Annotated in this window: 115 protein-coding genes (2 of these 115 cut by a window edge); 38 read left to right on the top strand and 77 right to left on the bottom strand. The window is 56.4% G+C overall.

Features of this window, described 5'->3' with window-relative positions; translation table 11 throughout:
• Nucleotides 1-388 carry the end of a phospholipase D family protein gene (locus ACR0LY_RS15020; protein ID WP_170352036.1) on the top strand. It extends 1,145 nt beyond the left edge of the window, so 388 of the gene's 1,533 nt are visible here — the last part of the coding sequence; the start codon falls outside the window, past its left edge; the stop codon is at nucleotides 386-388.
• 103 nt (nucleotides 389-491) lie between these two features.
• On the opposite strand, the gene ACR0LY_RS15015 is transcribed toward ACR0LY_RS15020, so the two are convergent.
• The 7 genes from ACR0LY_RS15015 to ACR0LY_RS14985 form a co-directional block, all read right to left on the bottom strand.
• Entirely contained in the window at nucleotides 492-1,046 is a 555-nt protein-coding gene (locus ACR0LY_RS15015; protein WP_170352037.1) for a CIA30 family protein, read from the bottom strand.
• A gap of 11 nt (nucleotides 1,047-1,057) precedes the next feature.
• Complete coding sequence (locus ACR0LY_RS15010; RefSeq protein ID WP_170352038.1) at nucleotides 1,058-1,510, bottom strand: TspO/MBR family protein; 453 nt, start codon at nucleotides 1,508-1,510, stop codon at nucleotides 1,058-1,060.
• Nucleotides 1,511-1,523: 13 nt separating this feature from the next.
• Complete coding sequence (locus tag ACR0LY_RS15005) at nucleotides 1,524-2,027, bottom strand: aggregation factor core (protein ID WP_170352039.1); 504 nt, start codon at nucleotides 2,025-2,027, stop codon at nucleotides 1,524-1,526.
• Between the two features lie 134 nt (nucleotides 2,028-2,161).
• A complete protein-coding gene (locus ACR0LY_RS15000; RefSeq protein ID WP_170352040.1) occupies nucleotides 2,162-2,545 on the bottom strand; it encodes a nuclear transport factor 2 family protein in 384 nt (127 codons plus the stop codon).
• Nucleotides 2,546-2,690: 145 nt separating this feature from the next.
• Nucleotides 2,691-3,071 (bottom strand): VOC family protein, encoded by a 381-nt coding sequence (locus ACR0LY_RS14995; protein WP_170352041.1) that lies wholly within the window; start codon nucleotides 3,069-3,071, stop codon nucleotides 2,691-2,693.
• Entirely contained in the window at nucleotides 3,068-4,084 is a 1,017-nt protein-coding gene (locus ACR0LY_RS14990; protein ID WP_170352042.1) for a zinc-binding alcohol dehydrogenase family protein, read from the bottom strand. The genes ACR0LY_RS14995 and ACR0LY_RS14990 overlap by 4 nt, the downstream gene beginning before the upstream one ends.
• Before the next feature lie 26 nt (nucleotides 4,085-4,110).
• Complete coding sequence (locus tag ACR0LY_RS14985) at nucleotides 4,111-4,401, bottom strand: putative quinol monooxygenase (RefSeq protein WP_170352043.1); 291 nt, start codon at nucleotides 4,399-4,401, stop codon at nucleotides 4,111-4,113.
• A 104-nt stretch (nucleotides 4,402-4,505) separates the two neighbouring features.
• On the opposite strand from ACR0LY_RS14985, the gene ACR0LY_RS14980 reads away from it, so the two are divergent.
• Nucleotides 4,506-5,393 (top strand): LysR family transcriptional regulator, encoded by an 888-nt coding sequence (locus ACR0LY_RS14980; RefSeq protein WP_170352044.1) that lies wholly within the window; start codon nucleotides 4,506-4,508, stop codon nucleotides 5,391-5,393.
• Nucleotides 5,394-5,425: 32 nt separating this feature from the next.
• Here the strand turns inward: ACR0LY_RS14980 and ACR0LY_RS14975 are convergent, their stop codons facing one another.
• From ACR0LY_RS14975 to ACR0LY_RS14960, 4 genes are all read right to left on the bottom strand, one after another.
• Nucleotides 5,426-6,331 (bottom strand): haloalkane dehalogenase, encoded by a 906-nt coding sequence (locus ACR0LY_RS14975; protein ID WP_170352045.1) that lies wholly within the window; start codon nucleotides 6,329-6,331, stop codon nucleotides 5,426-5,428.
• Nucleotides 6,332-6,585: 254 nt separating this feature from the next.
• Nucleotides 6,586-8,475: an SLC13 family permease gene (locus ACR0LY_RS14970; protein ID WP_170352046.1), complete on the bottom strand. Its 1,890-nt coding sequence runs from the start codon at nucleotides 8,473-8,475 to the stop codon at nucleotides 6,586-6,588.
• A gap of 340 nt (nucleotides 8,476-8,815) precedes the next feature.
• Nucleotides 8,816-9,922, bottom strand: coding sequence for an alkene reductase (locus tag ACR0LY_RS14965; protein ID WP_170352047.1), 1,107 nt, complete (start codon nucleotides 9,920-9,922; stop codon nucleotides 8,816-8,818).
• Nucleotides 9,923-10,044: 122 nt separating this feature from the next.
• Nucleotides 10,045-10,641, bottom strand: coding sequence for a TetR/AcrR family transcriptional regulator (locus ACR0LY_RS14960; RefSeq protein WP_170352048.1), 597 nt, complete (start codon nucleotides 10,639-10,641; stop codon nucleotides 10,045-10,047).
• Between the two features lie 569 nt (nucleotides 10,642-11,210).
• Between ACR0LY_RS14960 and ACR0LY_RS14955 the strand changes: the two genes are divergently transcribed.
• Entirely contained in the window at nucleotides 11,211-11,630 is a 420-nt protein-coding gene (locus ACR0LY_RS14955) for a hypothetical protein (RefSeq protein ID WP_170352049.1), read from the top strand.
• A gap of 772 nt (nucleotides 11,631-12,402) precedes the next feature.
• On the opposite strand, the gene ACR0LY_RS14950 is transcribed toward ACR0LY_RS14955, so the two are convergent.
• The 4 genes from ACR0LY_RS14950 to ACR0LY_RS14935 all read right to left on the bottom strand — a co-directional run bounded on the left by ACR0LY_RS14950 (nucleotide 12,403) and on the right by ACR0LY_RS14935 (nucleotide 15,433).
• Nucleotides 12,403-12,870, bottom strand: coding sequence for a lytic transglycosylase domain-containing protein (locus ACR0LY_RS14950; protein WP_254428635.1), 468 nt, complete (start codon nucleotides 12,868-12,870; stop codon nucleotides 12,403-12,405).
• A 108-nt stretch (nucleotides 12,871-12,978) separates the two neighbouring features.
• Nucleotides 12,979-13,965 (bottom strand): DMT family transporter, encoded by a 987-nt coding sequence (locus tag ACR0LY_RS14945; RefSeq protein WP_170352051.1) that lies wholly within the window; start codon nucleotides 13,963-13,965, stop codon nucleotides 12,979-12,981.
• A 182-nt stretch (nucleotides 13,966-14,147) separates the two neighbouring features.
• Nucleotides 14,148-14,765, bottom strand: coding sequence for a GNAT family N-acetyltransferase (locus ACR0LY_RS14940; protein WP_480641081.1), 618 nt, complete (start codon nucleotides 14,763-14,765; stop codon nucleotides 14,148-14,150).
• Between the two features lie 242 nt (nucleotides 14,766-15,007).
• Nucleotides 15,008-15,433, bottom strand: coding sequence for an acyl-CoA thioesterase (locus ACR0LY_RS14935; protein ID WP_170352053.1), 426 nt, complete (start codon nucleotides 15,431-15,433; stop codon nucleotides 15,008-15,010).
• 121 nt (nucleotides 15,434-15,554) lie between these two features.
• On the opposite strand from ACR0LY_RS14935, the gene ACR0LY_RS14930 reads away from it, so the two are divergent.
• A complete protein-coding gene (locus ACR0LY_RS14930; protein WP_170352054.1) occupies nucleotides 15,555-15,773 on the top strand; it encodes a tautomerase family protein in 219 nt (72 codons plus the stop codon).
• Nucleotides 15,774-16,009: 236 nt separating this feature from the next.
• Here ACR0LY_RS14930 and ACR0LY_RS14925 read toward each other — a convergent pair whose 3' ends face one another.
• Nucleotides 16,010-16,897, bottom strand: coding sequence for a LysR family transcriptional regulator (locus tag ACR0LY_RS14925; RefSeq protein ID WP_480641078.1), 888 nt, complete (start codon nucleotides 16,895-16,897; stop codon nucleotides 16,010-16,012).
• A gap of 379 nt (nucleotides 16,898-17,276) precedes the next feature.
• Between ACR0LY_RS14925 and ACR0LY_RS14920 the strand changes: the two genes are divergently transcribed.
• A complete protein-coding gene (locus ACR0LY_RS14920; RefSeq protein ID WP_170352056.1) occupies nucleotides 17,277-18,956 on the top strand; it encodes a BCCT family transporter in 1,680 nt (559 codons plus the stop codon).
• A 546-nt stretch (nucleotides 18,957-19,502) separates the two neighbouring features.
• On the opposite strand, the gene ACR0LY_RS14915 is transcribed toward ACR0LY_RS14920, so the two are convergent.
• The 6 genes from ACR0LY_RS14915 to ACR0LY_RS14890 form a co-directional block, all read right to left on the bottom strand.
• The gene (locus ACR0LY_RS14915; RefSeq protein WP_480567579.1) at nucleotides 19,503-20,039 is read right to left on the bottom strand and encodes a hypothetical protein; all 537 of its coding nucleotides are present in this window, start codon (nucleotides 20,037-20,039) and stop codon (nucleotides 19,503-19,505) included.
• Nucleotides 20,023-20,793, bottom strand: coding sequence for a hypothetical protein (locus ACR0LY_RS14910; RefSeq protein ID WP_480567576.1), 771 nt, complete (start codon nucleotides 20,791-20,793; stop codon nucleotides 20,023-20,025). Before ACR0LY_RS14910 ends, ACR0LY_RS14915 begins: the two co-directional genes overlap by 17 nt.
• A gap of 73 nt (nucleotides 20,794-20,866) precedes the next feature.
• Nucleotides 20,867-21,382 (bottom strand): DUF805 domain-containing protein, encoded by a 516-nt coding sequence (locus tag ACR0LY_RS14905; protein ID WP_170352059.1) that lies wholly within the window; start codon nucleotides 21,380-21,382, stop codon nucleotides 20,867-20,869.
• Nucleotides 21,383-21,742: 360 nt separating this feature from the next.
• Nucleotides 21,743-22,500 (bottom strand): IS5 family transposase gene (locus ACR0LY_RS14900; RefSeq protein ID WP_170352127.1). Its coding sequence is split into 2 segments (ribosomal slippage): nucleotides 21,743-22,164 and nucleotides 22,164-22,500, totalling 759 coding nucleotides; the frame shifts between segments, so codons are not numbered across the junction.
• A 133-nt stretch (nucleotides 22,501-22,633) separates the two neighbouring features.
• The gene (locus tag ACR0LY_RS14895) at nucleotides 22,634-23,779 is read right to left on the bottom strand and encodes a M24 family metallopeptidase (RefSeq protein WP_170352126.1); all 1,146 of its coding nucleotides are present in this window, start codon (nucleotides 23,777-23,779) and stop codon (nucleotides 22,634-22,636) included.
• A 229-nt stretch (nucleotides 23,780-24,008) separates the two neighbouring features.
• Complete coding sequence (locus ACR0LY_RS14890) at nucleotides 24,009-24,950, bottom strand: homocysteine S-methyltransferase family protein (RefSeq protein WP_170352125.1); 942 nt, start codon at nucleotides 24,948-24,950, stop codon at nucleotides 24,009-24,011.
• 243 nt (nucleotides 24,951-25,193) lie between these two features.
• Here ACR0LY_RS14890 and ACR0LY_RS14885 point away from each other — a divergent pair, with 243 nt between their 5' ends.
• Complete coding sequence (locus ACR0LY_RS14885) at nucleotides 25,194-25,598, top strand: GFA family protein (protein WP_170352124.1); 405 nt, start codon at nucleotides 25,194-25,196, stop codon at nucleotides 25,596-25,598.
• On the opposite strand, the gene ACR0LY_RS14880 is transcribed toward ACR0LY_RS14885, so the two are convergent.
• Nucleotides 25,547-26,290, bottom strand: a complete 744-nt coding sequence (locus ACR0LY_RS14880; RefSeq protein ID WP_254440293.1) for a methyltransferase domain-containing protein — start codon at nucleotides 26,288-26,290, stop codon at nucleotides 25,547-25,549. The genes ACR0LY_RS14885 and ACR0LY_RS14880 overlap by 52 nt on opposite strands.
• 337 nt (nucleotides 26,291-26,627) lie before the next feature.
• Here ACR0LY_RS14880 and ACR0LY_RS14875 point away from each other — a divergent pair, with 337 nt between their 5' ends.
• From ACR0LY_RS14875 to ACR0LY_RS14865, 3 genes are all read left to right on the top strand, one after another.
• Entirely contained in the window at nucleotides 26,628-27,104 is a 477-nt protein-coding gene (locus ACR0LY_RS14875; protein WP_480641075.1) for a DUF6653 family protein, read from the top strand.
• A 293-nt stretch (nucleotides 27,105-27,397) separates the two neighbouring features.
• Nucleotides 27,398-28,675, top strand: a complete 1,278-nt coding sequence (locus ACR0LY_RS14870; protein WP_480641073.1) for a mechanosensitive ion channel family protein — start codon at nucleotides 27,398-27,400, stop codon at nucleotides 28,673-28,675.
• Nucleotides 28,672-30,285, top strand: a complete 1,614-nt coding sequence (locus tag ACR0LY_RS14865) for a mechanosensitive ion channel family protein (protein WP_170352121.1) — start codon at nucleotides 28,672-28,674, stop codon at nucleotides 30,283-30,285. The genes ACR0LY_RS14870 and ACR0LY_RS14865 overlap by 4 nt, the downstream gene beginning before the upstream one ends.
• 9 nt (nucleotides 30,286-30,294) lie before the next feature.
• Here ACR0LY_RS14865 and ACR0LY_RS14860 read toward each other — a convergent pair.
• From ACR0LY_RS14860 to ACR0LY_RS14825, 8 genes are all read right to left on the bottom strand, one after another.
• Nucleotides 30,295-31,052, bottom strand: a protein-coding gene (locus ACR0LY_RS14860) for an IS5 family transposase (RefSeq protein ID WP_170352120.1) whose coding sequence is annotated in 2 segments (ribosomal slippage) — nucleotides 30,295-30,716 and nucleotides 30,716-31,052 — 759 coding nt in all. Because the reading frame shifts where the segments join, the coding sequence is not laid out codon by codon here.
• A 255-nt stretch (nucleotides 31,053-31,307) separates the two neighbouring features.
• Nucleotides 31,308-32,129 carry a hypothetical protein gene (locus ACR0LY_RS14855; protein WP_170351937.1) on the bottom strand — a complete coding sequence of 274 codons (822 nt, stop codon included), beginning with the start codon at nucleotides 32,127-32,129 and terminating at the stop codon, nucleotides 31,308-31,310.
• Between the two features lie 558 nt (nucleotides 32,130-32,687).
• Complete coding sequence (locus tag ACR0LY_RS14850) at nucleotides 32,688-34,385, bottom strand: adenylate/guanylate cyclase domain-containing protein (RefSeq protein ID WP_480567511.1); 1,698 nt, start codon at nucleotides 34,383-34,385, stop codon at nucleotides 32,688-32,690.
• Between the two features lie 116 nt (nucleotides 34,386-34,501).
• A complete protein-coding gene (locus ACR0LY_RS14845; protein ID WP_254440282.1) occupies nucleotides 34,502-35,428 on the bottom strand; it encodes an MBL fold metallo-hydrolase in 927 nt (308 codons plus the stop codon).
• A 179-nt stretch (nucleotides 35,429-35,607) separates the two neighbouring features.
• Entirely contained in the window at nucleotides 35,608-37,407 is a 1,800-nt protein-coding gene (locus tag ACR0LY_RS14840) for an NAD(P)/FAD-dependent oxidoreductase (RefSeq protein WP_170351935.1), read from the bottom strand.
• A 147-nt stretch (nucleotides 37,408-37,554) separates the two neighbouring features.
• The gene (locus tag ACR0LY_RS14835; RefSeq protein WP_480641070.1) at nucleotides 37,555-39,186 is read right to left on the bottom strand and encodes a sigma-54-dependent Fis family transcriptional regulator; all 1,632 of its coding nucleotides are present in this window, start codon (nucleotides 39,184-39,186) and stop codon (nucleotides 37,555-37,557) included.
• Nucleotides 39,187-39,592: 406 nt separating this feature from the next.
• A complete protein-coding gene (gyrB, locus tag ACR0LY_RS14830; protein ID WP_170351934.1) occupies nucleotides 39,593-42,010 on the bottom strand; it encodes a DNA topoisomerase (ATP-hydrolyzing) subunit B in 2,418 nt (805 codons plus the stop codon).
• A 102-nt stretch (nucleotides 42,011-42,112) separates the two neighbouring features.
• Nucleotides 42,113-42,685: a TetR/AcrR family transcriptional regulator gene (locus tag ACR0LY_RS14825; RefSeq protein WP_170351933.1), complete on the bottom strand. Its 573-nt coding sequence runs from the start codon at nucleotides 42,683-42,685 to the stop codon at nucleotides 42,113-42,115.
• A 100-nt stretch (nucleotides 42,686-42,785) separates the two neighbouring features.
• Between ACR0LY_RS14825 and ACR0LY_RS14820 the strand changes: the two genes are divergently transcribed.
• Entirely contained in the window at nucleotides 42,786-43,352 is a 567-nt protein-coding gene (locus ACR0LY_RS14820) for a carboxymuconolactone decarboxylase family protein (RefSeq protein WP_170351932.1), read from the top strand.
• Here the strand turns inward: ACR0LY_RS14820 and recF are convergent.
• The 6 genes from recF to mutM all read right to left on the bottom strand — a co-directional run bounded on the left by recF (nucleotide 43,349) and on the right by mutM (nucleotide 49,969).
• The gene (gene recF / locus ACR0LY_RS14815) at nucleotides 43,349-44,446 is read right to left on the bottom strand and encodes a DNA replication/repair protein RecF (protein ID WP_170351931.1); all 1,098 of its coding nucleotides are present in this window, start codon (nucleotides 44,444-44,446) and stop codon (nucleotides 43,349-43,351) included. The genes ACR0LY_RS14820 and recF overlap by 4 nt on opposite strands.
• A 39-nt stretch (nucleotides 44,447-44,485) precedes the next feature.
• Entirely contained in the window at nucleotides 44,486-45,607 is a 1,122-nt protein-coding gene (gene dnaN / locus ACR0LY_RS14810; protein WP_170351930.1) for a DNA polymerase III subunit beta, read from the bottom strand.
• Between the two features lie 227 nt (nucleotides 45,608-45,834).
• Nucleotides 45,835-47,232, bottom strand: coding sequence for a chromosomal replication initiator protein DnaA (gene dnaA, locus ACR0LY_RS14805; RefSeq protein WP_170351929.1), 1,398 nt, complete (start codon nucleotides 47,230-47,232; stop codon nucleotides 45,835-45,837).
• Between the two features lie 553 nt (nucleotides 47,233-47,785).
• The gene (gene rpsT / locus ACR0LY_RS14800; protein ID WP_170351928.1) at nucleotides 47,786-48,049 is read right to left on the bottom strand and encodes a 30S ribosomal protein S20; all 264 of its coding nucleotides are present in this window, start codon (nucleotides 48,047-48,049) and stop codon (nucleotides 47,786-47,788) included.
• A gap of 225 nt (nucleotides 48,050-48,274) precedes the next feature.
• Complete coding sequence (locus ACR0LY_RS14795) at nucleotides 48,275-49,051, bottom strand: enoyl-CoA hydratase (protein WP_170351927.1); 777 nt, start codon at nucleotides 49,049-49,051, stop codon at nucleotides 48,275-48,277.
• A 66-nt stretch (nucleotides 49,052-49,117) separates the two neighbouring features.
• Complete coding sequence (gene mutM, locus ACR0LY_RS14790) at nucleotides 49,118-49,969, bottom strand: bifunctional DNA-formamidopyrimidine glycosylase/DNA-(apurinic or apyrimidinic site) lyase (protein ID WP_170351926.1); 852 nt, start codon at nucleotides 49,967-49,969, stop codon at nucleotides 49,118-49,120.
• An 86-nt stretch (nucleotides 49,970-50,055) separates the two neighbouring features.
• Here mutM and ubiE point away from each other — a divergent pair, with 86 nt between their 5' ends.
• Both ubiE and ubiB read left to right on the top strand, forming a co-directional pair.
• Nucleotides 50,056-50,808 (top strand): bifunctional demethylmenaquinone methyltransferase/2-methoxy-6-polyprenyl-1,4-benzoquinol methylase UbiE, encoded by a 753-nt coding sequence (gene ubiE, locus ACR0LY_RS14785; protein WP_170351925.1) that lies wholly within the window; start codon nucleotides 50,056-50,058, stop codon nucleotides 50,806-50,808.
• 3 nt (nucleotides 50,809-50,811) lie between these two features.
• Complete coding sequence (gene ubiB / locus ACR0LY_RS14780) at nucleotides 50,812-52,341, top strand: 2-polyprenylphenol 6-hydroxylase (RefSeq protein ID WP_170351924.1); 1,530 nt, start codon at nucleotides 50,812-50,814, stop codon at nucleotides 52,339-52,341.
• Between the two features lie 95 nt (nucleotides 52,342-52,436).
• Here the strand turns inward: ubiB and ACR0LY_RS14775 are convergent, their stop codons facing one another.
• Nucleotides 52,437-53,612, bottom strand: a complete 1,176-nt coding sequence (locus ACR0LY_RS14775; protein ID WP_170351923.1) for an acetyl-CoA C-acyltransferase family protein — start codon at nucleotides 53,610-53,612, stop codon at nucleotides 52,437-52,439.
• 117 nt (nucleotides 53,613-53,729) lie between these two features.
• Here ACR0LY_RS14775 and ACR0LY_RS14770 point away from each other — a divergent pair, with 117 nt between their 5' ends.
• The 7 genes from ACR0LY_RS14770 (at nucleotide 53,730) to ACR0LY_RS14740 (ending at nucleotide 60,852) form a co-directional block, all read left to right on the top strand.
• Entirely contained in the window at nucleotides 53,730-54,296 is a 567-nt protein-coding gene (locus tag ACR0LY_RS14770; protein WP_170351922.1) for a helix-turn-helix domain-containing protein, read from the top strand.
• Between the two features lie 79 nt (nucleotides 54,297-54,375).
• Nucleotides 54,376-55,008 (top strand): sulfotransferase family protein, encoded by a 633-nt coding sequence (locus tag ACR0LY_RS14765; protein WP_170351921.1) that lies wholly within the window; start codon nucleotides 54,376-54,378, stop codon nucleotides 55,006-55,008.
• 140 nt (nucleotides 55,009-55,148) lie between these two features.
• Entirely contained in the window at nucleotides 55,149-56,333 is a 1,185-nt protein-coding gene (locus ACR0LY_RS14760) for a glycine C-acetyltransferase (protein WP_170351920.1), read from the top strand.
• Between the two features lie 14 nt (nucleotides 56,334-56,347).
• On the top strand, nucleotides 56,348-57,376 hold the full coding sequence (gene tdh, locus ACR0LY_RS14755; protein WP_170351947.1) for an L-threonine 3-dehydrogenase: 1,029 nt from the start codon (nucleotides 56,348-56,350) through the stop codon (nucleotides 57,374-57,376).
• A gap of 63 nt (nucleotides 57,377-57,439) precedes the next feature.
• Nucleotides 57,440-58,321 (top strand): tryptophan 2,3-dioxygenase, encoded by an 882-nt coding sequence (locus tag ACR0LY_RS14750; RefSeq protein WP_170351919.1) that lies wholly within the window; start codon nucleotides 57,440-57,442, stop codon nucleotides 58,319-58,321.
• A gap of 3 nt (nucleotides 58,322-58,324) precedes the next feature.
• Nucleotides 58,325-59,152: an alpha/beta hydrolase gene (locus tag ACR0LY_RS14745; protein ID WP_170351918.1), complete on the top strand. Its 828-nt coding sequence runs from the start codon at nucleotides 58,325-58,327 to the stop codon at nucleotides 59,150-59,152.
• A gap of 215 nt (nucleotides 59,153-59,367) precedes the next feature.
• Nucleotides 59,368-60,852 (top strand): DUF1214 domain-containing protein, encoded by a 1,485-nt coding sequence (locus tag ACR0LY_RS14740; RefSeq protein ID WP_170351917.1) that lies wholly within the window; start codon nucleotides 59,368-59,370, stop codon nucleotides 60,850-60,852.
• A 238-nt stretch (nucleotides 60,853-61,090) separates the two neighbouring features.
• On the opposite strand, the gene infB is transcribed toward ACR0LY_RS14740, so the two are convergent.
• The 6 genes from infB to pip form a co-directional block, all read right to left on the bottom strand.
• Nucleotides 61,091-63,565, bottom strand: coding sequence for a translation initiation factor IF-2 (gene infB, locus ACR0LY_RS14735; RefSeq protein ID WP_170351916.1), 2,475 nt, complete (start codon nucleotides 63,563-63,565; stop codon nucleotides 61,091-61,093).
• Between the two features lie 8 nt (nucleotides 63,566-63,573).
• The gene (locus tag ACR0LY_RS14730) at nucleotides 63,574-64,197 is read right to left on the bottom strand and encodes an RNA-binding protein (RefSeq protein WP_170351915.1); all 624 of its coding nucleotides are present in this window, start codon (nucleotides 64,195-64,197) and stop codon (nucleotides 63,574-63,576) included.
• 22 nt (nucleotides 64,198-64,219) lie between these two features.
• Nucleotides 64,220-65,833: a transcription termination factor NusA gene (nusA, locus tag ACR0LY_RS14725; protein WP_170351914.1), complete on the bottom strand. Its 1,614-nt coding sequence runs from the start codon at nucleotides 65,831-65,833 to the stop codon at nucleotides 64,220-64,222.
• The gene (gene rimP / locus ACR0LY_RS14720) at nucleotides 65,833-66,423 is read right to left on the bottom strand and encodes a ribosome maturation factor RimP (RefSeq protein WP_170351913.1); all 591 of its coding nucleotides are present in this window, start codon (nucleotides 66,421-66,423) and stop codon (nucleotides 65,833-65,835) included. The genes nusA and rimP overlap by 1 nt, the downstream gene beginning before the upstream one ends.
• A 159-nt stretch (nucleotides 66,424-66,582) precedes the next feature.
• Nucleotides 66,583-67,404: an ABC transporter substrate-binding protein gene (locus ACR0LY_RS14715; RefSeq protein ID WP_170351912.1), complete on the bottom strand. Its 822-nt coding sequence runs from the start codon at nucleotides 67,402-67,404 to the stop codon at nucleotides 66,583-66,585.
• Nucleotides 67,401-68,378: a prolyl aminopeptidase gene (gene pip / locus ACR0LY_RS14710; protein ID WP_170351911.1), complete on the bottom strand. Its 978-nt coding sequence runs from the start codon at nucleotides 68,376-68,378 to the stop codon at nucleotides 67,401-67,403. Before pip ends, ACR0LY_RS14715 begins: the two co-directional genes overlap by 4 nt.
• A 48-nt stretch (nucleotides 68,379-68,426) precedes the next feature.
• Here pip and ubiG point away from each other — a divergent pair, with 48 nt between their 5' ends.
• Entirely contained in the window at nucleotides 68,427-69,173 is a 747-nt protein-coding gene (ubiG, locus tag ACR0LY_RS14705; RefSeq protein WP_170351910.1) for a bifunctional 2-polyprenyl-6-hydroxyphenol methylase/3-demethylubiquinol 3-O-methyltransferase UbiG, read from the top strand.
• Between the two features lie 9 nt (nucleotides 69,174-69,182).
• Nucleotides 69,183-69,488, top strand: a complete 306-nt coding sequence (locus tag ACR0LY_RS14700; RefSeq protein ID WP_170351909.1) for a YciI family protein — start codon at nucleotides 69,183-69,185, stop codon at nucleotides 69,486-69,488.
• Between the two features lies 1 nt (nucleotide 69,489).
• Here ACR0LY_RS14700 and ACR0LY_RS14695 read toward each other — a convergent pair whose 3' ends face one another.
• The 4 genes from ACR0LY_RS14695 to ACR0LY_RS14680 are packed head-to-tail and all read right to left on the bottom strand — an operon-like array spanning nucleotide 69,490 to nucleotide 71,834.
• Nucleotides 69,490-69,930 carry a MarR family winged helix-turn-helix transcriptional regulator gene (locus ACR0LY_RS14695; protein ID WP_170351908.1) on the bottom strand — a complete coding sequence of 147 codons (441 nt, stop codon included), beginning with the start codon at nucleotides 69,928-69,930 and terminating at the stop codon, nucleotides 69,490-69,492.
• A 14-nt stretch (nucleotides 69,931-69,944) separates the two neighbouring features.
• Entirely contained in the window at nucleotides 69,945-70,775 is an 831-nt protein-coding gene (locus ACR0LY_RS14690) for a carbon-nitrogen hydrolase family protein (protein WP_170351907.1), read from the bottom strand.
• Nucleotides 70,775-71,032 (bottom strand): glutaredoxin 3, encoded by a 258-nt coding sequence (grxC, locus tag ACR0LY_RS14685; protein WP_170351906.1) that lies wholly within the window; start codon nucleotides 71,030-71,032, stop codon nucleotides 70,775-70,777. Before grxC ends, ACR0LY_RS14690 begins: the two co-directional genes overlap by 1 nt.
• Nucleotides 71,033-71,069: 37 nt before the next feature.
• Entirely contained in the window at nucleotides 71,070-71,834 is a 765-nt protein-coding gene (locus ACR0LY_RS14680; protein WP_254440281.1) for a ComF family protein, read from the bottom strand.
• Here ACR0LY_RS14680 and ACR0LY_RS14675 point away from each other — a divergent pair.
• Nucleotides 71,815-72,645, top strand: coding sequence for a methyltransferase domain-containing protein (locus ACR0LY_RS14675; protein WP_254440280.1), 831 nt, complete (start codon nucleotides 71,815-71,817; stop codon nucleotides 72,643-72,645). The genes ACR0LY_RS14680 and ACR0LY_RS14675 overlap by 20 nt on opposite strands.
• 57 nt (nucleotides 72,646-72,702) lie before the next feature.
• Nucleotides 72,703-73,752 (top strand): ferrochelatase, encoded by a 1,050-nt coding sequence (gene hemH / locus ACR0LY_RS14670; RefSeq protein ID WP_170351904.1) that lies wholly within the window; start codon nucleotides 72,703-72,705, stop codon nucleotides 73,750-73,752.
• A 76-nt stretch (nucleotides 73,753-73,828) separates the two neighbouring features.
• Here hemH and ACR0LY_RS14665 read toward each other — a convergent pair whose 3' ends face one another.
• Both ACR0LY_RS14665 and ACR0LY_RS14660 read right to left on the bottom strand, forming a co-directional pair.
• The gene (locus ACR0LY_RS14665; RefSeq protein WP_010442520.1) at nucleotides 73,829-74,011 is read right to left on the bottom strand and encodes a hypothetical protein; all 183 of its coding nucleotides are present in this window, start codon (nucleotides 74,009-74,011) and stop codon (nucleotides 73,829-73,831) included.
• A gap of 139 nt (nucleotides 74,012-74,150) precedes the next feature.
• The gene (locus ACR0LY_RS14660) at nucleotides 74,151-74,750 is read right to left on the bottom strand and encodes a L,D-transpeptidase (RefSeq protein WP_170351903.1); all 600 of its coding nucleotides are present in this window, start codon (nucleotides 74,748-74,750) and stop codon (nucleotides 74,151-74,153) included.
• Nucleotides 74,751-74,919: 169 nt separating this feature from the next.
• On the opposite strand from ACR0LY_RS14660, the gene dalA reads away from it, so the two are divergent.
• A complete protein-coding gene (gene dalA / locus ACR0LY_RS14655) occupies nucleotides 74,920-75,435 on the top strand; it encodes a divisome-associated lipoprotein DalA (protein ID WP_170351902.1) in 516 nt (171 codons plus the stop codon).
• A 67-nt stretch (nucleotides 75,436-75,502) separates the two neighbouring features.
• Here the strand turns inward: dalA and ACR0LY_RS14650 are convergent, their stop codons facing one another.
• The 7 genes from ACR0LY_RS14650 to ACR0LY_RS14620 form a co-directional block, all read right to left on the bottom strand.
• A complete protein-coding gene (locus tag ACR0LY_RS14650) occupies nucleotides 75,503-75,967 on the bottom strand; it encodes a PTS sugar transporter subunit IIA (RefSeq protein ID WP_170351901.1) in 465 nt (154 codons plus the stop codon).
• Nucleotides 75,968-76,028: 61 nt separating this feature from the next.
• On the bottom strand, nucleotides 76,029-76,592 hold the full coding sequence (gene hpf / locus ACR0LY_RS14645) for a ribosome hibernation-promoting factor, HPF/YfiA family (protein WP_170351900.1): 564 nt from the start codon (nucleotides 76,590-76,592) through the stop codon (nucleotides 76,029-76,031).
• A gap of 252 nt (nucleotides 76,593-76,844) precedes the next feature.
• Nucleotides 76,845-77,603 carry an LPS export ABC transporter ATP-binding protein gene (lptB, locus tag ACR0LY_RS14640; protein ID WP_170351899.1) on the bottom strand — a complete coding sequence of 253 codons (759 nt, stop codon included), beginning with the start codon at nucleotides 77,601-77,603 and terminating at the stop codon, nucleotides 76,845-76,847.
• Complete coding sequence (locus ACR0LY_RS14635; protein WP_413247494.1) at nucleotides 77,603-78,094, bottom strand: LptA/OstA family protein; 492 nt, start codon at nucleotides 78,092-78,094, stop codon at nucleotides 77,603-77,605. The genes lptB and ACR0LY_RS14635 overlap by 1 nt, the downstream gene beginning before the upstream one ends.
• Before the next feature lie 3 nt (nucleotides 78,095-78,097).
• The gene (gene lptC / locus ACR0LY_RS14630) at nucleotides 78,098-78,679 is read right to left on the bottom strand and encodes an LPS export ABC transporter periplasmic protein LptC (RefSeq protein WP_174818944.1); all 582 of its coding nucleotides are present in this window, start codon (nucleotides 78,677-78,679) and stop codon (nucleotides 78,098-78,100) included.
• A gap of 32 nt (nucleotides 78,680-78,711) precedes the next feature.
• Nucleotides 78,712-79,674, bottom strand: coding sequence for a KpsF/GutQ family sugar-phosphate isomerase (locus ACR0LY_RS14625; RefSeq protein ID WP_170351897.1), 963 nt, complete (start codon nucleotides 79,672-79,674; stop codon nucleotides 78,712-78,714).
• Nucleotides 79,671-80,285 carry a ribonuclease D gene (locus tag ACR0LY_RS14620; protein WP_170351896.1) on the bottom strand — a complete coding sequence of 205 codons (615 nt, stop codon included), beginning with the start codon at nucleotides 80,283-80,285 and terminating at the stop codon, nucleotides 79,671-79,673. The genes ACR0LY_RS14625 and ACR0LY_RS14620 overlap by 4 nt, the downstream gene beginning before the upstream one ends.
• Before the next feature lie 197 nt (nucleotides 80,286-80,482).
• Here ACR0LY_RS14620 and ACR0LY_RS14615 point away from each other — a divergent pair, with 197 nt between their 5' ends.
• From ACR0LY_RS14615 to ACR0LY_RS14585, 7 genes are all read left to right on the top strand, one after another.
• On the top strand, nucleotides 80,483-81,715 hold the full coding sequence (locus ACR0LY_RS14615; protein ID WP_170351895.1) for an MFS transporter: 1,233 nt from the start codon (nucleotides 80,483-80,485) through the stop codon (nucleotides 81,713-81,715).
• A 36-nt stretch (nucleotides 81,716-81,751) separates the two neighbouring features.
• Nucleotides 81,752-82,180 carry an Lrp/AsnC family transcriptional regulator gene (locus ACR0LY_RS14610; protein WP_170351894.1) on the top strand — a complete coding sequence of 143 codons (429 nt, stop codon included), beginning with the start codon at nucleotides 81,752-81,754 and terminating at the stop codon, nucleotides 82,178-82,180.
• A 73-nt stretch (nucleotides 82,181-82,253) separates the two neighbouring features.
• Nucleotides 82,254-82,949: a lytic transglycosylase domain-containing protein gene (locus ACR0LY_RS14605; RefSeq protein ID WP_254440279.1), complete on the top strand. Its 696-nt coding sequence runs from the start codon at nucleotides 82,254-82,256 to the stop codon at nucleotides 82,947-82,949.
• Between the two features lie 69 nt (nucleotides 82,950-83,018).
• Nucleotides 83,019-85,046, top strand: coding sequence for a flagellar biosynthesis protein FlhA (gene flhA, locus ACR0LY_RS14600; RefSeq protein WP_174820573.1), 2,028 nt, complete (start codon nucleotides 83,019-83,021; stop codon nucleotides 85,044-85,046).
• On the top strand, nucleotides 85,043-85,816 hold the full coding sequence (locus tag ACR0LY_RS14595; protein WP_170351892.1) for a flagellar biosynthetic protein FliR: 774 nt from the start codon (nucleotides 85,043-85,045) through the stop codon (nucleotides 85,814-85,816). The genes flhA and ACR0LY_RS14595 overlap by 4 nt, the downstream gene beginning before the upstream one ends.
• The gene (gene flhB / locus ACR0LY_RS14590) at nucleotides 85,813-86,901 is read left to right on the top strand and encodes a flagellar type III secretion system protein FlhB (RefSeq protein ID WP_170351891.1); all 1,089 of its coding nucleotides are present in this window, start codon (nucleotides 85,813-85,815) and stop codon (nucleotides 86,899-86,901) included. The genes ACR0LY_RS14595 and flhB overlap by 4 nt, the downstream gene beginning before the upstream one ends.
• A complete protein-coding gene (locus tag ACR0LY_RS14585) occupies nucleotides 86,898-87,284 on the top strand; it encodes a hypothetical protein (protein ID WP_170351890.1) in 387 nt (128 codons plus the stop codon). The genes flhB and ACR0LY_RS14585 overlap by 4 nt, the downstream gene beginning before the upstream one ends.
• Before the next feature lie 22 nt (nucleotides 87,285-87,306).
• On the opposite strand, the gene ACR0LY_RS14580 is transcribed toward ACR0LY_RS14585, so the two are convergent.
• The 9 genes from ACR0LY_RS14580 to ACR0LY_RS14540 are packed head-to-tail and all read right to left on the bottom strand — an operon-like array spanning nucleotide 87,307 to nucleotide 91,846.
• Entirely contained in the window at nucleotides 87,307-87,807 is a 501-nt protein-coding gene (locus ACR0LY_RS14580; RefSeq protein WP_437440775.1) for a flagellar basal body-associated protein FliL, read from the bottom strand.
• A gap of 9 nt (nucleotides 87,808-87,816) precedes the next feature.
• Nucleotides 87,817-88,548: a flagellar basal body L-ring protein FlgH gene (gene flgH, locus ACR0LY_RS14575; protein WP_438826490.1), complete on the bottom strand. Its 732-nt coding sequence runs from the start codon at nucleotides 88,546-88,548 to the stop codon at nucleotides 87,817-87,819.
• Nucleotides 88,548-88,964, bottom strand: coding sequence for a flagellar basal body P-ring formation chaperone FlgA (gene flgA / locus ACR0LY_RS14570; protein WP_170351887.1), 417 nt, complete (start codon nucleotides 88,962-88,964; stop codon nucleotides 88,548-88,550). Before flgA ends, flgH begins: the two co-directional genes overlap by 1 nt.
• Nucleotides 88,964-89,749 carry a flagellar basal-body rod protein FlgG gene (gene flgG, locus ACR0LY_RS14565; RefSeq protein ID WP_170351886.1) on the bottom strand — a complete coding sequence of 262 codons (786 nt, stop codon included), beginning with the start codon at nucleotides 89,747-89,749 and terminating at the stop codon, nucleotides 88,964-88,966. Before flgG ends, flgA begins: the two co-directional genes overlap by 1 nt.
• A gap of 22 nt (nucleotides 89,750-89,771) precedes the next feature.
• Nucleotides 89,772-90,482 (bottom strand): flagellar hook-basal body complex protein, encoded by a 711-nt coding sequence (locus tag ACR0LY_RS14560; RefSeq protein ID WP_170351885.1) that lies wholly within the window; start codon nucleotides 90,480-90,482, stop codon nucleotides 89,772-89,774.
• The gene (locus ACR0LY_RS14555) at nucleotides 90,482-90,754 is read right to left on the bottom strand and encodes a flagellar biosynthetic protein FliQ (RefSeq protein ID WP_058282142.1); all 273 of its coding nucleotides are present in this window, start codon (nucleotides 90,752-90,754) and stop codon (nucleotides 90,482-90,484) included. The genes ACR0LY_RS14560 and ACR0LY_RS14555 overlap by 1 nt, the downstream gene beginning before the upstream one ends.
• Nucleotides 90,755-90,758: 4 nt before the next feature.
• A complete protein-coding gene (gene fliE, locus ACR0LY_RS14550; RefSeq protein WP_170351884.1) occupies nucleotides 90,759-91,049 on the bottom strand; it encodes a flagellar hook-basal body complex protein FliE in 291 nt (96 codons plus the stop codon).
• An 11-nt stretch (nucleotides 91,050-91,060) separates the two neighbouring features.
• Entirely contained in the window at nucleotides 91,061-91,447 is a 387-nt protein-coding gene (flgC, locus tag ACR0LY_RS14545; RefSeq protein ID WP_170351883.1) for a flagellar basal body rod protein FlgC, read from the bottom strand.
• A 12-nt stretch (nucleotides 91,448-91,459) separates the two neighbouring features.
• Nucleotides 91,460-91,846 carry a FlgB family protein gene (locus ACR0LY_RS14540; protein ID WP_170351943.1) on the bottom strand — a complete coding sequence of 129 codons (387 nt, stop codon included), beginning with the start codon at nucleotides 91,844-91,846 and terminating at the stop codon, nucleotides 91,460-91,462.
• A 105-nt stretch (nucleotides 91,847-91,951) separates the two neighbouring features.
• Here ACR0LY_RS14540 and ACR0LY_RS14535 point away from each other — a divergent pair, with 105 nt between their 5' ends.
• From ACR0LY_RS14535 to ACR0LY_RS14510, 6 genes are all read left to right on the top strand, one after another.
• Nucleotides 91,952-93,271 carry a FliI/YscN family ATPase gene (locus tag ACR0LY_RS14535; RefSeq protein WP_438826489.1) on the top strand — a complete coding sequence of 440 codons (1,320 nt, stop codon included), beginning with the start codon at nucleotides 91,952-91,954 and terminating at the stop codon, nucleotides 93,269-93,271.
• A gap of 86 nt (nucleotides 93,272-93,357) precedes the next feature.
• Nucleotides 93,358-94,194: a flagellar motor protein MotB gene (locus tag ACR0LY_RS14530; protein ID WP_170351881.1), complete on the top strand. Its 837-nt coding sequence runs from the start codon at nucleotides 93,358-93,360 to the stop codon at nucleotides 94,192-94,194.
• A 97-nt stretch (nucleotides 94,195-94,291) separates the two neighbouring features.
• Complete coding sequence (locus ACR0LY_RS14525) at nucleotides 94,292-95,587, top strand: flagellar hook protein FlgE (RefSeq protein ID WP_170351880.1); 1,296 nt, start codon at nucleotides 94,292-94,294, stop codon at nucleotides 95,585-95,587.
• 33 nt (nucleotides 95,588-95,620) lie between these two features.
• On the top strand, nucleotides 95,621-97,072 hold the full coding sequence (flgK, locus tag ACR0LY_RS14520) for a flagellar hook-associated protein FlgK (RefSeq protein WP_170351879.1): 1,452 nt from the start codon (nucleotides 95,621-95,623) through the stop codon (nucleotides 97,070-97,072).
• A 2-nt stretch (nucleotides 97,073-97,074) separates the two neighbouring features.
• A complete protein-coding gene (locus tag ACR0LY_RS14515) occupies nucleotides 97,075-98,082 on the top strand; it encodes a flagellin (RefSeq protein WP_170351942.1) in 1,008 nt (335 codons plus the stop codon).
• Nucleotides 98,079-99,173: a flagellar basal body P-ring protein FlgI gene (locus ACR0LY_RS14510; protein ID WP_170351878.1), complete on the top strand. Its 1,095-nt coding sequence runs from the start codon at nucleotides 98,079-98,081 to the stop codon at nucleotides 99,171-99,173. The genes ACR0LY_RS14515 and ACR0LY_RS14510 overlap by 4 nt, the downstream gene beginning before the upstream one ends.
• A gap of 41 nt (nucleotides 99,174-99,214) precedes the next feature.
• On the opposite strand, the gene ACR0LY_RS14505 is transcribed toward ACR0LY_RS14510, so the two are convergent.
• From ACR0LY_RS14505 to ACR0LY_RS14480, 6 genes are all read right to left on the bottom strand, one after another.
• Complete coding sequence (locus ACR0LY_RS14505) at nucleotides 99,215-99,862, bottom strand: DUF1523 family protein (RefSeq protein ID WP_170351877.1); 648 nt, start codon at nucleotides 99,860-99,862, stop codon at nucleotides 99,215-99,217.
• 11 nt (nucleotides 99,863-99,873) lie between these two features.
• Nucleotides 99,874-100,140: a hypothetical protein gene (locus tag ACR0LY_RS14500; protein WP_170351876.1), complete on the bottom strand. Its 267-nt coding sequence runs from the start codon at nucleotides 100,138-100,140 to the stop codon at nucleotides 99,874-99,876.
• The gene (locus ACR0LY_RS14495) at nucleotides 100,141-101,478 is read right to left on the bottom strand and encodes a DUF6638 family protein (protein WP_170351875.1); all 1,338 of its coding nucleotides are present in this window, start codon (nucleotides 101,476-101,478) and stop codon (nucleotides 100,141-100,143) included. It abuts the gene before it with no gap.
• A 415-nt stretch (nucleotides 101,479-101,893) separates the two neighbouring features.
• Entirely contained in the window at nucleotides 101,894-103,828 is a 1,935-nt protein-coding gene (locus tag ACR0LY_RS14490; RefSeq protein ID WP_170351874.1) for an AAA family ATPase, read from the bottom strand.
• A 56-nt stretch (nucleotides 103,829-103,884) separates the two neighbouring features.
• On the bottom strand, nucleotides 103,885-105,003 hold the full coding sequence (locus tag ACR0LY_RS14485) for a hypothetical protein (protein WP_170351873.1): 1,119 nt from the start codon (nucleotides 105,001-105,003) through the stop codon (nucleotides 103,885-103,887).
• A 298-nt stretch (nucleotides 105,004-105,301) separates the two neighbouring features.
• Entirely contained in the window at nucleotides 105,302-106,381 is a 1,080-nt protein-coding gene (locus ACR0LY_RS14480; protein WP_170351872.1) for a coiled-coil domain-containing protein, read from the bottom strand.
• 249 nt (nucleotides 106,382-106,630) lie between these two features.
• On the opposite strand from ACR0LY_RS14480, the gene ACR0LY_RS14475 reads away from it, so the two are divergent.
• Nucleotides 106,631-108,106, top strand: coding sequence for an NAD-dependent succinate-semialdehyde dehydrogenase (locus ACR0LY_RS14475; RefSeq protein ID WP_170351871.1), 1,476 nt, complete (start codon nucleotides 106,631-106,633; stop codon nucleotides 108,104-108,106).
• A 229-nt stretch (nucleotides 108,107-108,335) separates the two neighbouring features.
• Here ACR0LY_RS14475 and ACR0LY_RS14470 read toward each other — a convergent pair whose 3' ends face one another.
• The 5 genes from ACR0LY_RS14470 to glcF form a co-directional block, all read right to left on the bottom strand.
• Nucleotides 108,336-108,794 (bottom strand): hypothetical protein, encoded by a 459-nt coding sequence (locus ACR0LY_RS14470; RefSeq protein WP_170351870.1) that lies wholly within the window; start codon nucleotides 108,792-108,794, stop codon nucleotides 108,336-108,338.
• Between the two features lie 198 nt (nucleotides 108,795-108,992).
• On the bottom strand, nucleotides 108,993-109,460 hold the full coding sequence (locus ACR0LY_RS14465; protein ID WP_170351869.1) for an Hsp20 family protein: 468 nt from the start codon (nucleotides 109,458-109,460) through the stop codon (nucleotides 108,993-108,995).
• A gap of 122 nt (nucleotides 109,461-109,582) precedes the next feature.
• Entirely contained in the window at nucleotides 109,583-110,398 is an 816-nt protein-coding gene (locus tag ACR0LY_RS14460) for a trypsin-like serine peptidase (protein ID WP_170351868.1), read from the bottom strand.
• Nucleotides 110,395-111,150 carry a trypsin-like serine protease gene (locus tag ACR0LY_RS14455; RefSeq protein ID WP_170351941.1) on the bottom strand — a complete coding sequence of 252 codons (756 nt, stop codon included), beginning with the start codon at nucleotides 111,148-111,150 and terminating at the stop codon, nucleotides 110,395-110,397. The genes ACR0LY_RS14460 and ACR0LY_RS14455 overlap by 4 nt, the downstream gene beginning before the upstream one ends.
• A gap of 154 nt (nucleotides 111,151-111,304) precedes the next feature.
• A protein-coding gene (gene glcF, locus ACR0LY_RS14450; RefSeq protein ID WP_170351867.1) for a glycolate oxidase subunit GlcF crosses the window boundary here: on the bottom strand, nucleotides 111,305-112,592 show its 3' portion. 29 nt of this gene lie beyond the right edge of the window; only the last 1,288 of its 1,317 coding nucleotides appear in the window; its start codon lies beyond the right edge, outside the window — the gene reads right to left on this strand; the stop codon is at nucleotides 111,305-111,307.

The following is a 112,592-nucleotide window of genomic DNA, read 5'->3' as shown; positions in this document are numbered from 1 at the left end:
ACTGCGCCCCGACGCCTATCAGGTCCAACGTCGGGGTATTAACTGGGCTCAATCTCGATCAGGCCTACACTCCAAGGCATTTGCAGTTGATGACCGATACTTGTTCGTAGGGTCGTTCAACTGGGACCCGCGGTCTGTCAACATCAACACCGAAATGGGAATTCTGATTGACTCACCAGCATTGACCGCACGGACTATGGGTGCCTTGGACGACGCGCTACCCGCATACACATATAACGTGACGCTAGAGCACGCCGGTCAGCTTAAATGGACAACAAGAGGCGATGATGGCAACGTCCTTGAGTATGAATCCGAACCGACAGGATCAGCTTGGGATCACATAGTTTCCGGTTTCCTAAGTATTTTACCAATTGGGTCACAGCTTTAGGTTTGTTGACAAATAATCTGGCCGCGTGCCGCTCTTCTCGGACACGCGTCTACAGCGAATGGGAAACACCCTGACGTATTTCGGGCCATCGCCCAGGCGACCTTCAGTAAAAACCAATCTCGCTGACATCTACACGGGCGTCGTGATCGCGCCCGTAGGCGACAATTCCAACTGAGGTGATATCGTCAGCGACGGGAATAGAGCGCAACATGGCACCTGAAGCCTTAAAGTTTGACAAAGGTAAAGAAACCTCGGTCCATTCGTCAGAAGTTTCGAACTCGGCCTGATAGTATTGCCAGGGCAGCACCGTGCCACGTGTTCTGAGGTGAACGAAGTATTGCTCGCCGTTGCCCCGCACCACTAACCTGACGCCTGATACACCCTCATCTGGTCGAACAGGTAACTTGCGTCGGAACTGGATGAAGCCGCCGTTGTTTTCTGTACTCACGGTTCCGGTCAACCGCGCGAATGCAACATCACCTTCCGAATGAAACCGCACCTGCCCTGAAGAGACCCCTCCCATGACGGTGTCGGCAATGTAGTCCCAACGCGTCTCCGGAGACTCGGAGAAGTCCTCAGCAAGATTTCCATCAGCCTGCGCCATTGTAGATCCGATGATAAATAGACCTGAAACAAGCCCAACGAAGTTGCCACGCATATTGTTCTTCCTCAGTTCAGTATCGCAATGGAAAGGTTCAGCGCCGTGGCAAATGCGACCCACGCGAAGTAAGGCAGGAAGGCCAATGCGGAGACCTGATCTGAATTCCTGACCTGAGCGATGAACATGAAGATTACGGCCAACAACGCGACAATGACCACAAGGGCAAACCACGGCAGTTGCAGTACGAAAAAGGCTGGGGACCACAAAAAGTTCAGACCCATCTGCGCCCACCACTGCTTCATTGCGGTCGAACTTCGGTCTGTTTCAAACTGACGCCAACCAACCATGGCTATCAAGACATAAAGCACCGTCCAAACCGGACCAAAAATCCAATTTGGTGGATTGAAAGCAGGTTTAGAAAGCTGAGCATACCATTCGCCAGGTGCAGTCAGTGTCCCGATCAGGATGCCGCCTCCCATCACGAGGGCAAGAAATGCTATGCGGACCATCCAGTTCGACATTGTAAGGCAGCTTTCAGCAGTCCTTGGTCGCTACGTTGACAACTGCGTCGGAAGAGAAGGTTGCAGTATTGGTCTCAACTGCGTCGGCATATGACACTGTTGCGCCTTCGATCTCGGACCCGGTTACGGTGATTTCGCGTTGCCCGATTGTATCATCAACATCAATGGTAAAGGCGAGTTTGTCCCCAGCCGCGAGGGCGGCGATCTCAAGTTCAATTGTATTTTGCCCGTCCACCACCAAAGGAAGTTGCCGCAGTGCATCAACACCCTCAACGATTTCAAGCGGCTGGAATACCTCTACGCCTGCGCCATTTTCGGTGACATCGAAAATCAGGCGTCCGGTAGATTGCGACAGTTCAATTTTGAGGGTTGAGGCTTCTACTTCGCACGTTCCGACATTCGTCAGAACAAAACGGTCCTTTGGTGCACCTTCTATGAAGCGAATTTGAACTCCGGCGTGAAGCGAGGTAGCTGCGAAAAGTACGAGGCACACCGCAATAATTCTGGTCGGAAGCATTTTTGTCTCCTTTCGACGGTTCCTGACAAATACGCTCTGGCGGCTTTCTTGGATCAGACTTATGCCCTTTGACTATCGTGGTTCAGCCGACAGGACCTTTCAATGTTCCATGCGCCGCTGTCAGAACAGTTAAGTCAAAACATGCCGTTTTCATTCTCGCTGTTTGCCGGAACCTCCTGAAGAACGTCCCAGTGCTCGACAACCTTCCCATCGACATCCAGGCGAAAAATATCGATCCCTGCGTACTCGAGACCATCGGGCCAGATTTGGTGGCAATGCAAAACAACGTGGTCGTCTTCAGCAAAGGCACGTTTGATATCCACACGCTTTCCCGGGTATTCGGCAGCCATACGCTCGAAGTACTCGACAAAGGCTTGCTTGCCGTCGCCAACATGCGGGTTGTGCTGCGTATAGGTTTCCCCAACAAAGATCTCTATGGCCTCGGCAGGTCGACACTCGTTGAACATCATTTCGTAGAAAGCGATGACGTTTTTCTTGTTTGTTTTGAGGTCCGGCATACTGATCTCCAAATCGACATTTGCACCGCCCAAAAAATGTTGGCCCACGCAAGTCTTGGAAGCAACCCGGCAAGGACCTCAATCCCTAATCGGCAAGAAGTTACCGGCTTGATTTTGCGTTGCGACTATTTCGCGGGTTAGCCACTTATTCAGTTTCTTCAAAGTCTATGTGAATGTGATTTCCATCAGGATCGGCCACATGGATTTGGATCATTCGGGATCCCGGGACTTCGGATTTGCGATACTGGATCTGACACGAGATCAGTTTTTCTTCGAATGCTCTCAACCCTGTGGCTGAGAGCGCAAAATGCTCGAGCTTGAGCTTCACTTCGGAGCCGACATTAGGCGTTCCTTCGTGACCCACAAGGTGAACCACGGCGTGATCACCCGCATACAACCAAGCTCCGGGAAACGGAAAATCAGGGCGGGCCCCGAGTTTTAAACCCAAGACCTCTTCATACCAAGTAACCATCTCAGGCAACTTAGTCGTCACGATATTCACATGATCCAGCCGCTCAATTCTCATCTAAAACCCTCAAGCACGAGCTTTCCTTTGGCCTTGCCGCTTTCAAGGATAGTATGCGCTTTCTTTAAGTTTGTAGCATTGATCCTACCAAGTGTATCGGTCGCTGTGGATCTGATCTTTCCGTCATCTATCAACCCGGCGACCTGATTCAGGATTTCGCTTTGACGGTTCATATCTCCAGTCCCAAAAAGCGACCGAGTGTACATGAACTCCCAATGCAATGAGATCGATTTAGGTTTGAACGGCGCGATGTCGAAGGTTTCAGGATCATCAATCAACCCAAAGCGACCTTGAGGTGTCATCACCTCTCCAGCTTGGGAAGCATAAAGCTGGGAATGGTTTGTCGAATAAATGAAATCCACGCTGTCGATACCGAGAGCCTCGAGTTGTGAGCCAAAAGGTTCCGCATGGTTGATGACATGGTGTGCACCCAGCTCTCGAACCCAGTCTTGTGTCTCGGGTCGGGACGCCGTCGCTATCACTGTCAATTCAGTAAGAGCCCGGGCCAATTGAATGGTGATCGACCCGACACCGCCTGCGCCACCAATAACCAACAACGTATTGGTCCCGCCGGAAACGGCATCTTGAACTCGCAAGCGGTCGAACAGCATCTCAAAGGCAGTAAGTGTCGTTAGCGGCATCGCCGCAGCTGCTTTTGCAGATATGGACTTTGGCGCTGACCCGACGATACGTTCATCTACCAGATGAAACTCAGCATTGGTCCCCGATCTGTTTATTGCCCCGGCGTACCAAACTGTATCTCCCGGACTGAAAGTCTCAACCGTTTCACCAACTGCTTCGACGATCCCTACTGCGTCCCACCCCAGAATATCAGGTATTGGACCTACAGGAGCACGTTTTTGACGAATTTTCGTATCAACTGGGTTCACTGACACGGCCTGCACCTTCACCAACAAGTCGTGCTCTTTCGGCGTCGGTTTGTCGGCCTCAAAGTCGATTAAGGCGTCCGCCCGATCAATCGACCCTGTCTCAAGGTATCCCACGGCTTTCATAACGTGCTCCTTTGTCCGGTTCTCAATCAACCGATGACTGTCATCTCATTCAACGTGAATTCTGCAACGGCGCCCTCTGTTGCTTCCAGGTAAGCCGCAAGGTGCTGAGCACCCATGTGGGTTTGCCAAAGCTCTCGGCTTTGCCAGTTTTCGTAGAACACGAAATGAGCCGGGTTGTCGTTGTCCTGGTGCAGGTCATAGTTAATGCAACCTTCTTCGGCACGGGTTATGTCGATGAGCTTGATCAGCTCGGCCTTTACGAGGTCAGTCTTGTCGGGGTTAGCTTTGATGTTGGCGACGATTGTCAACTTGGCCATTGGAATAGGTCCCTTGTGTATTTGCGCGATGCGTTAGATTTACGCCGCAGTCTTTTCGGGATAAACGGAGTATAATCGAACATATAATCCGGAAATACCGTTTAATGCATTTAGACAATCTTCGCTTGTTTCTGACCATAGCCGAGAAAGGCAGTCTTGTGGCCGCGGCGCGCGACACAGGGATGTCGAGCACGACAGTGTCCGAGCGGCTCGCGGCTCTCGAGGCACATTACGGAGTGGTTTTGTTCAACCGCACCACCCGTTCCATTAGCCTGACCGAAGAAGGCCGGACACTAGCTAACGGAGCAAGAAGCATACTCAGTGAGGTTGCGGACCTGGATACACTTGTTCGGCACGGTGCCGAAACTCTGTCTGGTCCAATTCGCATAAGCGCGCCGATTGACTTGGGACGGAGCATTGTTTCCAAGGTTATTGCCGAATTCACCGAAGAGAACCCAGCCGTCTCAATCGAACTGTCCCTCTCGGACGGCTATGTCGACCTTGTGGGCCAGGGTTTCGACCTCGCCGTTCGCTTTGGCAACATCACAGACAGCTCGCTCAGGTTGCGAAATCTAGGAAGCTACCAACGTTTCGTATGTGCGTCTCCAAGTTATCTGGCCTCATTCGGAACGCCCGAAAAACCAGAAGATCTATTAATCCACAACTGCTTGGTCATGAGGTTTGGCGACATGATCGACAACGTTTGGGAGTTTGGATCAGGGCCAAATGCCCAGCGCGTATCGGTAAAGGGAAATCGAATAGTCAATGATGGTTCACTCATCCGCGATTGGGCGATTGCAGGCCATGGGGTCGTATTGAAGTCAGAACTGGATGTAGGCGAAGATGTTCGATCTGGCAGACTTGTTTCTGTCTTGCGCGACTTCCTCCCACCGCCGAAACCTTTGCAAATGATGTTTCCGCCTAGCCGAGCCCAACCACGTCGCATAACGGCCTTGGCCGAGCACTTGCGTCGCAAATTTGGTGTGAATTGAGGCAACAGGGGAAGAAACTAGACTGATACCAGCTAGGTTTGCTTAATGAATTTCAAAGTCGCCTGTGCTAGCTCTCTGCCAGCATCTTCTTGAATGAAATGCCCGGCTTTAGGCACAACGGTATGGTTTTGACCAACTGCCCCAGGGATCGACTTTTGGAACACTTTGTCTACTCCCGCCATGACCCTGTCATCTTCTCCAAAAACGGTCAGAAACGGAGTGTTGAGGGTCTTTAGGGTTTTCCATGCGGCTCGGTTGGCTTCTGAAGCTGGGTTGTCGGGTTTGTCGGGCACCAACATTGGAAACTGTCGAGCGCCTGCCAGATAGCGCGCATCCGGGAACGGTGCGTTGTAGGCTGCGACCTCTTCATCGGAAATCTTGGATGTTGTGCCGCCGAATACGATGCGTCCCGAATTAAATTCAGGAACGGATTGCGAGTATTCCCGCCAAGAAAGAAATGCCTCGCCCAAGGGAGTGTCACCGGTGGGCAAGGCCGTGTTTGCCACAACTACCCGATAGAACCGCTCGGGCATACTCGCAACTAGCCGCAAGCCTATGAGTCCGCCCCAGTCTTGGCAAACCAATGTGATGCTCGTTAGGTCAACTTTCCGCAACCACTCGGACATCCAGTCTACATGGCGTTGGTAGGTGTAATCGAACCGCTCAGCTGGCTTGTCCGACCGTCCGAACCCAATCAAATCAGGCGCCAGAACTCGGTGGCCCGCATCTTTGAATAATGGGATCATGTGCCGATACAGGAAACACCAGGTGGGCTCTCCATGCATCAACAATACAGGCGGTGCCTGTGCCGGACCCTCATCCAAATAGTGCAGTCGGAGTCGACCGCCTTCGGTATCATCCACATCAAGATAGTTCGGGCCGAATGCGAAATCTGGCAACCCGTCAAACCGATGGTCAGGTGTTCGAAGGAACTTCATTGTGAACTCTCCAATATGCCGACGGTATTGGCCAAGCAACAGTGATCGATAAAACAAAAACGGTCCAGTACCAGGGTATGTCGGCGTCAGGTTTGCATTTGTTCGCCGCCCTTCTTCTCTTGCTCGCAGCGAAGTTCCATTTGTATAGATCTCGGATCTGCTGCTCCGACAAAAGGATTGGTCTCAAAGGCCTCATCTTGCCAGTTCTTTTGAGCTGAAGCAGAGTTCAGCAATGCGGATCGCCAAGAAGCGCATCAGAAGAAGAGCGCAAGTCCGGTCATTGAGACAACTAAGAAAAGTAGAGTCATGATTCCACCCGAGCGAACGAAATCGACCACCCGGTAGCCTGCCGGGCCCATGATCAACGCGTTCACCTGGTGTGTTGGGATCAAAAATGAGTTGGACGTTGAAATTGCCACGGTGAGAGCAAACACAGCCGGGTTACCACCCGCCGATACGGCAATGGAAACCGCCAGCGGCACCAGCAGAACAGTTGCACCTACGTTGGACATGACCAGCGTGAACGCCGTTGCCAAAACGGCGATTCCTGCTTGCAAAGACCAGAGCGGCCACCCTTTAAGGAGGGCCAACACATGCGCTGCAATCCAATCCGCAGTGCCGGTGTTCTGAACCGCCTGGCCCAACGGGATCAGCGAAGCGAGCAGAAAAACTGTGCTCCAACTGATCGACTCGTAGGCTTCATCAATCGAGAGCACCCGGCTCAAAACCATCCCAATAGCGCCGATCAACAGGCACAATGACAAGCGCAGATCAGAGAACAAAATTAAGCTCAACGCTATTAGGAAGAAGGCGAGCGCCCATCCGACCTTGTGTGGCCGCAACTCTTCCTGGGGAAAGTCCGAGGTTACAACGACGAAATCCCTGTCTGACTTCAGTCGTGTCAGACGATCCCACTGCACGTGCACCACACATGTGTCGCCGGCTTGCAAAGGAACTTGCCCGATATGCGTGGCTGCATGATCCTCGGTTTCAACGTGGCTCAGTGTTTCTTCGCCACGCTGAATGGCCAACAGAGACAAACCGTGTGTCTGACGGAGGCGCAGATCAATCGGAGTCTGGCCAATGACCGATGAACCGGGAGGAATAACAACCTCTGCCACCCCTGATTGAGTCGCGGCGAAATCATCTGCAAAGACGTCTAGTTGGGGTAGTATCTCTAAGCCGTAAGGCTCAGCGAACTGATGCTCAACCACCCGACGTAGGCCGAGCACTGCGAGCCGCGCCGGGGCTTCGATCTTTGTATCAGCCATCGGCGCGATGACCTTGTGGCCGCGATAGGATGTACCAAGAATGTAAATATTATGGGCGACCATGACATCCGCGAGCGTTTGTCCAATCAAGATCGAGCCTTCTGGAACACGAATCTCGAACATATCGGCCCTAAGCCCATAGGTGTTTTCTACATAGGTCTGCATGGAACGAGCTGAGCTTGCGTCTTCTCCACGTTCTCGCTGCGCTGGAAGGACCCAACGACCAAAGAGCACAAAGTAAAGAACCCCTGTCAGCACCAGCATCACACCGATAGGCGTGACTGAAAACAACCCAAATGTCTCCATTTGTTGGTCAGCCGGAAGGGATGAATTTGCCGAAACGATCAAGTCATTCAACAGGATGAGGGGCGACGACCCGACCAATGTGATCGTACCACCCAGAATCGCGCAAAACCCCATGGGCATCAGCAACCTACTCATCGGGATTTCCGTACGTGCTGAGATGCGGCTAACAACAGGCAGAAAAAGCGCGGCAGCTCCGACGTTCTGCATGAAAGAGCTGATGACACCAACCGTTGTTGAAATTATGGGGATTATCCGGGCCTCTGTAGTGCCACCATTCTTGAGGATCAAGGCCGCGACCTTTGACATAAGTCCAGTCTTATCAAGCCCAGCCCCAATTACCATCACTGCGATGATGGACATCACAGCGTTGGAGGAGAAACCTTCAAAGAGCTTGGATATATCGGCGAGATTACCTAGCCCCGGTAGATAGCTCAGTGCGCCAAGCAGTACCATTACAAGAATTGCTGAAACATCGATCCGTATAATCTCGGTAACAAAAAGTAAGACCGTAAAAGACAATAGACTCAGTACGGCTATCATTTCGTACGTCAGTGTTGGTAATTCCATATCGTACTCCCAACCTAACGTTACCTGACCAGCAGCAAATACGAAGAACCAACTCTGCGCGGCAGATAAGTCCAAAATCTATCACGTCGGCTCACGCAGCTCGTTTTCTCGGACGTGGTATCTGCTGAAACCTGGATTTCGCCAACTCAAAGAGACGCTGAAGATAAACTCAAAAGCCTCTCTTAATCACCGCAATCGGAGGGAAGCAGTCCATGCGTAGACTTGTGACAGAACCCCGCTTCAAGAAAGGGTGTTGCCGTAACCTCGAAGTGAGCGCGTCCAAACCGGCGCGCTCACTCTATTTGGTATTGCCTGTTACCAAGGAGTTAAGAGTGATGCATCACTCTGCGGCAACCGCTTCCTCTTCTAGTGCTGGGTAGTCGGTGTATCCTTTTTCGTTACCGCCGTAGAGGGTAGTTGCATCCAGCTCATTCAGCGAGGCGTCTTTCTCCAGCCGACTGACAAGATCCGGGTTGGAAATGAACGGTCGGCCAAAAGCCACCAGATCGACGGCTCCGGTTTCAACCGCTTCGACCGCCATTTCCCGGTCATAAGCGTTGTTGCCCATTTTCGCACCGTCAAACAACTCATAGAGCGCCTTCAGATCGCCACCTTCCGGAATATCGCGCGGGCCGCCGGTCTGTCCTTCCACGAGATGGAGATAGGCCAACCCATAGCTATTCAACAATTTGATCGCATGGGAAAACGTCGCCTGCGGGTCGCTGTCGGAGATGTTGTTGGCGTCCGAGAACGGGCTGAGGCGAACACCAACGCGGTCGGCGCCCCACACGTCGACAACCACGTCCATGACTTCCTTCAGGAATCGCGCTCTGTTCTCGACAGGACCGCCGTATTCGTCTTCACGCCTGTTGGACTCGTCCCGCAGGAACTGATCGATCAGATATCCATTGGCTGCGTGGACCTCGACACCGTCGAAACCAGCCTCTTTGGCGTTTTCCGCGGCCCTCCGGTAGTCGGAAACAATGTTCGCAATTTCTTCGATGGCCAGAGCCCGCGGTTCAGATGTTTCAACAAACTGCTCACCATCAAACGTCTTGGCCTTAGCTCCAATTGCGGATGGTGCAACAGGGGCGCCACCACCCTGCTGCAAGCTGTAATGCGAAATCCGGCCCACATGCCAAAGCTGGATTACAATCTTCCCGTCCTTGGCATGGACGGCCTCAGTCACTTTTTTCCAGCCGTCGATCTGCGCTTCGGAATAAATGCCGGGCGTCCAGGCATAGCCCTTGCCTTGGGGCGAGATTTGCGAAGCCTCCGTGATGATCAGACCTGCACCCGCCCGCTGGGCGTAGTACTTGGCCTGCAATTCATGGACACTGTCATCCTCGGCTCTTGCCCGGTTGCGGGTCAATGGCGCCATAACAATGCGGTTTTTCAGCTCGATTGCACCAGCTTTGATGCCGGAGAACAGTTTTTCATCAGCCATTGCTGTTTCCTTCTTTGGTAAACTTCGTTCAGATATTATTGGACCAATCAGTCCAATATTGGGGTCACTGTCTTTTGATTGAGTTTGTTTTAGGTTTCATTTCCTTATGGTGGCGGGAGGCCTTATGGCGAAATCACCAACCGGGCTTGTTTCAGGGTTTGCGATATCTGCTCAGCGGGAACGCCCGCCTTGCGCAAGGCTAGTGTTCCGATTGCAAGGGACGCAAAGGCGCGTGCCTTGTCGAGGGCCTGTCCCGGATCCGAAGGCTCAAGCGTTCTCGCAATAATCTCGTCAATATTCTCCAAATGCTGCCGCCCGAGAGCCGCCACTTCATCATCATGAGGAGCAAGTTCCGTCAGGCAGTTGATAAGCATGCAGCCATCACGACCGCCTTGCGGGTTCGCCAAAGCTTCCATTATCGCACCGACAGGGTCATCTCCGCCCGCGTCAGCAACGTCACGCAGCGCTTTCAAACCACGCCTTGAATAGTGGCTGAGGGCTTTGTGAAACAAAGCCTGCTTGTTGCCGAACGCTCCATAGAAGCTGGACCGACTCAAACCCATGGCCTTGGTCAGATCATCCACGGACGCGGTCTCGTAGCCCTTGTGCCAGAATACACACAAGGCTTTTTCCAATGCCTCAGCTTCGTCAAAGGCACGAGGTCTACCTGGACCTGCGGATGATTTGATGTCGCCATTTGGGAGAGTTTTTTTGCTCATGCGCATGATTTGGAATGATTGGTCCAGAAATTCAAGGTGGCGGTAGGAAATTTTTGGAATGGTCAGTCCGTATTGTGATCAGAGAAAGGAATTTAGGTCGGTAGAAATACAAAACCTCCCCATCCCGGTTGGTGTCACGCCAATCTTAGGATCAGGACTGTTTGTCTTTTTGCGGGAGTGTCAGACGAGGAGGATCGTGATCGTAGAAAAGAGAGCCCGCGCTCGGTACTAGTTTCCAACACTGGACTGAGTGACTGGCGGCTTTGTCCAACGCGCTGATCTTGATCACTCACAAACCAGAGATTGGTTCGGTAGATTCATGGCCAATGCCCTCATCTTGTGAGGATTACTACTCCAATGAGTAACAAAGCCAGGAATTCAGAACTGGTTTTACGAGCATCAGAACGGCGGGTCATCGTAAGCAAACCAACAATAATTTCAGCGCGCTAGGCAAAAAAACGAGGGCAGCTGAAGTTTAATTTGCCCAATGTGAACTTCTTAACTTTGGTTAGAACGGTTTTTTGGCAGTATCGTTTCATGAGTTGTTAGTGAGTTCAGTGAGTGAGTAGATGTATTTGCATAATTTCGAGGGGCATTGTTGCGCGGTCAATGACATCCGGATGGATGATTTTGCGCGTGAGTATCCGTTGCTGGACGATGTAGGCGTGCACGCACAATGGCAGAAGGGCTCCTGGCAGATCACGCGGATAGCTGACATCTGGACACGAACCGGGAAGGTACTTTCTTTACCTTACAAAGGAGCCAACGCCTATCCATCTTTCCAGTTTGCTCAGGATGGAACCCCGCTTCCTTTGATGGAAAAAGTGTTGAAAGCCCTGCCACGTGAAATGACCCCGTGGCAATGCGCGTTCTGGTTAACCACACCGAAACTGGAACTCGGAGGGGAAAGCCCGGCAAATCGCATTCAAATTGGCGATGATTGCATAGTCGGTATCGCAGGCGATGCTGGTGGTCTGATGGCAGCTTAGTGTTAGCTTTTGGTCACTTATACGTCGTACAGCATCTGGCAAATTCGTGTCTCACCTGCTTTTTCTGCCTCCGGCAAGAATAGCGAGATCAGGGCACTTAAATGTCCATTCTCTTCTGAGAATTCAGAGACAATACCAAGCAGCCCATCCATAAATACGAATGGCCAAGAGCATACTGAAATACGGGTACTAACTAGGTCTTCGAATACCGATACCCGTTGGAGAAAATCCCACCGACAAGTACAACTGCTCTGCAAATCTGTTATCTGCCGCTACGCGTAGCGGAAATTCAACAAACTCGGTTTCTGCATATTTCTGTCAAACAGACTTCACCGCTCAAACACAGCCATCATCTGCCTGCGCAATCGCGCCAGATCCTCATCCACACTAGCGGTAGGATCCCGGCTCAGGGTGTGACTGGCTGGATCAAGGGGCATACACGCCGGAGCAGCGTTTGGTATCTGGTTCGAAAAATCGCGGAGTTGGCAATTCGGGAGATTGAACCAACTTCTGATAATAGGCAGGGCGTGTCACCAGACGACACCTAAAGCAACGCACAGGTAGGAATTTCGGTGCCAGTCTCCCGTCTTTCCACACCAGTGCAAACTACTTGCCCCGGAGGACTAGGTCGTTTGCAGAATTGGAGCCTCTCCTGAGGAAGCGCTCGCACGCCCGACAACTAGCTTTTCCGGGGCCATGACAAATAACTCAAAGTTAGCAATTTGCCCAAAAGTCTCAGTTCCAGAGGGGAATAAGAATGTCAGAGAAGGCTTCATCCGCAGTACTTTCGCACCTCAGTATCCCTAAGCCCGGTGGCCACAAGCATGCATCTGTTTCGCGCCTCGTAATAATACCCTCGGGCATACCACATGACCGCTTCGGGCTCATTTCCATCTGAAACCATCCAAGCACCACGCAAATATCTAATGGCGTATGTTAGATTGGTCTGAGCGTCCAAGAGGTCGGAAGGCTGTCCGCGAAATCCCATCTGGCGCGCAGTAGCAGGCAGAATCTGCATCAGCCCGTAATAGGGACCATTTCGGGCATTGGGGCGGTAGTCGCTTTCTCGCTGGATCACACGGTGTACGAGGCTCCGCGGTACACCGTTTGCGTCCGCGGTTTCGTTGATCATCACGCGCAGCTCAGGGGTTTCACCGGGATAAAGTCGCGTCAAAGGCTCTGCGGGTTCATTGCCGCAAGCGGTAAGAATTAGCGCAGCAAGAATGACTGTGTATCGCATCAAAATTCTCATCTCATTAATGACAAGATTCATCAGTGCTCAACTGTGATTGATATTCAATATCCCAAGGTATTTTTGAGCGGCTTTTGGCCAGAATTGATTTGGCACCTAATACCGACGGTGCACTCTCTTTTCAGTAACAACGTGCCTCTTTTTCTGACGCTCGCGCAAAAAGACAAACAGTCCTGACCCCAAGATCAGTGAAATACCGACTGCGACAGGCAGGTTTGGGAGTTCGCCCCAGATGACCCATCCCCAAAAAATAGCCATGGGAAGACCGACATATTCAAACGGTGCCACAGTAGCTGCGTCTGCCATTCGGTAGGCCTGGCCAAGGCAATACCCGACAATTGCAGAATTGAATCCGAGGCCAATAAACAACCAGCGGTCAGCCCCTTCGGGCCAAACCCACGCACGCAGTAAGAAGATCAGGCTATCGTTCTCGAGCTCGCTCGCAAAACGGCCATCCCCTGCCACTGACCAGAACAACAGACTGACAACGATAAAGCACGCCTGAATGTACACGGCCATTGCTGAGGCTTTGGACTTTGCGCCTAGAAAACGGGTCATCACGTTGTTGAGGGCATAGGTAAATGCAGCAAGAACCGGTAAGGCATACATCAACAGACCAACTTCACGCTCGCCGCCGGCCTCCCATGGGCGAGTCATGATCACCACGCCCAAAAATCCCACAAGCACAGCACCAATCCGCATCGGCCCAACTTTTTCGCCAAGCAATGGGATACTCAGCAAGGTGATCATCAAGGGGGCTACGAAGAAAACAGCGGTGGCTTCCGCCAGCGGCATTACCGCCAGGGCCGTAAAGAACGTCAGATTGGCAATGACAATCAGCAAACCGCGCACAAGGTGAAGTCCCGGCTGATCGGTTTTCAGGATGCGCCAACCGCCCTCCATCTGGACCAGGGCAAAGCTGAACCCGATCCCGATCAACGATCTTGTAAACACCATCTGGTGCAAGGGGTAACCGCCAGACAGGAATTTGATCAGCATGTCATTGACAGAAATCGCCAATATTCCGATCAGCACGAACACAATACCAGCTGTCGGGTTTTGTAGTTTTTGTTCCGCTGTCATGGAGTGCCCTTTCACAGGGCCACTACCATGGGTCAAAGAATAGGTCACGTCGCTTTGCGACATGGCAGTTCGCTCAGATATCCGCGACGCGTATCTGTGACCGATCGCAGCCCAAACCGGAAATTCAAAACTAGACTTTGCAGTTTTCCGAGAAGCGGACAATGCAGCCGTTTGTTCTATCGCTATTGGGCGGCTCGAAACATCGGAAATAGGGGTGGGGCTTGGTCGGCTTTGATTAGACCCATCTCTTGAAAACCATAGCGCTTATACAGCGATAGATTTGTAGGGTTTGTCGACTCTAAGTAAGCAGGTCTTCCATCTTCGTCACAACGTTTGAGGCAGCATTCAAGCAACGCGGAACCCAACCCTTTTCCTTGGTGAATTGGGTCGACCGCAATAAAAGCTAAATGCCAGCAGTCCTCATCGGGATGATAATTGTCCATCTGCCCAAAGGTTTCGAACAACGCATCATGCTTTTCTGGTGAGACCGTCTGCTCAAAACAGGCGACAAGCCGTTCTTCATCAGGGTGAATGCTTGGCGGAAGCCAAAGTGCGCCAGCGGTGAAATCATCGTTTCGAAACGCGCTGCCCTGTTCAAATGCACGCCCTCCAAAGAAGTCCATTACTCGCGGGAAATGGGAGAGGAAATCGGCAGGTTCAGGATACAGCCAACGCATGAATGGGTCCGCAGAAAATCCAAGAGCAAGTCCGCTTAACAAATTTTCTGCTTCACTTCGGGTTGATGATTTAAACATGAAATTACCTTTGGTCGTTCCACTTCGATTTCCAAATTTTAGCATGAGGGCCGTAAATACTTGTTGTCAAATGCGCAATTTATTGTCCTGCTCAAGCAACGATGGATGACTGCATTGGGCTCACAGCAGACATTTTCTGCATACAATGTCTGCGACAGATCGCAGCCCAAAGCGGACCTTCAAAACCGAGCTTTGTAATTCTAGCGATGCTGACCAAAGCCACCGATTGATGTACGGCGCTAAAATTGGTCGGAGTGAACCAACGCAATTCGGGACTTTCTGGTCATTCAGGTTGGATTCCCCAACCATTTGGTTGCACGTTCGCGAACGTCATCGGGTATCTCTGTGGCTTGGCGGGTTTCGAGGCTTAGCAGTACGCATTTGAATTCGGTTTCGAACGCTATTTTGTTGCCGTCAGCTCGAAAAAGCCGATGTCTAAAGGTCATGGATTTGGAGCCAATCGCTACAACTTCCGTCTCCAACCGTATCGATTCACCAGCAGTAAGCTCTGCGCGGAAATCGCTTTGAGCGTTGACTACGGCGAATGAAACACGGCGGCCCGTTCGCATATCGTTTGCGGTTAACCCCATTTCAGATTGAATGGCTAAAACACCGTCGGAACATGCGGCGAAGTACCTCGAAACATTCATATGTCCAAGAAAATCGCAATCCGTTGGATCAACAACCGAGCGAAATGAAATCATTGCTGACATGTAGTTGCTCCTCTCGAACTGCATAGGATTCTTACAAGAATGGGCATTGCATGTCATCTTGTCGAACAATCGACCAAGTATAGACCAGCATTTTGGTAAGTCTTAAGAAATGGAGTGTGCGATGCCCTCAATTGAAATTCAGGTACTTGAAGGTGTGTTTTCGGCAGAAGAAAAAGGCAAGATAATACAAAATGTCACCAAGGCCTTCGGCGAAGTCGCCGGGCAAACAATACAAAATGGAACGTCTGTCCGGTTGCTAGAGGTAAGCAGCGGTTCATGGGGTTACGCGGGACACATTCTAACTACACAAGACGCTTTGGAGATGCGCGCCCGTGGTTGACAAAACACCTTAGGACCGAGTCAGTTTTCGGCAGCTTTGGCCCACAGCAGTCATTTTCTACGGGTTGCATATTTGGCTGATTCAGCCCGTAGCCGACATTCGCGACCAGATTTTGCAATTCCGTAAAGCGAGAAGAAAGCAAGTTTTCAATGCCGCTTCATGTTGTTGTAGTATTGCCGTAGTTTTCGAATTGACCTTACGTTATGGCCGAGCTGACTGAACAACTCAGCGACGTTCTAATTCAAAGATGCTGCGAGAACTTGATCCGCAATCCAGTCGAACACAAGCCTGGCCCCCCTGCCGGAGTTGGTATGACTTCGTGACATTACATAACCGGCATCGCTGAAGACTAAATCGTCCGTAACGGTCACCAGAGACCCCTTGCTGAGCAGATCATCAATCAATCCAATCCACCCCAATGCGACACCTTCACCAGACAAAGCAGCCTGGGTGACCATGTCATAGTTGTTGAAACTGATGTAATTTTTCTTTCTTTTGCCAGTTATGCCCAGGCTATCAAACCATCCTTGCCAGGTTTGCCACGCTGCGGTTGCAGGTTTTGACAGGCTCAGAAGTTGAACATCCAGCAAGTCCGCGGGATTTTGGATTGATCCAATCTTCTCTAATAGCTGAGGACTGCAAACAGCGGCGACAACCTCTTCCAAGAGTAGTATTTCATCAGGTTTGATCTGGGCTTTGGGTGCAACATGGATACGAATGTCGCAATCGGTATCATCCAGGCCGGGCGGCACAGTGGAGGCCAAAATCTGAATTTCAATTTCATCCCCGATTTCCTCTCGGAGGTAACCAAGACGCGGAAGCAGCCAGAATGTTGAGAACGCAAAATCGGCTGAGATTCGAACACTGGGTTTAGTTTTGCGCTCGAGCAAAGAGTTTACCGCAAAATTCATCTGCGTCATTGCGGGTCTGACCACATTCAAAAGCCTCAACCCCTCATAAGTCAGTGAAACGCCCCGGTGTTCTCTTTTGAAGAGGACGACGCCCAGATCGACCTCCAAACCTTTTATCCGTTGCGAGATCGAGGACTGGGTCAGCCCGAGAGCGTCGCCGGCACTTGTAAAGTTTCCATGCTTCGCGACCATTTCGAACGCATAAAGCGCCACGAGGTTTCGGCTTAGACTGGTATTAACTCTGTTAATGTCACCCATAATTACTCAGCTACTGCAAAAGAGAGAAAATTTATACCAAAAACTATGCCAATGGGCGCGAGTGCAGCCCTGTGAGAGAAACACGGGAGCCAATGATAACCAAACAAAACCGCGGCCATAGGTGCGGACAGCCATCCGATTAACGAAATTCACACGCGTGCGCTGGCTCTGAGAAGCTAAGAATTTCGGCGCGTTTTAACTCCCCGGACCCAGTGAGATTGACGATGCAACTGGTGTGCATCGTTGGGCTCACTGGTTTCCCGGCAATATGGGCGATCGGGCCAAAACTAGCAGACTGTCCCACCAGAATATCAAAAACAGGGAGAAGTTGATTATGGCGATAAAGCCACCTCTATCAGAACTTCCGATTAAGACCGCTGACAACGGTTTTTATAGGGGGTTCAGTGTTAACGTCACGGTGATCAGTAAGATTATCATTAGTTTGCTGGTCGTCTGGTGCATCGTTTGGCCGACCCAGGCCGGCAGGATCCTTGGCGATTGGAATGCAGCCATTCTGGCTCAGTTTGCAGCTTGGTACATCTGGGTCGTAACCGGGTTTGTTATCGTCTGTATTGGTTTGGCCATCTGGCCAGCCGCAGGACGTCTGAACCTGGGTGTAGAAGGCGAAAAGCCGGAGTTCTCGAATTTCTCATGGTTCTCGATGATGTTCGGTGCAGGTATCGGAGTTGGGATGTTGACCTGGGCGGTGGCGGAACCCGTGGCCCACTTCAAGAACAATCCTTCGGTTATTCAGGGGGTCACTACAGCCCTAGATGCGGACAATGTGCGCACTGCCTACGTGTGGTCCTATCTGCATTGGGGATTGGGCGCTTGGGCGTGCTACGCGATTGCAGGTCTTGCATTGGCATTCTTCAGCTATCGCCGTGGGCTTCCGCTGACGATCCGCTCATCCCTGACACCGCTCTTTGGTAAGGCACTTTCGGGCAACCTTGGCCACCTGATCGATATCGTCGCCGTCGTTGCAACCATCTTGGGTGTGGCACAGACGCTTGGCTTTGGTGTTGAGCAGTTCGTTGCGGGCCTGACGCGTATCGGCATCGGCGGCCTGGCAAATACAGACGGTTCAGCCACAACGCTGGGCATCATCGTCGCGTTGCTGGTCATCATGGGGGCTTCGACACTGTCAGCTCTGTCTGGTGTGGGTAAGGGCATCAAGTGGCTGTCGAACATTAATATGGCGCTATCGATCTTCCTTCTGGGTTTCTTCATCCTGTTCGGGGCTACGTTCTTTGGCGCCAAGGCATTCTTTGTCGGCATCTGGGACTATCTGGTTGCTCTGCCCTGGCTCAGCTTCAACGTTTACGCCTCGGATGGCGTAGAAGGGTCTGAATCTTTCCTGCTGGCACAATGGCAGGGCTGGTGGCCGGTGTTTTATTGGGCCTGGTGGATCGCGTTTGCACCTTTCGTCGGATTGTTCTTGGCGCGCATCTCGCGGGGGCGGTCCATCCGTGAGTTCGTGCTGGGTGCGATGATCGTACCGTCGCTGATGTGCTTTGTCTGGTTTGCATGGGCCGGCGGCACCGCTATCGACCTTGAACTGAACGGTGGCGCAAACGGTGTGATCCTGGATGCGGCCAATGGTGACAAGATCTTTGCCATGACCACCTACATGCTCGCGCCCATAGCCGAGTTCCTGGCCTGGGCCATGGCGGTTGTGATCGTGATTTTGCTGATGACTTTCCTTGTCACTTCGGCTGACTCGGCCGTGTTAATCGTGAATACGATCAACGCGGCTGGTGACGAAGGGCCCAAGGCACGTCCGCATATCATGTTCTGGGGCGCTGCGCTGGCATTGGTGGTTGGAGGCCTTCTGATCTCAGGTGGAACCGGGGCCATTCAGACCGCTATGGTAATCGGCGCATTACCTTTCTCTATCGTCATGGCGCTGATGTGCATTGCTTTGATAAAAGCGATCTGGAACGATGGGCGCCGCGAAGCGGCTGGCATTGCATCAACTGTTGATCCCGAAACATCAACGATGCCAGCCGAATAGTACTCGCGTATCTAAATGTGACCCTGGGACGAAAAAACCGGGGTCACAAATATGATGGCAGCCGAAACAGAAATCTATCAAAAATGCGGGTTTTAGCGCCGCATATTGATTGCTTGATCATTACCGAAAATACGTCTTTGGTTGAACTTTGCAGAGTCTGCTTTCTGCGCAGAATGTTCAAACTGCCTGAGAACCCAAACCTGGGATTCCAAAAGTCACATTGAGCATGAACCCCAGCAACACTGCTCACGTTTAGTTACGACCCGGATTGCGATGTCCATGCAGTAAGGTGTTTCAGTAGCGTCCCAACCCGCAGGCAAGTTCGCAACAACAAGAATCCTTTATTGAATCCCTTCAGAGACTGTAGGTGCACTCATAGCGCTGCATTCCCAACATTGATTTCATTGAAGAAAATCTTGGAAGCTTGCCCATAGCTCTGCGCGGTATTTGCGCACAACTTTGTACAATTCGCCCATAAGTTTGCGTGCCACAGAGAACCCATCGAAAAATGGGGCCTCTGGCACATCTGCTACACACAAATGCAGTTTACTCCCAATCGCCAGCAGACGAGCGCCACGTCTTAGCGTCCGCATCCCAAACACTGGCGGTGACGCAAGGCGTTGGGTTTATTCCGTCGCAATTGGATCCATGAATATCCGCAACAATAACGCGTTGAAGCCCAAAATCAACAACCGTCCAGCCCTGGTTGAGCAAGGATTGAACCTCCTCTTCAATCAAGTAGTGCGACATGCATCCGCCAGTTCCGCAGTAAAGAGATGCGGCGCTCGAACACGCAAAACCAGATTCATTCAAAACCCAGTCGCGTTGTAGGTCTCCGTCGAGATCGACCCTTTCAACCGCACCCCAATCTAAGTCAAACTGACCGTCGTTGAACTCCGCGCATGCCTGCGCCGCCAGATCAACCTTTGCTCGCAAACCGGTTGGAAGTCGCGAAACGTCAGCCGCGACAACTGGTGAGGTCCAAACCAGGCCCGAACCCAGCAGGATCGCAGATACCAAACGTTTCAAGTAGCTTGCCAATTGGGAAGCCGGTTGGAAGGTGGCTTCAGTTGCATTGTTCATACCTGTAGTCCCCGTATTCCAGCCAGTTTGCCGAGCCTTCGTTAAAAATCAGAAATTCGGACCTGTCTTCACCAAGAAGGGCGACGACAAATCCGGCCGGTGGCTCAGAGTTTCCGAAGTAGCTGTAGGCTGTCATGGCTCTGATCGACGCGCCGTTAACCGTTACTCGCGCGTCCCACTCTCCCTCCGAATTGTCCAAAATTACGGGTTCGATCACGCGTTTTTTCGCTCCACCACCACAATAGACGATGCCTTCGGGTGCTTCGTAGGAGGTCCCCTGGCTAGCATCCGAGTTGCACGCGGAACGAAGGGACCGAATTGCCACGCCGGAACCTTTCAAGTCAAAGATTCCGTAGCTGACATCTTGATCAATCATAGACAGATTAACGGATGCATTGGCCGCAAGCTGGTCCAGTACAAAACCATAGTCCTGCTGACTATTGAAACTGACCTCGACGGGATAGTTGTCGACGATCTGCAAGGCAGCGTTTTCTGCGCCAACCTGAAATGCTCCAACTTCGGTGGTGCCGTTCTTCAAAAATCGAATGGAAAGCCCCTGCTTCTCCACAATGTCCTGGCTGTCCTCATATCCAGCCGGTGCAAAGCGGATACGGTTACACTGTAGTTCCAGCGTCATGTTTCCAGATTGAATAAATGCATTGGGATTGGGCCCGGAACTAAACGACCACTCCGCTGATGCTGTAGTCGCCATAACCACCATCAGCGTCCCAGTGGAAATCTTTTTGAAACTCATTTTCTCTCTCCATAGTGTTACGGTTCGCACTGCTATTCAGCAGAGAGTCCGGCCAATTGCCCGGGCAGCCAGGTCAGGAAACAGGTTCGCCGTATTCGTTTGCGCCTTCTTGGGAAGGGCGCGTAAACCACCAGATCATCAGAATGGACAGAACCAATTGAAGAATTGAGACAACAACAATACCGGACACGCCCAGGACTGCCGCAGGTCCTCGCAATGCGTCAGGGTTCTCGGTCCCTTGCTCCAATACCGAGAAGAACGCCACCCCACCCAGCATAACAAAGAGCGTTGTAATGCTGAGCGCCATCGGCAGCAGCAAATACCAGCCAGGTCGTCCTGTATCATGCAGTCTCCGCCAACCGGCGGCCAGCATAGGTATGAGAACAGCCAGTTGGAAAACAGAGGACAAGACGCGAGATCCTTGCCCAGTTTCTGGGTTGGTCCCGAATATGATCGTATCCAGCACAGCTAAAGCAGCACTCATGAGAACCACAAACAAGAAGAACCACCAGTATTCTGAGCGTATAGCCCGACCGGAGAACTGGAAGTATTTCGAGAAACACGTCTTAACGGCTTCACCAAATCCCATCTTTCAATCCCTTCATTGTTTCTGTGCGGCCTCAAATCGCTTCGCCACTCAGGGGAACACACTCGCAGCACCCACTTACTTTTTTGTTTGAACGCAGAGGCCTATCGTACGAGAGCGTAGAGAAATTTACGCGCGGAAAAAACATTGATTTATGAGAAATTAGATTCAAACATGCGAATTCGACACAACTTTATTTTACCTCCGTTGTTGTCGTTGCTGCTCGCTGTGCCGAGCCCTTCCGACTGCTGGAGTGAGTGCTGGCGGTCGGAAGGCACTTTACAATGATTGAGCGTTGGGAGGACGCGATGCTCAGACTTAACGTACTCGCCCTCTTTTCAGAGTTTGCTCTAGGGTCAGGACTCATAGCCAATAGATAACGAGTGCTGCGAGGACGATTGCTGACAGGAAGACCTTCGGGCACCTGTCATAGTGGGTTGCCACACGCCGCCAATCCTTCAACCTGCCGAACATGATCTCGATCCGGTTGCGCCGTTTGTAACGACGCTTGTCGTACTTAACCGGTTTCTTCCGCTGCTTCCGGCCAGGGATGCAGGCGCGCATCCCTTTGTCTTTCAACGCTTCCCGGAACCAATCGGCATCATAGCCACGATCCCCGAGCAGCCAATCGACATCCGGCAGGCCGCTCAGCAGTGCCCGCGCACCAACGTAATCGCTGACCTGACCGGCGGTGATGAACAGGTTGAGCGGACGTCCCCGGCTGTCGCAGATGGCATGCAACTTGGTGTTCATGCCGCCTTTGGTGCGACCGATCAGGCGTCCACGCCCCCTTTTTTGACGCCCAAACTGGTCGCGGTACGGTGGGCCTTCAGGTAGGTGGCATCGATCATCACGGTCTTCTCTTCACCGTGTTTGGTAGCCAGACCGGCCATCATCCGGGCGAAGATGCCTTTGTCGCTCCACCGCTTCCAACGGTTATAGAGTGTCTTGTGTGGGCCATACGCCGAAGGGGCATCGCGCCATCTCAACCCATTACGATTAATGAAGATAATGCCGCTCAACACACGTCGATCATCAACGCGTGGTTTGCCGTGGGACTTGGGGAAGAAAGGCTCAAGACGCGCCATCTGCGCATCCGTCAGCCAGAAAAGATCAGACATGGTCACCGCTCGATTTTCGAACCGTGAATCACGCAGCCAAGCGGAAATCAATGGGTCCTGACCCTAAGACCCGGCTCGCCATTTCAGGCACTCGCCACGCCAATGCATTTAAAAGACTGCGTTGGTCAGAAGGTCAAAGGATAACGGCATCCAAGGACTTTGGATGTTCCGTTATTGCCTCCCAACCATCTTCGGTGATTATGAAACTGTCGCCAACCTGCGCACGAAATGTATCGACTGACACTGAACCATCAACAGCGAAAACCATCCCTGGCTGCAACACTGTCGTGTCGCCGGTGACGAGCTGTGGTTTCTCCAAAAAGCTATAGCCGGTCGCGCGACCACACCGGAACGGGTATTCAAAACCCGCCCCCTGGATAACCTCGGCATAGGCGGTATGCACACTTTCGGCGGTCACACCTGGGCGCAGCTCTGCCAGTGCGGCGGCCTGACTTGCCACGGCAACCTCATAGATATTCTCTTGTTGTTTGTCCGCCACCTCACCAATCCAAAAGGTGCGGTCAAAACCCAGTTTGAAGCGGTGAAAATTGGTCATGCCGCAAAAGCACAAAAACACCGGCTCGCCTCGTTTCATGATCCGGGTTGAGGCGCGATGATGGGTTTTGGTGATGGTGTCGCCCGACGCCATTATTTGCAGAAAATGAGTGTTGGGCGACATGTCCGCGTCATCGTAATGCGCCTCTAAAAGCTCGGCGGCCTTTCGTGTTCCAGCCTGGGACGTGGCAATCGCAACTTCGAACTCCGGCACTCCGTCTGCAATGGCGTCGCGTCCGGCGTCCATCATAGCGCTTGCAACTTGCCCGGCATGCCGGGCCAATTGAAGTTCCTGGGCGGATTTTATCATTCGCATTTCAGCCAATATCGGTGTGGCGCTGACCAGGTTTTCCACCGGGACCAACGTTTCCAGATATGTCCGCACAACAGGCGGCATGTGATCAGGCTCGATCCCGGCGCGCTTTGCCATTTTGACCGCTTTAGGCAGTTCCGATCTCCACTCTTCGCCCATACCGTCATTCCAGGCCGCGATACGATCAACATGAGCCGCCGAACGTGCCGCGTTCAGGTCTATTGTCGGCGTGATCAGCAGGCTTTCACCAGACTTGTGCACAACCAGGATGGTTGGACGCCCGAACTCCATATGCAGGTAGTCATAATAGCCCGTCAGATAATAAACGTTGTCGTCATCGGTGATGAGAGCAACGTCGATTCCGGCTTCTTGCATATGAGTGCGAAAGCTTGTCATCCTCCCAGCAAACATCGTCAGTCTCCATCCTGAAGGTATCAGTTGAGCTTCTCAAATTGAGTTGCGTGATCGAGACGGTAGAACACGTTTGGTCCAGGGTCTATAAAAGCAAAGTCAAGCACCTGTCATGACGCTTCGCCAGCATTTCATCGGAATTACTTCTCGGATCACTGTTTTTCCCGTTAAAGCCTATCATCAAGCTTCAACCATACGGTGATACGACGCCGTAAATAAAACAGCAGCGCTATCCGCGATCTACCTCCAAAGCCATTTCCCTTAGGTGTCGCATATCCGTACCGCAGCAACCGCCAAACACCCTGATAGACGGGTTCTTCCGCAGGACATCCGCAATTTCTTGGCCGAGCTGCACGGGATCTCCTTCATCCAAGGTATCGGCCTCATCCAGTTCTGCGTGCGAACAACTTGATGCATTGGCAACAACACCTTTGAGCCTTGGATGCGCGTTGAGCGCGTCGGCAAAGTGCGTCGGGTGTGCGCAGTTGACCATGTAGAACAGAGCCGCGCCGTCTGTTTCTGCTTCGATCTGGTCTATGGCATCAACAAGCTTGGTGCCGTCAGCCAAACAGCCATCGGTTTCGACGACCAATGACAAGATGATCGGTAAATCAATATCTCTTGCAGCCAGAACACAGCCAGCAGCCTCGCTTAGGCGGTTGAACGTGTACGCAGTCACCAGATCAACACTGGTTTCTTTCAGAACAGCAAGTTGCGCACCGTGGTAACTACGCGCCTGTTCAACTGTCATGGGCGGGACATCAGCGTAAGGATCGTATCTTGGGCCGACGCAGGCGGAAACCAAAACGTCATCCCGACCAGAAGCCTTGCGCACCTCCTCCATCAGTGCGACACCATCCTTGTTTACCTCACAAAGACGTTCAGCATCGTAGCCCAAAGGTGCAGCACGGTCGGCATTGGCCATCCATGTCGGTGCGTCGAGAATGCACCCAACACCCATATCGCCGGCCAATTGCACGAGCGCTTGCATTTGTCCGGCCAGAACAGCCCGGGTGTCAGGCTTCTCCAGCAAGGGAAACGACGCAAAACCCGGAAGCTCGATACCGTGATTAAAAATCAGGTCCGTACCTGTACCTGCATAAACCAAAAATTTCTTGTCACCCTCGCCTGGAAGTCTCCGCGCCATTTTGCACCCCTCGAACACCGGCATTACTCCGCAGCCACAATAACAATGATCAGATCTTCTGCAAAACCGAGGTGTTTACTTGTCCGTTCGGACGCTTTCTGAATTTGCGGTATCGGCTAGGCATATTTAAGCGCGAACCGCCGGAGATTCTGAACAAGCGTGGCTGTACCGTTCTAACCTATAGCCGTTCCTTGTTACCTCGGAGCGGCAGGTTCAAACTGACACAAAGGACCGGCCGTTCTATCCTTTCTAGGTGGAGGAGAAGACATGAGTGATAAGATCGAAGGCGGCTGCAAATGTGGGCTGGTGCGATATTCTGGAATTCGCTCTGACCTTCCGATGTTTCGATGTCACTGCCGAGATTGCCAGCAGCTCACCGGCTCGGGACATTCAGAGATGGTGCCACTTGTGGCCAAATCTGTTTCGATTGGTGATGCGCTCAAAACATTCGAAATGGCAGGAGGATCAGGGTTGTCGACCTTTAGCGGGTTTTGCCCGAACTGCGGCTCACCGCTGATCCGTAGAAGTGAACGGATGAGTGACTGCATCTACGTCCATGCGGCATCAATGGACGATCCCTCCAAGTATCATCCGGCGAAATCGATCTACAGCGAAGCAGCTCAGGCTTGGGACGAAGCAGTGATAACAACTGAAGGGGCAGGCACAAAATAACCTCGAATGTCTTTGTTTACTTCCGCCTGAACGCGCGTTGCCAAATCCGCGCGTATTGCATCACGCCGTTCTTTCGGCTGACGCTTGAGGAGCGATGCCGCACGCACTGCACCCCCATCAAAAACATCAAAAAGCATCTTAGGATCTGAAACGGACAATTCGCTTGCAACATCGATAAACCGCACATTGCGGAAACCTGCATTTTCGACCATTGGTTTGGCAATTCCGCTGTCTACGAGCATGTGCGCATCCGGACCCGCAGGCAGAGAGATGGATGGGTCGGCCAGGCGTTCAACAGCATCGAACAGCCAGCCAAACGCGCCATCTGATCCTTTGCCACGCCAAATCGAGAAGGCAACTCTACCGCCCGGTTTCAGCACTCTGTTTACTTCTCTCAAGCCGCGTTCGGGGTCTGGAAAATGTGGGACGCCGAACCCGATTGTGACCGCATCAAAGGTGTGATTTGGAAACTCCATTGCCATTGCATCACCCTGAACGAACCGCGCTGTTGGCACAGCTGATTGGGCAAGCTCAATCATCGGCTCAGAGAAATCCAAGCCCGTTACATCCGAGCCGCGGGCCACAAGCTCTGCTGCCACGACACCGTGTCCGGTGCACAGATCAAGCGCTTTGCAATTCGGCCCGGCAGCGACTTCGTCTGCAAGCTTTCTGGCAACCAGGCGCGTCGCCATTTCAAAGCCGTCGGCATACCCTTTAGCAATAGACGGATCCGCCCACCCTCGGCGTTCCATTTTCTCAAAGTCTGCTGTATCAGTCACTTCAACCCCCCAAAGCTCCAAAATGTGACAAGAATACACTCAAGCAAGGTTCGGGCCAGATATGTTTTTCAAGCCTTGTCAGGATCGATCCGGATATTCGCCATGCTATTGTGAGCGCCTGATCTTTATTGAAGGACGAGACTTGAAAGCGGTTGTGATCCGTAGTGGATGGATTCAATCTCAATAATGGGTTTGCAGTTTCTGGAGTGACCCGATGGACATAGTTCGACTTTCCGAACGCCTCATGGGCATGAAAGACGAAGTTTGGTTGCGGCATGCAAACCCTTGGTCAGTCTGGACCCGCGTGCTGACACCATTACCCCTTATGGCGTTGGCGATCTGGAGTCGGGCGTGGATTGGCAGTTGGGCATGGGTTGCCGTCGGAGTGGTTTTAGTCTGGACCTGGATCAATCCGCGTGCGTTCTCCCGACCCAAGACCTTCGAAAGCTGGTCAGCGCAAGGTGTTTTGGGCGAGCGTGTCTGGCTGCGATACCAAGACAAGATTGCAGCTCATCATATTAGAATGGCCAAAGCACTTGCCTATGTCAGCGGATTGGGTTTGCTGCCGTTTGCATACGGTCTTTGGGCGTACGACTTAGGATTCACATTCCTTGGCGTTGTTGTGATCTCGGGCGGCAAGATGTGGTTTGTGGATCGAATGGCGTGGATCTGGAGCGACTTTCTGCGTGATGGTGGGTCGTTGGAAGACCTGGCGGCTGGGACGTAGGCCCAGTCACTTATCTTTCTACGCAAGCCGCCAAAGTAGTGGCCCAATTTTAGGGGGCAAAGACAATCAACGATTTGCAATGAATTGGTAGTCCGCTTTTTTGAACAACCATCCTTCCGAACCAAGTGGATGTGAAGCTGTTTTTTCAGACGGTATTTGTCACAACAGAATATTCGATTTTGAATATAAAAGTGGATTCATGGCACCCCTGTATGTTCTCCTTAGCGATTAAAGAGGGGGACGGATAAATGAGACGACTATTCAATATCGGGCCAATTTGGCTAATTCTTTGCATGGTGACCCTCACAGGCGCTTTTTCTGCCAACGCCCAAGAAACGACGGATACGCAGGAAGCTGTCGAAGTAGAGCAAGACGAACTTCTTGATGAGGTTGTTGATACATCCATTTCGGGCGAAGATTTGGAGATCCTGCTTGTTCCGTTGACAGCAGATGAGCTTTCCGAGGTCGCAGGCACTTGGCAAGGTATTGTGCGCTCGCAACTCGAAGAGGTCGCCCAGATTAATCTCGGTCTTCGGACAGCAAGTGGGGAGCAAGAAAACGACCTCCGGTCACAATTGGCGTCCCTAAGTGACTCAGGATCGGCGCTTTTGAACAACTATCGGTTGGTGCTTGAGGCGTGGACACTGAAAGGGGCCAAGGCAGAAGACCTGCAACCCCATTCCGACTACATCCTTGCATTAAAGGCAGGGGCGCTCAAAACAACTGACTTTCAGACACTAATTCAAAATGCTTGGGCCTGGTTGTTCTCCTGGGAAGGGGGCGTGGGCCTTTTGATGGCTATTTTGGGTGTTTTGCTAGCCGTGTGGGCCATGATGTTTGTCGCCCGAATGGTGCGCCGCGTCACCGAACGCGGTTTAGAAAAAATTCCGACAATTTCGAGGATGCTGAAGAGATTCATCGCCACAGCAGTTTTCTGGGCTGTGTTTGTTCTTGGGATACTCATTGTCTTGGCCTTGTTCGGGGTGAACGTCACTCCGCTTTTTGCCGTTCTTGGTGGCTTGTCGTTCATCCTGGGCTTCGCGCTTCAGGAAACCCTAGGCAATCTCGCAAGTGGTCTGATGATTATGGTTTTGAAGCCGTTTGATACTGGCGATTACATTCAAGTCGGAGGATCATCCGGCTTTGTGGATGAGATGTCTGTGGTTTCAACCAAAATTCGTACGTTCGACAACCAGATTATTATCGTTCCAAACAGTAAGATCTGGGGAGACGTGATTACAAACGTAAGTGCCTCGGAAGAACGCCGGGTCGATCTGGTTTTTGGCATCGCTTATTCAGACAACGCGGCGCAAGCAATCGATGTTCTCAAAGAACTGGTTTCAAAACACGAGCTCTGCTTGAAGACACCCGAGCCCGAGGTTTTCGTCGGCGAGCTGGGAGACAACTCTGTCAATATCTTCTGTCGCCCGTGGTCCAAATCTGACGATTACTGGACCGTCTATTGGGACCTGACGGGGCAAGCAAAGGAGCGGTTTGACGTAGAGGGGATTTCGATACCTTTCCCACAGCGCGATGTTCACCTGATACCCGTAGAGGGAGCAAATTCATGAGAGCTTTTGTGGTTTGGTTCACGACTGTTTTGTTTGCCAGCAGTGTCGCGTTCGCCCAGTCAGAAGAACCGCTTGTTCCGACTGAAGAAAGAGAAGATTCTGAATTTGTTGCTCCAGTGATTGTAGATGGGGAGGAACTGTTCGTCGTTCGTGGTTCGAGTGCCCTTCCTGCAACTGAGCGGGCCGACAAGGTTGCTGAGCGCCTTTCTGAGGTTGGCGACGCTTCTCAGAGTTCGAGCATAAATGTTGAAATCATGGACTCTGAGTTCGGGAAACTCATTAGAGCCGATGGCCAGATGATTACAACGACGACCCAAGCGGATGCCGAATATGAACAGATGGACGTCGAGAGTTTGGCCGCACTACAAGCCGAGGCTATTGAAACCGCGATCCTGCAATATCGTGAAGCGCGATCCAATGAAGGGCTGGTAGACAGCGCGATTGTTGCCGTTGCCTGGACAGTCATATTCGCGCTGGTTTCCTACGGTTTCTTTGCTAAACGGCGAAAGCTGTTGGACTACATCAGAAGCAACTTGGAAAAGAGAGCAGAAGGTTTTGAGGAAGCCACAAAATCGATTCTAAGAAGCAAGGCTATTGCCTCCATCATCGTTTACGCATTCCACGTTTTAATGTGGGTCTTCTTCCTCTTTTTCTTCTATTACTACCTTTCCTTAGTTCTGCTTTCTTTCGCGGAAACACAGGGCATAGCCCAAATCCTGTTGAAATATGTCAGTGAACCGCTGGTCACTGTGGTTTTGGCCATTGTCGGGTACATTCCCAATCTGATCATGCTTGCGATTATAGCCGCTGTGACTCGGCTGGGAATTCGAGGCCTCGATCTATTCTTCGAAAACATTGAGAGCGGAGCCTTTGAGCTAAAGGACTTCGAGGATCATTGGATTGCACCAACAAAAATGCTGTGCAGGGCTTTGTTCATCGTTATCGCGTTGGTGTTTGCATACCCTTACATTCCTGGTTCCGACTCTCGCGCCTTCCAAGGTTTGACTATTCTTGCCGGCATCATGGTTTCGCTGGGATCCAACACAGTTGTTTCAAATATGATGGCCGGTCTGTTTGTCATCTACAGACGCAGCACTAATGTGGGTGATCGAATTCAGGTCGGTGACAAGATAGGCGACGTAACAGAGATCAAACTGATGGAAACACTCATCAAATCGATCAAGAACGAGATGATCAGCATTCCAAATGCCCAGCTGCTCAATTCCGAAGTTGTGAACTACTCACGCAAAGTGGATGGTCGGGGGCTATTGGTGCACACGACGGTGGGGATTGGCTACGAGGAGCCTCCCAAGAAAATCAAAGCGATGCTGATTGAGGCGGCACACCGAACTCAAGGGCTGAGAAAGAGCCCGGAGCCATTTGTGCTTTGGACCCAGTTGGCAGATTACGCGATCAACTATGAAATCAACGCGTACACTTCTCGTGGATCGAGTTTGCCAAAAATCTTGTCGGATCTTCGTGAGAACATTGTCGATGTTTTTAATGAAAACGAAACTCAAATAATGACTCCGTCTTACATCGCTGATCCGCCGGAACCCAAAATACCTTCAGCTGATTGGGATGGTGAGCTTGCTCACATATCTGACTAGGGTCAGGACTCATAGCCAATAGATAACGAGTGCTGCGAGGGCGATTGCTGACAGGAAGACCTTCGGGCACCTGTCGTAGCGGGTTGCCACACGCCGCCAATCCTTCAACCTGCCGAACATGATCTCGATCCGGTTGCGCCGTTTGTAACGACGCTTGTCGTACTTAACCGGTTTCTTCCGCTGCTTCCGGCCAGGGATGCAGGCGCGCATCCCTTTGTCTTTCAACGCTTCCCGGAACCAATCGGCATCATAGCCACGATCCCCGAGCAGCCAATCGACATCCGGCAGGCCGCTCAGCAGTGCCCGCGCACCAACGTAATCGCTGACCTGACCGGCGGTGATGAACAGGTTGAGCGGACGTCCCCGGCTGTCGCAGATGGCATGCAACTTGGTGTTCATGCCGCCTTTGGTGCGACCGATCAGGCGTCCACGCCCCCTTTTTTGACGCCCAAACTGGTCGCGGTACGGTGGGCCTTCAGGTAGGTGGCATCGATCATCACGGTCTTCTCTTCACCGTGTTTGGTAGCCAGACCGGCCATCATCCGGGCGAAGATGCCTTTGTCGCTCCACCGCTTCCAACGGTTATAGAGTGTCTTGTGTGGGCCATACGCCGAAGGGGCATCGCGCCATCTCAACCCATTACGATTAATGAAGATAATGCCGCTCAACACACGTCGATCATCAACGCGTGGTTTGCCGTGGGACTTGGGGAAGAAAGGCTCAAGACGCGCCATCTGCGCATCCGTCAGCCAGAAAAGATCAGACATGGTCACCGCTCGATTTTCGAACCGTGAATCACGCAGCCAAGCGGAAATCAATGGGTCCTGACCCTAGCGCTTTGATACGTAAATCGAAAATTCGGATCAGGCACAGTATCGACTAAGATAGCTGTCAGCTCGAACCGGACATTCGACTCTTAACTTCACCGACGTAGCGCTGCCCAAAATACAGTTCTATGTATCGCCCACAATTGAACCTTTGGGCTGGACGTCATTTGCATATGACCAATTGCCAGACCGAATTTAAGTTTTTTTGAAACGGTCGGCATAAGCTTTCTTGAGCACTGGGCTGCGTCGAGCAAAGAGAGAATTGGGTATGCTTTCCCCGGCGAGACACCAGAATTCGAGGCCTGCGGCGTTAAAGTGTGGCCCGATGAATTGGAAATTCAGATCCTTGCAGAGTTGATGCCCTATTGGACTTGCAGCGATGGCAGCTAGGTCTTTTAAATAAACTTCCCTTTCCACGAGATCTTCCAGTACTTTTACAAACCCATTTAGCAGATGAAGCGCAGATTTTTGATGCCTTTGCGCGATGTAGACACCGGCGCAATAGCCAAAATAATCGCCAGGAAGAACCGGGCGTCGGAGGGCTCCCAGACTGAATTCAGCTTCAACCATTCGGCGCTCGCGGAACCTAGCTTCCAAATCTTCATCCAGGAAAATGAGCGAGATATGAGCGGCTAATTCATCTCCAATCATGACATAAACGCCAGACATCGCCCCATCCTTTAGAATCTCCGCCCAGATGGGATCGCAGGCGGAGAACCCGTCGGGAAACTCATGAGCGCTTGCCAACTCCAAGGCCTGAACGGCGGCATCGGCAAACTCGATAGATCCGTATTCCAACGCCACTTCGTGTTCGCGAAGAACCCGGTAGGAGGCCTGCTTTCCAATTGAACGGCTTTCCCAATCCTCACGGCAAGCCACAACTTCATCCCGCGTCCATCCGAGCTTTTCTATCAAAAGGTGCCCCAGATCACCTCGGATGTAAGACAGCGAACGCTCATATTTGCTAACCGCATCTACACTTAATCCCAGCAAAGCAGCCAATTGTTCCTGTGACATTCGACCATCCTTACCGTTGCGAGCTCGATGGCTTCGAAGTTTGTCCGCGAAGATGGACGAAGGGGCGGTCATGTTGTCTCCGAAATAGTCGTGCCGCTGCTTATCAATATGCCTGACAATAGGTGATTGCCCAAGTGACTTACGGATGACTTACGGGTTCAGGCGGATCGCGTCTGTGGCCCAGTTCCTTCAGACCAGCCAAGCTCGGCGCATAAACAAAAAAGGAACCAGCTATGTCACGTCGCATTAGTCAGCTACCCGGTTCGCTCGACGCTATTTTCTTTGGGATTGCATCCGAACCCAAGACCCGGTGCCGTCGCAGACCTGAGACCAGTTATCCAAAGCGAATGAGGCGCGTTGGACCTGTTTCCCCAATGCGCCGCCACCGGTTTAAGGGAAACCTTGACTGCTAGATCGGTGCCACAATTTGTGAATTCGATGTACCAGTCAGTTTGTTGGCATCCCAGCCCAAAGCGGCCCTTCAAATTCGAGCTTTGCAGGCACTAATATGCGCGATCAAGCTGCCGGTTTTGCCAGGGCAACTTGGTTCCGGCACCGCTATTCTGGCAACCCTGCCCGGCGAAGTGCCTCAAAGTAGCGTTCAGCGCCTTCAGAGCAACCATAGTCCACGTTGCTACGCCACTTCGAAATCGTCTCACCAGGTTCCATTTGCAGCATTTGCGCCAAAGCAGCAGACGCTTCTTCAGGTTCCCCAAGCATTGCGTGTGCAGCAGCCCTCGTGCTGTGAAGTGCGGCATAGTTTTTTGAGAAGCGCAAACCTGCCTCAGCGTAGCCGATGGCATCGCGGTCTCGACCAAGCATAACGCAAGAGGTGGCAGCACCTCCAGAAGCACCTACGAAAACGGCTCCATATCGGCCCAACCGAAGCGCCGTCTGAAAACAGCTTAATGCCATTTTAGGAAACCCGGCCCAGTTGTATCCCCAACCCATAAACAAATGCAGGCGGGCATCTAATGGCGCTCGTTGCCTGATTTGCTCAAGCGCCACGGAAAGTCGATCAGCATCCCCGTCCACATTATAATCCGCCACGGCAACACTCAGATCAAGCGTTGGGCTTTGACCTGCCATGTGTCGACCGGCCTCAATCCAGTGTGGTAGTTTCTCGTAATAAGATGACAGTTCGCGTCGAAGATCATAGGTTCTCGCGCCATTCATTGTCCAAATAGCTTCGGCATAGGCGGCAGCTAGGGTTGGTTTGGCTTCGATGGCCCTGGCGTGGTACGACAACGTCTCTTCATAGCTGTCGATGCTGGCCTCCGACCATGTGATCATGCCCATCAAGACGCACTGTTCGGCAGTCAGTTCGTCTTCAGGCAAAGCGGAGAGCTTTGCGGTCAGCGACTGGATCAAGATTCCGCTAACCGCATCCAACAGCTTTTCTACAACTTCGTCCTGCCAATCAAAGATAGCATCGACTGAACCGTCGAACTTCTGAGTCCAGATTTCAGGACCAGAAGAGTCATTTAAGCGGGCTTCCAGACGCAATCGGTCGCCGTGTCCACGCAGCACGCTGCGAAGTGCATATCCCTCGGATGCTTCCGTGGATGTTATTGCCGCGTTTAACCAGTTGATCGTTCGAAAATAAGAACCGAAATCTGAAGTAAGAGCTGCGGCCGTTTCCTTTAATTCGGTTCGTTGGTCGCTGCACGTGACAGGATGAATGGATAGCTTTGGCAAGCTCGTCTCTGTGAAAGAATGCGAGCTTTGCGATGCGCCAAGTTGCGGTCCATCGTGAATCCACACATCCAGGCTGCGCTGGATGTTCTTGAGCTTCTTTTTCCCAACTGCTTTGAAAGCGTCTGCCAGAGTGTGTTCAAGGTTCAAATGTACGGGTTCAGAAATTGCGATGCCACCGGTTGGCGCAATGCTCTCAAGCCGTGCCGCAATGTTTACACCGTCACCTAAGATGTCGTCACCTTTTTCAGTGATGTCGCCCACATGAACACCAATCCGCATGTTCATTAACGAGTGTTCAGCCAACTGTTCTTGTAGCTGCATTGCTGCGGTTACAGCTTGCGCCGCGCTGTCAAATTGCACTAGCCAACCATCGCCCATGCTCTTTACGACACGACCTGATTGGCCTGCTATCGTTGGGGTGACGATGTCGCTTTCCAGGTGATCAAGCATTAGAATTGTGGCTTGCTCGTCTTTGTGCATAAGCGCCGAATACCCAACGACATCCGCGGCTAGAATTGCCGCCAACCTTCGTTGCAACTGTTGCCCCTTGTTTGACATACGTTCGACGATAGTTGATGCGGCTCCTCACTCCAACCGGCAGGGACATTGTTCGCTCAGGGCTCGTTAATGAATATCTCTGCTTTCTGGCATCATCGACTACGGGACGCTAAATCTCATTCGTCCCAACGAAAACTGTCGTTATCGGCTTTCACATGCCCTATTGAGGGCAACGCGAAGTGAGAGCCCAAGACCAAGCAACTGGTTTCCGAGCAATGCTCAAGCAGCAATCTACGCGACTTCACAGCCAATTCGGCGTTAGAATCGAATTTGAAATGCCAGTCGGGATGTTTACATTGCGCGGTCGTATGAAGCGCATCGCCAGTAATCAACGCCTCATCGCCCCTGCTCTTCACGAGTACAGAAACATGGCCCGGCGTATGTCCTGGTGTTGGAAACAAAGTCACATGGTCGCCCAACTTGTGCCCTGCCTCCACCAGTTCCACCTGACCAGCTTCCACTACAGGTAAGACGCTTTCGACGTAGGTAATACTGTTCTGCAAACGCTGAGTTTCTTCATCGTCTTTGGGCAAAAGGTAGCGTGCGTTTGGAAACGTAGGCACCCAACGACCATCTTTTAGCTGCGTATTCCAACCGATATGGTCTACGTGAAGATGGGTGCACAGCACGTAGTCAATTTCGTCGGTGCCGAGGTCAGCCGCTTTCAATGCTGCTATAAACCGGTCGTCTGATCGTTGGAGCCAAGCTTGGTGATTTAGATTGGTCTTATCATTGCCGACACAGCTATCCACCAAAATGTTATGTGAAGGCGTTTTCAGAAGGAAACCTTGTATGGGTAAAATTAGTCGTCCCGAGTTGTGGTCGATGCTGCCTGGAGCAAGGCTTTCAATAGCAGCTTTGACATCTGGTCCGGCGGTTGGAAACAACTCTTCTGGCTTCATGAACGGGGCATGAATTTCAAGAATTCGCCAAACCTCAACATCACCAATCTTGCAGAGCATTGCATTCAATCCTTTGGTCGCCTGAATGTTGGACACAATCGACTCTCCAGGCAATTGAAACAAGGTTTCAAAAGCCTTCATCCAACGCGCGATCTTGCAAACAGACATATTGTGTTGCCTAAAAGCAGAACGCAGCCCGTGGATGGAGCACTTGGGAGAAATATCTCAGAAACGCGGCGTAAATGACTTACCAAATCATAGAACTTTTTGGGCCATCCGTACGAATTTGCAAAGTCTGCTTCTCGGTCGCGGCACATGCTTTAACTGAGGTGATGCACTTCTTGCATGCCGTAGACCGGCGTTGGGACACCCTCCATCCGGGCCTTTATTTGCAGCGACAGGAACTGTGAATAATGTCGGGACTGATGCAGGTTTCCACCATGCATCCAGAGGTTTGGAAGCTGTGTCGGCTTCCACATATTGCGTTGCTCGCCTTCCCAAGGCCCCGGGTCCTTGGTTGTGTCAGAGCCCAGACCCCAACATTTCCCAAGCCGATCCGCCATATCCTGACCCATCAGGTCAGCAACCCAGCCGTTCATCGAATTATACCCGGTCGCATAGACCACCAGATCGGCATCCAGATGCGTTCTGTCATCAAGGATGACTCCGGTTTCATCAAGCGCAGTGACCTGACCGCGTTTCAGCTTGATCTCACCATCAATGATCAACTGGCTGGCCCCAATATCGATGTAATAGCCTGATCCGCGGCGCAGGTATTTCATGAACAGCCCGCTTTCGTCATCGCCCCAATCCAGCCAGAACCCGGCCTTTTCCAGACCGTCATAAAACTCTTTGTCCTGCTCTTTCATCGCGGCATAGGCCGGAATCTGGAATTCATGCAGTATGCGATAAGGCAGTGATGCAAAGATCAGATCGGCCTTTTCGGTCGTCATGCCAGACCGCACCGCACGTTCAGAATAAAGATCGCCCAGTCCGATTTCCATGAGGGTGTCCGAGCGGACAATATGGGTTGAGGACCGCTGCACCATTGTCACATCGGCATCGTTTTCCCAAAGCGCGGCGCAGATGTCATGGGCCGAGTTGTTGGACCCCACCACGACAACCTTCTTGCCTGCCCATCTGGCCGGCCCGTCGTGTTCCGAGGAATGTGCCTGCTCACCCTTGAAAACATCCATACCCGGAAAATCAGGCATGCGTTTCTTGCCGGACATACCCGTCGCCATGATCAGCTGCTTGGGCCGCAACACCACCTCTTCGCCATCCCGGTCCACCGTGATGGTCCATTCGCCCTTGTCTTCATCGAAGGTGGCGGATTTGGCCGTCGTGCGCGTCCAATAATTCAGCTCCATCACTTTGGTGTACATCTCAAGCCAGTCGCCGATCTTGTCCTTGGGCGAGAACACGGGCCAGTTTTCCGGGAACTTGATATAAGGCAGATGGTCATACCAGACCGGATCATGCAGGCAGAGGGATTTGTAGCGATTGCGCCAACTGTCGCCAGGTCGGTCATTCCGTTCAACGATGATCGTCGGGACGCCGAGCTGTCGCAGCCGCGCACCCATGGCGATCCCACCCTGACCACCGCCGATGATGACGCAGTAGGGCTGTGTTTTGTAGCCCAGTTCAGCCTCTTCTTGGGCCCGTTCCTCCGCCCATGTGGTCCTGTGTTTACCCGCACCATGCTTGGCCCCAAGTGGGCGGTTGAACCCTTTGGGCTCTTCATGACCTTTCAGCTCGACCATCGTGGTCAGCAAGGTCCATATCTTGCCATCCTTGAGGCGGATTAACCCATAGCCGCGTGCCACTTCGGTTTCGAACTCGATCCATGCGGTGGTTATTCCGCCGTCTTCAGTGGGCACTTCACCTTCGGCTATTTTCCAACCGCTCGGCTTGGTTGTGGCCAACTGATGCGCGAGCATATCTGCCACCTGCGCCTTGCCTTCGACCGTTTTAATATTCCAGGTAAAGCTGACCAGATCGCGCCAATAGCAATCGTCCTGGAACATATCGCAGGCAGCATCGATATCGCCTTGGAACAAAGCCGCGCCGAAGTCATCCAGGAACCCCTGCACCTGATCCGAGAGTGTTGTGTCGAGCATGTCATCCTCCCTATCTCCACGGAGCAAAAGGCTGGCAAATCCGCGTCCCTTCGGGCAAGTCGATTTGGCGGCTCAACGCTTGACCTAGGCCAAAAACACCAAGACTTGTTGCGCGCGCAACAAGGGCGCAACACGAAGGCATGTGGTTTATGCAGGTGGAATAAGCCCGGCCTTTCGCACACGGCGCAGGATTGTCGACCGGTTCACGCCAAGGCGTCGCGCCACTTGAGACATGTTCCAATCGCAAGCACGCAGCAGTGCTTCCAAATCATCTGAGTCCAGCTTTTGCGCAGGGGCGAGCGCCGGGGCGGGCAAATCCGTCAAGTCGATGATGTTGTCCCGACACAGGGCGACCGCGCTGTGCAGCAGATGTTCCAGTTCACGAATATTGCCGCGCCACAACCGTGATTTCAGGTCGGCGCGGGCAGCGGTCGACAGGCGAATATCATGGCTTGCAAACCGTCGAAGCAGGCGATCAATTAGCCAATCCAGATCCGCTCGGTGGCGCAAAGGCGGCAGAGACAACGTGGCCCCCGCAATCCGGTGCAGCAGATCTTCACGCAGACCGCCCTGCAATCCCGCCGGGGGCTGCCGACATGAGGCAATGATCCTCAGATCAGCCCGCCGCTCAAGCACTGCTAATAGAGAGGCCTGTGCAGGCTCGCTCAGGTCTTCAACACCGCGCAGGAACAGCGTGCCGGGGTCGATGGTTTGGCAGAAATCGAATGTCTCGGTATCGCAGCAGATCACTGTGTGGAAATCCTGTGTTGCAGGATCGGCCATGTGGATCGCACGCGCCAGTTTGGTCTTGCCCGTGCCGCTTTCACCGGTCAGCAAAAGCGGCAGGCTGGTTGGTGCAAGACGTGCAGCATTGTTCAAAAGCTGCTGAAGGTCCGCATCCGGCCCCGCAAAACTGCCAAGGGCTCCAGGCAGAACCTGTTCGCGTTTGCGCAGCGCTGAAGTCATCTGCGGCGTCTGTGGCGCAACGGCATGACCATAGAGCGCGCGCCCGTCCTTGAGGTGTAGAACGCGGTCTTCGGACGGTCTGCCGCGCATGAACTCCGGCATGTCATCAACACTGATTTCAAGCCAGTCCTGCAATTGCGACCCAATCAGGTGGCCCGAACCGTCCGGGTCCAGTGCGCGTCGGGCCCCCGAGGTCATACCAATGATCTTGCCGCTTCCGTCCACTGCAACCGCCGCTTCAGGATCGACCTCAAGAAATTCGGGGCTTGCTGAAAAGCGCAGGACCCAATCGCGCCGGGTCGATGCCATCAGGTTTGCCATCTCGACGCGACGGGCGGAATTCGTCACCAATGTCATGGCCAGATTCTGCGACGCCTTAGGCGAAGGGCCACGCAACAACGAAACATCCAGAACAGCCGCAAGACCACCTTTGGTATCGAAAATAGGCGCTGCGGTACAAGACAGCGGCGTATGCGTGATCGAAAAATGATCCCCCTGATGGATCGTCACCGGCTGACCTGTAACGATGCACGACCCTACCCCGTTCGTTCCTGCCAACTCTTCCGTCCACTTGAACCCCAGATGAAGACCGGCAGTTCTGAGTTCGTCCTCAAAGTTCCGGTCGCCAAAGAAATCGACGCAGACGCCATCTGCATCCGCAAGCAGCAGGACGTAGTTCTGCCCTGCAACCTGCGCAAACAACGATTGCAGCCCCGAGCGCGCTGTTGCGATCAGACGTTCGGATTGCTCCAGATGTTCACGGAATTTGGTGTCAGGCAGGATATGCGCGGGTTCCTGCCGTGAGGGATCCATACCATAGGTTTCAACACAGCGCTGCCAGCTGTCCGCGACAAGCCGGTCTCTCCCTGTATCGAACCCGCTTAAGACACGGTCAATCTCTTTTGTGTGCTGGCGATCCAACAGCTTCCCGCCCTACAAATCCTCTCTAAAATTAGCATGAGGATGGCTTCGCGCCTATGTTCAAATTTCGTCTGGCAAACGTTTTGGCGCTTTGCCTCATCAAGCTGACCTTCGTTGAACGCGCAGCATTAGGGAGACCCTTTGCGGGGTTGAGCCCCGCAAAGCGCCAGAAACGCAACGACTACGTCAAAACTGATTGAATTCACCGCTAAGGCGGACAAGCGCGGAGCGCAAAACTATGGGCAAACTATGCAAACTTATAGGGTGCGCGAAGTGTTATGCGCAAACCTACAGAGACTTAGAAATCCAGATTCTCGACGCTCAGCGCGTTTTGTTGGATGAATTCACGGCGCGGTTCCACCACGTCGCCCATCAGCTTGGTGAACAGGTCATCTGCCTCGACCATATCGTCCACCCGCACTTGAAGCAGAGTCCGTGCGTCCGGGTCCAGCGTGGTTTCCCATAGCTGGTCGGGGTTCATCTCTCCCAACCCTTTGTAGCGTTGCAGCGATAGACCCTTTTCACCCTCTTCCAGAATGGCGCGCAACAAGTCCAGCGGGCCGTGGATCATCTGGCTGCGGTCGCGACGGATGAGGGTGGCGGGGGTGTTGTAGATCTCTTGCAGGCTTTGGGTAAAGCTGCCGGTTTTGCGGGCCTCGCCCGAGCGCAGCATGGGGCCGTCCAGCGTGCGGACCTCTTCAACACCGCGCAGGATACGGGCCAGACGGATGCCGTGATCCTGCGTGATCCGACCTTGCCAGCCGCGTTCGTATTCCAGCGCAATCAGGTCCAAACGGGCGGCAACTTTGTCGGCCACACCCTGCAGGTCAGCATCCACAGCACCCGGCACAAAGGCACCGGCAACGGCGGCCTGTTCCAGAATGTGGCGCGGATAATGGGTCGGGAATGCGTCCAATACGCGTTTCAATTGACGCGCCTCGTCCACGACGCGAGTCAGGTCCTGACCGATGATCTCTTCACCCGAGCCCAGTTTCAGCACAGCCCCTTCAACGCCCTGATTGATCAGGTAATCATCCAAAGCGGCCTGGTCTTTCAGGTAAACCTCTGATTTACCGCGTGAAACTTTATAAAGCGGCGGCTGCGCGATATAGAGGTATCCGCCTTCGATCAGTTCCGGCATCTGCCGATAGAAGAAGGTCAGCAGCAGCGTCCGGATATGCGCGCCGTCAACATCCGCATCGGTCATGATGACGATCTTGTGGTAGCGCAGCTTTTCGATGTTGAACTCATCGCGGCCAATACCGGTGCCCAGCGCCATGACAAGGTTGCCAATCTCCTGCGAAGACAGCATCCGGTCAAACCGCGCCCGTTCCACGTTCAGGATTTTCCCTCGCAACGGCAACACCGCTTGGGTCAGACGATCCCGACCCGTTTGAGCTGATCCGCCAGCCGAGTCCCCCTCGACCAGGAAAACTTCGGTCTTTGATGGGTCCTTCTCGGAGCAGTCCTTCAGCTTGCCGGCTAGGTAATTCACGTCCATCGCCGTTTTGCGGCGGGTCAGTTCGCGTGCCTTGCGCGCGGCCTCACGCGCCAGAGCAGCCTCGATGATTTTGCCGACAATGGTCTTGGCCTCGTTCGGGTTCTCTTCGAACCACTCTGCCAGCTTTTCGTTCATCAGACCTTCAACCGCTGGGCGCACCTCGGACGACACCAGCTTGTCCTTGGTCTGGGACGAGAACTTCGGATCGGGCACTTTGACGGACAACACACAGGTCAGACCTTCGCGCGCGTCATCGCCGGTAAAGCTGACCTTTTCCTTTTTCGCGATCCCGCTGGATTGCGCATAGTTGTTGATCGTGCGGGTCAACGCGCCCCGGAAACCGGCAACATGAGTGCCGCCATCGCGCTGTGGAATGTTGTTGGTAAAGGGCAGGACCGTCTCGTGATAGCTGTCATTCCACCACATAGCGATTTCCACGCCGATATCGTCGCGTTCGCCTTTGATATAAATGGGCTCTGGCATCGCCGCCGATTTCGAGCGGTCCAGATACTTGACGAACTCCTTAACGCCACCCTCATAGAACAGCTCGGTTTCCAACCGTTCCGCCGGGCGCTCGTCGATCAGGATGATACGCACGCCCGAGTTCAGGAAGGCCAGCTCGCGCAGGCGTTTTTCCAGCGTTTCAAACGAGTATTCCAGATTCGAGAACGTGTCGGTCGAGGCCAGGAACCGCACCTCGGTTCCGGTGCGGTCGCCACACTCCTCGACTACTTTCAGGTGCTCGACCGTTTCGCCGCCTTCGAACCGGGCGACATGCTCTTTGCCATTTCGCCAGACACGCAGTTCCAGCCAATTGGACAGGGCATTCACAACCGAAACGCCCACACCGTGCAGACCGCCCGACACCTTGTACGAGTTGCTGTCGAACTTACCGCCCGCGTGCAGCTGCGTCATGATGACCTCAGCCGCCGAGACACCTTCTTCGGGGTGAATATCCACCGGAATACCACGCCCGTTGTCGCTGACCGAAACGCTGGAATCGGCGTGGATTTTCACTGTCACATGGTCGGCATGACCGGCCAGCGCCTCGTCAATACCATTGTCGACAACCTCATAGACCATGTGGTGCAAACCCGAGCCATCGTCCGTGTCGCCGATATACATGCCCGGACGTTTGCGAACCGCCTCTAAGCCTTTGAGAACTTTAATGGAATCAGCACCGTATTCCTGGGGTGCCTGTGCGTCGTCGGACATTCAGTCAGTACCTATATTATTTTGGTAACTTATACGTTTTCTGGTGGGGAATGTCACGCGCTCCCCCAAGATTTTGTGGTTTGGATGACCTTGATTTGCGGATCAAAGCCGATCAAGGTCGGCCGCGATATCTGCGGCAATTTCCGCTGCGTTCACATCATCCCGCTCGGCCGACAATCGCAGGCCCAGAAGGTCGGATTGATACCGCGCGGCAAGACGCTCCGGGTCATGTTCCGAACCGATCTCACCGGCCTTTTGCGCGCGTTGAAACAGGTCTGCAAAACAGGTCTTCATTGCGATCATGTGGGTGCGGGCCTGGCCTGCCAATTCATGGCCGCGCGCCTGCAATTCGGCATAGGTTTTGGACAACATGCAAGCCTTGGTAGGCAACACAGACGCCTCGACCACCAGTCGCGGCTGGGCCTTGAGCGCCTCTAAGGGGCCCAGATCCTGCGCCAAGGCCATCATATTGGCGACGCCATCCTGCGCATAGCGTTCCATTGCCAGCGCATAAAGCGCATCTTTCGAACCAAACGCCGCATAAAAGCTGCCTGGCTTCAACTTCAACTCACGCTCTAGGTCCTTCAACGATGTTCCGGCCCAACCGTGACGCCAGAATATATCTCGGGCCTGAGCGATCAGGGTATCTCGGTCATAGGCAGGTTTGCGGGGCATCATATTCACCAATTCTTGAACGGTTGCTCAAATATATACTTGAGCGACCGCTCAAGAAAGGCTATTTCGGACTCAGCCGCCAGAAAAAAGGAATTCCCAAATGGCCAACTTCCCTTCACACGACCTCGAATCCGCCCCTGAAGGTTCCAAACCATTGCTGGAAAAATCTCAGGCCGCGTTTGGCCGCCTGCCCGGTTTGCACAAAGTGATGGCCGAAAGCCCCCAGCATTTGGAAGGCTATCAGGTGCTGCACCATCTGTTCGTGCAGACAGATTTCGACAATGACGAAAAAACCGTCGTCTGGCAGACCATCAACGTGGAAAACGAATGCCATTACTGCGTGCCAGCGCATACCGGCATTGCCAAGATGATGAAGGTCTCGGACGAGATCACCGAGGCCCTGCGCAACGAAACCCCGCTGCCCAATGCCAAGCTTGAGGCGCTGCGCACGTTCACCCTGCAAATGATGGAAACCCGGGGCAACCCGTCCGAGGAACAGCTGCAGGCGTTCTTTGATGCAGGCTACTCGCACCGCGCTGTATTGGACGTGGTGCTGGGTCTGGCGCAGAAAACCATGTCGAACTACGTCAACCACATGGCACAAACGCCGGTTGACGAGGTCATGCGCGGCTTCCTGTGGGAACGCAAAGTCAGCGAACCCGCCTAAGCGGAAACGACCGAGCCCTCAAGGCCATCACTCACGATCAACGTCTGGGCCCGGTCGCCCAGTTCCGCAAACAGCTCAGGCCCGGTGCCCGTCATCCAGGCCTGAGCGCCCAGCGCGCAAATCTCATTATACAGCGCCGCCCGTCGCCCCGCATCCAGATGGGCGGCCACCTCATCCAGCAACACGATCGGAGGCGCGCCAACCATCCCGGCCAGCGCCCGCGCGTTTGACAGGATCAGCGACACCAACAGCGCCTTTTGCTCTCCGGTCGAGCAATCTTTGGCTGGCACACCTTTGGCGGCAAACACACCATACAGGTCCGACCGATGCGGCCCGACCAATGTGCGCCCTGCAGCCAAATCGCGGAAACGGCTTTCATTCAAGGCCTCGCGCAAATCCTCAGCTGCCTCGGGCATCGCGCCTTCGGTTTGCACCAATTCCAGATCAGCGGACGGAAACGCCGTTTCCGCCTGTTCCTGCGCCCTTCGCAGATGTTCCAACGCGGCCAGCCGCGCGGAGTGTATTCTATGGCCGGTCTCGGCCATCTGCCCTTCGAGCGCTGCATACCAATGGGCATCGCGCACCTGCTCTTTCAGCAGGCGGTTGCGTTCACGCATGGATTTTTCATAGGTCAGCGAGGCCTCGGCATGGGCGGGGTCGAAACTCAGCGCAATCCGATCCAGAAAGCGGCGCCGCCCCTCAGCCCCTTCGATCCACAGCCGGTCCATCGAGGGGATCAGCCAAACCACCCGCGCCAGTTTACCCAGATCTATCTGATTGGACGCTTTGCCATCGATCCGAACCTGCCGCGCCGCGCCACTTTCGGACCAGGTCTCGATCTCGTAATTCCGGCCCTGTGCTTGCAACAGGCCGGACAGCTTCCAGCCCAGCGCCTCAGGTCGCCGGGTCATCTCGGCCGCGCTGGCCCGGCGCATACCGCGACCGGGGGAAAACAGCGACACTGCCTCAAGAATGTTGGTTTTGCCCGCCCCGTTCGGTCCATGTATCGCCACAGGCCGCCCATCCAAGGACAACCGCACTAGCTTGTGGGACCGGAAATGCGAGACCGTAAGTTCGGTCAGGGCCAAACTCATGACCCATCCCTTTCGTTAAAAAACACCCCGCGGGGTCGATCAGACGCGCATCGGCATGACAACATAGACTGCGCTTAGATCATTGCCTTCCCGCATCAGGGTCGGATCACCGGCTGAGTTGAACAGGAACACGGCGTTTTCACGATCCACCTGGCTGGCGATCTCAAGCAGGTATTTGGCGTTGAAGCCGATCTCGAGCCGTTCGTCGCCGTAGGCCACGGCCAATTCTTCTTCGGCGGCACCACTATCGGGGGCGTTGACCGACAGAACCAGCTTGTCCGCATCCAGTTGCAGTTTCACAGCGCGTGAGCGTTCCGACGAAACGGTAGCAACCCGATCCACGGCCTGCGCGAATTCAGCAGCGTCCACTTCCAGCTGACGCGTATTGCCCTGCGGAATCACGCGGGTGTAGTCGGGGAAGGTGCCGTCGATCACTTTTGAGGTCAGTGTGATATCGGGCGTTGCGAAACGCACCTTGGTTTCGCTGACCGAGACGGCGATATCCATCTCATCATCGTCCAGCAGCTTGCGCAGCTCACCCACGGTTTTGCGCGGCACGATCACGCCCGGCATGTCTGCGGCACCATCCGGCAAATCTGCATCAATGCGAGCCAGACGGTGGCCATCGGTGGCCACACAGCGCAGCACCTTGCCGCCTTCGGACCCGTCAGCCACATGCATGTAGACACCATTCAGGTAGTACCGGGTCTCTTCGGTCGAGATGGCGAATTTCGATTTGTCGAACAGCCGTCGCAACAGTGCTGCCGAAGCGGTAAAGTTCGACTGATATTCCGAGGACGCCATCACCGGGAAATCCTCTTTCGGCAGCGTCGCCAGTGAAAAGTTCGACCGGCCCGCTTCGACCGTCAGACGACCCGCCGCGCTGTCAGCAGTCAGTGTCACCAGCGCCCCGTCGGGCAACTTGCGCACAATCTCATGCAGGGTTGTCGCCGCAACGGTTGTGGCACCCGCCTTTTCAACCTGCGCCGGGGCTTTGTCGACCACTTCGATATCCAGATCGGTGGCGCGAAACAGGGCCTGATCGCCTTCGGCCTCGATCAGCACGTTGGCAAGGATGGGAATAGTGTTCCGGCGCTCTACAACAGATTGGGCCTGCGAAACGGCCTTAAGAAGGGTGCCGCGTTCGATGCTGATCTTCATACCCTCAATTCCTCTGACTTGCGTGCCGAAAACAGGCGGGACTGGCACGTTAGCGGTTCCACCCTGAGGCACAAGGATTTTTTATGGTTTTCTGGGTCGGAACGGCCAAAGGGTCAAGGGGCGCGTGGCCGGTCGGGCACAGTTCCTATTCAACCGTGGATTTAAGCGCACAAGAAAACGCCCCGGGCGTGAGGGTCCGGGGCGTTTCTTGAATGATAGGATGACCCTTAGGCTTCCAGCGACCGGCGCAGCATTTCCACATCTTCGGCGATCTGGCCGTCGGTGACTTTCAATTCTTCAATGCGTTTGACGCCGTGCATGACGGTGGTGTGATCGCGACCACCAAAGCGACGCCCGATCTCGGGCAGGGATCGGCTGGTCAACTGCTTGCACAGATACATCGCCACCTGTCGCGGACGGGCATAAGACCGCAGGCGCTTGGGGCCGATGATGTCGGACAGACGGATGTTGTAATAGTCCGACACTTTGCGCTGAATCTCTTCAACAGTAATCTTGCGCTCGGACGCGCGCAACACGTCAGCCAGACAGTCCTGCGTCAGCTCCATGTCGATCTCGCGTCCCACCAGCGAGGCGAAAGCGAACAGACGGGTCAGGGCACCCTCCAGCACGCGCACGTTGGTCGAGATACGGTGGGCCAGAAACTCCAGCACGCCATCGGCGATGGTCAGATCGGGATAGGTGCTGCTGTATTGCTGCACCTTGTTCTGCAAGATGCCCAGGCGCAGTTCGTAATCGGTGGGGTGCAGGTCGACGACCAGACCGCATTGCAGGCGCGACTTCACGCGATCTTCTAGATCCTTGATCTCGCCCGGCGCGCGGTCAGCCGAAATGATGATCTGCTTGTTCTGATCAACCAGCGCGTTGAACGTGTGAAAGAACTCTTCTTGAGTTGAATCCTTGCCGGCGATGAACTGCACATCATCCACCATCAGCACATCGACGGAACGGAACAGATGTTTGAAGTCCATCATCCGACGTTCGCGCAGCGCCTGCACAAAGCGGTACATGAACTGTTCCGCCGACAGGTACAGCACGTTCAGTTCGGGGCGTTTGGTTTTCAGCTCCCACGCGATGGCGTGCATCAGGTGAGTTTTACCCAAACCAACGCCGCCATACAGAACCAACGGGTTGAACGTGACGGGGCCGCCCTCAGAAACACGGCGCGCGGCGGCATGGGCCAGCTCGTTGGGTTTGCCCACCACAAAACTGTCAAAGGTGAAACGGGCGTCCAGTGGTGCTGCCTGAAGGGATTCGAGCGCATCATTCGCGGGTTCGGCCCGCTGTGACAGGGACTGCGGCTGAGTCGCGTCCTGAACAACAGACGGCGCAGATTCTACATCACCCGACGGACGCACCGGCGAATTGGCTGCAACGCGAAACGCCAGGCGCTGAACCGATTCCCCTGCGGTGTTCATCTCGTACAGAATCAAGTCCGCAAAGTTTTGACTAACATAATTGCCCATGAAGTTGGTCGGAACCGAGAACGTGGCCACGCCATCCTGCAGCTCTTGGAATTCAAGAGGCTCGATCCAGGTGGTATAGTTGTTCTTGCCGATCGCCTTGAGCAGTTTGTTACGCAGTTGTCCCCATTTCTCTTGTGTCATCAAGCGCCTCACGCATCCCATTCTTTATTGGCCTGTCGGCCTTATTGATCTGGCCCGGTTGCCCGGTTCTTAAGCATTCACCGCAATAGGATACCCATCGCCAAACCACATGGGTTTGGCGGGACTGTCCCGAAAGTTTGCACAGCCCAGCAATCAGGCACCCATAATCCGGGCGCCCCGTAACCGGGTTGCGCTTCGCAATCAAATTTTTAGACAGGGCTCAGATCTTCGGTTACCCCAAGACCTTTAGCAGATCAGCAAATCAGCCGTGACCGATTGCCAACATTCGTTTCGTGACCGTCCTGATGCCCGTCAGTCAGATCGCCGAAACAGCCTGTCCCCCCAAGCGAGTGAATCGCTGTAACAGTGGTAGCAAGAGGCCAAGGCGTACGGCAACGAAACTCTGATATTGACTCGGGTCTTTTGCAGAAAGAATCTCTCGGTTTTGTGAAGGCGCGACTTTCCGGCAACAGCAACAAAAAGGCGCCACGCATTGTGACGCCTTTGAGAACAATTCAACCTTGTTTTGTTGACGCAAGGTCAACCTGAGCGATTAGCCCAGTGCTTTCACGCGTGCCGACAGTCGCGACATTTTCCGCGAAGCGGTGTTCTTGTGAAAGACGCCTTTTGTGACGCCACGCATCAGTTCGGGCTGAGCGGCACGCAGAGCTGCGGTTGCTGCGTCCTTGTCACCAGAAGCAATCGCTTCTTCAACCTTGCGCAGATAAGTACGGATGCGCGAGCGACGCGCTTTGTTGATAGCAAAACGCTTTTCGTTCTGACGAGCGCGCTTTTTAGCCTGAGGCGAGTTTGCCATGTGTTTCTGACCTTCATTCGGTACGGTTATCAATGGTTGCGCGTCACGGACTATCCGCACCGGTTCAGAATCACGAGTGTGAGTCGGGCCAAGCGGGCCGCACGCGCATGTATAGCGGCGCTAGTTACCCAAGTTTGCAGGATTTGCCAAGCCGATTCTTTTGCGCCGCATGGCAGTCATGAAAAAAGGCGGGCCAAGCCCGCCTGTTTCGGTCGCTTACGCGCTTTACTTGTCGCGGAACTGAGCCGCGCGTTTTTCCAGGAAGGCCGCCATGCCTTCTTTCTGGTCTTCTGTCGCAAACATCGAGTGGAACACGCGACGTTCAAACAGCATCCCTTCGCTGAGAGGCAACTCATAGCTGCGGTTCACAGCTTCTTTCGCCGCCATTGCACTCAGCTGCGATTTCTCAGCGATCTTCTGGGCGGCGCCCATCGTCTCTTCCATCAGTTTCTTGGCCGGTACGACCCGGCTGACAAGACCCGAACGCTCGGCCTCTTCGGCATCCATGAAGCGACCGGTCAGGTTCATGTCCATCGATTTGGACTTCCCAACGAAACGCGTCAGGCGCTGCGAACCACCCAGTCCTGCAATGACGCCCAGGTTGATTTCGGGTTGCCCGAACTTGGCGGTATCCGCAGCAATGATGAAATCGCACAGCATGGCCAATTCGCACCCACCGCCCAGCGCATAGCCAGCAACGGCTGCAATGATCGGCTTGCGGATCGCGCAAACACGGTCATTCAGAGCACCAAACAGATTTGAACTGTAGACATCAACAAAGCTCATCTCGGACATTTCCTTGATGTCCGCGCCGGCCGCGAACGCCTTGTCCGAACCGGTAATGACGATGCAGCGCACCTTGTCGTTGGTATCCGCGTCTTCCAATGCGATGCACAGTTCCTGCGCCAGCTGCGAATTTAGCGCATTCAGCGCATCGGGTCTGTCGAGCTTGATAAGGGCGACGTGGTCTTCGATTTCGACGATGATCGTCTCAAAAGCCATGAGGTGTAAGCTTCCGGTTGTTCCGTTCAAGTACGATTCCTTATCACGCGATTTATCTGGATCAAGTTATCTTTGGCATTGCGCACAATAGAAGGATGAGCGACCGGACTGAGTGATTCTCTTTATTTCCCCACTGCATCCCTGGGTTCTGCAGGGTTCGCCTTCGCGTCCGTAAACGTCAAAGCTGTGTTGAAAATATCCAAGTTCTCCATCGGCTTGGCGGAAATCGCGCAGGGATGAACCACCCGCGTCGATCGCGTCCTGCAGTACCCGCCGAATGATCGGAACCAGCGCGCCGACACGGGCGGCAGAAATTTGTCCTGCTTTGCGACGTGGCGACACACCCGCACGATAAAGGGCCTCGCAAACATAGATATTGCCCAATCCGGCAACGATTCCCTGATCCAACAGTGCAGATTTGACAGGAGTATTCTTGCCCTTGAGCGCTTCGATCAGGTGCTGTTCGTGAAAATCATTGCCCAGCGGCTCTGGCCCCAGAACGGATAAAAGCTTGTGATCCTCGGCTGTAGCCGTGGGCAACAGGTCCATCGCGCCGAAGCGCCGCGGATCGTTGAATGTCACACGCGCGCCATTGGCCATGTGAAACACCACGTGGTCGTGTTTTTCGGGCATGGGATGCTCATGCACGAACTGCCCTAGCGGATCACCCGATACTGTCATCCGCCCAGACATACCCAGATGGATCAACAAAGTTTCACCGCTGCTGAGATCTGCCAGAATATACTTCGACCGCCGCCGCAGCTGATCCACCCGTTGCCCGGTCAGCCGCTCGGCCATGCGGTCCGGGAACGGCCAGCGCAAATCGGGGCGATTCAGATCTGCCCGTTCGATCACGACCCCCTCCATTGCGGGGCTCAGGCCGCGTCTTACTGTCTCGACCTCGGGCAATTCGGGCATTAGATGGCTCCTAATTCAAAGGGCCGCATTGTGCCCCGGTTCCAGAGCCCTATAACAGAGACGAAATTCGACAAACGGCAAGGCTTATGTCTGACAACAGCGACAAGACCACTCATTTCGGGTTTGAAACCGTGCGCGAGGCCGACAAGGCCGGTCGTGTGCAGGGCGTGTTCAACTCGGTCGCCTCAAAATATGACGTGATGAACGATGTCATGTCGATGGGCATCCACCGGGTCTGGAAAGACGCGATGATGGACTGGCTGGCCCCGCGCCCTGGTCAACGTCTGCTGGATGTGGCCGGTGGAACGGGCGATATCTCGTTTCGCTTCCTCAAACGCGCGGGTTACGGTCACGCCACGGTTCTGGACCTGACCGAGCCGATGCTGGTCGAAGGCCGCCAGCGCGCCGAGGCCGATCAGATGTCCGACAGCCTGAACTGGGTGGTGGGCGATGCGATGGCCCTGCCATTCGAGGACAACACGTTTGACGTCTACACCATTTCCTTCGGCATCCGGAACGTGACTCGCCCGCAAGAGGCGTTGAATGAAGCCTTCCGAGTTCTAAAGCCCGGTGGCCGCCTGATGGTGCTGGAATTCAGCCAGTTGCCCAATGAAGGGCTGCAAAAGCTCTATGACTTGTACAGCTTCAACGTCATTCCCCGCATGGGCAAGCTGATCGCCAATGATTACGACAGCTATCAATATCTGGTCGAATCGATCCGCAATTTCCCCGATCAGGAAACCTTTCTGGGCATGGTTCGTGCCGCTGGATTCGAAAACGCCAAATACCGCAACCTCAGCATGGGCATCGCCGCGCTGCATTCCGGCTGGAAAATCTGATTTATGCGCGGCCCCCACAACATTATTCGCCTGATCCGTACAGGCGCCACGTTTGAACGCACAGGCGCCATGAACGTGGTGCTGGACGCCTTTGAGGCCCCCCGCGCGTTGCGATTTCTGGCGCATGCGTTGGGCAAACCGTTTCAATGGCTGGGTTACAAGGGCGATCCCAATATGCCGCCCGCCACCCGAGCGCTGACGGCGCTTGGCCCGGCTTATATCAAATTCGGTCAAATTCTCTCGACCCGGCCCGACGTGGTGGGCGAAGAACTGGCCGCCCAATTGCGTGTGTTGCAGGACAAGCTGCCACCCTTTTCCCGCGCCGAAGCCATGGCTGAGGTGGAAAAGGAACTTGGCCAGCCCGTCGATGAGGTTTTTGAGGAATTCAGCGAACCGATCGCCGCAGCGTCGATTGCGCAGGTTCACAAGGCCCGGCTGGTCAGCACTGGCGAATATGTCGCCGTCAAAGTGCTGCGCCCGGGGATCGAGCGTGCCTTTCACAAGGATGTCGATGCGTTCTATTTCGCCGCCCGTATTGTCGACCTGTTCGCCCCCGGCGCGCGCCGCCTGCGACCAATGGACGTGATCGAACATTTCGACGGCGTTGTACGGGGTGAGTTGGACTTGCGACTGGAAAGCGCCGCTGCCTCAGAATATGCCGCCAATACCAAGGACGATGCCGGTTTCTGGCTGCCCCCCGTTGTGTGGTCACTGTCCGCGCGCCGGGTGATGACGCTCAGCTGGGCGGATGGCGTACCGCTGGGCGACAATGCTGCACTGGACGCGGTGGGCCACAACCGCCGCGATCTGGCAGAGCGGGTCCTGCACCTATTCCTGCTGCACGCCCTGCGTGATGGCTATTTCCACGCCGATATGCATCAGGGCAACCTGAAGGTCGCCGCAAATGGCGATATCATTGCCTATGACTACGGCATCATGGGTCACATCGACGAATACACCCGCCGGGTCTATGCCGAGATTCTGTTCGGGTTCATCCGCCGCGACTATAAACGCGTGGCCGAGGTGCATTTCGAGGCCGGTTACGTCCCCGCCAACCAGGATGTCGACGAATTTGCCCGCGCGCTGCGAGCGGTGGGCGAGCCGATCTTTGGCATGGACGCCTCGCATATCTCAATGGGCCGCCTGTTGAACTACCTGTTCGAGGTCACCGAGCGCTTTGGCATGGAAACCCGGACCGAACTGATCCTGTTGCAGCGTACGATGGTTGTGGTCGAAGGCGTCGCACGCTCGCTCGACCCACATATGAACATTTGGGAAACCGCCCGCCCCGTGGTCGAGGATTACATAAAGCAATCCATCGGTCCCCGCGCCGCGCTGCAGGACTTCGGCAAAACCGCCATGGTTCTGGCCCGCTTTGGCCCACGATTGCCGGGTCTGGTTGAAAATGCCCTGATCGCCCAGACGCAAAAAGACGACCCGCAAAAGTCATCCCTATGGTCCGCGGCCCTACCTGCCGCAATCGGTGCCGCAGCCGGTGCTGCGCTTGTCCTGATTGTCAACGCGCTCAGCTGAGCCAGACCGCCTGCTTCTTCTGGCCAACAATACCTTCGAGGGGAATCGCGCCTGCGCGCGATAGGGGGCAGACAGCCCCCCTGCACGGTGCGAAATCAAAGCCGCTCGATAGCCAGTGCAATACCTTGCCCACCACCGATGCACATAGTCACCAGACCTTTGGCCCCACCTACGCGCTCCAGCTCATACAGCGCTTTCATGGTGATGATTGCGCCGGTTGCCCCAACCGGGTGACCCAAGGCAATCGCGCCACCATTCGGGTTAACCTTCGACGCGTCCAATCCCAGTTCCTGATTCACAGCCAGAGCCTGCGCCGCGAAGGCCTCATTGCTTTCGATCACATCGAAGTCATCCACCGAAAGGCCGGTTTTTTCCATCAGGTTCCGCACCGCCGGAACCGGTCCAATGCCCATAACCTCGGGGCGAACACCCGCATGGGCATACCCCAGCACGCGCGCCTTGGGCTTCAATCCGGCTTTCTCGGCCGCGTCCGCTGTTGCCAATACCATCGCCGCCGCCCCGTCATTGATGCCCGAGGCATTGCCCGCCGTCACGCGCCCGTCCTTCTGGAATACCGGTCGCAATCCGGCCAGGGTCTCGGCAGTGGTGGCCTTGGGATGTTCATCGACCTTGAAATCAACCATGTCCCGCTTGACCTTGACCTGCACGGGCGCGATCTGACTGTCGAAATACCCCGCCTCAATCGCCGCTGCCGCGCGGGTCTGACTGGTCACGGCGAATTGGTCCATCTGCTCGCGGGTGATCTGGTGTTCGTCTGCAACGTTTTCGGCCGTCACACCCATATGTCCGGTGCCAAACGGGCAATTCAGCGCCCCCAGCATCATATCCAACGAGGTGACATCGCCCATCTTCGCGCCCCAGCGCGCCTGCGGCACGATATAAGGGCTGCGCGACATACTCTCGGCCCCGCCGGCCACGGCAAACTCGGCATCCCCCAGCATCAGGGACTGCATCGCCGAGACAATCGCCTGCGCGCCCGACCCGCACAGCCGGTTCACGTTCATCGCAGGTGTACCATTTGGGATCCCCGCATGCATCGCGGCAACGCGCGACAGGTACATGTCCCGCGGCTCGGTATTGATCACGTGGCCGAACACCACATGCCCGATCTGACCACCTTCAACACCCGAGCGTTCCAGCGCGGCTTCGGTGACAACCGTAGCCAGATCGATCGGAGCGGTCGAAGCCAGCGCGCCGCCAAAGGTTCCAATAGCGGTGCGGGCACCGTCCAAAATTACGATATCAGTCATGGATCACTCCTCGTGCATTTGCGCGCAGTATGCATACACCACGTCGCCCTGTCCTATGGGACGTCCCGTCACGGTTGGAATTGACAACCACAGATACAAGGCGCATGAAATTCCGTCATGACGGAGAATACAGACGATATCCTGACACGCCTTCCCGCCCGCCTGAAAGAGGCACGTCGCGCCAAGGGCCTGTCGCTCGAAGCCGTGGCTAATCTCAGTGGTGTGTCGCGTTCAATGGTTAGTCAGATCGAACGGGGGGAAAGCAGCCCTACCATCTCAACCCTGTGGAACCTGACCCGGGCCTTGCAGGTGGATTTCGCCGGTTTGCTGGAAGAGACCGGCACCGCAAACCAAATCGAAGTGCTGCGAAACTCTGAAGTGCCAAGCATCGACAATATGGGACAAAACTGCCGGATTCGCATCCTGTCCCCCCCCGAAGAAGCGGGCGGGCATGAAGTCTATGACATTCAGTTCGACAAAGACGGCGCATTGAAAAGCCAGCCCCACACGCGCGGCGCGCAAGAGCAATTGACGGTTTTGGACGGGTCGGTTCGCGTCACATCGGGATCGGCCACAATGGAGTTGAACCAAGGCGATACAGCGCGGTATGCGGCGGACGTCTTGCACTCGATCGCATCGCCCAACGGTCCCGCGCGAGTGTTCCTGATTGTGAAAAACGCCTGACCCCGACCGGGGCGAAGTTTGGGGGATACCTGTGTGTTGTGCTATTTTATGGCATTTACACGAATTGGAGTTACCCAAAATGACTTTGGAAGTGATTGGCGCTGGATTCGGCCGCACTGGGACGAATTCGCTGAAGCTTGCTTTGGAACAGCTGAATTTCGGACCCTGTCACCACATGTTCGAAGTGCGGGACAATCCCGAACAACTGCCCGCTTGGAACCGTGCCGCACATGGTGAGCAAGCTGATTGGGATGCCATGTTTCACGGCTATCGCGCGCAAGTCGACTGGCCAGGCGCCGCATACTGGCGCCAGCTTTCTGATCATTATCCAGATGCTAAAATCATTTTGAGCGTGCGCGACCCTGATGCCTGGTTTGACAGCATATGGGCCACGATTGGACCATTCATGACCACAATGCGCGGACGGCACGACTCGGATCATGCAAACGCAATTGCCGAGATGTGCAGCAAGTTTATCGTTCATGGCATCTTCGACGGCCGGATGAATGATCGGGATCACGCCATCAGCGTGTTTCGGAAGCATATCAAAAAAGTCCGCGACACTGTCCCGAAGGACCGATTGCTGGTCTATGAAACCGGAAGCGGATGGAAACCACTGTGCACATTCCTTGGCGTCGACATTCCCGAAGAACCCTATCCGCACACAAATTCAACCAAACAGTTTCAGGACAACGTGGCAAAACCGGAATAGACGCCTCCGAATCGAAAGCAATTTTCAGGGTCCTCCGCATGTTCCGTTATCGTGGATTTTTTTCTGCAATATTGAATTCCCCTATTTGGGAACCATATCCGTTATGTTAGATACGCGACTCATATAAACCGGAGACCGCCATGGCCGATGCATTCCTGTCCCACATCACGGACACCCTTGCGCAGATTGAATCTGAGGGTCTGTATAAACGCGAACGAATGATCACCTCGCCTCAGGGCGGTGAGATTACTGTGGGCGACAAGCAGGTGATAAACCTGTGCGCCAACAATTATCTGGGTCTGGCCGATCACCCTGCGCTGATCGACGCCGCCAAGGGCGCGATGCGGCCCAAAGGGTTCGGCATGGCCTCGGTCCGGTTTATCTGCGGCACCCAGGACATTCACCGCGAGTTGGAACAGAAGCTGGCGCAATTCCTGAACAAGGACGATGCGATCCTGTTTGCGGCTTGTTTCGATGCCAATGGCGGGCTCTTTGAGCCCTTGTTAGGGCCAGAAGACGCCATCATTTCGGACAGTCTGAACCATGCCTCGATCATTGACGGGGTGCGGCTGTGCAAAGCGAAACGCTATCGCTACCTGAACAACGACATGAACGACCTTGAGGCCTGGCTGAAACAGGCGCGCGAGGACGGAGCGCGGCACATCATGATCGCGACCGACGGCGTGTTCTCGATGGACGGTTACCTGGCCAACCTGCCGAAAATTCGCGAGCTGGCCGATAAATATGATGCCATCGTTATGGTCGATGACTGCCACGCGACCGGCTTTATGGGGCCGAACGGCGCAGGCACGCCAGATCATTTTGGTGTCGATGTCGACATTCTAACGGGAACCTTGGGCAAGGCACTTGGGGGGGCAATCGGCGGTTATATCGCCGGGCCGCAACCAGTGATCGATCTGCTGCGGCAGCGGGCGCGGCCCTATTTGTTCTCAAACTCGCTGCCACCCTCGATTGTCGCCGCAGGTCTTGAGGCGATCCGGTTGGTCGAAGAGGGCGAAATGCTGCGCGCTCAGTTATTCGGCAACGCGAAATACTGGCGTGCTGGGCTGGAAAAGCTGGGCTTTGACCTGCTGCCCGGCGAACACCCAATCATTCCGGTGATGCTGGGCGAGGCCACTTTGGCGCAGGACATGGCGTCGCGTCTGTTTGATGAGGGCGTCTATGTCTCGGGCTTCTTCTTCCCCGTTGTCCCGCGCGGACAAGCGCGGATCAGGACGCAGATGAATGCAGCCTTGACGAAAGACGAACTGGACCGTGCATTGGCCGCCTTTGGCAAGGTTGGCAAAGAATTGGGAGTGATCTGATGCGACCCAACACGATGAAAGCTTTGGAGAAATCCAAGCCCGAGGAAGGTCTGTGGATGGTCCAGGCCCCGGTGCCCGAAATCAGCCCCGAAGAGGTGCTGATCCGTGTCAACAAGACCGGCATCTGCGGCACCGACATCCATATCTGGAACTGGGATGACTGGGCCGCCGCCACAGTGCCGATTCCGATGATCACCGGCCACGAGTTTGCGGGCGAGATCGTCGAGATCGGGCGCAATGTGACAGGTCTTGAGATCGGTCAGCGCTGCTCGGGCGAGGGGCACCTGATCACCACCGACAGCCGTCAAAGCCGGGCGGGAAAGTTCCACCTTGATCCGGGCACGCGCGGGATTGGCGTGAATGAACAGGGGGCCTTTGCCCAATATCTGAAACTGCCCGCCTTCAACGTGGTGCCCCTGCCCGAGGACGTGCCGGATGAGATCGGCGCCATCCTCGATCCATTGGGCAATGCGGTTCACACCGCGCTCAGCTTTGATCTGCTGGGTGAGGATGTTCTGATCACCGGCGCAGGCCCCATCGGCATCATGGCTGCCGCTGTCGCCCGCCATGCTGGCGCGCGCCATGTGGTGATCACCGATATCAACCCCGATCGCCTGAAGCTCGCGGAACATGTGGTTCCGACCGTGCGCACCGTGGATGTGTCCAAAGAAGACCTGCAGGACGTCATCGCAGAACTGGGCATGAAAGAAGGGTTCGATGTAGGGCTGGAAATGTCGGGCTCACAAATCGCGCTGGATCAGATGGTCGAGGCGCTGGTGATGGGCGGCAAGATCGCTCTGCTGGGTATTCCGCCCGGCAAATCCCCGGTCGACTGGTCCCGCATCGTGTTTAAGGCCATTACCATCAAAGGCGTCTACGGGCGCGAGATGTTCGAGACCTGGTACAAGATGATCGCCATGCTACAGAACGGTCTGGATGTCAGCCGTGTCATCACGCACGAGATGAAAGTTGACGATTTTGCCGAAGGATTTGCCGCGATGAAATCAGGCCGGTCAGGCAAAGTGGTGCTGGACTGGACCTGACGCTCTGGCACTGCGCGGGTTCAGCCCCTAAACAGGGGTGAACCCAGTCGTTTGGAGGAGCATATGGGCGATAAGGATGATCGGTATCTGGAACGCGGAATCGAGGACACTCTGGTCACCGATTTCGCACAGACCCATCGCAAGAGTTACGGCGATTTCCTGCAACTCAAAACCCTGCTGAACCTGCAAAAAACCTTTCAGGACCCTGCGCAACCAGATGAGATGCTGTTCATCATCATTCATCAGGTCAGCGAGCTGTGGCTGAAACTAATGCATCACCAACTGGTCGAGGTGCGCCGATTTCTGCAACAGGATGAATTCGGCCCTGCGATGAAAAATCTCGACCGGGTCAAGGCCATCCAGCGGCAACTGATATCCGCCTGGGAGACGTTGCTGACCATGACCCCTGCGGACTACATGACCTTTCGCGAGGCATTGGGCAGTTCGTCCGGTTTTCAAAGCTATGGCTATCGCCAGATCGAATTCATTTTGGGCAACAAGGACGCCTCGACCCTAAAAGTCCACGAGCATGACCCGCAGGTCATGGAACTGCTGAACGCTGCGCTGACCAAGCCGTCATTATACGACGAGGTTCTGTTCATGTTGGCTCGGCAGGGATTTGACGTACCACAGGACCTGCTGGATCGCGACTATTCGCAGCCATACTCCGGTGATCCGCGCGTGGTTAAAATATGGGTGCAGGTGTATCGCGACACGGACAAGTACTGGGATCTTTATGCTCTAGCCGAGAAACTTATGGACGTGGAGTCCCTGTTTCAACGCTGGCGCTTCGATCACGTCACCGCGGTAGAACGAGTGATAGGCAACCAGCCGGGCACCGGCGGGTCCAGTGGTGTATCCTTCTTGCGGAAAGCCTTGGATTTGCGGTTCTTCCATGATCTTTACGATATGCGCACCGAACTGATGTATTCCCAGCAGGAGTAAGCGATGCTGTACCGCGGGTTTTCGCAGGAAGAGCTAGAGCAGGAATATTCGCCCCGGTCGATGATCGGCGGCGACCTGACGCCTTATCTGGACAGCTACGCCGCGCTCAGCGCGCAGCACCGGGCACAGATGGAAGTCATCGGGAATGTCTCTTACGGCGACGGTAGGGCGCAGGTTTTGGATTTCTTTCCCGCGAAGGGGGCAGGCGCGCCACTGCACGTCTTTATTCACGGCGGTTACTGGCAGGCGCTGAGTCAGAACGAGTCGGCAATGATGGCCCCGGCACTGGTTGAGGACGAACAGTCCTTTGCGACCTTGAACTACACATTGGCCCCCGAGGCGCGGATTGGCGACATGATCAACGAATGCCGCGACGCCCTGCTGTGGCTGGCCGCAAATGCGCCTGATCTGGGTTTCGATCCGTCACGGATCACCCTGTCGGGCCACAGCGCCGGGGCGCAATTGGCGGCTATGGTCATGGCAACCTCGGCCGATGCGCTGGCCCGCGCCGGGCTCCGCGTGCGCGAGGTGATCCTGATTAGCGGCGTCTATGATCTGGAGCCGATCAGCCTGACGTCCGTAAACGATCCGCTGCAACTGACCCCGGTCGAGATACATGATCTGTCCCCTATCCTGCACCTACCCGCCCCTGGCCCGCGTTACCATGTGACTGTGGCGGAACGGGATACCCCCGAATTCGTCCGCCAGAGCCGAGATTATGCCGAATTGCTGCGCAAAGCCGGGCATGCGGTCAATTTCGATCTGAAAAAGGGGATGCAGCATTTCGATATAATTATGCATCCGGAAACGTTTTTGGCGACGTCCCGATAGCCAAGAAAATTGGGTATCAGTCAGGTCTGGCCTTTAGCACACAAACCTGCCCATCCCTAACGAACCGAACGTTTTTGACGGAGCAGGGAATGTCCGGTTCAAGCCCGAAGCCGACGCAAGAAATCTTTACGTTTTTTGGGCGACGTTTGCCACTGCACTTCCGAGTAATTCGCACATAGACTGCAGGGGTTTCAATTAAACGCCGAGGTATCAATATGAAAACTGTACTGCCCTGTTTGACGGTAGCTTCCGCAATCCTACTGTCTGGTCAACAAGCCGTTTCGCAGTCTTTCAACGACACAGGCGATATTCTGGCGAGATCGGCCGAGATCGAGGACATTGAATACACGATCATGGTTCAACGCGCGACGCAGGCCGCAATCTGGGGAATGCCTGCGGCTGGTATGGTGGACTTCCTGAAAGGCATTCGGCGTGACCTCGGTGGCGACTACAACGATGTCGTTTACCTGAACAAACCCTTCGACTCTAAGCATGGGTTTTTGACAGCGAACGACGTGACCGCCTATGCATGGTCGTCGATGACATCTGAACCCGGTCCACTTGTGATCGAGGTGCCGGCGGCAACAGACAACGTCAGCTACTTTGGAACGATTGTGAACGCCTGGGACGTGCCAATTGTCGATGTTGGGCCGGACGGCCATGACAAGGGAGAAGGGGGCAAGTACCTGATGCTCCCGCCCGGCTACGAAGGAGAGATGTCGGTCCAGGAACTGACGGATGCGGGCTATATGCCCTTCGAAACTGATACCTACGAGTACGGCTTCTCTTTCCGCCCGAGGCTATACAACGGAGCGACGGATGCCGACGCAGCGGACTATGCGCAGACGATCAAGGTCTATTACTTATCGGAAGCGGATAACCCGCCGCCGAACACCTACCACGAAGCCTCTGAGGTTCCGTATGACTCGCTGCCCTACTACAATCATACCTACTTTCAGGACCTGAACGACTACATTCAAAACAACCCGATCCGTCCGCAAGACAAGATCATGGTCAATTTCCTGAAGGATCTTGGGATCGAAAAAGGCAAACCCTTCGAACCGACGGAACGCCAAATCGATGCTATGAACGAGGGGCTTCTATTGGCCTATGCCGCCATGCAGCGATACTTCGTTGAGCCCGGTTTAGCGACCGTTCCGCTTTGGGTCGATGAAAGCGGTGACTTGAAGTCGCAGTGGCTGATCTGGGACTTTGCCGAGGGGCAAGCCGAGCTTGGCTTCCCATACGAGACCGATACCGAAGTGTTGGTCGATGATCGGGCTGGTGGAAGTTACTTCTGGATTACCTATCTGCCCAAGAATCTGGGCGGTGGCACCTTCTATCTCACTGGTCTGCGCGACAGCGCGGGAGACATGTACGACCATACTCAGACATACAAACTGAACATCCCTGCAGATACGCCCGCCGAGGATTTCTGGTCCGTGATTGTCTACTCGATGGAGACCAAGAGCTTCATCCGCAATGTGAACCCAGTCGGCCTGTCGTCGCGGGATGTAGAAACAATGCAGGTCAACGAAGATGGGTCGTATGACATCTACTTTGCTCCCGAGGCACCCGAAGGACAGGAGAGCAATTGGATACCAACGACGGAACCGTACTTCTTACTGTTTCGACTGTACGGACCTGCTGACGGCTGGATTGAGAGCGGCTGGGTATTGGGTGATCTTGAGAAAATTTGAACACGCCCAAGTCAGAAAGCTGTCCGAGTAGCGGGTCAAAACGCGATTCCGCGTGATGTCTGCTTTGTCCGCACAGCCGACGTTATGTTGGATTCACCGTGTGGCAATGTCTGAGTTGCTTAAGCGCGGTCGGGATTAGAGTCAGAAAATTTCGTTCAAGACAGTTAAGGTTCGTGGTATTTCACAAAAAACAGCGGCCCAATTGAGCCGCTGTTTTCATTTCCCATACAAAGCAGGATCAATCCAGCGTCCGGGTGACCTCTTCGCGTTCGAAGATTTCGATCACGTCACCTGCGCGGATATCGTCGTAGTTCTCGAACGCCATACCGCATTCTTGACCCGACTGAACCTCGGACACTTCGTCCTTGAAGCGTTTCAGCGTCTTCAGCGTGCCTTCGTGGATCACCACGTTGTCGCGCAGCAGACGGACGCCTGCGGAACGACGCGCCACACCTTCGGTGACTAGACAGCCAGCGACCTTGCCAACACCGGTAACCTTGAAGACTTCGCGGATCTCGGCGTAACCGATGAACTTTTCGCGGATCTCGGCGCTCAGCAGGCCCGAAGCGGCGGCTTTCACGTCGTCGACCAGATCGTAGATCACCGAGTAGTAGCGGATTTCCACGCCTTTCTGGTTCGCGGTGTTCCGTGCCGACGCATTGGCACGCACGTTGAACCCAAAGATCGGCGCACCCGACGCTTCGGCCAGGCCGACATCGGTTTCGGTAATCGCGCCAACGCCCGAGTGCAGAACGCGCACACGCACTTCTTCGTTGCCGATCTTTTCCATCGCCTGAACGATGGCCTCGGCCGAACCTTGTACGTCCGCTTTCATCAGAATCGGCAGCTCGGTGACGTTTTCGTCTTCCTTGGCCTTCTGCATCAGCTGCTCAAGGGTGGTCGCGGCACCAGCGGCGGCGCGTTTGTCCTTGGCGGCCTGTTCACGATAGGCGGCAATCTCACGGGCCTGTGCTTCGGTCTCGGTCACGTTCAGAACGTCACCGGCCTCGGGCGTGCCGTTCAAACCCAGAACCTCGACCGGGACCGAGGGGCCAGCTTCTTTGACGCGATCGCCCTTGTCGTTGATCAGCGCGCGGACCTTACCGTATTGCTCACCCACAACGAAGATATCGCCCTGACGCAGCGTGCCGTTCTGAACCAGAACGGTGGCCACGGGGCCACGGCCCACATCCAGCTGCGCCTCGATCACAGCACCTTGGGCGGCGCGGTCGGGGTTGGCTTTCAGCTCCAGAATCTCGGCCTGCAGCGCGATGGCTTCCAGCAATTCATCAAGGCCCTGACCGGTGATGGCGGACACTTCGACGTCCTGAACCTCACCCGACATTTTCTCAACGATCACTTCGTGTTGCAACAGATCGGTGCGCACTTTGTCCGGGTTTGCATCCGGCTTGTCGACCTTGTTGATCGCCACGATCATCGGCACTTCGGCCGCTTTGGCGTGATTGATCGCTTCGATCGTCTGCGGCATCACCGCGTCGTCGGCAGCCACAACCAGCACCACGATATCCGTGACCTGAGCCCCGCGCGAACGCATCGAGGTAAAGGCCGCGTGGCCCGGCGTATCCAGGAAGGTCAGCGTAGTGCCGCCATCGGTTTTCACCTGATAGGCACCGATATGCTGGGTGATGCCTCCAGCCTCACCGGCAACAACGCGCGCATCTCGAATCGCATCCAGCAACGAGGTCTTACCGTGGTCGACGTGACCCATGATGGTGATGACCGGCGGACGCGGCTGCAGATCTTCTTCGCTGTCTTCGACCTCTTTGATGACGTCTTCGACATCCGAATCGGAAACACGCGTGACCTTGTGACCAAACTCTTCGATGATCAGCTCGGCGGTATCGGCGTCGATGGTTTGGTTCTGCGTGACCATCATGCCCATGTTCATCAGCGATTTGACCACATCAGCCACACGCTCGGCCATACGGTTGGCCAGTTCGGACACTGTGATCGCCTCGGGCAGTTGCACGTCGCGGATTACCTTTTCCCGCTCGACCGGGCCGCCCATGGCTTTCTGACGCGCTCGCTCCTGCTTGCGCTTCATCGACGCCATCGAGCGCTGACGGCTACCTTCGCCACCGGTGGCCTGACCCAGTGTCAGCTTGCCGGAACGACGATTGTCATCACGGCCCTTGCCGCGACCGCGCTGTTCGCGTTCACGGTCCTGCTTGCGCGGGGTGGCGGCCGGGGCTGGTTTGCTGGCCGGTGCGCGCGCCGCTTTGGGTTCTTCAACAGCTGGGGCAGCAGTGGCACGTTTGGCGGATTCTGCCGCCTCTTTGCGCTTGCGTTCTTCCTCTTCGGCCTTGGCGCGGGCGCGCTCTTCGGCTTCGCGCTGTTCGCGCTCTTTTGCTTCTTGCTCGGCACGACGACGGGCGCGTTCTTCCTCGCGCGCCTTTTCGGCGGCTTCACGCGCTGCGGCCTCTTCGACTTCGCGGGCCTTGGCGGCCTGCAGTGCCTTCATCCGGCGCGCCATTTCCGCGTCAGAGATACCTGCAGGGCGACGCGACGGATCACCCGACGGCGTTGCTCCGCCACCCGGTTTGCCGGCGCCCGGCTTGGGAACCACCACGCGCTTGCGTTTGGTTTCCACCACGACATTCTTGGTGCGTCCGTGGCTGAAACTCTGTTTCACATTTCCGGGGCGTGCCCCACCACGAAGACCCAATGTCTTTTTGCCGTCATTCTCGCTCATAAAGCTTTTTACCCTTCCGCGCGGCCCCTGCCGCCGTCATCCGTTTCGCGCAAGCCACGCAGGCGCTGCGCTTCCTCTACAACACGTTTGGCGAGTCCACCAGAGGCCATGGCCGCATGAATCACGGTTTGGCGCCCAAATGCCTGTCCTAACTCGTCTGCGGTCAGCCAACCGATGTATTTTCCAAAGTGCGGCGTGCTGAGTTTCGACTTGCCGCGCCCCGATCCATCGCTGGCCTGAATCAGCACTTGTGCCTCTTCCCGGTCCAGCCATGTCTTGACCTTTTCGTACCCAGCGACCGCGTCACCGGACTTGCGCGCCAGGCTCAACAGCTCGATCACCCGGCGCGAAACCTGTTTTTCGACCTCATCGGTCAAATCCTGTGGCACGCTGACTTGCGCTTTGAACCCGCGGGCGAACAGCTTCTTGCCAACGGCCTTGTCCAGTGCAGCGCGATCCGCCGCCACATAGACTCCGCGACCCGGCAATTTCGCCGCGACATCCGGATAGACCTGCCCGTCCGGCCCCGTCACAAAGCGTATCAACCCATATTTAGGTTGAATGTCGCCCGTGGCGATGCACTTGCGTTCAGGTCCTTCGGACCGATCCTTATGGACGCCACCGCGACCCATGCGCGCACCCCGAGGCCTGAGATCAGGCCTCGGCCTCCTCGTCTACTGCTTCGCCATCTTCTTCGGCTTGTTCCAGCTCGGCGGGATCGACCCAGCCCAGCATGATACGTGCGGTCATGACCAGATCCTGTGCTTCTTCCAGCGTAACGCCGAAAGGCTCAAGCACACCGTCATCCTTGATTCGCTCACCATCGACCGTGGTCCAGCCGCCGGCCAGTTCCCAATCGGCGCAGGTGGCAAAATCCTCAAGCGTTTTTACGTCGTCCTTTGCCAGCGCTTCCACCATCTGGGGTGTCAGGCCTTCGAATTCAATAAGGCTGTCCTCGGCACCCAAGGCACGGGCTGCGTCCAGCGCTGCCTTGGCCTGGGCTTCCAGGAATTCACGGGCGCGGGTTTGCAGCTCCTGCGCAGTGCCTTCGTCGACGCCGTCAATGACCAGCAGCTCTTCCAGCTCGACATAGGCAACCTCTTCGAGGTTGGTAAAGCCTTCCGAAACCAGAAGTTGCGCGAAGAATTCGTCCAGATCGAGGCTTTCCATGAACAGCTGCGTGCGGGCTTCGAACTCTTTCTGACGGCGCGCCGATTCTTCGGCCTCGGTCATGATGTCGATATCCAGATTTGTCAGCTGGCTGGCCAGACGCACGTTCTGACCGCGGCGACCGATTGCGAGGCTCAGCTGTTCCTCAGGCACAACAACTTCGATCTTGCCGGCTTCTTCGTCCAGAACCACCTTGGAAACCTCGGCGGGCTGCAGCGCGTTCACCAGGAAGGTCGGCTGGTCTTCGTTCCACGGGATGATGTCGATCTTTTCGCCTTGCAGCTCGTTCACAACGGCCTGCACGCGGCTACCGCGCATACCAACGCAGGCACCGACAGGATCGATGGACCCATCGTACGAAATCACGGCAATCTTGGCGCGGGAGCCGGGGTCACGGGCCACGGCCTTGACCTCGATGATGCCGTCATAGATCTCCGGCACTTCCATCTTGAACAGCTCGGCCATGAATTCCGGCGCAGTGCGCGACAGGAAGATCTGGTGGCCACGAACCTCGCGGCGCACTTCCTTGATATAGGCACGCACGCGGTCATTCGGGCGATAGCTTTCGCGGCCGATCTTGTCATTGCGGCGCAGAACGGCTTCGGCACCGCCCAGATCGACGATGACATTGCCAAACTCTTCGCGCTTAACCGCACCGTTGATGATGGTACCCGCACGATCCTTGAATTCTTCGTACTGACGGTCGCGCTCAGCTTCGCGAACCTTTTGCAGGATGACCTGCTTGGCGGACTGAGCAGCAATCCGGCCCATTTCAACCGGGGGAACCTCTTCGACGAAGACGTCGCCGACCTCGGGCGCTTCCATGTACTGCTTGGCCTGCTCGACGGTCATCTCGGCCTGATAATTCTCAAGCTCTTCATCCTCGACCACGGTGCGAACGCGGGTGAATGTCGCTTTGCCGGTCTTGCGATCGATGCTGACACGGATATCCATCTCGGCGCCGTAACGGCTCTTGGCGGCACGGGCGAGCGATTCTTCCATCGCTTCGACAACCAGACCGGGGTCGATCATCTTTTCGCGGGCCACGGCCTCGGCGGTCTGCAGCAGCTCCAGCTGGTTGGCTGAGGTGATTGCCATCAGTTCGTCTCCTCTTCGGACCCTTCGGTCTCAATCTCGTCGAAAGCGTTTTCGTTCAGGGCACCGGCGTCCTTGCGCTGGCGCAACATTTCCTTGATCAGGTCATCGGTCAAAACCAACTTGGCATCGCTTAGCCAGTCGAATTGCAGACCAATGGTGATTGTCTCGGACCCTTCGGGGATGTTGATCAGAACCTCGTCGCCCTCGATCCCAGCCAGCTCACCCTTGAACCGGCGGCGGCCATCGATCAGCTCGGCGGTCTCGATCTTGGCCTCATACCCCTCGAACATCTCAAAATCCTTGAGACGGGTCAGAGGACGATCAATGCCCGGGCTTGAAACCTCAAGCGTATAGGCGTCAAGAATCGGATCTTCGACATCCAGCGTGGCGCTAACCGCGTTCGAGATTTCGGCGCAATCATCCACTTCGATGCCGCCATCAGGCTTGTCGGCCATGATTTGCATCGTGGTGGTCTTGCCACTCATCAGGCGGATGCGGACCAGCTCATACCCCAGATCTTCGATCACGGGGGTGATGATCTCGGCCAGCCGCCGATCAATCGCCGCTTTGGCTATCAGGTCGTTTGTCATCAGGTGCTCTACCCTGTCATACGGGCACAAAAAAACGGGCGCGCGGCCCGTCGAAATTTCCGGTGGAGCCCCGGACCGAAGCCCGACACGCCGCTGTTGCAACTGCATATACGCAGGGTTTCTCGAATCTGCAACCCCCGGTGCACGACGTGATCGGATTTACGCCATCCACCACCGTTCGGCGATGCGGCCATCGTCCAGTGCGCGGCCCGCCCCGATCTGGCGCGGCATGCCCACATGTGGGGCCACGGCCAGTGCCATATCCGATTCGCTTGGGTGAAAACGCAGCCCGCGCTGGCCTTTCAACTCGCCGCCTGAGGGCAGCGCCGCCACGTCGACGAACCCGTCGCGCAACGCCTCGGCCCGGACACGGGCGTCGGGGATGACAATGATTTCGAACGTCTCGGCCCACCCGGCCTTGCCGTCCTTATAGTGCCCGACCACCTTGCGGCCCAGGAAATGACGATCATCCTCGGCGCGTTCCACGCGGTAGCATCCGGTACCATTGGCCGCGTGCAAAGGCGTCACGCCTTGTCCGTCGCGGGTGATGACAAAGCGGCTGTCGGCCAGCAGGAACGGCAGGCCCGGATTTGCCTCAGCCAGTTCAAGCTGCACCTGATTGGGCGATACGGCTTCGACCCGCCCAACATTGCCCAGAACTGCCATCACATCCGCAACGTCCAGCGGCACGCCATCGTGAAAGGTAACACCCTCGCGCAGATCGAACTGCCAGACCCGCGCATCCGCGTCCGTGTGCCAACCCGTCGCAAGCTCACCGCGCAAGGTGCCATCTGGGGCAATTTCGGTCAGAGTATCAAACACCGCCCCACGGGCCACCTGTTCCAAGCTGTCATCGCGTGGCACAGCCAGCCGCAGTGCACCACCGGCCTTAGGCGTATCCGCCAGCGACGCCCCCGTGGCCGCCAGCAAAGCTGCGGCAGCACCCGAGGCAAACAGAGCACGACGGTCAATCCGGGTCATACCACGCCCTCGGCCACGCGATCCATGATCCGGACCAGCTCGGCGCTGATACCGGGTTCAGACAGGGCGTGGCCTGCGTTGCGGACCATCTTCAGTTCGGCATTGGGCCAGCGTTCGGCCAGATTCCACGCGGCCTGTGGTGGGCAGATCATGTCATAGCGACCCTGCACGATATGGCCGGGGATATGAGCGATCTTGTCCATCTGGTCCAGAATCTGACCATCCTTCTCTAGGAAGGCGCTATTGATGAAATAGTGATTCTCAAGCCGCGCAAAGGCCCGCGCATATTCGCCAGGGCTTTCCCCCGTCCCGCCTTGGGCATGAATTGAAGCCAGCGCGTTCTCCCACGCGGACCAGGCCCGCCCATACAGGATTTCCGTGGCCCGATCCCCCGAAAACAGGCGTTTGTTATAAGCAGCGATCGTGTCGGTCAGCTCAGCCTCGGTCAACAGAGCGGTGAATTTCGCCCATTGCTCGGGCCAGAACTTGCCTGCGCCGCCGCCATAGAACCAATCAAGCTCGGCCTGTGTGGCCAGGAACACGCCGCGCAGCACCAGACGGTTCACGCGATCCGGGTGCGCCTGTGCATAGATCAGCGCCAGAGTCGCGCCCCAACTGCCGCCAAACACAGCCCAATCCTCGATATCCAGTAGGGTGCGCAACCGTTCGATATCGGCCACCAGATGCCATGTCGTATTGTCGGTCACCGACGCATGGGGCCGCGACCGGCCACAGCCGCGCTGATCGAATAGAATCACCCTATAGACGCTGGGATCGAAATAACGGCGCATCGCCGGGCTGCAGCCGCCGCCCGGCCCGCCATGCAGCACCACAACCGGTATCCCCTTTGGATTGCCGCATTGTTCCATATAAATGCGATGCCCTTCGCCCATATCCACCATTCGCTGATCGAACGGGTCGATCGGCGGGTACAGATATTGCACTGCGCGCTTTTGGTCCGGGTACTTGTCCATTATGGCCCTATATAGTCCTTAAACGTAAAAGAGCATACGGAGACAGGAATGCAAGCGCATCCGAACACTGTGGATCCATCCGAGATCGCAAAATTCGAAGCGATGGCCGCAGAATGGTGGGATCCTCACGGGAAATTCAAACCGCTGCACATGATGAATCCGTGCCGTCTGGATTATATCACACAGCAGATCGCGGGCGAATTTGACCGGGATTTGACCGCGCCGAATCCGTTTCAGGGCCTGCGTTTGCTGGATATCGGCTGCGGCGGAGGGCTGCTGAGCGAACCGATGGCGCGCCTTGGGGCCGAGGTCGTGGGCGCCGACGCCGCCGAGGGCAACCTGCCCGTTGCGCGCATCCACGCGGAACAGTCCGGGCTGGACATCGACTATCGCCACACCACCGCCGAGGCGTTGGCCGAGGCGGGCGAGCAATTTGATGTGGTGCTGAACATGGAAGTGGTCGAGCACGTGGCCGATCCGCTGTCCTATCTGACCGCAACGCGGCAATTGCTGAAACCCGGCGGGTTGGAGATTTGTTCCACCATCAACCGCAACCCGAAATCGTATGCTATGGCGATCGTCGGGGCCGAGGTCGTCATGCGCTGGCTGCCGCGGGGTACGCATGAGTGGAACAAGTTCATCACCCCCGATGAGCTGTTCGACCTGCTGCGCCAAGCCGGGCTGGAGCCGGTGGACCGCAAGGGGTTTGTATTCAACCCGATTCTTTGGAGTTGGTCGATCTCGGACCGGGATCTGAGCGTCAATTACGTCACAGCCAGCATTCGCCCAGAGTAAGGACTTTTTATGTCAGTAATCCCCGAAGGTAGCAGCCTGTTCGTCGTAGACATCGAATACATTGTACCAATGAATCAGGTGGAACCCGTAATCGACTCGCATATGGATTTTGTACACGCGTCATATAAAGATGGCCGGTTCCTGATGTCCGGGCCAAAGGTTCCACGCAGTGGAGGTCTGATCGTGATGACCGCCGACAGCCGGGAGGAGGCTGAGAAGTATCTGGAACATGACCCGTTCGCACAAGAAAAGGTTGCCAAATTTCGCGTGACCGAGTTCCGGGCGTCCAACCTGCATCCCGCTTTGAAAGCCTGACTCACTCGTCTTCGAGTCGGATTCTCAAATCCCGCAGCACCGGCAGCGTGCTGCGGACACGCTCCAGCCCCAGCTCTCCGACCACGCGGTTGATCAGCGGCGCAATCGACGAAATCGCCTGATCGCGCGCGCGACGTCCGGCGGGACTGATCGCGACCATCTTGCGGCGGGCGTCGTCCCAGTCGGGGCGGATGTGGATGTAACCGGCCCATTCCAGCTTGGCCAAGGTGTTGGTCATCGCCCCTCGGGTCACGTGGAACGTATTGGCCAGCTGCGCGGGGCTGCGCTCATCTCCGACAAACACCAGATGGTTCAGCACCGAGAAATGCGAAATTTCCATGCCCTTGGGCAGCACCCGGCTCAGCCGGTTGCGCAATAGTTGATCGGCGGTCAGGATCTCGCTGAACAGCGTGACCGCTAGGGCATTATGTTCGTCAGTCATGGTCCGGTTCTGGATCAGGGCCCGTCGAAAGGCCGCACGTGAGTCAACGAGGGCACCCGACGGCGCGCCTCTGACACAGAACTATCATCCAAATCGAAAAAGTGAATGCCTGGATCGCCCCCTGCGTCGACAACGACCTCTCCCCACGGGGCCACAACCATGCTGTGACCGTAGGTTTGGCGCGTTCTGCCGCGGGTTTTCGGATGCTCTCCGGTCTGTGCCGGGGCCAGCACCCAACAGCCGGTTTCAATCGCCCGCGCCCGCAGCAGTGATTCCCAATGGGCCGCGCCGGTGACCGGCGAAAACGCTGCCGGAATGGTCAGAATTTGCGCCCCCGCCTGCGCCAAAGCGGCATAGAGATGTGGGAAACGGATGTCATAACAGATGCTCAGACCAACCGTGCCGAAATCGGTTTTGGCCAGCACCGCCTTATCGCCAGGGCGATAGTTTTTGGATTCGCGGAAGGTCTCAGATTCCGAGACCTGCACGTCAAACATGTGAATCTTGTCATACCGCGCCACGATCTGCCCTTGCGGGTCTATCAAAAAGGAACGGTTGGCAAAACGCCCATCGGCATCGTGGGTTTTGATGGCCAAAGACCCAATCAGCAGCCAGACGCCCAGCGCTACGGCCTGTTCACGCAGACCCGCCAGCGTTTGGTCGTCTTCTTCATGCTGCAGAACGTCGCGCTGTCGGGTTGTGCTGGTGGACACACAGTTCGTCACCTCGGGCGTCAGAAGGAACCGCGCGCCCTGACCTGCGGCCTCGGCCATCATGGCGCGCACCATTTCCAGATTTTCGGTCGGGTTATCCGACGAAGTGATTTGCAGCAGCGCGGATTTCATCAGGCCGCCAAAAGACGATCCAGCTTGCCCTGACGGTCCAGTTCGTACAGATCATCGCAGCCGCCCACATGCTGCGTCCCGACGAAAATCTGCGGCACGGTGCGTTTGCCGCCTGCGCGTTTGATCATCTCTGGCTTGCGCTTGGGGTGCATCAGCACGTCGATCTCTTTGAATTCGACGCCTTTCTGTTTCAGCAGTCGTTTGGCCGCATGGCAAAAACCGCACAGCGGCGAGGTGTAGATTTCAACCGGTTTCATATTCCGTCCCTTTGGGTTTCGCGTGATCTTCCGCGAATTAGGCATCCTTGGCAACGCGTGCCAGTACCAACACGAAAATATGATTTGCACCCGCTGCATGGCAGGCACGCGCACAGGCTGTCAGAGTCGCACCAGAGGTCATGACATCATCGACCAGCAAGATATCCCGTCCTTTAATGCGCGACCCCTGCCTGGGATACGCCGAGATCGCACCGGCCAGGGTTTCCGCCCGCTGAGCAGCGGTTTTCCCGTCCAGAACTGGCGTTCGTGCCCGTCGGTGCAACAGGTCCGGGCACACCTCAATTCCCGTTTCCCACCCCAGATGCTGGGCTAGCAATGCCGACTGGTTGTACCGCCGCTTGATCAAACGGGACCAGTGCAGGGGTACAGGCGCGATCAGCATGTTGTCGCGAAATAGATCCCGCCCGGCTTGCGCCATCCACCTAGCTGCTGGCTTTGCCAGCTCAGGTCTGTCGCCGTGTTTCAAGGCCAGAATCAAGGCGCGCGCCTTGCCATTGTACATCAGCGCAGCCCGACCATCCTGCCAGGGGCGGGCCGTTTTCATGCAGTCATCGCATTCGATCCGGTGACCATCCACCTCGCCCGGCAAGGGCACCCCGCAGCTTTCGCATACCACTCCGCCAATGAAAGGCGTGTCGCGCCAGCAAGCACCGCACAGGCCGAAATCCGCTTCGGTCAATTCACCACATCCCAGACATCGCGGTGGATAGATCAACTCGACAGCGGTTTGAATCCGCTGCCATATGCGGTAGTTGCGCCCTATGAAACTGCCTGAGTCCAACGCACCCTCTCTGTTCGACCGCCCAGCCCTGATCCGACACCGTGCCCGCGCGCGGGACGAGGCGCTGTTTTTGCATCGCGCCGCGGTGGATGAGGTGCAGGATCGGCTCTCCATGGTTAATAAAACCTTTACGGCCCCGGCGATTGTGACGCCGTTTGCGCATATCTGGCAGGACGTTTTGCCGGAGGCACAGATCGTTTCGGATGACGATGTTCTGGACCTAGCACCCAGAGCGCATGATCTGGTGATTCACGCCATGGCGCTGCATTGGGCCAATGATCCGGTGGGGCAGCTGATCCAATGTCACCGCGCCCTGCAGCCCGACGGCTTGCTGCTGGTGGTGTGTCTCGGCGGTGAAACCCTGCACGAGTTACGCGCCGCCCTTGGGCAGGCCGAGATCGAGGTCACAGGTGGCCTCAGCCCCCGTATCGCCCCGATGGCCGAGCTGCGCGATCTGGGCGGGTTACTACAACGCGCGGGGCTAGCGCTGCCGGTCGCCGATACCGCTCGTCTGACGGCGGAATACCGCGACTTGACCCATCTGATGCATGATCTGCGCGCGATGGGAGAGACCAACAGCCTGTCCGGACGCATGAAACACGCCACACAGCGGCAGGTCTTTGCCCGGGCGCAGCAGATTTACGCCGATCACTTCCCGACACCGCAGGGGCGTTTGTCGTCCACTTATGAATTGATTTGCCTGACCGGCTGGTCACCCGATGACAGCCAGCAAAAACCATTGCGTCCGGGATCAGCGCAGGCGCGCTTGGCCGAGGCGCTGGGAACGAAAGAAGGCAAACTGTCCAATTGACGACCGGAGATTTCCGGTTATCTCAGCCAGATACAGAGAACTCTCAGGAAGCTCGAAATGTTTGACGCCACTCGCCCCGATCATGCCCCTGCGGACCACCCCAAGGTCAAAATGGGCCGCGTCGGCATCCTGCTGGCCAATCTTGGCACACCGGACGACTATAGCTATTGGCCGATGCGCCGGTATCTGAACGAGTTTCTGTCGGATCAGCGCGTTATCGACTATCCCAAATGGAAATGGCAACCGATCCTGCAGGGAATCATCCTGACCAAACGCCCGTTCAGCTCGGGCGAAGCGTACAAATCGATCTGGAACCACGACAAGGGCGAAAGCCCGCTGATGACGATCACCAAGGACCAGACCGCTAAGCTGCGCAACGCAATGCAGGCGCGTTATGGCGATCAGGTGCTGGTCGATTTCTGCATGCGCTACGGCAACCCGTCGACCAAATCGAAAGTGCGCGAAATGGTGGCGGCGGGCTGCGACCGCATCCTGTTCTTCCCGCTTTATCCGCAATATGCGGGCGCGACGACGGCCACCGCCAATGATCAGTTCTTCCGCGCGCTGATGGATGAAGCCTGGCAACCGGCCGCCCGCACCGTACCTGCCTATTTCGATGAACCCGCCTTTATCGACGCTCTGGCCGGGTCGGTGGAACAGGCCTATGCAGCGATGGAAGCCAAGCCGGATATATTGGTTTGCTCCTATCACGGGATGCCGGAACGGTATTTGCAGCAGGGCGATCCATACCACTGCCAATGCGCAAAAACCTCGCGCTTGCTCAAGGAACGGCTGGATTGGTCGGATGATCAGCTTGTTTCAACCTTCCAATCGCGATTCGGGCCTGAGGAATGGTTGAAGCCGTATACGGTCGACCACGTGGCCGAGTTGGCGCGGCAGGGCAAGAAAAACATTGCCGTGATCGCACCGGCGTTTTCCGCCGATTGCATCGAAACGCTGGAAGAGATCAACGAAGAAATCAAGGAAAGCTTCGAAGAGGCGGGCGGTGAAACCTTTACCTATATACCCTGCCTCAACGATGATGATTCGCACATCGCGGCATTGGGCAAGGTGATCGAAGACAATCTGAAGGGTTGGCTGGACTAAGCAGCACCCATCAATCAGGCATGAAAAAAGGCGGTGGATCGCTCCACCGCCTTTTCTCTAGATGACGCTCGTCAAATTAGCTTGCTGCAACAGCTGCGGCAACTACGACCAGCAGGATCAGCGGCAGGATGATTCCCTGCGACGAACCTTGAGTTTCCTCTACAACAACCGGTGCTTCAACAACCGGCTCTTCCAGGTTACCGGCATAAGCGGTCGAAGCAGCAGCAGTCAGTGCAGCGGCGAGAACGAGTTTCTTCATATTAACCTCCAGAATTTGCACGGTTCCGAATAGTGAAACCGCACACCCAAGACTTACCTCGTGTTTTTTTCTAACCAGCTATCCGACTGGAATGCAATTGCAACTTGCGCCGCAAGCGGGTTCGTGCGCGAAAATGTCGTCAAATTAGCAACACTTGCGTGCCGACCTTCGCCATTGAAAACAATTCCGCGATATCCTCGTTGAACAATCCGATGCAACCATTCGACGAACGGCGGCCGATTTTGCGCGTGTCATGTGTTCCGTGGATGCGATAATACTTCCAACTTAGATACAAAGCGTGCGTTCCCAATGGGTTATCAGGACCCGGCGGGATATAATCCGGCCATTCGGGGTTGCGCTTTTTCATCGAGGGCGTGGGTGACCAGCTCGGACCCTCGACTTTGCGGATCACACTTGTACGACCACGGCGCGTCAGCTCCTCGGTCAGAGGTACGGACGAGGGGTAAAGTTTATACACCCGCTGGTCGTCGGACCAGTAATGTAACGCGCGCGAGACGGTATCGACCAGAATGGCCCCGTTATTTGTGTTCGAGAAATAGGGTTGCCAATCCAACGCACGAAAGCCCGAGATATTTCGCCGCACATTGGGTTCCGCCTCGGGTGCGGGGCGCAGCGGGTCGCCGGGAATGTATTGCGCAATCGCAGGTGAGGCCAGCAGGGCTGAAGCCCCGGCCAGGAATCCGCGACGGGAAGCTACATGAATGTGTTTCTTGACCATGAGGGGCGGTCCTTTGCTAAGGCCAGTCTGAAAATCTGTCGTATTCTATTGCCAGAATGCTTCAGTCGCAAATCAAACCGGCAGAATCACGCAGAATGGGTCCATTGTGCGTTTGCTCAAGACGGTCTGTCACGCTATGCCGTAGATTAACACAATCATCAGGTCGATCATGACGCGTATTATTTCATTACTGTTTACCTGCTTTATTGCGCTGGCCGCATGTACACCCAGCAGCACCCCGACATATGGATCGGATGGCCGGCCGCTGCCGACCGTCTACAAAATCCGGGGCAATCCCGAAAAACTGCAGTTCCGCATGCTTGATTCGGTCAACGCACTGCGTCAGGCGCAGGGCTTGCAGTCAGTGCAGCTGAATTCGCAGCTTAATGCCGCGGCCGCCACCCACGCCAAGGACATGGCACGGCAAAACCGCCCATGGCATTTTGGGTCGGACGGATCATCGCCAATCGACCGCGCACAGCGCGTGGGCTATTTTGGCACGTTCCTGGGCGAAGCAATTTCCGAGACCTATGAAACCGAAACCGAAACGCTGGCCGCCTGGATGCAGGAACCTGGTCCGCGCTCGGTGATTTTGGACCCCAAGGCCACGCAGATGGGTTTTGCATGGCATCAGGAAGGTGGCGGGAAAATCTGGTGGACGCTGGAAATGGGCGCTGGCGGTTAACCGCAACCCCATCCGAAAACGAAAAAGCCCCCGGAAAACCGGGGGCTTTTTTCATATCCTTAAAGGCTTAGGCCGCTTGCATAGACTGCGCTTCGGTCAAAATCGCATACAACTTGACCGGGTCCGGGTTGGCCCGCAACTTGGCGCAGACCGAGGTGTCACGCAGGGTGCGGGACACCAACGCCAGTGCTTTCAGATGATCCACCCCGGCCTCTTCTGGGGCGAACAGGGCAAAGGCGATATCGACCGGCTGGCGGTCAACCGATCCGAAATCGATCGGTTTTTCCAACATGACAAACACGCCTGAAACGTTTTCCAATTCAGCCATACGGGCATGCGGCAAAGCCACGCCATGACCCACACCAGTCGGCCCCAGGCTTTCCCGTTCCAGCAGCCCTTCGACAACAATCTGGGCATCAAGGCCCAATGCTGCCTCAGCCACATCCGCAATTTCCTGAAACAACCGCTTCTTGCTGGAAGCGGCGGACAGTACGCGAACTGCTTCGGGCTTCAATATGCTCGAAAGCTCCATGATTACGCTCCATGGCTATGCCCCCACATTTGCAGGGGCCTGCCTTTGCTATTCTTGCCTGTTACGGATCGATCCAGCCGATATTACCGTCCTCCCGACGATAAACGACGTTCAATCCGTCCTTGTTTTCATTCCGGAACACCAGCACCGGGGCGCCGGCCAGTTCCATCTGCATGACGGCTTCACCAACACTCAGCGATGGAATCTTGGTTTCCATCTCAGCCACGATCATCGGCTGCAGAGATTCGGGTTCGGCTGCCGAGTCAGATTCGTCAGAGGCGAGGATATAGGACGACGCCCCAAAGAGTTCAACAGGCTCAGACCGATCCTTGTGGTGATCCTTCAAACGCCGCTTATATCGGCGCAGCTGTGTTTCCATCTTGTCGCAGCAACCTTCGAACGCCGCATAGATTTCAGTTGCATGAGCTTTGGCCTGCGCCGTCAGGCCCGTAGAAAGATGTACGGTGGTTTCGCATACATATTCATGCGCTGAACGGGAAAAGACGACGTTGGCATCTGTCGGACGCTGGGCATATTTGCCCACAACCTCGCCCAGTTCGGTCTGCACGTGAGTTTGCAGCGCCGCGCCGATGTCGATCTGTTTTCCGCTGATTTGGTAACGCATGTGATCTCCTTCACAATTCACACCCATTCTTACGTCACGTTACGCGACGCACGTGTTTTTATCGGGTGGGGGAAAAAGGCATATCCTGCAGTAGCCGCGCCATTTGCCCTTCCAGGAAGGGGCATCGTGATCCAGACGGAAACCGAAGAAATGCCATGACCCAATTGAGGCAAGAGACGGCGGGAGAGTCAATCAAAACAGACGTGTATATACGTGATTTCCGCCATGCAGTCGGCGCATTTCTGCGCAAGCCTATGATATACGGAAATTTTCACCCAGATAAACGCGCCGGACGTTCTCATTTTCGACCACTTCGTCCGGGGTGCCAGACATCAGCACCTGGCCGTCATGCAGGATATAGGCGCGATCCACAATCTCCAACGTTTCCCGCACGTTGTGGTCGGTGATCAGAACCCCGATACCGCGTTTTTTCAGATCAGCGACCAGGTGGCGGATATCGCCCACGCTGATCGGGTCGACACCCGCAAAAGGTTCATCCAACAGCAGGTATTTCGGGTCGGCCGCCAGACAGCGCGCAATTTCAACCCGGCGGCGTTCACCGCCCGACAAGGCCAGCGCGGGTGCCCGGCGCAGGTGTTCAATCGAAAAATCCGATAGCAGCTCTTCCAGCCGCTCTTTGCGGCGATGGGCGTGGCGGACAGTGATATCCAGAACCGAGGCGATGTTGTCCTCGACGCTCATGCCGCGGAAGATCGACATCTCTTGCGGCAGATATCCGATGCCCAAACGCGCGCGGCGGTACATCGGCAATGTCGTCACGGTCTGCCCGTCGATCGTAACCGTGCCCGCCTCGGGGAAGACCAGCCCGGCAACCGAGTAGAACGTGGTGGTTTTGCCCGACCCGTTCGGACCCAGCAGCGCCACAACCTCGGACCTGTCAAGCGTCATCGACACATCGCGGATCACGGTCTTTTTGCTATAGGATTTCCGCAGCTTTTCTATTCTGAGGCCGGATTGCCCCTCGGCCACGGTCAGTTCAGGCCGCGCCATCAATTATTGCCCTGCTGCAGGATGGTTTTGACATTGCCTGTCATCGTTGCCGTGCCAGTGGTCAGATCAGCATTCATCTGATCGCCGCTGATGGTGCTGGGCCCCTGCGTTAGCAGCACATTGCCCTTCATCACGATCACACCTGAATCAATGGTGTATTCGGCCCAGTCACCCTCGGCCGCGTCGGGCGGGCTGACCAGAACCACATCTTCGGTCGCTTCCATCCGCTCGATACCCGAGCGATCCTCATTATACAGAACCAGCACCCGTTCAGCGGTCAGGCGCATTTCCCCCTGAATGACGATCACATTGCCCACAAATTCGGCCGAGCCGTTTTCTTGATTGACGTTGAGGGTTTCCGAGGTCACTTCGACCGGCAGCGAAGGGTCAGCCTTGACCGCGCCAAACGCAACCTGAGTCTCCTGCGCCGCCGCAGAAAAAGCACCAAGTGTCAGTACAAGGCAAAGTGGAACAAATCGAAAATCGAACACAGGTTATCTTTCTGCTTTTTCAGGCTCGTATATCAGCTTCACGCCGTCTGTAAAAATAATATGGACCGGTCCGTCCTTTTTTTCCGTTCCAAAGGTCATGCCACCTGCTGAAATGTTGCCGAGAATCCCGGTGCCGTGCACCTCACCCGGCGCGTCACCGCGAATTTCATCCAGCGCGGTGTTCAGCAGATCGGTTGTGATCTCGGTGCCATCGGTCGAGGTGATGACCACATCGCCAATAAAGGTCGCGGTGTTTTTGTCGGGGCGGATCATGCCAGAGTTGGAATCCAACGTGATAACGCCGCCGCCCGAAAGGCCCAGGCGGCCCCGGAACTCGGCCGCTGTCGGGGTGGAAACTTCGGTGCCCTGCGTGGCGCGGGTTGCTTGGATCTGGACCTCTTCGCCCTTGCGCGTGGTGCCGCGGTAGTTTGGCTGCGTCACCACCTGATCGGCCAACCGTTCGTCGATATCCTGTTGGGAAAAGGGCACGGACACATTGGTTTCGATGCTGCGCGACAGCAAGAACACAGTGGACAGCATCAAGATGGCCACCAACGGCAGCACCACCTTAAAAAACTGAACCATGCGTGAATGTCCGTCCACCGCTCAGCCCCTACCTAGCCCAGACCGACGCGCAAGCAGTCGTGGATGTGCAGCAGCCCCTCGGCCTGCCCCTGTCCTTCGGGATCAACTACAAACAGCGAGGTGATCTTGCGATCGTTCATGATCGCAACCGCCTCTTCCGCCATAGCGTTTGGTGCAATGGTCATCGGGTTGCGGGTCATCACTTCTTCGGTAGTTCTGTTCAGCAACCCGTCCATGTTCCGGCGCAAGTCACCATCCGTGACGATGCCCGTCAGGCGGCCCGCCTCGTCGGTCACGCCGACGACACCAAAGCTTTTCTGGCTCATGACCAGCAAGGCTTCGCTCATCGGGGTGCCAACAGGCACCACGGGCAGGTCGGCATGCATCAGATCGCGCACAGTGGACAGCTGCGCCCCCAGTTTGCCGCCGGGGTGGAAGGCGCGGAAATCCTCGGGCTGGAAGTCGCGGTATTTCATCAGCGCAATGGCTAACGCATCGCCCATCGCCAATGTCAGCGTGGTCGAGATCGAGGGCACCATGCCGAACCCGCAGGCCTCACCCAGCGACGGGATCAGCAGATGCACATCGGCCTGCTTCATCAACGTGCTTTCCGGCTTGCTGGACAGGCCGATCAGCGGAATGCCAAAGCGGCGGGTAAAGGCCAGCAGGTTTACCAGTTCCGGTGCCTCGCCCGAATTGGAAATCGCCACAACCACATCACCTTTGGAGACCATGCCCAGATCCCCATGGCTGGCCTCGGCCGGATGCACGAAATAGGCCGGTGTGCCGGTGCTGGCCAGCGTCGCGGCGATCTTGTGGCCAATATGGCCGGATTTGCCGATGCCGCTGATGATGATGCGACCCGGGGCCTGCAGGATCATCTGCACGGCTTCGGCAAAGTGCTCGTCCAGACTGTCGGCCAGCACGTCCAGCGCGCGGGCCTCGTCGGTGACGACCTGTTTGGCGGTTCTCAGAAAGGACTCGTTATCAGTCATGAGTGTGCAAAGATATCCGTTTCGGGCCAGCCTGCGAGGTCAAGTTTCGCACGCGTCGGCAAGAAGTCAAAACACGCCTGCGCCATCTCAGCACGGCCTTCGCGGGCCAAACGCCCGTCCAGCGCATCGCGTAGCTGATGCAAGTACAGAACGTCCGAGGCCGCATATTCCAGCTGAGCGTCGGTCAGGGTTTCGGCCCCCCAGTCGCTCATCTGCTGCTGCTTCGAAATATCGACACCAATCAGCTCCTGACACAGGTTCTTCAGGCCATGACGGTCGGTATAGGTGCGCACCAGACGGCTGGCGATCTTGGTGCAATAGACCGGCGCGGCCAGTGCGCCAAAGGTGTGGTACATCGCGGCAATGTCAAACCGTCCAAAATGGAATAGCTTTAACACGTGGGGGTTTTCCAACATGGCGCACAGGTTTGGTGCCTGCGTCTGGCCCTTTTCAACCTGCACGATATGGCTGTTGCCGTCGCCGCCCGACATCTGGATCACGCACAGGCGGTCGCGATGCGGGTTCAGCCCCATGGTTTCGCAATCAATGGCCACCACAGGGCCTAGGTCCAACCCGTCCGGCAGGTCGTTTTTATAAAGATGGTTCGCCACGGGGTCTTCCTTTATGCGATATCGCCCCCGAGATAGGAGGTTTGGCCCGTAAACTCAACGCCATCAATAGAATGCGACAAACATGCGCGGATTTCTTGACCCCACCTGCTTTGACAGGAAAATGGATAAGGCCGCCGTGCGTCTGGCATTAAGCAGGCCCTGACGCGACGCCAATTGAAAAAAGGTCCGAACCGCCGATGCTGAGTGTCCTGCGAATCCGCACCTATCGCCATCTGTTGGGGGCTCAGGTCGTTGCGTTGACGGGCACCGGTTTGGCGACAATTGCGTTGGGGCTACTGGCTTATGATCTGGCAGGTGGCGCGGCCAGTCTGGTGTTGGGAACCGCGCTGACGATCAAGATGGTGGCTTATGTGGTCGTCGCCCCACTTGCCGCAGCCTTCGCAGAGCGGCTCGACCGCCGCCGGATGCTAGTGACGTTGGATCTGGTGCGTGCGGCAGTTGCGGTCTGTCTGCCTTTCGTGACCGAGATCTGGCAGGTTTACGTGCTGATCTTTGTCCTGCAATCCGCATCCGCCGGGTTCACCCCGGCGTTTCAGGCCACCATCCCCGACGTGCTGACCGATGAGCAGGACTATACCAAGGCGCTCTCCCTGTCGCGGCTTGCCTATGATCTTGAAAGCCTGCTCAGCCCTGCTCTGGCCGCAGCGCTTTTGCTGTTCGTCAGTTTCGACAGCCTGTTCTGGGGTACGGGGCTGGGGTTCATCGCCTCGGCACTGTTGGTGGTGTCGGTTGCCCTGCCCTCACCCAAACCGACAAGACGCCGTGGTATTTATGACCGTACGACACGCGGCATTCGTCTTTACCTGAGCACACCCCGACTGCGCGGATTACTTGCCCTGACTTGGACAGCAGCGACCCTCAGCGCGATGATTATCGTCAATACGGTTGTAATTGTGCGGTCCGATTTGGGCCTGTCGGAAAGCGCTGTGGCCATAGCGTTGGCCGGGTTCGGCGGTGGTTCGATGCTGGCCGCATTTGCCCTGCCCAAACTGTTAGATCGGTTCATGGACCGCACCGTTATGCTAGGCGGGGCCATTTTCGGAACCCTGGCAATTGGTCTCTCTGCCATCCTGTTCGCGGCTATGCCGATCTCTCTGATCGGTCTCGCAATACTCTGGGCCTGCATCGGGTTTGGCTATTCCGCCACGCTGACGCCTTCAGGCCGGTTGCTGACCCGCTCGACCCGATCCGAAGACCGACCAGCCGTGTTTGCCGCCCAGTTCACCCTGTCGCACGCCTGCTGGCTGGTGCTATATCCACTGACCGGCTGGATCATGACCACAACCAGCACGGCGGCAACGTTGGGCTGGATGACCCTGATCGCGGCCCCCGGGGTTATGGTGGCCCTTGTGATCTGGCCGCGTTCGGACCGGAAAGCCGTTTCAAAAGAACATGCTGACATGTCTTGAGCCCCCCTGCCCCGGTGCATTACACCTTGGTGCATCATGGATCAGCTAGACCGTCGCATCATCGCCGCCCTGCAGCACAACGCTCGCGAATCGACCACCAAGATTGCCGCGAAGCTGGGCGTGGCCCGAACCACCGTGCATGAACGCATCAGCCGCATGGAAGAGCGTGGCGTGATCGCAGGCTATTCGGTGGTTCTGAACAGCCCCGAAGACGCCCCGAGCGTACAGGTGGTCGTGCTGCTGGAAGTGCAGCAAAAGGAAACCAAGCGTATCATCAATCGGCTTGAGGCTTACCCCGAGGTCAAGCTCTGCCTGTCGATAAATGGCGAGTTCGACCTCCTGCTATCGGCCGAGGCCCCGCGGATCGAGGACCTGGATATTCTGGTTGATGATCTGGCCAAGATCCCCGGCGTGCTGCGCACCAATACCAGCGTTGTCTTCGGCCGCCGGATTGATCGAATCTGAACGGCTGATAACCCTCTGTAAACCCTAGCAGGATTAGCTTGGCCGGGACTGATCAGAATCCCGGACCGGCAGAATGCCCCATCGTTTGATCTTTGGCCTGAGTTTGCTTGCGTTGAGTGCAGCGCAACAGGTCTTTGCCATGCCCGATGCCAGCGGTGCGGGCATTTGCGATGCAGCCGCGCGCCGCGCTGCCCAATCCCAGGGTGTACCGCTGGATGTCTTACGCGCGATTGCGCGGGTGGAAACCGGGCGGTTGCGGGACGGGCAGTTGGAACCCTGGCCCTGGACCATCAATGTCGAAGGGCAAGGATACTGGTTCACGTCCGAGTTTGAGGCGAAATCTTACGTTTTCGACATTTTCAAAGCAGGCAAGCGCAGCTTTGACATCGGCTGTTTCCAGATCAATTACCGTTGGCACGGCAAGGCATTCCGGTCCATCGACGCCATGTTCGACCCGGATGAAAACGCCACCTACGCCGCCCGGTTTCTGAATGAACTGTATGCCGAGCTTGGATCGTGGCCCGCAGCCGTTGGGGCCTATCATTCCCGCACACCATCGCTGGCCAATGCTTACTCGGGCCGGTTTCAGACCGTACTGGCACAACTGGATCAATCCTTGCCCACTGCCCCGGAACGGGCCGCGCGCGACCCGTTTACCACCGCCGCAACCCCTCTGATCCCGGTCAACCTGCCGCAACCGGGTGACGGCGCGCTGGGGTCGCTGGTTCCGCCTTCGGGCACTGCCACCGCCTTTATCTCGTTCAACTAGGAGGCATGCGTGTCCAAGATCGACGCCCGTTCCCTGTTTTCTCCGACCGTGCTGCTGGCGCTGGCGCTGATGACGGTCATCGTGATGATGATCCTGCCGATGCCCGCCTGGGTGCTGGATGTGGGGTTGGCAGCCTCGTTCGCGCTGGCGATCCTGATCTTTACGCTGACGCTGTTTATCGAACGGCCTCTGGATTTCTCGTCTTTCCCGACAATCCTTTTGGCCTCGCTGATGCTGCGGCTGTCGCTAAACGTATCCTCAACCAAGCTTATCATCGGAGAGGGGCACACGGGACCCAATGCCGCTGGGGACGTGATCGAAGGTTTTGCCGACTTCGTCATGGGCGGCAGTATCTTTCTGGGGTTGGTGGTGTTCGGCGTGCTGCTGATCGTAAATTTCATGGTCATCACCAAGGGCGCTGCCCGCATGGCCGAGGTCGGCGCGCGGTTCGCCCTGGACGGCATGCCGGGAAAACAGCTCGCCATCGACAGCGACATGTCCGCCGGGGCCATCGACCACCAACAGGCTAAAGAACGCCGCGAGCGTGAGCAGCAAGAGACGACGTTTTTCGGCTCTCTCGATGGGGCGTCGAAATTTGTCAAAGGCGATGCGATAGCCGGACTGCTGATCACGTTGCTCAACCTGGTGATGGGATTGATCATGGGTGTGATCGTCCATGGGATGCCAATCTCATCCGCGTTCGAGACCTATGCCATCCTGACCGTCGGTGACGGGCTGGTGTCGCAAATCCCGGCGGTGATCATATCGATCGCGTCAGCCCTGTTGCTGGCCCGCGGCGGTACGCAGGGGGCGACCGACAATGCAATCTTCTCGCAGCTGGGCCGGCATCCAGCGGCCCTGGCAACAGTTTCCATGTTGATGGTGCTGTTTGCGCTGGTGCCCGGCCTGCCCTTTTTGCCATTCATCCTGGGGGCGGGTGTTCTGGGCTATGCGGCCTATTACGTCCATCGCAAGCAAAAGAGCGAAGCGGAAGAGGCGCTGGCCCCAACACCGCAGAAAGACACACCGGTCTCGCAAGCCATTGGCGATATTTTGGACCTGGACGATGTGCATCTGGAGTTTGCCCCCGATCTGGTCAGCATGGTCCTCAACCCCGGCACCGGGCTGGACGCGCGCATCGCTAATATGCGGACCTATGTGGCCTCAAGCTTTGGCCTGATCCTGCCTGACATCCGCCTGACCGACCGCGCCGATCTGCCCATGGGCACCTATGTAGTCAAGGTCCAGGGCGTCGAACAGGCGCGCGGCGTGTTGAACCCCGATCTGGTTCTGGCGCTGGTACAGGATGACCGCGACATGCTGCCCGAGGGTAATGACGTGACCGAGCCCGTCTATGGCGCCCCCGCCCGCTGGATTCTGCCCAAGGATCAAGAGGCCGCCGCGCTTAGTGGGGCCACCATCGTTTCCCCGCCCGAGATTCTGGCCACTCATCTGCTTGAGATCATCAAACAGAACTTCTCACGCCTGCTGACGCTGAAATCCCTGCGCCGCCTTTTGTCCGAGATGACACGGCTCAGCGATCCGGTTCGGGCCGAGGCTAACCGCAAGCTTCTGGACGAGTTGATCCCGGACAAGGTACCGATCGACACGCTACATGCGGTGCTGCGTCTGCTGCTGGACGAACGGGTCTCGATCCGCAACATGGCGCTGATTCTGGAAAGCGTGGCCGAGGCGCGGCTGACCACCACCCAACCCGAAGGCATCTGCGAACTGGTCCGGCAGAGATTGGGTTTCCAACTGGTGGCCGAGATGAAACGCGAAGACGGATCGATCCCGCTGATCCAACTGGCCCCGGAGTGGGAGGATACCTTCACCACCTACCAGATCGACGCGCCTGCAGCGGGTCTCGACGTGGCGCTGCCGCCGAACCTGTTCAACAAGCTGGCCGATGGCGTGGTCGACAGTGTCGCGCAATCCGCCGATCACGGGCTGTTTCCGGCGTTGGTCACCTCGACCCGCCGTCGCCGTTTGCTGCGCACCATCATGCACGCGCGCGGCATAGCCAACCCGGTGCTGTCGTTCGAAGAAATCGGGCTCGAGGCGCGGCCTTCGCTGGTTGGAACGGTGCCCGCGTGATCGCGCTACCGCCCGAGCTTTTGCCCCAGCTGGGTGAGGGTTTGTGGCACCTCTTTGCCGTCTTCCTGCGTGTCTCGGCCATGGTGTCGCTGCTGCCCGCCTTTGGCGAGCGCAGCATTCCGACCCGCGTCAAATTCGGCATCGCGGCTGCCTTTACCCTTATTGTGACACCAGCGATTGCGGCGCCTGTTGCCCCACCCGGCCTGTTGCCAATGGCAGAATTGGTTCTGACCGAAGTGCTGATCGGGATGGCCTTGGGTATGTCGCTGCGACTGTTCGTGCTGGCCCTGCAAACGGCAGGATCGATTGCGGCGCAGGCAACATCGCTGTCGCAGATTCTGGGTCCAGCCGCTGCAGATCCCGTGCCCGCGATGGGATATCTTCTGACACTGGCTGGCCTGACACTGGCGGTTTTGCTCGGCCTGCACATCCGCGTCGCTCAGTTTCTGATCCACAGCTATACGCTGTTTCCAATGGGCACCCCAATACTAGCCCCGGACCTGTCGCAATGGGGGGTGCAGCAAATTGCGCGCAGTTTTGGGTTGGCGTTTGCGCTGACTATGCCCTTCGTGATCGCCTCGCTGATCTATAACCTTGCGCTTGGCGTCATCAACCGCTCGATGCCGCAGCTGATGGTGGCGTTCGTTGGCGCTCCGGCCATTACTTTTGCGGGCCTGTTCCTGTTGTTCGCGGGCACGCCCCTGATCTTGTCTGTCTGGTCTGATGCCTTTTTTGCCTTCATGCTGAACCCGCTTGAGGACCCAAGATGAGCGGGTCCGAAGACGACAGCGACAAGTCCTACGAGCCGACGCCGCAGAAGCTCCAGAAAGCGCGCGAAAAGGGTGAGGTTGCCAAGTCCAACGACCTGTCCGTGGTTGCCGCTTATGCCGGGTTCCTCATTGCCCTGTTCGCGGCCGGGCAATTCGGTGTGCAACATATGGGAAGCCTGTTTGTCGTGATGATTGATCAGGCCGACACAATCGCTCCCTTGCTGACCGACGGGCCCGCCGCAAGCCCGGTCGGTGGGATGGTCAAAACGGCGCTGTTGTCCGTCACGGTTCTGTTTGCTGTGCCCGCCGCCGCTGTTCTGCTCAGCCTGATCGCCCAGCGTGCGCTGATCTTTGCGCCCAGCAAGCTGAAACCCAAACTGTCCCGCATCTCGATCATCTCGAATGCGAAAAACAAATTCGGGCGCGGCGGCCTGTTCGAATTCGCCAAGAGCTTTGTGAAACTGGTGATCTACGGCACCTGTCTGGCGCTGTTTCTGCGCTCCAACCTAAACGAGATTCTGTCCGCCAGCGCCGCTCCGGCGCGGTCATCGGTCATGCTGATGATGAATTTTCTGTTTCGCTTCCTGTTCATCGTCATCACCGTGGCGCTTGCCATCGGGGTGATCGACTTTCTTTGGCAACATGCCGAGCATATTCGCAAGAACCGGATGTCGCGCAAGGAAATTCAGGACGAAACCAAGGATGCCGAAGGCGACCCGCATGTCAAACAACAACGCCGCCAGCGCGCGCAGGATATCGCCACGAACCAGATGATGTCCGACGTACCCTCGGCGGATGTGGTGATCGTCAACCCGACCCATTACGCGGTGGCCTTGAAATGGGCCCGGACGGCGGGGTCAGCCCCTGTTTGCGTGGCCAAGGGCGTGGAAGAGGTGGCCTCAGCAATCCGGGGCCGGGCTGCTGAGGCTGGTGTTCCCATTCATTCCGACCCGCCCACGGCCCGCGCCCTGCATGCCGCCGTCGAGATCGGACAGGAAATCGCGGAAGAACATTATCGCCCCGTCGCTGCTGCCATCCGATTTGCAGAGGCGATGCGCAAAAAGGCCAAAGGACAGATCAGATGAAACAAGCAGCCCTATCAGACCTGAAAAACGTTACAGAGGCCGTGTTTCAAAAAGAATACAACGCCCTGCGCCCCCTGCTAGAGGCTGAAGCACGCGCGCAACACCAATTGGCGCGGCTGGACGCGCAGGTCAGGCAATCACGCCAAGACAGCACCGCGGCCGAGGGGTACCGAGTCACTGGCACCGATGTGTTGTGGAACGGTTGGGAGTCGGCCACGCGCCGCCAGTTGAATATGGAACTGGCGCGGATTCGGGCGCAAAAACTGTCGGCGATGGACGCGCTGCGCTCGGCCTTTGGCCGCAAACAAGCCGTCACCAACCTGTCAGACGCCCAGAAAAAGGCACACAAACGCGCCCAGCACCGGAAATCGTCACCCTACTAAACAGCGTATAACCCCGTCAGAATCAAACGTCCTGACGGTTGACGCTCATGATCAAAACCTGAAACACATCATCGCCCAAATCCTTGCGCGCTGTCTCCAGCAACGCTTTGCGCAGAACGCTCATATTGTCCGATTCAGTGAATGCACCATCAAAACCACCGGTATTGGCGTGATCAAACATGACCTGCAAAAAACCGTCGCGCAATTTGGGTTCAAGCGCGTAGAAAGCTTCGGTCATGCCAGGAGTGATTTCAAGGCTCAGCGACATGGTGACCAACGCCGCGATCCGGTCCGCATCGACGACGGGCACCACAAACTGCTTGGTCAGTTTGAGGTATTCATAGTCGCTTTGCGTGTCCTTTTTCTTGGCGGATGTCTCTTTGGGTTTTTCCGCCTTGGCCTTGGGTTTTTCCTGTTTTGCGGCCTCTTTCGGTTCACCGGAGGGCGCAAACACAACTCCGGCACCGATACCGGCCCCCAGACCGATCAGCAAGAATACGACGGGTAGAAGTTTCTTCATCACATCCGCTCCTTAATACGGCAGCACAGCATCCAAGATCTGCTGGCCATAACGCGGCTGCTGCACGTCAGTGATCTGTCCGCGCCCGCCATAAGACACGCGGGCCGAGGCGATCTTGTCATAAGTGATCTCGTTTTTGCGCGAGATATCCTGTGGTCGCACGTAGCCCGTCACCAAAAGCTCGCGCAGTTCGAAATTGACGCGCAGTTCCTGCGAGCCCGAAATCGACAGTACCCCGTTTGGCAGCACGTCGATCACGGTCGCGGCCACACGCAGCGTCAGCTTTTCCTTGCGCTTAACCGATCCTTCGCCCGTGCTTTCTGAGGCGGAATCGATCTCGACCGCGTCCGCCAGCGACGCCCCTTCCGGCAGATGATCCGCCGCGCGCTGTGGCAGGCCAAACAGGCCGACGATGCCAAGGCTTTCCGAAGCAGATCGCGAGCGTTCCGTGTCGTTCGAAAACTCGGCCTTTTCGTCCAGCTCAATCACGACCGTCAGGATATCGCCCTTTTTGATCGCCCGCTGATCGCCCAACAGCGATTGTTGCCCACCGCTCCATAGTGAGGACCGGTCGACATTGCGCTGCGGCTGGGTGTGCAAAGGCAGGCCCGGCCACAACATCGCGACATGTTCGGGGGAATCCTCGTTCGGAGTGAAGCTTGGCGGTTTGCCCAGATGATCCAAGCGCCCGCAGGCTGACACCGCCAGAATGGCAAACAACAGAGATTTCGAAAGTTGCGACATCATTTTACCTCGATTTGGCCGTCGGGCCGGATAAGGCCCGTCACAGTGGTACGGGAGGACAGGTTCATGACCCGGATACGATCCCCGGCGGCCCCACGACCCAGCGCGCGGCCTTCTGCTGTGATCGACAGCGGTGTGCGGTCAAAGATCAGGACAACCAGATCGTTGCGATCCACCAGGGCCGGTGGACCCACATCGCCTTCACGGATCGGGCGTCCGGGATACAGCGCGACGCGGGCCTCTTGCCCGATCAGAAACTCAGGCGTGGTTATCGCGCCGGGCACCTGCTGGGCCTTAAGCTCCAGATCAGTCGCCGAGATGATTTCCTTGGCGCGAATAGTGCGGGTCGGCACGACGATATCGGCCTGTACCGAGGCCGGCACCAAAAGGGCCAACATCAAAACCAGAAAACGCATCACCGCACCTGTGTGGTTGCGCCCATCATCTGGTCGACGGCGGAAATGACCTTGGCATTCATCTCATATCCCCGTTGCGCCTCGATCAGTTCGGTCACTTCACGCACCGCATCGACCGAGCTGTCCTCAAGATAGCCTTGCCGCAGCGTGCCCAGACCATCCTCACCCGGTGTGCCGACCACGGGTGCGCCTGAGGCTTCGGTTTCCTTGAAAAGATTGCTGCCAATCGCCTCAAGCCCCTTGGCGTTCGAGAAACTGGCCAGCGTCAGCTCACCCAACAGCTGCCCGTCTGCCTTGTCGTCGAAATAGGCATAAACTTCGCCCGCAGCGTTGATCGAGATCGACCGGGCATCGTCAGGAATGGTGATCTCGGGCGCGACGGCAAACCCGTCTGATGTGACGATCAGCCCCTCTGCGGACCGTTTCAGGCTGCCATCGCGGGTATAGCCCGACTGACCATTGGCCAGCGTTACTTCAAGATAACCACGCCCTTCGATGGCCACGTCCAGATCGCTCCCGGTGGCCGACAATCCGCCTTGCGCCAGTTGCACCGTGACAGCCGCCGGACGCACACCCAGACCCAGCTGAATACCGGTGGGCAGAACGGTGCCGTCATTGGCGTTCACCGCCCCGGCCCGCGCCATTTGTTGATAGTGCAAATCCGCGAACTCAGCCCGGCGGGCGTTGTAGCCAGTAGTGTTCGTGTTCGCCAGATTGTTCGAGATCGTCTCGACCCGCATCTGCTGCGCGGCCATGCCCGTAGCCGCGATTTTCAATGCTCGCATGTCAAAATCTCCTTTTCACAAATCAACGCATCAGCGCCTTGAGCGCGCCGCGCAGACGTTCGTCTTCGGCTTCCAGAAAGCTTTGGCCCAGCTCATAGGCGCGCTGGATTTCCACCAGCCGGGTCACCTGCTCGACCGCATTGACGTTGGACCCTTCGAGAAAACGCTGCAGCACCACTGGGTTTTCGACCGGGTCAATTTCGCCCTCGGCGCGGAACTGCGTGCTGCCTTCACGCACCAGCGTTTTGGGATCGGCCACACGATAGACGCCGATCTGCCCCAGCAATTGCCCCTCGATACTCAGTGTGCCATCGCTGCCAACGTCAATCGACGCAGCATCCGGCGGGATGAAAACAGGTGCGCCGTTGCTGTCCAGCACCCGGTGGCCGTCCATCGTGACCAAATCACCCTCGGCACTGGGTGAGAACGCTCCGGCCCGGGTCAGCCTGTTGCCGGATGGCGTTTCGACCATGAAAAACCCATCACCTTCGATGGCAAAATCAAACTGGCCGCCGGTTTCCGTCAGCAGGCCCTGCTGCAATGAAGTGTTGCGCGCCTCGGCCCGTGCCATGGACAGGGACGGGTTGCCCGGCAAGTCGCGGACAAACTCGGAAAACACCAGACCCTGCGCGCGATATCCGGTGGTGTTGGCATTGGCGATATTATTCGCCACCAGCCGCATTTCATTCATCAGGCCCGATTGACGGGACAAAGTGGTATAGGCGGTATCCATCAGCGACCTCCGGCGATCAATGGGATGAGGGTTGTGGTGAAAAACGTCACCAGCGTCTGGGTCATGAACCCCATCGAGATCCAGAACACGATGACGATGGCGATCAGCTTGGGCACGAAGGTCAGTGTCATTTCCTGTACCGAGGTCAGCGCCTGAAACAGACCCACGATCAGGCCCGACACCAGCGCCACCGCCAGGATAGGAACCGAGGTAATGACCGCGACCCACAGCGCCTGGCGCACAATGTCATAGAAGAGACCTTCGCTGAGCATCCGATCAGACCGGCATCCGCAGGATTTCCTGATACGCCTCGACCACCTTGTTGCGGACAATGACCGCCGTTTCCACGGCCAGCTCGGTCTGTGCCAGTGCCTGTACCAGAGCGTGGGGATCGGCCTGGCCGGTCATGGCGGCCTGCGACATTTGCTCGGAATGCTTCAGCGTCGCTGTAAAGTCCTGAAACGTTCTGCGCAGCCCTTGCGCCAATCCGGCGTGATCAGGATCGGCCTGCGTGGCCGGGCGAGCGACAGCGTAGTTTTGTGCCGCGGTCAGGGATCGGATATCCATTCTGGTGTCCTTTATTTTCTGAGAAGTTCCATCAAGCTCGACGACATCTGGCGTGACTGGTCGAACATCTTGAGATTGGCCTCATAGCTGCGCTGCGCCTCACGTGCGTCTGCGATTTCGATCATCAGATCGACATTCGAGCCACGGTAATGGCCGGTTTCATCCGCCATCGGGTGACCGGGGTCATAAATGCGCGAACCCTCGCGGCGATCCAGTTTGACGCGCCCGGCCTGCACCACCTCTTGTCCGTTTTTTTGCACCCTCTCAAACGGCACAGTTTTGCGGCGATATCCTGGCGTATCGGCGTTCGAGATATTCTCGGACACATGCCGCAGGCGGGCTGATTGCGCACGCAGAGCATTGGTTGAGGCGGCTAGGGAATGGGAAAAATCGCTCATGTCTTACACTCCTTATGACCGGCCAAGGCTGCTGCGCAGGATGTTCATCGAGGATTTGTAGATGGTCAGCGCGCGGTCATGCTGGCGCTTGACCTCGACAGCTTTGAACATCTCTTCCTCGACAGACACTCCATTGCCGTTTGGATCGCCTGACGGCGCAACCTCAAACTCGGCCCAGGGCTGTGGGGCGGTGGCGCCGTTCAGATGATCCGCGCGGGTGGCGGTCATCGAAACCTGACGGTCTGATTTTTCGAATGCTTTCTGAAAACCCTCGATATCTCGGGGCTGATAGCCGGGCGTATCTGCATTGGCCATGTTGCGCGCAATCACTGCCTGCCGTTGCCCGGCATGGGTTGCCATTGCGTACGCTGCCTTAAAGACGTTCAGGTCATAGAACATCGGGGCTTCTCCCTCGATCAATTTCAATCAAGGCTTAACCCCGATTCCTTTAGAAAGCGTTTGCAGAAACCCGTTGGAGAACCCACGATGTCCGATCTCGACCCGATGCTTCTGAAGTGTGAATTCGACCGTCTGTCTGCTGTGCGCCATATGGGACGCGTTACCGGCGTGGCACGCGGAGTCATTGAAATACAAGGGCTTGAAGGGCAGGCGCGAATCGGTGACCACCTGACATTGCGGCGTCGTAATGGCCCGGATCTGCCGGGCGAAGTGCTGCATGTCGAGGCCGACGGTATTCACATGATGCCAACCACCGCGCCGGATGGGGTGTGCCTGGGTGACCGGGTGATTCTGGACCAGACACCCGCTTTCGCACCCGGCATGCACTGGCTGGGGCGCCTGGTCGATCCCTTTGGCAAACCGCTGGACGGGAAACCTCTGCTTTCGGGCGCATATGAGCAGGACATCATGCGTGCCCCGCCCCCCGCTGTGGCACGTAAACCGCTGGGCGCACGGATGGAGACCGGTTTAGCGATGCTCAACACGATGCTGCCCGTGGTCCAGGGTCAGCGCATCGGTCTGTTCGCCGGATCGGGCGTCGGAAAATCCACCTTGCTGGCAACGCTCGCGAAATCAATGCAGGCGGATGCCGTTGTCGTGGCATTGGTGGGCGAACGCGGGCGGGAGGTAAACGAGTTTGTCGAACATGCGTTGGGGGCAGAGGGGATGAAACGCTCGGTCGTTGTCGCGGCCACATCTGATCAATCGGCACTTGCCCGCAGGCGTTGCGCCTGGTCGGCCATGTCGGTGGCCGAGTATCTGCGCGATCAGGGGCTGAACGTATTGTTTCTGGCCGATTCGGTGACGCGATTTGCCGAGGCGCACCGCGAAATCGCCGTTGCCATGGGCGAAGCGCCTTCGTTGCGGGGCTTCCCACCTTCGGTCACGCCGCTGATTGCCGGGTTGTGTGAACGCGCGGGTCCCGGAGCGGCGGACCAAGGTGATATCACCGCCGTGTTCAGCGTTCTGGTCGCGGGTTCGGATATGGATGAACCAGTGGCTGACATCCTGCGCGGGGTTCTGGACGGGCATATCGTGCTGAGCCGCGACATTGCCGAGCGCGGGCGGTTTCCGGCCATTGACCTCAGCAGTTCGGTATCGCGCAGCCTGCCGGGGGCGGCGACCGCAGAGGAAAACCAATTGATCTCGGAAACCCGCAAACTGGTCGGCAGCTATGAACAATCCGAAGTCATGATCAAGGCCGGGCTTTATGCCGAAGGCGCAGACCCGCTGCTGGATCAGGCCGTGCGCGTGCATGAGGAACTGGACGCGTTCTTTGGCAAATCTGAACCGGATGGAATCAAAAACAGCTTCAACCGCCTGCAACTGATCCTGCGGCGGGCCAACGCCAACTTGCCGCGCTAGCGAAATCAGGACAGTTTTAAGTGTTAAGCCCACCTTAAGACCTGCCCCGCTACGCCTGTAGTCGGGTGATAGAAAAGGTGGTGGAGATGGGTGCGCAATCCAATGCGGCGCCAATCATCATCAAGAAGAAACGTGTGTCAGGTGGCGATGGTCACCACGGCGGCGCGTGGAAAGTCGCATATGCCGACTTTGTCACGGCCATGATGGCGTTCTTCATGTTGATGTGGCTGCTGAATGCAACGACTGAGAAACAACGCAAAGGGCTGGCAGATTACTTCTCGCCAACAATACCGGTGAACCCGGTCTCGGGCGGGGGCGATGGGGCTTTTGGCGGCAACAACATGTTTTCCGAAGTGACCATGGTGATGGATGGCTCGGGCGCGACCAAGCGGCACCCGACGATTGCGCGGCAAGCGCGGGGGTCGATCGGCGTGAATCCCGATGGCGGCAAGGAAATGTCCGAGGACTTCTCGACGCTTGAGGCGCAGCTTCTGGGGCATACCGGGGAAAGCATGGTGTCTGACAAGGTGCTGAAACATATCGTAACGCGCGTCACTGACGAAGGTCTGGTGGTTGAGCTGTTTGATACCGAAGATCAGCCGCTGTTCGAATCGGGAACGGATGAACCGACCCCGATGATGCGAGCGCTGGCCCTGCTGGTGACGCGATCTTCGGATCTGGTGACAAATGCTGTCTCGGTCGAGGGTCACGTCAGCGCCTCGCCCGTGGTTCTGGCGCAGGACCCGTCCTGGGATGTATCGACCTCGCGCGCGCAAGTGGTACGCCAACTGCTTGAAGATAAGGGTTTTGCGGGTTCTCGGCTGGATCGCGTGACCGGTCATGCCGACCGGGAATTGAGCGATGAAAACCCGATGGCCGTGCGCAATAACCGGATCGAAATCATCTTTCTGCGCGACACCTGAACGCACAGGATAGGCCGCATTTTAACTGTTAGCGCGCTGTTAAGGGGCAGTGCGTTAGCTGTTGCCTCAACGATTGACGCAACAGAAGGGCGTGCCAATGACGATTTCCTCCTCGCTGAATGCCGGTGTGGCATCTTTGAAGGCCAACGCCAACCGGCTGGCTACTATTTCAGACAACATCGCCAACTCGTCGACCTTCGGCTACAAGCGGGTCGAGACGGATTTTCATTCGATGGTCACCTCGGGTCAGGGCGGCAGCTACTCGGCGGGCGGGGTCAGAACCACCAGCCAGCGTCTGATCGATCAGCGCGGGTCACTGGTGACGACCAACAATTCAACCGATCTGGCAGTACGCGGCCGAGGCATGCTGCCGGTTCGCCCAAGCTCGCAAATCGCGGGTGGCTCGAATGAGATGCAACTGACCACGACCGGTTCTTTCCGCACCAATGAGGAAGGGTATCTGGTCACCGAATCCGGCTTGGTCCTGCTGGGCTGGCGCGCCAACCCGGACGGTTCAATTCCCGCGGTGCCGCGGGACACCCCGGCAGCGCTCGAGCCCGTGCAGCTCAGCGTCAATCAACTGTCCGGCGCGCCGACCACACAGATGAATCTGCGTATGAACTTGCCCGCAACGGCCACCGAAGCCGGGTCGCCGGGCGACACACAACCCCTGTCGGTTGAATATTTCGACAACCTGGGCAAATCCGAAAGCGTGGATATCGAACTTGTGCCAACCGTCCCCGGGGCCGGCAGCAGCAATGAATGGACCATGGTGCTGCGCGACTCAGCCTCGGGCGGGGCGGTGATCGGGGAATACACGCTGACGTTCACCGACAGCCGCACCGCGGGCGGTACACTGGCCAGCGTCGCCACCGTGTCGGGCGGGGCCTATGACCCGGCAACCGGCAGCCTTGTGGTCAACGTCGCGGGTGGCCCGATGGAGATCAATATCGGCCAGATCGGCGATGCGGACGGCATCACGCAACTGTCCGATACCTTTGCGCCCGTTTCGATCACACGCGACGGGTCGGCCGTGGGCACGATGACCAGCGTTCAAGTTGACGAAAATGGCTATGTCTATGCGTTCTATGACACTGGTGTCAGCCGCCGCATGTTCCAGATCCCGCTGGCGGATGTGCCCAACCCCAATGGCCTGACCGCGCTGGACAGCCAGACTTATGCGCCATCACGGGAAAGCGGCACATATTTTCTCTGGAACGCGGGGGAAGGTCCAACAGGTGAACTTGTGTCTTTCGCGCGCGAGGAATCGACCACAGATATCGCGACCGAGCTGACTTCGCTGATTCAGACCCAACGCGCCTATTCCTCGGCTGCTACGGTGATTCAGACCGTTGATGAGATGCTGCAAGAAACCACCAACATCAAACGCTGATTTGGGTTTTGACCCGGAAAGGGGGCCTGTCTGATGAATTTGTCGACAGCATTCAACAACGCCGTCAGCGGCCTGACGGCCTCGAGCCGCGGCACCTCGGTCGTGTCGGACAATATCGCCAACGCGCGGACGCCCGGCTATGCCCGCAGGTCGCTGGAACTGACGACAAACGTGATTTCGGGCACCGGGGTGCGCACCGTAGGCGTTATTCGCAATCAGGACCCGGTTCTAACCGCCAACCGTCGCACCACCGATGCGGAACTGGCCTACCAATTTGCAGTTTCCAGCTTTCAAACCAGTGTTGAGGGCGCCGTTGGCACGGTTGACGATCCCACATCGCTTGCCAATCGGTTGGCCGAGTTCGACAGCAGCCTGATCACCGCTGCCAGCCTGCCAGATTCTTCTGAGCGACTGGATCAGGTGGCCCGCGCGGGCCATGATCTGGCCAGCGCGCTCAATTCGGCGTCCGAAGGCGTTCGGCAGCTGCGCTCGGACGCAGATCGCTCCATTGGAAAGCAGGTAGAGAGCCTGAACCAGACCCTCAAGGATATCGTGAAGCTGAACGCCAAAATTCCGTCGGTCAAACATGCGGGTGGCGATATTGGTGCCCTGCTGGACCAGCGGCAGGTGTTGATAGATCAGGTGAATGAGCTGGTGCCGGTGAACGCGGTTCCGCGTGCGAACGACCAGGTGTCGCTGTACTCAGACGGTGGCCTGATCCTGCTGGAAGGCGCGGCTGCCGAATTTTCCTTTACCACCACGGGCGACACCAAACCCCACATGACGGTGGGCAATGGGCTGCTGTCGGGGTTGGAGATGAACGGAAACCCGGTGCGCACCGGCGGAGACAACGCCCAGATACGCGGCGGCGCGCTGATGGCGCAGTTTGAAATCCGCGATGAGCTGGCGGTTGAGGCACAGGCTCATCTCGACTCGGTCGCGCGGGATATGATCGAACGGTTCGAAACACCCGGTCTGGACCCCACCGCATTGCCTACCGATCCCGGTCTGTTCACGGATGCCGGCAACCGCTTCGATGCCACTGCGCCTGAGGGGCTGGCCTCGCGCATCAGCCTGAACACGATTGTTGATCCCGACACTGGAGGTGACAGCTGGCGCTTGCGCGACGGGCTTGGTGCGGTGGCCCCCGGCGATCCGGGCGATGCGACGCAATTGCAGGCCTTTGGCGCTGTTCTCAGCGATGCACGACCCGTCGCGGGGTCGCCCTTTGGCACCGGTGACATGCGCGCCTCGGATCTGACCGAGGCGCTGATGTCCAGAACCGGATCGGACGCTCATACCGCCAGCCAGCGCCTGACCTTTGCCAACAGCGCGCAGCTGGAAATGGCCAGAATCGAGGCGGAGCAGGGCGTGGATACCGACCAGGAATTGCAGAACCTGATGGAGATCGAGCAGGCCTATGCCGCGAACGCGCGGGTCATATCGGTAGTGGATGAATTGATGCAAACCTTGTTGAGGCTCTGATGATGAATTTGACGTCTATTGGCGATCTGGCGCGGGGCATGACTTTGCGGACCCGCTCGACCGAACTCAGAAACGAAATCGAAACCCTGTCTTATGAGATGTCGACCGGCAAGGTTCAGGATGTGTCAGGTCGGCTGGATGGCGACTATTCCCATCTGCTGGATCTGGACCGCAGCCTGTCGCGCCTGGACGCCTATCAGGTGTCGACGGCTGAGGCTGGGCTATTCACGGATGCCATGCAGCTGAGCTTGACCACGATTAACGAGTCCGTGACCGAGCTGACCTCATCCCTTTTGTCCTTCGGCACATCGAACCAGGCGGTCAGCCATGAAAACGCATCGGTTCAGGCCCGGAACGAGTTGGATACGATCATATCAGCGCTGAACACCCGCGCTGGTGGACGCAGCCTGTATTCTGGCGCGGCCACTGATGTCTCTCCCCTGCCGTCAACCGACACGTTGTTGAGCGCACTTGAAACGGAGCTGAGCGGATACGTCACAACGGCGGATATCAGACAGGCGGCAGAAGACTGGTTCAACGACCCCGCCGGTTTTGACGCGGTGATCTACCAGGGCTCGGGCAATGCGTTGGCACCAATGCAGGTATCCGAGAATGAAAGCATCACGATCCCGATCACAGCCACCGACCCCGCGATCAAGGATGCGATACGGGATATCGCCGTTGCGGCGTTGGTCTCTGACAATGCTCTGAACTTGCCGAGTGATCAGCGCACTGCCCTGTTTACACAGTTGGGCGTCGATCTGGCCAACACCCAGAACGATGTGGTGAACTTGCGCGCTCAGGTCGGTTCAGCAGAGGCTCGGATCGAACAGGCGGCCACGCGCAACAGCGCCGCGCAGACCAGCCTTGAATTCAGCAGGAACAAGTTGATCGCTGCGGACCCCTATGAAACCGCTGCACAGTTGCAGACCGTCCAGTTCCAGTTGGAGAGCCTGTATTCCGTCACCGTTCGCAATGCGAACCTGTCGCTGGTGAATTTCCTAAGATGAAGCTTTTTGTTTTCCTACTGATGTTGCTGCCCGGGATAGCATCCGCTGGCACGATCCGCCTGAAGGACCTTGTGGATTTTGACGGGGTGCGGGGCAATGATCTGGTCGGCTATGGCCTGGTTGTCGGGCTGAACGGAACTGGCGACGGGCTGCGCAATTCACCCTTCACCGAAGAGATTATGTCGAACATCCTGGAACGGCTGGGCGTCAACGTGAATGGCGAAGATTTTCGCCCTAAAAACGTAGCGGCTGTGTTGGTGACCGCCAGCCTGCCGCCTTTCGCGCGGGTCGGCGGGCAGATCGACGTGACGGTGTCGGCCATTGGTGATTCCAAAAGCCTGTTGGGTGGCACCCTGATCATGACACCGCTCAACGCGGCCGATGGGCAAATCTATGCTGTGGCGCAAGGCACGGTTCTGGCCGGTGGCGCCGTGGCTGAGGGTGAGGCTGCTTCGGTTGTTCAGGGAGTGCCGACCTCCGGCGTGATCCCCTCGGGCGCACGGGTCGAGCGTGAGATCGATTTTGACCTGTCAACCTTAACGCAAATGCGCCTTGCCCTGCGCGAGCCGGACTTCACCACCGCCAGCCGGATTGAGAATGCGATCAACACAGAATTCAACCGCGCAGTGGCGATTATGCGGGATTCCGGTACGGTGGAACTCAACATTGCGGCAACCCAGTCGGTTTCAACTGCGCATGCGCTGGGTCGGATCGAAAACATTCTGGTCGAACCGGAAACCAAGGCGCGCGTCGTGGTTGATCAGCGCTCGGGCACCATCGTCATGGGGCAAGAGGTTCGGATTTCACGGGTCGCGGTATCACAAGGCAATCTAACCCTGACAGTCGAGGAATCCCCCATCGCAGTTCAGCCCAACCCTTTTGCCCGCGGCGAAACGGTTGTGGTCCCCCGCACTTTCGCCGGTATCGAAGAAGAAGAGGGCACTGGGTTGGCCGAAATCCCCGAGGCAACTACCCTGTCCGAGGTTGTGGCCGGGCTGAATGCGCTGGGCGTGTCGCCCCGCGACATGATCGACATACTGAAAACGATCAAGGCCGCCGGGGCATTGCACGCTGAGTTTGTAGTTCGATAAGCAAACAGAACCGAGCAGGTGGCGGGATCAGATGCCCGCCATCACTTGGATTTCCAGCTATCAAGCCAGCGGCGGAACCCGTTGCGCTTTTCTTCGATCGCATCACCGGCGGCATAAATCCCATCTTCCATATTCTCAAGCATCGGGTCGATACGGCGTTGCCGGAACCGACGCCAGCGCACCCAAATAGCCCAGACGATGGCAAAGAAAACCGTCAGAAAGATGATGTTGAACCATGGGATCAGCCGCACATCAGGGCTGTCCACCGGGCGCACCGAGACCACATTGGGAAAGATCGACATAAGCTGATTGCGCCAACCATAATGGCGCAAAACCACCCATTGCGGGTTATCCGCAGTCGACACGAGATTGGTCAGTTCCGCCTGTAGGTTCGAACTGTCGAGTTTGAAATAGGGCGGCCAGCCCCAGCCGGTATCCTCATTGCGATAAACGCGCGGTTTCCCGTTCGGGCGGAAGGTCTCCACAAATCGCACATCTCGGTTGACAGTCTGCGCGCCCTCTTGGCCTGTATCTTGCTGTGCCCAGAAGATCGAGTTCTCACCAAAATCGACGCGCCGCACCTCGGTTTTTACGATCCGCACCACATCTTGCTGTGGCAAGGTGTATTCCAGCACCGAGGCAACAAGCCCCCAAAACACGATGATGAATACCCATTTGACATAGACCATCTATCCGGCCCTCATTTGAAATTAGTAATATAGATCAGCAGGGCAATGGCCCCAAGCGGGATGACATAGACACCCAGCAGCAGTTTCTTGCGGAACGATTTGTCATATTGCCGCATTCCCCGCTCGAGAAAAGCCTCTCGATCACCGCGCAGCCCTTTTTTTTCCCAATGCGCGATCAACTTACGCCGACGGACGAGGCGGGAATAGATCGACAGCCCGACATAGATCACGGTCAGAACGATCAGCAGTGGAATTAGAAAACGGATTGCGACAAGCATTCAATTCCTCCCAACTGCGCCCCAGGGACCAACGCGTGCGATGATGTCATCGCTAATCCGGTCACTGCCGCTCATGTCCGGTTCATGCCCGAACAGCGCAGCGCGGGCGCCCGCCTTGTCCACCTGATACTCGCGCGCAAGAAAGTCGGCAACATAGGCTTTCTTGGTCTCGGGCCAACCGGCATAGGTGTTGTAAAACAGTTCTTTGTGGCAGATGAACATTTGGCGCGGGTCCAGCGGGGCCAGCTCAGCCAGCAGCATGTTCACCAGATCACGGTTCGGCGTATCGGTGGCCCGCAACGTGTAGAAATAGGCCGGATGGTCCGAGGTGATGCGCGGCCACGGACCACCATCCTTCGCCCAGCGCAGTAATTGGCCCAAACCGTGATAAGCCTCGGGCAGGCGGTCTGCGTGATTACGGGCCAGCCGCCGCATGTCGCCACGATCCAGCCCCGTCAGGTCAACGCCCGCATCCGCCGCCGCATCGACGGTCAGGAAATCCATCTTTTGCTGCAAGATCGCGGTGGCATCCACGCCCCGCGCTTTGACGATTGGTTCGACCAAGTCGTTATAGTCAAGAAACTTGGCGATCTGGTTTCGCTGCGACGGCTCGAACGTGTATTTGATCTTCAGATCCTCGGGCTTTTTGCCCATGCAGATCGCCGCCGGATGGTCCAGATCCGGGAACAGATAGAGCCCGCCGAAATGCGCCGTCCAGAAGTTGCGTTGCTCAAACGCGGTGTGGCGCAGGCGAACGGGGTTGCGGGTGACGTCGCCGGTTTCCTTGGCGGTTTCAATCATCCTGGCGATCAGAACGTCATCGAACCAGGCGTCCTCTTGGGTTTTGAACTGTTCGACCATGCCCGCCAGCTGCTGCGCCTTGCGCAGGGTGCCGCCTGCAGTGTCGGCCTCAATCTCGATCTTTTTGATGTTCAGTAGGTCTCGCGGCGAGGTGAGCTTGATGACCGAGTTCACCATCTCCCCGGCCACCGCATCTGTGGCGGTCAGGGCAAACAGCTGCGCCTCGTTCATCTCGATGAATTCACGCAGGATATCGCGCGAGGTCGAGAATTTGACGTTCAGCAGGGGGCTGCGTTTCTGCTCGGTCGTCAGCAGGATGAACTGCCGGTTGACCCCATTGGGGTTGAGGTAGAGCTCATCCTCCAGCTCGATCCCCACCTCCGGCGAATAGCCCGAGATATCGACATGGAAATCCGTCAGCGCCGTGCTCTTGCCCGCCAGAGGCTGCAGCGCGCGGTTATACCGCTCGACCAAAGCCGGGCTGGAGATGTGGACGAGGTTGCCGAACATCAGGCCTTTTTCGATGAGGCGGATCATTGTGTCATCCCCGCTTTTGACCCTTTTCTAATGTTGCTTCGTTCATGAGCTTTCTTTGCTCCTTAATTCGCGCCCGAGCCGTATCCTCATTTGACAGAGAGGAATCTAGAGATTGGCGCACATGTAACGCAAACAGACACATCCCCGATGAGAGCAGGATTGTGCAAAAGAGAATCCACGGAAACTTAATCAGGCTGAAAAGATAGATTAGAATGTAACCGATGCCCGCACCGAAATGGCCAGAATTTAGAATCCCCAACGCCTCGGTCAAAACCATAGGAGCTATAAATCCCCCGACGGGTAGTGCTAGTATGACCGAAGCCGCGAATGTATCCACTCTAGGTAACGCATACCAACCCAACGCGAAACTTGAGGCGCCGATAGTCACAATTATTGCGGTGACTATGATCATTGGTTAAGCACCCCTCCCGTCCAAATACCGCCGCTTGGCCTCTTCCATCCGTCCCATCTCGCGAACGGCGTTTTCGATGGCGACCTCGTCGCTCTTGTCGGCATAGCGGAACTCGCTGTCGGCATAGCGGTTGATTTCCTGGATCACCATCTCGACCGTGATCGGCTGGCGTAGGTCCTCGATCATGGCCTTCTTGGTGTCGTAGTCGCGGAACAGGAACAGGTCGGGGTTTTCCATCCATTCGTCAGGCAGTTCGAAATCCATCGCGCGGACCTTGACCGCGTCGGTGATGTTCTTGATCGCGCGGCCAGTGAAGCGCTCATCCGCCTGCTGGATCGCCTTGAGGTAGCTGCCCAGCTTGGCGATCGTGTCCATCTGGCCGATATCGCCGGAGACCCGGTCATAGACCTGCAGCAGAGCATCCTCATGCGGGCGGGAATGGCTTTCGAAACTGGCGGCGACGGCCTTCTTGATCTCCTGCGCGGCATAGGCTTCGTGTTCGCCCAGCGGGATGTCGTGGTTGCGGCCCATCAGCAGGTGCAGGATGTCGATGTAATCCTCGCGCGTCTGCGGCCCGTCCACCAGAAACCGCGCGCCCGCACGCTGGCGCAGGGCGTCGTCTACATTCTCGGGGTAGTTCGAGAACATGCCGAAAGTGCAGTTACCGCGTACAACGGTGTTGGCGCCGGCAAAGCTCTCCATCAATACGGCGGTAATTTCCAGTTGCCCAGCTGACGACTGTCGGTCACCGCGCTTGCCCGCCAGTTGGTCGATATCGTCGATGGTGCCAAACCCAATGACTGAGGGGTCGATGATCGTGTTGATAAACGCCTTGGCGTTCTGACCGGATTTGCCCTGATAGCTGTCGATATTGTCGGTGCTCAGGTTCTGATAGCGGAACGGATAGCCTGCGTTCTGACAGTAGTCATTGATCAGCCCGGCCATCATCTGGATCAGAGTGGTCTTGCCGGTGCCCGGTTTGCCGTCGCCCATGAAAGTAAAGATGAACCCACCCAGTTCGGCAAACGGGTTCAGGCGGCGGTCGAAGTCATAGGCCATCACCATCTTGGCCAGCTTCATCGCCTGATACTTGGCGATGTGGTTGCCAACCACCTCGTTCGGTTTCTTGAACGTCATGGTCAGGGTGGTGGATTTGGCCTTCGAGGCGGGTTCAAACCCTCGGATCGTCAGATCATCGGCCTCGATATGCCACGCGGCGTTGTGGAACGGGGCCAGATGACCAGCAGATTGCGCGCGCAGGGCGGCTTTTTCCATTAGCTGTTCAGCATAGGCGCTGGTGGCCGCGATCAGATAGGCATCGTCAGGGGCATGTTTGGCCAGCATCTGGTCCAGTTCCCACAATGCGCCATGCAGGGCGAGTTGACCGTTGTCGGTCAAGACCTCTTCGATCTCACCAATATCAGCAGTGGTTTCGCCAAGATGCGAGGACATCAGATAGGCTAAGGCATTGCCGAAAGTATGCGAGGTGATCAGCGCCTCAGCTGTCAGCAATTCCGAAAACTCGGTCTTGCGCGCGGCGGGCAAATCGCCCGCAAGGTTCGCGCGTTTCAGGTCTGCCAGCGGTGTCTGTTCGGCATAGGCTTCAGCCACCGCCAGCGCAATGGCAACCGCACGGCGGATTGCCTGCTGCGTAGTGGCCTGCGGCGGCGAGACCAGCGCATCGCCATCATCCGAAGCTTCGATCCGTTCAACCAGATGCACCCCGTCGGCCCGCACAGTACGCCTTGTCACTAGACCAGGGGTCGTGGACCGAAACCGCCGCCCCGTGGACACACCCGGTGAACGCTCGACCGTCGCATCAACCGCCTTCGCAATCCGCGGCGCGTGTTCAAACCCATTCAGCAAGGCGGTCGCCGCCGGATAATGTTTGCGTATATCCGCTTCACGCAATTCCATCTGATCAGACGTCAAATTCATCTCAACACCGCCCTTGCTTCATCTTTTCAAAAATACTCTCGCCGAAGGCGAAATCCTCAATATCTCAACACCTGCCCGGTCTTGCTAACGACGAACTTGCGCACGTCGGCAAATCCCGGCGGGTTGCGCTCGGCCAGCACCTGGAACGGGCGCTGGGGCAGGATGATGGATCGCTGCGTGCTTGTGGCACCGGTCTCGGCCCCCTGCCCGCCGAACGGGTCCAAAGCGAACACCTCACGTTCGACGGTGGAAAACCACCCGGCGCGTTCTTCGATCACGTCTTCGCTCTCCAATTCTTCAGTGGTCCAGGCCAGCGCCCAGTCCTGACCTTCGGGCGCCTGCGCGTCTTCCAGCACCTGCCGCAGTGGCCCGGATTGCTCCGTATAGGCCGAGGAATACATCGGGCCCACGTGGATGCGGCGCAGGTGTTTGGGGTGCAGGTCATCAAAATCCTGATCGAAGCCCTTGGCGATGGTCACCAGCTTTAACCCGCCCAGAGATTGTGCCATCAGATGCGCCTGAACTTCGGGCCAGCGACGCTGATCCTTCGGCAGGGCGGTTTTGCCACTGTCCTCCAACTGCATTAGATAGATGACCGGCAGGTTGATCTGGCTGTCATAGACCGCCCAGTGGATCATGAACTTGCGCCGCTCGCCTTCATTCCCGATCCAGTGGCATTCAGGATCGTTGCGGGACCAGAACAGCTGACCCTTCAGCAATTCCTCGTAATAGAGCCTTTGCGACAGCGCGAATTGCAGTTTGGTGGGGATTTCCTGTTCGCTGATGATGGTGCGCACCATGTCGGTCTTCAGGTCAGCCTCGGATGGCATGTTCTCCAGATGCACCTGCGCCTGCTGCGCGTCATTGGCCATGGTCAGCAGCTCGGCGGCAACCGGAAACCCGCTGTCGCGTTTGTCCATGGAGAGACTGCCAAAGAACCGCCCCGTATCGCGCCCGACCAGCAGGTACTTCATGCTGAGCGCGCGGAAAGTGTAGAGCAGCCCCGAGAGGTAGCGCGACACGATCCGCACCTCTTGCTTGCTGATCGCGCCTTCGGCCTCCATCGTCGCAGCCACGCGCAGGAGGTGGACGGTGATAACCTCGAATTTGCGGAAATAGCGGCGCGAGGCGAAGGTGTCGGTCAGGCCGACATGGTCTTGGGTGGGGTCGTTCATTTTCTTCTAGATCCAAAGTCTTGGATACCAAACAAATCCCTTATGGATCGGGGCCAACTTGCTGTCATTCCGTCCAAGAGTTTAAGAATGGAAACAAACACCCAAACCATACCAAACCAAGTCTGTACAAACAGATACGCGAAACCAATAGTCCATATCGCTGCTGGAATGTACCAAAGGTACTTGGCAAATCCTTCAAGCTGGAATGCTGGAAGGTCCTTCGCCAAATACGCAAAGTAAAGCGACAAGACTAACGCTGCTAAAACTCCGACGTACTTTATTACGGGGTTTCTGAGCATCACCCACCATACAAATTCTTATCATGCTTCTCGACAATCGAGGCAAAGCGGCGGGCAAAGCGTTCGTCCGCCTTGGCCTTTTTCTCCAGAACGTCGCGGGCAAAAACCATGTGATCCTCATGCGCTTCCAGCATGTCGGCCATCTTCTGGTTGGTCGCGGTGCCGATGGCGGCCATGGCGGTTTGCGCCTCCTGGTCGGTTTGCACGCCGATCTCGTTAATACGGTGGGCGACGTCCTGCTGTTGTGCCGTTTTCAGCGATTTGGTCAGGGCGTCATACAGAACCACACGCTGTTGGGTGTCTGTTTGCAGCTTGTTGATCAGCACCATCTGCGTCGCCGCCTGGTTCTGCAATGAATCGACCCAGGTCTTGCCCTTTTCGATATAACGCTCCAGCGTCTGAGACTTGGCCAGCTTGACCTGTTCTTCCTGAACCTTGGCGTTGTACTGCTTGTTCAGCTCAGCCAGTTCGGTTTCCAGCTGGGTGCGCGCGGCGGCGTCCTGTTCGACGCTGATCTTGTTCTCCAACGTGATGATCGTCGGATCCATGCCCTGAATCTCGGCGCGCAAGGCTTCAAGTTCGGCCACGGTCGCCTCACGGTCGTCCAGCGTGCCGGTCAGGTTGTCCTCAACCTTTACCCGCTGCTCCTCCAACACCGACAACTGCCCTTCCAGCAGCTTGACGATCACGTCGGATTTGGCGATCAGGTCCTGCAGCTTGTCGTCGATATTGGCGGTGCGCATGCGCTCCTGCCGCATCGACTCGGATTTGGCTTTGGCGAAGATGCCGACAAACGATTCCCACCCGGTTTTCGATCGCATCTCGTCGAAATCCTTGGAAAACGCGTTGGTCACATCGTCCAGACCCATGATCAGCTCGGCGATATTGGCGTTCATCACCTCAGTATGGGCATGCACGTCTTCAAGCGTGGCATTTTCGATGTCGATATCCGCCTCGGTGGTGCCGATCTTGGCGCGGGCGGCCTCAATCCGCGATGTCAGCCCTTCGATCTGTGATTGGCTTTCACGGACTTTCGCTTGAGTCTCTTCGATCAAGGCATCAAATTGATGGTTCGACATCTCTGCTATCCCTTTTTTCTTTATTTACCCAATAAGATAGGGAATGTTACGGGTGTTTACATCCCCTTGGGTCCAAATTTCCTCCAGACTTTGACAAACTCAGCCTGAAAAAGATAGGCGTGATGCACGGCCTTGAACTGAAGGTTATTTGATCAAATCTGGATTGACCCGCTGGCGATAGTGGACATAGACATTCCCGACCCCACCTGATTGGGTGCGTTGAACCAATTTTCTGCCGGAGGCTGACCCATGCTGGACGCGACAACCGATCTGAAATCCCTTCTGAAAAACCCTGACCTGCTGGTGACCAAAGCCTATATTGGCGGTCAGTGGGTGGATGGCGACAATGGCACCCTTGCGGTGACCAACCCGGCCCGCGGGGATGTGGTGGCCGAGGTTGCCGATGTCAGCCGGGCGCAGGTGGCAGGCGCCATCGCTCAGGCCGAGGCTGCGCAAAAAGAATGGGCCAAGCTGACCGGCAAAGAACGCGCTGCAATCCTGCGCCGCTGGTTCGACCTGATGATGGAAAACGCCGAGGATCTGGGCAAGATCCTGACCGCCGAACAGGGCAAGCCGCTGGCTGAAGCCGTGGGTGAAATTGCCTATGGTGCCTCGTTCATCGAATTCTTCGGCGAAGAGGCCAAGCGTGTGTATGGCGAGACCATCCCCGGCCATCAGCGCGACAAGCGGATCACCGTGCTGAAACAGCCCATCGGTGTGGCGGCTTCGATCACTCCGTGGAATTTCCCCAACGCAATGATCACGCGCAAGGCGGCCCCGGCGCTGGCCGCAGGTTGCGCCTTTGTGGCCCGTCCGGCGACGGAAACGCCGTTGTCAGCGCTGGTGCTTGCGCTGCTGGCGGAACAGGCGGGCGTACCTGCCGGCGTGTTCAACGTTGTGCCCTCGTCTCAGGCCAGCGAGATCGGCAAAGAGTTCTGCGAAAACCCCGGCGTGCGCAAGCTGACCTTTACAGGCTCGACCGAGGTGGGGCGCATCCTGCTGCGTCAGGCCGCCGATCAGGTCATGAAATGTTCGATGGAGCTGGGCGGCAATGCACCTTTCATTGTATTCGACGACGCCGATCTGGATGCGGCCGTCGAAGGCGCGATGATGTGCAAGTTCCGCAACAACGGCCAGACCTGTGTCTGCGCCAACCGCATCTATGTGCAGGCCGGTGTATACGACGAATTCGCGGCCAAGCTGAAAGCCGCAACCCAGGCCCTGCACGTCGGCGACGGCCTGAACCAGGGTATCACCACCGGCCCGCTGATCAGTGACGAGGCCGTCGCCAAGGTGCGCGAACACATCGCCGATGCCACGGAAAAAGGCGGCGTTATCCTGACCGGTGGCCTGCCGCATGATCTGGGCGGCACCTTCTTTCAGCCCACCATCGTCACCGGCGTGACGCAGGACATGAAGGTCGCGCAAGAGGAGACCTTTGGCCCGCTGGCCCCTCTGTTCAAGTTCGAGGACGAGGATGATGTCATCGCCATGGCCAACGACACGATATTTGGTCTGGCTTCCTATTTCTATGCCAAGGACCTGAGCCGCGTCTACAAAGTGGCCGAGGCACTGGAATACGGCATCGTGGGCGTGAACACGGGCATCATCTCAACCGAGCTGGGCCCGTTCGGCGGCGTCAAACAATCCGGTCTTGGCCGTGAAGGCAGCCATCACGGCATGGAAGACTATCTTGAGATGAAATACATCTGCATGTCGGTCTGATCCGTCGATATCCCATATTTGGATGCGCTTGCCACAAAAAAGCGCATCCAAAGCATCACCATACTTCAGTGGGCGGTGCCGCCCGCGCCTCAGCAATACTCTGTTCAGGTCGATTGGGTCGGTAACCGAAGGAACCAACTTTCGAGCCCTGCTTGGGGTTGGTTCCGCGAAATTATTTGTGGGACTTTTCTATTAATGTCTGTTTTGAGCCCTTATATACCTCGCTTCATTAAATAGATTTGAGAATTTCAGGAGGGTTCGAAGTTACGACATCAATCGTATGGTCAAGCGTGTTGATCTGATAGTGTATCAAATCTCCGGGAAATTCTGATGTCGCCCAAGTACTTCGTTCCACAAACTCCAAGTAAAATGATTTCGAGAAAATTCGAAGCCAACCCTCGACCGAAATTTCTTGATCGCCTTGTTGAGCAAACATTTCAGCAGTCACCGAATACGCAACGAAGTCATAAAAGCTTAAGCGCAACTCATCGCTTTCGGGCTTGATTTCAAGGGGGTATACGCCGTCAATTCCGCCAACGCTTTCTGGTTCAGAGGCCTTTGTTGCAGCAGCTATGTCCACGACCAACAAGCTTTGGTTGATGGGCTGAATCCGCTTGGTTTGCCAATTCTCGCTGCCGTTAGCCCAAACAACAGTCGGATGATCGTTAGTCTTCCAAAAGTCAGTCATTAAGTATCTCAACTACAGCGACTAAGAGACAGCCTATTTCACCCTAGTTGGCGGGAGCCGAAACTAGCAACAGCAGTTTTGTCCGCATAGCGGCCACTAGCGAGCTTACAAACAACGCCCCGCGTCTGGAGGAACGCGGGGCGCATGGTGCGACGACCCAGAGAGGAGGAGATCGCCGCGGCGTGTGGGTCAACCGCCTTAGTTCACGGCTTTGGCGTCGACCACATCCTTTTCAATGGCATTGGCCGATGCGATCTCGATCCGGCGCGGTTTCAGGGCCTCGGGCACCTCGCGCTTCAGGTCGATATTCAGCATGCCGTTTTCGTGGTTGGCGCCGGTGACGCGCACGTGGTCGGCCAGCGCAAAGCGGCGCTCGAACGCGCGGGTGGCGATGCCACGGTGCAGATAGCTGCGCTCTTGGTCTTCGGCGGCTTTCTTACCGGCGACGATCAGCGCGTTTTCCTTCACTTCAACCGACAGGTCATTTTCCGAAAAACCGGCGACAGCGACCGAGATGCGATAGGTGTCGGCATCGGTTTTTTCGATGTTGTATGGCGGATAGCTGGGCTGAGCCACGTCATTGGTCAGAACGCGGTCCATCATGTCTGCGATCTGGTCGAAACCAATGGTTGCGCGGTGCAGCGGTGCAAAATCAAAAGTACGCATGTGTCATATCCTCATATCTGAGCGATCTACGATTTGCCCTCCGTTCGGACGGGCGATTGAGTATACCAGGCCCCGTTCACGGCGACCCGGTACAATTCACATGGGGAGCATTTTGAACGAGTTCAAGACCCGTCGGATGAGATGAACTTGGCACCGGAACTGGACTTGTCCGACCCCACCTGCAACCGGCGGATCTTGGCCTTGGGCTGGGGTGCATCTCGGCGCAGGTCAGCTTTCAAATCAGAAACGATCCCAGACAGTTCCATGCCATATCCAACCTTGCGCCGACCATCAAAACCACCCGCGGATACAACCGACAGAATCTGCCAGCGCGGTCCCTTTTTTGCCAGAATGGCCGACCCCGAAGACCCAAAGGTTACGTCACAGTCAAAGCTGATCAGCCCGCGACCGCGTTGAAGGATGCTGCACGAACGCTGGCGCGTAATCGCCTCGGATCGGCCTTGCCCGTAGGATGCAACGCTGATCTCGTTGTCGTTGATCCGTCCCTCGTACAACGCAAACGGATCGGCGACGCCGTGCGGGACCGGGGCATCCAGACGCATCAGCGCCACATCGATGCGAACTCGCGGTGCCGAGACGGGCGCATTGGCCACAAAATCCGGATGGGTGGCGATCTGGATGACTTTGCGGTCGGCCAGAGAATTACCGTTGCTCAATCCGGCACGGAACGTCACTTCTCCGGGTTTATAGGGCCGGCCGGTGGCCTTATCCAACGCACAATGAGCCGCCGTCAGAACCAGATCCCGTGCAATCAGCGTGCCGGTGCAAAAGCCCTTATTGCCGATATCCAGACGGCCCACCGCCTCCCAGCCATAAAGGTCGTCACGATCCGTCAGCTTGCGTTTTGCGGTTTGCGCATGGGATGCGGTCGACAAGACAGACAAACATAACAATGTGCCCAGCAGAATTCGTATCATGGCTTGATGAACCTCGCGCCAATGTTTCTTTTGGATGTACCCTCAGGGGACGCAGCCAGAAACCCGCGCCCAGCCGACAGTTCAGCTTGCAACAGGCGCAGCGACCCTTCGACCGGGGTTCCGACGGCAACGCGCTGGCCGTTCAACTCGGCCTTGGCAGCCACCACGGACACGATGCGCGGGCGGTCACCCTCAAAGGAAAAAACCGGCGCGCCCGAAGAGCCGAACTCGACATCGCAGGACATCACCAGAACTTCTGACCGGCGGGTCATGACCGAGCAGACCTCTTGCAGCGCCGGGGCTTCGGCCCTGTCCTGCCCGTACGAGACAACGCCCACCTCTTCCCCACGACGGGGGCGATCGCCGGTTTCGAACGGGATCACAGTGGTGTTGCGAATGGGTTGCCACAGCTCGATCAGTGCAATGTCATTGCGCAACCGTGCCGTCGAAGTTTCGTTGTCATAGCGATAGTCCGGATGCACCACCGCCTGCCGCGCCGCACGATAGGCGGACGCGCGGCCCAGACGCCACGCGGCCAAAAACTCGACCCCGGACAGATCGATCCGCTGACCGGTTGTTTTGTCGTACAGGCAATGCGCGGCGGTCAGCACCAAAGTAGGTGAGATCAGCGTACCCGTGCAAAACCCCGATCCGTTTATATCCAGACGGCCAACGGCCATCCACGCCCGCCCGGCATCGGTGGTATCCAGGCTTTTTAGCCCACTATCCTGCGCCGCGGCCGCTATCGGCATCAATGCCAGCGCTAAAGCCCTGATCCAGTTTTGCAAGCGGTTCTCCGGCGTTGCTGTTGGATCACCTTCCTACGGTCGTGGTGGGGCAAAAATAGGGCAGCCGTGCCGGGTTTGGTTTCGTCCGAAAACTGATGCGCCGCTGCATCAACCGGGCTTATCTGAGGATCGGAATCTTTGCCCCATCACCCGGTTGCAAGGCCCGTGGTTTGGGGCCACCGGTGGCCCAGTCCAACAATTCAACCGTGTGCAAAACCGGAATATCTGTGCCCGAGCCGATTTGCATCATGCAACCAATATTGCCAGCCGCGATCATGTCCGGTCTCTTCGCCTCAAGCGTTTTCACTTTGCGCTGCTTCAACTGGCCCGAGATTTCCGGCTGCATCAGGTTATACGTACCAGCGCTGCCACAGCACAAATGGCTGTCAGCAGGCTCTAATACGGTGAATCCAGCCTTTTTCAACAAAGTCTTGGGATGAGTTTTGATCTGTTGCCCATGCTGCAGAGAACATGCCGCGTGATAGGCAACAGTCAAGTTCTGGTTCGTACCTTCGGGAAGGTCCAGAAGCATCAGCAATTCGCTGACATCCATCGCGATATCCGCCACCCGCGCGGCGCCTTCCGCCAGCGGATCGTTTCGGAACATGTGCCCGTAATCCTTGACCGTCGTGCCGCAACCCGAGGTGTTGATAACAATGGCGTCCAACCCACCGCCATCCATCTCGGCCGTCCAGGCCTTTATATTGGCTTGGGCCGCTTTGTGACTGTCGCCGGTCTTGCCCATGTGATGGGTCAGCGCGCCACAGCACCCGGCTCCTTTGGCAACCACAACCTCACACCCCAACCGGGTCAGCAGGCGAATGGTTGCGTCGTTGATATCGGTGTTCAGCGCCTTTTGCGCACAGCCCGTCATCAAAGCCACGCGTTTCTTGCGCGGTCCCTTGGACACAAAGCTTTGCGGGTCGTCATTTCGGCTGACCGGAGGGATATGCTTGGGCGCCATATCTAACATCGCCCGCAGCCGCGCATCCGGCATGAGGAAACGAAGCGGGCGACCCAGTTTCGCCCCTAGTAGCGCCCAGCGGAATCGTGTCGGGTAGGGCAGAATTTGCGCCAGTATCCAGCGCAGCGCACGATCACTGAAGGGGCGATTGTAATTCTGTTCGATATAGTCCCGCGCGTGATCAACCAGATGCATGTAATGCACGCCGGACGGACAAGTTGTCATACAGGCCAGGCAGGACAGACAACGATCGATGTGTCGTACCGTTTTTTCATCCGGCACACGCTCATTCTCAAGCATGTCCTTGATCAGATAGATACGTCCGCGCGGGCTGTCGAGTTCGTCGCCCAGTACCTGATAGGTGGGGCAGGTGGCAGTACAGAACCCGCAATGAACACAGCTGCGCAGAATTTCATTCGCGCGCTGGGTCGCCGGGTCCTTT

Source organism: Ruegeria sp. BC5 (genome assembly GCF_056539205.1).
Note: the sequence above shows the minus strand (reverse complement) of the source record. Positions and strands in the feature narration are given on the sequence as shown.

Coding starts and splice junctions, on each gene's coding strand:
- flgG (WP_170351886.1), bottom strand. CDS start 89,749: ATGCGAGCATTGAAAATCGCGGCTACGGGCATGGCCGCGCAGCAGATG.
- ACR0LY_RS14770 (WP_170351922.1), top strand. CDS start 53,730: ATGACGGAGAATACAGACGATATCCTGACACGCCTTCCCGCCCGCCTG.
- ACR0LY_RS14890 (WP_170352125.1), bottom strand. CDS start 24,950: ATGCCGGTGTTCGAGGGGTGCAAAATGGCGCGGAGACTTCCAGGCGAG.
- ACR0LY_RS14820 (WP_170351932.1), top strand. CDS start 42,786: ATGGCCAACTTCCCTTCACACGACCTCGAATCCGCCCCTGAAGGTTCC.
- ACR0LY_RS14905 (WP_170352059.1), bottom strand. CDS start 21,382: ATGGGATTTGGTGAAGCCGTTAAGACGTGTTTCTCGAAATACTTCCAG.
- tdh (WP_170351947.1), top strand. CDS start 56,348: ATGAAAGCTTTGGAGAAATCCAAGCCCGAGGAAGGTCTGTGGATGGTC.
- recF (WP_170351931.1), bottom strand. CDS start 44,446: ATGAGTTTGGCCCTGACCGAACTTACGGTCTCGCATTTCCGGTCCCAC.
- infB (WP_170351916.1), bottom strand. CDS start 63,565: ATGAGCGAGAATGACGGCAAAAAGACATTGGGTCTTCGTGGTGGGGCA.
- ACR0LY_RS14660 (WP_170351903.1), bottom strand. CDS start 74,750: ATGGTCAAGAAACACATTCATGTAGCTTCCCGTCGCGGATTCCTGGCC.
- ACR0LY_RS14895 (WP_170352126.1), bottom strand. CDS start 23,779: ATGTTTGCTGGGAGGATGACAAGCTTTCGCACTCATATGCAAGAAGCC.
- ACR0LY_RS14850 (WP_480567511.1), bottom strand. CDS start 34,385: ATGTCAAACAAGGGGCAACAGTTGCAACGAAGGTTGGCGGCAATTCTA.
- ACR0LY_RS14775 (WP_170351923.1), bottom strand. CDS start 53,612: ATGACTGATATCGTAATTTTGGACGGTGCCCGCACCGCTATTGGAACC.
- ACR0LY_RS14870 (WP_480641073.1), top strand. CDS start 27,398: ATGGTGACCCTCACAGGCGCTTTTTCTGCCAACGCCCAAGAAACGACG.
- ACR0LY_RS14920 (WP_170352056.1), top strand. CDS start 17,277: ATGGCGATAAAGCCACCTCTATCAGAACTTCCGATTAAGACCGCTGAC.
- rimP (WP_170351913.1), bottom strand. CDS start 66,423: ATGACAAACGACCTGATAGCCAAAGCGGCGATTGATCGGCGGCTGGCC.
- ACR0LY_RS14795 (WP_170351927.1), bottom strand. CDS start 49,051: ATGGCTTTTGAGACGATCATCGTCGAAATCGAAGACCACGTCGCCCTT.
- ACR0LY_RS14845 (WP_254440282.1), bottom strand. CDS start 35,428: ATGAAGGCTTTTGAAACCTTGTTTCAATTGCCTGGAGAGTCGATTGTG.
- ACR0LY_RS15010 (WP_170352038.1), bottom strand. CDS start 1,510: ATGTCGAACTGGATGGTCCGCATAGCATTTCTTGCCCTCGTGATGGGA.
- ACR0LY_RS14675 (WP_254440280.1), top strand. CDS start 71,815: ATGAAACTGCCTGAGTCCAACGCACCCTCTCTGTTCGACCGCCCAGCC.
- mutM (WP_170351926.1), bottom strand. CDS start 49,969: ATGCCCGAATTGCCCGAGGTCGAGACAGTAAGACGCGGCCTGAGCCCC.
- ACR0LY_RS14730 (WP_170351915.1), bottom strand. CDS start 64,197: ATGGGTCGCGGTGGCGTCCATAAGGATCGGTCCGAAGGACCTGAACGC.
- ACR0LY_RS14955 (WP_170352049.1), top strand. CDS start 11,211: ATGTATTTGCATAATTTCGAGGGGCATTGTTGCGCGGTCAATGACATC.
- lptB (WP_170351899.1), bottom strand. CDS start 77,603: ATGGCGCGGCCTGAACTGACCGTGGCCGAGGGGCAATCCGGCCTCAGA.
- ACR0LY_RS14470 (WP_170351870.1), bottom strand. CDS start 108,794: ATGACTGACTTTTGGAAGACTAACGATCATCCGACTGTTGTTTGGGCT.
- ACR0LY_RS14560 (WP_170351885.1), bottom strand. CDS start 90,482: ATGGATACCGCCTATACCACTTTGTCCCGTCAATCGGGCCTGATGAAT.
- nusA (WP_170351914.1), bottom strand. CDS start 65,833: ATGGCAATCACCTCAGCCAACCAGCTGGAGCTGCTGCAGACCGCCGAG.
- ACR0LY_RS14990 (WP_170352042.1), bottom strand. CDS start 4,084: ATGAAAGCCGTGGGATACCTTGAGACAGGGTCGATTGATCGGGCGGAC.
- flgA (WP_170351887.1), bottom strand. CDS start 88,964: ATGCGTTTTCTGGTTTTGATGTTGGCCCTTTTGGTGCCGGCCTCGGTA.
- ACR0LY_RS14665 (WP_010442520.1), bottom strand. CDS start 74,011: ATGAAGAAACTCGTTCTCGCCGCTGCACTGACTGCTGCTGCTTCGACC.
- ACR0LY_RS14950 (WP_254428635.1), bottom strand. CDS start 12,870: ATGCGATACACAGTCATTCTTGCTGCGCTAATTCTTACCGCTTGCGGC.
- ACR0LY_RS14615 (WP_170351895.1), top strand. CDS start 80,483: ATGCTGAGTGTCCTGCGAATCCGCACCTATCGCCATCTGTTGGGGGCT.
- ACR0LY_RS14495 (WP_170351875.1), bottom strand. CDS start 101,478: ATGATCCGCCTCATCGAAAAAGGCCTGATGTTCGGCAACCTCGTCCAC.
- ACR0LY_RS14585 (WP_170351890.1), top strand. CDS start 86,898: ATGAAACAAGCAGCCCTATCAGACCTGAAAAACGTTACAGAGGCCGTG.
- ACR0LY_RS14745 (WP_170351918.1), top strand. CDS start 58,325: ATGCTGTACCGCGGGTTTTCGCAGGAAGAGCTAGAGCAGGAATATTCG.
- ACR0LY_RS15015 (WP_170352037.1), bottom strand. CDS start 1,046: ATGCGTGGCAACTTCGTTGGGCTTGTTTCAGGTCTATTTATCATCGGA.
- ACR0LY_RS15000 (WP_170352040.1), bottom strand. CDS start 2,545: ATGCCGGACCTCAAAACAAACAAGAAAAACGTCATCGCTTTCTACGAA.
- ACR0LY_RS14460 (WP_170351868.1), bottom strand. CDS start 110,398: ATGATACGAATTCTGCTGGGCACATTGTTATGTTTGTCTGTCTTGTCG.
- flgK (WP_170351879.1), top strand. CDS start 95,621: ATGAATTTGTCGACAGCATTCAACAACGCCGTCAGCGGCCTGACGGCC.
- ACR0LY_RS14930 (WP_170352054.1), top strand. CDS start 15,555: ATGCCCTCAATTGAAATTCAGGTACTTGAAGGTGTGTTTTCGGCAGAA.
- ACR0LY_RS14960 (WP_170352048.1), bottom strand. CDS start 10,641: ATGAGCAAAAAAACTCTCCCAAATGGCGACATCAAATCATCCGCAGGT.
- lptC (WP_174818944.1), bottom strand. CDS start 78,679: ATGGTTCAGTTTTTTAAGGTGGTGCTGCCGTTGGTGGCCATCTTGATG.
- ACR0LY_RS14865 (WP_170352121.1), top strand. CDS start 28,672: ATGAGAGCTTTTGTGGTTTGGTTCACGACTGTTTTGTTTGCCAGCAGT.
- ACR0LY_RS14650 (WP_170351901.1), bottom strand. CDS start 75,967: ATGGAGCTTTCGAGCATATTGAAGCCCGAAGCAGTTCGCGTACTGTCC.
- flhB (WP_170351891.1), top strand. CDS start 85,813: ATGAGCGGGTCCGAAGACGACAGCGACAAGTCCTACGAGCCGACGCCG.
- ACR0LY_RS14835 (WP_480641070.1), bottom strand. CDS start 39,186: ATGGATCCCTCACGGCAGGAACCCGCGCATATCCTGCCTGACACCAAA.
- ACR0LY_RS14910 (WP_480567576.1), bottom strand. CDS start 20,793: ATGAGTTTCAAAAAGATTTCCACTGGGACGCTGATGGTGGTTATGGCG.
- ACR0LY_RS14530 (WP_170351881.1), top strand. CDS start 93,358: ATGGGTGCGCAATCCAATGCGGCGCCAATCATCATCAAGAAGAAACGT.
- ACR0LY_RS14505 (WP_170351877.1), bottom strand. CDS start 99,862: ATGGTCTATGTCAAATGGGTATTCATCATCGTGTTTTGGGGGCTTGTT.
- ACR0LY_RS14475 (WP_170351871.1), top strand. CDS start 106,631: ATGCTGGACGCGACAACCGATCTGAAATCCCTTCTGAAAAACCCTGAC.
- ACR0LY_RS14995 (WP_170352041.1), bottom strand. CDS start 3,071: ATGAGAATTGAGCGGCTGGATCATGTGAATATCGTGACGACTAAGTTG.
- ACR0LY_RS14715 (WP_170351912.1), bottom strand. CDS start 67,404: ATGACCCGGATTGACCGTCGTGCTCTGTTTGCCTCGGGTGCTGCCGCA.
- ACR0LY_RS14515 (WP_170351942.1), top strand. CDS start 97,075: ATGAATTTGACGTCTATTGGCGATCTGGCGCGGGGCATGACTTTGCGG.
- flgH (WP_438826490.1), bottom strand. CDS start 88,548: ATGTCGCAACTTTCGAAATCTCTGTTGTTTGCCATTCTGGCGGTGTCA.
- ACR0LY_RS14760 (WP_170351920.1), top strand. CDS start 55,149: ATGGCCGATGCATTCCTGTCCCACATCACGGACACCCTTGCGCAGATT.
- ACR0LY_RS14555 (WP_058282142.1), bottom strand. CDS start 90,754: ATGCTCAGCGAAGGTCTCTTCTATGACATTGTGCGCCAGGCGCTGTGG.
- ACR0LY_RS14510 (WP_170351878.1), top strand. CDS start 98,079: ATGAAGCTTTTTGTTTTCCTACTGATGTTGCTGCCCGGGATAGCATCC.
- fliE (WP_170351884.1), bottom strand. CDS start 91,049: ATGGATATCCGATCCCTGACCGCGGCACAAAACTACGCTGTCGCTCGC.
- ACR0LY_RS14540 (WP_170351943.1), bottom strand. CDS start 91,846: ATGTTCTATGACCTGAACGTCTTTAAGGCAGCGTACGCAATGGCAACC.
- flhA (WP_174820573.1), top strand. CDS start 83,019: ATGACGGTCATCGTGATGATGATCCTGCCGATGCCCGCCTGGGTGCTG.
- ACR0LY_RS14625 (WP_170351897.1), bottom strand. CDS start 79,674: ATGACTGATAACGAGTCCTTTCTGAGAACCGCCAAACAGGTCGTCACC.
- dnaA (WP_170351929.1), bottom strand. CDS start 47,232: ATGACACAAGAGAAATGGGGACAACTGCGTAACAAACTGCTCAAGGCG.
- ACR0LY_RS15005 (WP_170352039.1), bottom strand. CDS start 2,027: ATGCTTCCGACCAGAATTATTGCGGTGTGCCTCGTACTTTTCGCAGCT.
- ubiB (WP_170351924.1), top strand. CDS start 50,812: ATGCGCGGCCCCCACAACATTATTCGCCTGATCCGTACAGGCGCCACG.
- ACR0LY_RS14970 (WP_170352046.1), bottom strand. CDS start 8,475: ATGGAATTACCAACACTGACGTACGAAATGATAGCCGTACTGAGTCTA.
- ACR0LY_RS14940 (WP_480641081.1), bottom strand. CDS start 14,765: ATGCTAAAATTTGGAAATCGAAGTGGAACGACCAAAGGTAATTTCATG.
- ACR0LY_RS14945 (WP_170352051.1), bottom strand. CDS start 13,965: ATGACAGCGGAACAAAAACTACAAAACCCGACAGCTGGTATTGTGTTC.
- ACR0LY_RS14465 (WP_170351869.1), bottom strand. CDS start 109,460: ATGCGTACTTTTGATTTTGCACCGCTGCACCGCGCAACCATTGGTTTC.
- pip (WP_170351911.1), bottom strand. CDS start 68,378: ATGGACAAGTACCCGGACCAAAAGCGCGCAGTGCAATATCTGTACCCG.
- ubiG (WP_170351910.1), top strand. CDS start 68,427: ATGCAAGCGCATCCGAACACTGTGGATCCATCCGAGATCGCAAAATTC.
- ACR0LY_RS14825 (WP_170351933.1), bottom strand. CDS start 42,685: ATGCCCCGCAAACCTGCCTATGACCGAGATACCCTGATCGCTCAGGCC.
- ACR0LY_RS14765 (WP_170351921.1), top strand. CDS start 54,376: ATGACTTTGGAAGTGATTGGCGCTGGATTCGGCCGCACTGGGACGAAT.
- gyrB (WP_170351934.1), bottom strand. CDS start 42,010: ATGTCCGACGACGCACAGGCACCCCAGGAATACGGTGCTGATTCCATT.
- ACR0LY_RS14525 (WP_170351880.1), top strand. CDS start 94,292: ATGACGATTTCCTCCTCGCTGAATGCCGGTGTGGCATCTTTGAAGGCC.
- ACR0LY_RS14695 (WP_170351908.1), bottom strand. CDS start 69,930: ATGACTGACGAACATAATGCCCTAGCGGTCACGCTGTTCAGCGAGATC.
- ACR0LY_RS14840 (WP_170351935.1), bottom strand. CDS start 37,407: ATGCTCGACACAACACTCTCGGATCAGGTGCAGGGGTTCCTGGATGAC.
- ACR0LY_RS14985 (WP_170352043.1), bottom strand. CDS start 4,401: ATGGCCAAGTTGACAATCGTCGCCAACATCAAAGCTAACCCCGACAAG.
- ACR0LY_RS14480 (WP_170351872.1), bottom strand. CDS start 106,381: ATGTCGAACCATCAATTTGATGCCTTGATCGAAGAGACTCAAGCGAAA.
- ACR0LY_RS14855 (WP_170351937.1), bottom strand. CDS start 32,129: ATGTCACAGGAACAATTGGCTGCTTTGCTGGGATTAAGTGTAGATGCG.
- ACR0LY_RS14490 (WP_170351874.1), bottom strand. CDS start 103,828: ATGAATTTGACGTCTGATCAGATGGAATTGCGTGAAGCGGATATACGC.
- ACR0LY_RS14535 (WP_438826489.1), top strand. CDS start 91,952: ATGCTTCTGAAGTGTGAATTCGACCGTCTGTCTGCTGTGCGCCATATG.
- rpsT (WP_170351928.1), bottom strand. CDS start 48,049: ATGGCAAACTCGCCTCAGGCTAAAAAGCGCGCTCGTCAGAACGAAAAG.
- ACR0LY_RS14935 (WP_170352053.1), bottom strand. CDS start 15,433: ATGTCAGCAATGATTTCATTTCGCTCGGTTGTTGATCCAACGGATTGC.
- dnaN (WP_170351930.1), bottom strand. CDS start 45,607: ATGAAGATCAGCATCGAACGCGGCACCCTTCTTAAGGCCGTTTCGCAG.
- ACR0LY_RS14700 (WP_170351909.1), top strand. CDS start 69,183: ATGTCAGTAATCCCCGAAGGTAGCAGCCTGTTCGTCGTAGACATCGAA.
- ACR0LY_RS14750 (WP_170351919.1), top strand. CDS start 57,440: ATGGGCGATAAGGATGATCGGTATCTGGAACGCGGAATCGAGGACACT.
- hemH (WP_170351904.1), top strand. CDS start 72,703: ATGTTTGACGCCACTCGCCCCGATCATGCCCCTGCGGACCACCCCAAG.
- ACR0LY_RS14690 (WP_170351907.1), bottom strand. CDS start 70,775: ATGAAATCCGCGCTGCTGCAAATCACTTCGTCGGATAACCCGACCGAA.
- dalA (WP_170351902.1), top strand. CDS start 74,920: ATGACGCGTATTATTTCATTACTGTTTACCTGCTTTATTGCGCTGGCC.
- ACR0LY_RS14980 (WP_170352044.1), top strand. CDS start 4,506: ATGCATTTAGACAATCTTCGCTTGTTTCTGACCATAGCCGAGAAAGGC.
- ACR0LY_RS14485 (WP_170351873.1), bottom strand. CDS start 105,003: ATGAACGACCCCACCCAAGACCATGTCGGCCTGACCGACACCTTCGCC.
- flgC (WP_170351883.1), bottom strand. CDS start 91,447: ATGAGCGATTTTTCCCATTCCCTAGCCGCCTCAACCAATGCTCTGCGT.
- ACR0LY_RS14915 (WP_480567579.1), bottom strand. CDS start 20,039: ATGAACAATGCAACTGAAGCCACCTTCCAACCGGCTTCCCAATTGGCA.
- ACR0LY_RS14875 (WP_480641075.1), top strand. CDS start 26,628: ATGAAAGACGAAGTTTGGTTGCGGCATGCAAACCCTTGGTCAGTCTGG.
- grxC (WP_170351906.1), bottom strand. CDS start 71,032: ATGAAACCGGTTGAAATCTACACCTCGCCGCTGTGCGGTTTTTGCCAT.
- ACR0LY_RS14880 (WP_254440293.1), bottom strand. CDS start 26,290: ATGGCGACGCGCCTGGTTGCCAGAAAGCTTGCAGACGAAGTCGCTGCC.
- ACR0LY_RS14740 (WP_170351917.1), top strand. CDS start 59,368: ATGAAAACTGTACTGCCCTGTTTGACGGTAGCTTCCGCAATCCTACTG.
- ACR0LY_RS14455 (WP_170351941.1), bottom strand. CDS start 111,150: ATGCCGATAGCGGCCGCGGCGCAGGATAGTGGGCTAAAAAGCCTGGAT.
- ACR0LY_RS14610 (WP_170351894.1), top strand. CDS start 81,752: ATGGATCAGCTAGACCGTCGCATCATCGCCGCCCTGCAGCACAACGCT.
- ACR0LY_RS14965 (WP_170352047.1), bottom strand. CDS start 9,922: ATGGCTGATGAAAAACTGTTCTCCGGCATCAAAGCTGGTGCAATCGAG.
- ACR0LY_RS14605 (WP_254440279.1), top strand. CDS start 82,254: ATGCCCCATCGTTTGATCTTTGGCCTGAGTTTGCTTGCGTTGAGTGCA.
- hpf (WP_170351900.1), bottom strand. CDS start 76,592: ATGCGTTACCAAATCAGCGGAAAACAGATCGACATCGGCGCGGCGCTG.
- ACR0LY_RS14500 (WP_170351876.1), bottom strand. CDS start 100,140: ATGCTTGTCGCAATCCGTTTTCTAATTCCACTGCTGATCGTTCTGACC.
- ACR0LY_RS14975 (WP_170352045.1), bottom strand. CDS start 6,331: ATGAAGTTCCTTCGAACACCTGACCATCGGTTTGACGGGTTGCCAGAT.
- ACR0LY_RS14885 (WP_170352124.1), top strand. CDS start 25,194: ATGAGTGATAAGATCGAAGGCGGCTGCAAATGTGGGCTGGTGCGATAT.
- ubiE (WP_170351925.1), top strand. CDS start 50,056: ATGTCTGACAACAGCGACAAGACCACTCATTTCGGGTTTGAAACCGTG.